This window comes from Winogradskyella sp. MH6 (assembly GCF_022810765.1).
Taxonomy (GTDB): domain Bacteria; phylum Bacteroidota; class Bacteroidia; order Flavobacteriales; family Flavobacteriaceae; genus Winogradskyella.
The window spans coordinates 865073-980415 of the sequence record NZ_CP094494.1 but is presented as its reverse complement, the minus strand read 5'-3'; the positions used below and the strand labels follow the sequence as shown (position 1 = coordinate 980415).

Below are 115343 nucleotides of genomic sequence, written 5' to 3'. Positions count from 1 at the left end.
TATTGCAAGTTGGGCTGAAGATTATTGGTATGCAGGAGAAGACCATACGCCTGGTGATATAAATGGAAGAATGGCGATATTCAATGCTACAGCAGAACCAGGAGTGTTTTACGGTCAATCTATCGTTGGTGCTACACCAAATGTACCAGTTCAGTTTGGGTTTTATGCGATTAATATAGATAGAGATGATGCACCAGGAGTAGCTTCTAGGATTAGGCCAGAAGTTGTTATTACAATTTACGATCCTAATGGTAATGTTATAATTTCAGAAACCTCAGGTTTAATTCAGCCTACAAGTGCTGCCGGAGATTGGGTTGAGGTTAGTGCTAGCTTCACTACTAGTTTTACAGAGTTCACAGTAGAATTGAGTAATGCTAATTTAGGAGGTATAGGTAATGATTTGGCTATTGATGATGTTTTTGTTAAACAAACACTTTGCGATTTAGATGGCGACGGTGTTGCAGATATTTTAGATTTAGATAATGATAATGATGGTATTCCTAATATTGTTGAATTAGGTCTTATAGATGATAATTTTGATGCTACTGTATATGGTGATTCTTCTAATCCTTGGTCAGATGTTAATGGAAATGGAGTACATGATGCTTATGAAAATATTGAGCTAATTGACTCAGATGGTGATGGAGTCCCAGATTTTGTAGATTTAGATAGTGATAATGATGGTGTTTTTGATAATGTAGAATATGATGGATTAGGAGATATGGATGTTTCTGGAGATGGAGTAGGTGAAGGACAAGATTACATGAGTTTTAACAGTGAAATTATTGAAAATGATCAGGATGGAGATGGAATACTTCCTCTGCTAGATGATAATATAGGTCATGGTACATTAAATTATGCTCTACCAGTTGATACAGATGATGATGGTATACCAGACTATCTTGATTTATTTAGTAATGATGCAAGTAATAATATATCTAACGGAAGTGATATAGGTAATACAATTTATTCTTACTTAGACGCTAATAATGATGGAAAGATAGATGGTTCGTCAGATACAGATGGTGATGGTATATTAGATAATTTTGATAGTAACAATTCGCTTTTTGGCTCACCAAGAGATTTAGAAAATGGTTCTTACAGTCTATATTTTGATGGCAGAAATGATTATGTAGAAGAAGCAGCTAATGTTGTTCAGGGTCTGTCGAAGGTTACTCAAATGGCTTGGGTAAAAATTGATTCTGATTTTAACTCAAAGGGTGTTATAATGGGTCAGGAAAATCTCTGGGTATCTGTTAATGCTGCTAGAAAAGTTAGATTTTACACTTCTGATGATTCATTTATTCAAGTGCCATCTTCGTCAAAATTAGAATATAATACATGGGCTCATGTAGCAGTGGTTTATGATGGTGCAGCTTCAGAAGAAAGATTAAAAATATTTATCAATGGAGAAAAAGTAGCCTCTGGAAATGATGCTTCCGGTAACATTCCTTACTCTAATAATTCAATCTATAGAATAGGAAGAAAACCTTATGGTTCTGGTCAACAACAGTATTTTAAAGGTCAAATAGATGAAGTTAGGGTATTCAACACTAACTTATCTGAAGAAGAAATTCAAAAAATTGTATATCAAGAATTAGATGAGAACCAGAACTTTAATAAAGGTAAAATAATACCTAAAGAGATTTCTGAGAACAATATAGGAAACAATCTAATCCGCTACTATAAAATGGACTCTTTTAAAGATGATGTTCTTGATAATAAAGTGACTCCTGCAATAGATGAGTCCTCAGGAGCGGTATTGTATAATGTTAAAAAGATATATTTTCAATCTGCACCATTGCCATATAATACAAAACAAGATGGTAATTGGTCTTCTGATGATACATGGAGGCATGGAGATATGTGGGATATAACAAACTTAAGTAGTATAAAAGATTGGGGTATTGTTGAGATTGATAACGAAATTACATTGTCTGAATCTTTCACTAGTTCTGGTTTAATAATTAAAGAAAATGGGGTTTTGAATGTTGAAGAAGACAATGTTATAAATAATACATGGTTCTTGGGTCTTTATGGAATATTAGACTTAAAAGGTGACTCGCAATTACTTCAAGGCATAAAAAGCGATTTAGTTACTTCATCAACCGGGAAACTAAAGAGAAGACAAGAGGGAGCTTCTAGTGCTTATTGGTATAACTATTGGTCATCACCTGTTGGTTCCGTTAGCGCTACAACATATTCAGACAATAATTTAGCGACAAATAATTCAAATAATACAGGTTTCAGTTTAAACATGCTGAAAAAACAAGATGGCTCAAGTTTTCAATTTACCAATGCGTATAATCAAACAGGAAAAATCAGTAGATATTGGTTATACAAATATCTTAGTGGTGTAACGTATTACGACTGGCAATCCTTTAATGAAAATGATTTAATAAGTCCAGGTATAGGCTATACACAAAAAGGAACCGGAATTTCAGATGCTGAACAACAATATATTTTTGAAGGAAAACCAAATAATGGAACTATTCTGGTAAACGTAACTGATGTAGGAGGAAATGGTTCTGTTCCGGCAGTTTCAAAAACAGATTATCTTTTAGGAAATCCTTACCCATCTGCACTAGATATTCACAAGTTTATAGATGATAATGCAGGTATAATTAGTGGAACCATTCAGCTTTGGCAACAATGGAGTGGGAGTTCTCATCTCTTAGATGAATATAATGGTGGCTATGCTGAAGTTAATAAGTTAGGTTCTGTTAGAGCATACCAATTTGTGGGCATAGAAGGGGAAACTAATGGAAATCAGAATGGTACCAAAACTCCATCTAGGTATTTGCCAGTTTCTCAGGGATTTATTGTAGAAGTTATAGCAGATGGTAATGTTGTTTTTAATAACGATCAACGCATATTCGTAAAAGAATCAGATGCAGATGGATCTTACAACTCAGGTTCTGTATTTTTTAGAGGTAATCCAAACCAGCAAGCATCTACAGAACAAACAAACACAGATTCTGAGGATAATCTTATGCAAAAAATCCGATTAGAATTCAATTCTGTAGATGGACCACAGACAAGAAGAGAATTATTATTAGGATTTAGTGATTTTACATCAGATGAATATGATTATGGTTACGATGCTAAAAATACAGTAATGAATGATGATGATCTCAATTTGTTGATGAATAGCGACTATTGTACTATACAGGCATATGAGTCAATAACTGATGATAAAGTTGTGCCTCTTGCGTTACAGGCTTCAGGTACATATAGCTATACCATTAAGCTTACACAGTTGGAGAATATTTCAGATGATCAAGATATTTATCTAAAAGATAACCTTACAAATACATATCATAATTTAAGAGATAATGGACCTTATGAGTTTTTATCAGAAGCAGGCGGATTTAATGATAGACTAGAAATTGTTTTTCAAAATGAATCTGAAACCCTATCAGTTGAGGACACAGATTTTGATGGCATAAAATGTTATTATGCTATGAATAGAAATAAGATTGTAGTGATGAATCCAAATAATGAAGACATAAAGAGAATAGAAGTCATAAATATGTTGGGTCAATCAGTATATAGTACTGTTGGTTATGAAGGTTCTTATAATGAATATGATTTGCAAGGTTTTACATCAGGGACATATATCATAAACCTAATGACCGCAACCAACACTACTTTAACAAAAAAAATCATTGTAAAATAAGATTCAAAAATCAATAAAGACTAAGGCTATTTCATTAGATAATGGGATAGCCTTTTGTTTTCAATAATCTCAACGGATTTTTACTAAAAAATCCTTAATTTCGCACCTCGAAAAGAAATGCGAATAATGAGTACAAAGTTCCCTGAATATAAAGGACTTAACTTGCCAAAAGTTGCTGAAGACATCAACAGCTATTGGGAAGCTAATAATATCTTCGAAAAAAGTGTAACGACCAGAGAAGGCAAAGAGCCTTACGTGTTTTTTGAAGGACCACCATCTGCCAACGGTTTGCCAGGTGTGCACCACGTCTTAGCACGTGCTATAAAAGACATCTTTCCACGTTACAAAACAATGAAAGGTTTCCAAGTGAAGCGTAAAGCAGGTTGGGATACACACGGTTTGCCAGTAGAGTTGGGTGTTGAAAAAGAATTAGGCATTACCAAAGAAGATATTGGAACTAAAATTACGGTTGAAGAGTATAACGAAGCTTGTAAAAAAGCCGTAATGCGTTATACTGACATCTGGAACGATCTTACCAAAAAAATGGGTTATTGGGTAGATATGGACAATCCGTACATTACCTATAAATCCAAATACATGGAGAGCGTTTGGTGGTTGCTAAAGCAAATCTATGACAAGAAGTTGTTGTACAAAGGCTATACCATTCAGCCATATTCTCCAAAAGCAGGTACAGGTTTAAGTTCGCACGAGCTAAATCAACCAGGAACCTACCAAGATGTTACAGACACAACGATTGTTGCGCAGTTTAAAGCCATAGCAGAAACATTACCAGATTTTCTTCAAGATGAAGGTGATATTTTCTTCTTAGCTTGGACGACCACACCTTGGACCTTACCAAGTAACACAGCATTAACGGTCGGACCAAAGATTGATTATGTTTTAGTTGAAACCTACAACCAGTATACATTCAAACCAATGAATGTGGTTTTGGCAAAAAGTCTTGTTGGTAAGCAATTCGATGGAAAGTATAAGCAAGTAGAAACCAAACCAGAACTTATTGAATTCAAGGAAGGAGACAAAAAGATTCCGTTCTATGTCGTTAAAGAATTCAAAGGAAAAGATTTAGTTGGCATTAAGTACGAGCAATTGTTAGATTATGCTTTGCCAAATGATAATCCTGAAAATGCGTTTAGAGTCATTTCTGGAGATTTTGTTACGACTGAAGATGGTACAGGTATTGTACACACAGCGCCAACTTTTGGTGCAGATGATGCCTTGGTGGCAAAACAAGCGACACCAGAAGTGCCTCCAATGTTGGTTAAGGATGAGAACGGTAATTTGGTGCCATTGGTAGACTTACAAGGTCGTTTTAGACCAGAAATGGGAGAATTTGCAGGCAAGTACGTAAAGAACGAATACTATGATGATGGTGAAGCACCAGAAAAATCTGTAGATGTAGAGCTTGCCATTAAATTAAAAATTGAAAACAAAGCCTTTAAGGTTGAAAAATATAAGCACAGCTACCCAAATTGTTGGAGAACAGATAAGCCAATTTTATACTATCCGTTAGATTCTTGGTTTATCAAAGTAACCGACGTAAAAGGTAGAATGCACGAGTTAAATACAACCATAAACTGGAAACCTAAATCAACAGGTGAAGGACGTTTTGGCAATTGGTTGGCTAACGCTAACGATTGGAACTTGTCACGTTCACGTTTTTGGGGAATTCCATTACCAATTTGGAGAACTGAAGACGGTAAAGAACAATTATGCATAGGTTCTGTTGAAGAACTAAAAAGTGAAATAGCAAAAGCCCTTGAAGCTGGTGTAATGTCTGAGGATATATTTGCAGACTTCGAAGTCGGTAACATGTCCGAAGCCAATTACGAAAAAATAGATCTTCATAAAAACGTTGTAGACAAAATCGTTTTAGTATCTCCTTCAGGGAAACCAATGAAGCGTGAAAGTGATTTGATAGACGTTTGGTTCGATTCAGGTTCTATGCCATATGCACAATGGCATTACCCTTTTGAAAATAAGAACCTGATAGATAATAAAGAAGCTTATCCAGCAGACTTTATTGCCGAAGGTGTAGACCAAACACGTGGTTGGTTCTACACATTGCACGCTATCGGAACAATGGTTTTCGATTCTGTGGCATACAAAAATGTAGTATCTAACGGATTGGTTTTAGATAAGAATGGTCAGAAAATGTCTAAGCGTTTAGGTAATGCTGTAGATCCGTTTGAAACTTTGGCCAATCATGGAGCCGATGCAACACGTTGGTATATGATTAGTAATGCCAACCCTTGGGATAACTTAAAGTTTGATATTGAAGGTGTAGAAGAGGTAAAACGTAAGTTCTTCGGAACGCTTTACAATACCTATTCATTCTTCAGTTTATATACCAATTTAGATGGTTTTAAATATGAAGAAGCAGATATTCCACTTGAAGAAAGACCAGAATTAGACCGTTGGATTTTATCTGAATTAAATACCTTAATTCAAAAAGTAGACGAATATTATGCCGATTATGAGCCTACAAAGGCAGCGAGAGCTATTTCAGACTTTACACAAGATTATCTAAGTAACTGGTATGTGCGTTTAAGTAGAAGACGTTTCTGGAAAGGTGATTACCAAGCGGATAAAATTTCAGCATATCAAACGCTGTATACTTGTATGGAAACCATAGCTAAGCTTGGTGCGCCAATTGCGCCATTCTTTATGGATCGTTTATATTTAGATCTTAATGCAGTAACACAAAAAGAAGGTTTTGAAAGTGTTCATTTAGCGGAATTCCCTAAAGCAGATGAGAGTGCTATTGATAAAGTACTTGAACGAAAAATGGAGAATGCGCAGACAATATCTTCATTAGTATTGTCGTTGAGAGCTAAAGAGAAAATTAAAGTTCGTCAGCCACTTCAAAAAATAATGATTCCTGTTGATAATCAACAACAAAAGGAAGAAATAAAAGCGGTTGAAGATTTAATTAAACACGAAGTAAACATAAAGGAAATAGAACTTTTAGAGGATGCTTCAGATATTTTAGTGAAGCAAATAAAACCGAATTTCAAAGCTTTAGGGCCTCGTTTTGGTAAGGATATGAAGTTGATTGCTAGTGCGATAAGTACATTTTCGGCTGATGATATTAAAAAAATCGAGCAAAACGGAAATTTAGACGTTGAAATTAACGGAAAAAACATTAATTTGGGACTTGATGATGTAGAGATTACATCTCAAGATATTGAAGGATGGCTTGTTGCAAATGAAGGTGCTTTAACAGTAGCTTTAGATGTTACAATTACAGAAGAACTGCGTAAAGAAGGTATTGCACGTGAGCTCGTAAACCGTATTCAAAATTTACGTAAAGATTCTGGGTTTGAAGTTACAGATCGCATAGATGTACAACTTCAAAATGATGCACAAGTTGCAGCAGCAATTGCTTCAAACGAAGATTATATTAAGTCGGAGACCTTAACCGAAGAATTACAATTAATGGATAATTTAAATGATGGTATAGAAATTGCTTTCGATGAAGTTAATACTAAGTTATTCATTCAAAAACATTAAAAAACTATGGCAACAGATACGAAAAATAGATATTCAGACAAGGATTTAGAAGAATTTAGAGTTTTAATTCAAGATAAAATTGATAAAGCTGAGCACGATTTAGAATTGATAAAAAGTGCTTATATGAACGACCATAACAATGGTACAGATGATACGTCTCCAACGTTCAAAGCTTTTGAAGAAGGAAGTGAAACAATGAGTAAAGAAGCAAACTCAGCATTGGCAATTCGTCAAGAAAAGTTTATTAGAGACTTAAAGAATGCTATTATTCGTATTGAGAATAAAACGTATGGTGTTTGCCGTGTTACCGGAAAATTAATCAATAAGGAGCGCTTAAAGTTAGTGCCTCATGCAACACTTAGCATCGAAGCTAAGAATATGCAGAAATAAAGAGAAATTCTGTTTCAGAATTTTATGAAGAAAACCTAAGCTTTGGATTGTATTCAAAGCTTTTTTATTATGTCGTTAAAGAAAGCCTCAATTATTATCATTCTTATTTTACTGGTTGATCAAATCAGTAAGATTTATATTAAAACCCATTTTGCGTTAAATGAAGATGTTACTGTGTTTTCATGGTTTAAAATTGCTTTTGTGGAGAATGATGGTATGGCTTGGGGAACCAAACTGAGCGATTTCTTTACTTTTATTTCAGATAAATCTGCAAAACTTATTTTAACGCTTTTTAGAATTGTAGCTGTTACAGGCATTGGATTTTGGTTGGTAGATGTTACGAAAAAGAAGAAGTCTAAAACATTAATATTTGCTATCTCTATAATATTTGCTGGTGCTTTGGGTAATATATTAGATTCAGTTTTTTACGGTGTTTTATTTAGTGATAGCCATATGCAAGTGGCTGAGTTTTTTCCTGAAGGTGGAGGTTATGCAGGTGTGTTTTATGGTAATGTGGTAGACATGCTTCACTTCCCAATTTGGAGTGGTATTTTGCCAGAATGGTTGCCGTTAATAGGTGGTAAGTACTTCTCATTTTTTGATCCTGTTTTTAATGTTGCTGATGTTGCTATAAGCACAGGAATCGGTATTTTAATTGTGTTTAATAAGAAGGCTTTTAAAGAAAGCTCTAAAATTGATAAACCCGATTTGGAGTCACACAATAATCTAAACTAACATCATTATCGTCTGTTTCAAAAACTTCCTCTTCAACTTCAAAAAACGATAACCCAATTTTTATAGTTTCGGGTTTACATTCACTTAAAAACCTGTCATAAAAACCTTTGCCATAACCTACTCGGTTTCCAGTTTTATCAAAAGCTAAAAGCGGTACGAATACAACTTCAATTTGTGAAGAATTAATTTCTATACCATCGATAGGTTCAGGAATATTATAATGATTTTTCTTAATTCTAGTACTGTCGGTAAGTAAGTAATGTGTCAAGGAGAGATTTTCAAAATTACTTTTAGAAATCACTATGTTTTTATCTTTTCCTGCGAGAATATTTAAGATATACTCGGTATTGATTTCCTTTTGTTCTTCAATGCTTAAAAAAATATGATAGAAGGATTTATCCCAAATATCAAGTTGTAATAATTGATTTGCAATAGCAAGACTAAAATCATCAGCTTGGTCTATGCTAAGCGATTTTCGTAAAGCTTTATATTTTTTACGAAGCTCAGATTTTGTCATTGCTGTAGCTTTGTGGAAATATGAAAAATAGCATCTCCTTGGTAGATAATTGGAGATTCATTGACATTAAAAATATAGCCGTTATTTGGTGCTTTTACAAAATGATTAAAACTACCATAAGGATCGGTAATATGCCCTAAAACATCTCCTTTTTTAACTAGGGTATTAACGTCTATAACAGCCTTAAACATACCAGAATGATTGGCTCTAATCCATTTGCTGTCTATGATTTTGATACAGCTTTTCTTGGGTTTTGAAACTTTGAATTTGCTGTTTAGCATCCCTAGATGATTTAGGATACGTTTTATCCCATTGACGCCAGTATTGGTAACAGTATTATCGATGTTAAATGATTTTCCACCTTCAAATAAAAGCATTGGTATGCCGAGTTTGTAACAGGTGTTTCTAAAGGATTTTTTAAGGTTTTTAGAATAATAGATAATAGGAGCTCCAAAGACTTGGGCAAGTTCGTCTAAGACAACTTCGTTTTTAATAATACGTATTTGCGCAGCATTAAAACGGTCAGCTCCACCAGTATGAAAATCTAAAACTAAATCGGCATGCGGCACAATCTCTGTCATTAGCTTATGAGCAACTCTACTTGCTAATGAACCTGTTTTAGCGCCAGGGAAAACTCGGTTTAAATCTCTACCATCTGGAAATTCCCTGTCCATATGTATAAATCCGAATACATTAATTACCGGAATACAAATAATAGTTCCCTTCTTAGGTTTATTAATGCCTTTAGAAATGATTTGACGAACAACTTCAACGCCATTAACTTCATCTCCGTGAATACCTGCAGTAATTAAAACTGTTGGGCCAGGTTTTTTAGAACGTTCAATAATAACAGGAACATCAATGGTGTTTTGGGTGTGTAGTTTGGCTACATTAAAACTTACCTTAGCACTTTCACCTAATGCCACCTTTTTACCTAATATATTTAGAACTTCCTTTTCACTCATCTATTTTCGGTTACGTTCTATGAAAGTGATAATTGCCCTTGCTATATTTTTTTGAGTAGCACCTTCTATGCCTTCCAGTCCTGGTGTAGAATTAACTTCCATAATTAATGGTCCTCTTGCAGATTGTAGCATATCAACACCACAAACGGGAAGTTTTAAGGCGCGCGCAGCTTTTATGGCTAGTTTTAATTCGTCTTCAGAAAGCTTGATTAAATTGGCTTTACCGCCTCTGTGTAAATTTGATCTAAATTCCCCTTCTTTACTTTGGCGTTTCATAGCGCCAACAACTTGTCCGTCTACAATTAATGCTCTTAAATCTGCACCTTTTGCTTCTGCAATAAATTCTTGTACCAATGCTCTGGCTTGTAGCCCGTTAAAAGCTTCTAGTACAGACTCTGCAGCATTTTTAGATTCTGCCAAAACAACTCCAAGGCCTTGAGTACCTTCAAGTAATTTTATAATTACAGGTGGTCCGCCAACATGGTCTAAAACTTCTTCAACATCTCTTGAGTAGTTTGTAAAAACAGTTTTAGGCATACCTATACCTGCCTTAGATAATCGTTGAAAACTACGCAGTTTATCTCTACTTCGTATAATCGCATCAGATGTTACAGTTGTAAAGACATTCATCATTTCAAACTGCCTCACTACAGCACAACCATAAAAAGTTACCGAAGCACCAATGCGAGGAATTACAGCATCTACATAGTCTAGGTACCTGTCTTTATAGAAAATGGTTGGTTTCTCCTTTTCTATAATAATATCGCATTTTAGAGGATCTATAACCTCTACTTCGTGACCTCTATTTTCAGCTTCTTCAATTAAACGTTGTGTAGAATACAACTGAGAGTTACGCGAAAGAATGACAATGTTCATTAGCAGTGTGTTTAAACGATTGGTTTTCTAAGTCAACATCGACTATGAATTTTTGCTTTAAAAATTGACGACCAATTAAGACCGGAAATTTCATATCGTCTCTAGTGCTTAAAGTTAAGTTAATCTTATAGCTTTTTCCAAAGAATATAGCAGTAGTTTTAATTTTATAACGATTTTCTTTATGACCGTTACTACTTTTAACGTCTGTAAAGGAGTAATTTTCAAAAATGACCTCTTTGCCATTAAAGTTGGGATGACCTTTACTTTCAAAAGTGCAAAAAAGTTTACCATCCTCTTCTTTAATTTTAGAACAGTGTATGGCTGAGGTGTATGCACCAGTATCTATTTTTACATCAATATTGCTGAGATGTAATTGAGGGAAGTCTATTTTATCAACACGTCCCAAAACTTTCTTCATAGTGTATTTTATATTTTAAAAAAGTGGCGCAAGATAGTCATAAAGTTAATTCAAAATACATAATTACTTTAATGAATTGTTACCTTTGAAATAATGCCAAAAACTACCTTAGACATACAGATAAAAACACTACCACACCAACCTGGAGTCTATCAATATTTTGATGCAGACAATAAGCTAATTTATGTAGGAAAGGCGAAGGATATTAAGAAAAGAGTAAGTAGTTATTTTACCAAAAATCACGATTATGGAAAGACACGTGTTTTGGTGAAAAATATAGCTTCTATAAAGCACATTGTTGTAGAAACTGAGAATGATGCTTTGCTGCTAGAAAATAACCTCATAAAAAAATACAAACCCAAGTACAATGTAATGCTTAAGGATGATAAATCATATCCTTGGATTTGTGTAAAAAAAGAACGGTTTCCCAGAGTGTTTCCAACTCGGCGTGTTATTAAGGATGGCTCAGAATATTTTGGACCCTATACCAGTATGAAAACCGTAAAAACCTTACTAGGTTTAATTAAAGGTTTGTATCAATTACGGACTTGTAATTACGATTTGTCTGAAGCCAAAATTGAAGATGGAAAATATAAGGTCTGTTTAGAATATCATCTTGGAAATTGTAAAGGTGCTTGTGAAGGCTATGAAACAGAAGAAGAATATCATGCTAATATTGTTGCTATACGCGAGATATTGAAAGGGAATTTTAAGGACTCATTACAGCAGTTTAGAGCGCAGATGAAAATGTATGCTGAAGCTATGCAGTTTGAAGACGCTCAAAAAATTAAAGAAAAACTCGAAATATTAGAAAATTATCAAGCCAAGTCTACAATTGTAAATCCAAAAATTAGCAATGTGGATGTGTTCTCAATAGTTAGTGACGAAACATATGCTTACATCAATTTTTTGCAATTAAGTTATGGTTCCATTATAAGGTCGCACACCTTAGAACTAAAGAAAAAACTACAGGAAACAGATAAAGAACTTCTAGAAATTGCCATTACAGAAATACGGCAGCGTTTCAATTCAAATTCTAAAGAAATTTTTGTGCCATTTAAGGTAGATTTAGGTGAAGATATTAAAGTTTCAGTGCCAAAACTTGGTGATAAAAAAAGCATTTTAGATCTGTCTGAGCGTAATGCCAAGTATTATAGAATTGATAAGCTGAAGCAAATAAAAATTGTAGATCCAGATAGGCATGCCAACAGAATAATGGCGCAAATGAAAGCTGATTTGCGTTTGTCTGAAGAGCCAAGACATATCGAATGTTTTGATAATTCTAACATACAAGGTACAAATCCAGTAGCAGCTTGTGTGGTTTTTAAAAATGGAAAGCCAAGTAAAAAAGATTATAGGCATTTTAATATAAAAACGGTTGAAGGTCCAGATGATTTTGCATCTATGGAAGAAGTGGTTTACAGGAGATACAAACGTTTGCTAGATGAAGATGAACCGCTACCACAACTTATTATTATAGATGGAGGTAAAGGGCAACTATCATCTGCTTTAAAGAGTCTTGATATCTTAGGTTTAAGAGGAAAAATAGCTATTATCGGAATTGCGAAACGTTTAGAAGAATTATTTTATCCAGATGATCCAATTCCCTTATATTTAGATAAAAAAAGCGAAACACTAAAAATCATTCAGCAATTAAGAAACGAAGCGCATCGTTTTGGTATAGAACATCATAGAAATAGACGAAGCAAAGGCGCTTTAAAAACCGAATTAGAAAACATTCCTGGTGTTGGTGAACAAACCATTATAGACCTGATGAAACAGTTCAAAACCGTAAAACGAATTGCCAATGCAAAGCTAGATGAGTTAGAAGCTGTGGTTGGAGTGTCTCGCGCAAGTAAAGTTTATAATTATTATCATAAAGAATAAGTTGAAAAATTCCCTAACATATTTTTTTAAAGCTAGCATCTTTACATTTCTGCTATTTCAAATATTCTTTTGGAACAACAGCGTAAATGCCCAAGAAACCGAAGCGCCAAAAATAGGTTTGGTTCTAAGTGGAGGTGGAGCAAAAGGATTTGCGCACATAGGTGTTTTAAAGGTAATAGATAGTTTAGGAATTAAGATAGACTATGTTGCTGGTACAAGTATGGGAGCCATAATTGGGTCGTTGTATGCTTCGGGTTATTCAGGGCAGCAGTTAGAGGATTTATTCAATACAGTAGATTTTGATGAGCTTATCAATGATGAGTTTCCGAGGGAGGCTAAGTCTTTTTATGAGCGAGAAAGCGAAGAAAAGTATGCTATAAACTTACCGTTCGATAATTTTAAAATTAAACTACCTTCAGGTTTGTCAAGAGGTCAAAATGTATACAATTTGTTGTATCAACTCATGCTTCCAGTAAATGAGGTTAGGGATTTTGAAAAGTTGCCAATTCCGTTTTTCTGTATGGCAACCAATATTGAAACTGGTGAGTCTTTAATTTTGGATAAAGGTAGGTTGGCTGAAGCTGTAACGGCTAGTGGTGCACTACCTTCTATTTTTCAACCAGTAACTATAGGCGATAAAATTTTAATAGATGGAGGAGTGACCAACAATTTTCCTATTGAAGAATTAAAGGCTAAAGGAATGGACATTATTATTGGTGTAGATGTTCAGGATGATTTAAGAGATAGAGAGGCTTTAAAGACTGCGCCAGAAATATTATTGCAGATTAATAACTTTAGAACTATTAATGCCATGAAGGATAAAGCTTCAATGGCAGATATATATATTAAACCAGATATTGCTAACTTTTCAGTGCTTTCCTTTGATGAAGGAGAGGATATTATTGCTAATGGAGAAGCAGCCGCACAGGATAATATTGACGCACTAAACAAAATAAGAATTTCTCAAAGCGATACAGTTAATCGTCCTTATTTAAAAATCATAGATAGTATAAAAATTGAGTCAATAGATATTGACGGTAATGAGCGTTATACAAGAGCATATCTTCTAGGGAAATTAAAACTAAGAGGAAATGAAACCGTAAGCTATGAAGATTTTAAAGAGCGAATAAATAATATTATCGCAACTAATAATTTTGAAACCTTTAGATATCAATTGGAGCCAGCCGACAGTGTTAATAAATATAGGTTAAAAGGGAGAATTAAAGAGTCAGAAGCTACCACATTTTTAAAACTCGGGATACATTACGATGACTTATATAAGAGTGCTATTTTAGCAAATCTTACAAAGAAAAGATTGTTGTTAGACAATGATATAGCATCTCTAGATATTATTCTAGGTGATAATTCTAGATTCAATTTTGATTATTTTATAGACAAAGGTTTCTATGTAAGCCTAGGTATAAAGTCTCGTTTTAATCAATTTGATAAAAAGATAAATCCTCAATTGGCTTTAGAGGAAAGTTCACCGCTTTTAGATAATTTAAATAAAATAGATGTTTCACTTCAGGATTTTACAAATCAAATATACATACAAACGCTTTTTAGAAAAGACTTCTCGTTGCGCATAGGTGCAGAGCATAAACGATTAAAAATAACTTCGGAAACACTATTGTCAGAAAACCAAGAAGATGATTTTATTTTTGAAAACACAGATTATTTCAGTGTGTTCGGAAAGTTAAAATATGACAGTTACAGTCATCCAATTTTCCCTAAAAGTGGTGCGTATTTTAGCGGTGATTTTCACTGGTATCTAAATGCATCAGATTTTATTTCAGGTTTTGAGCCCTTTTCTATAGCTAAAGCAGATCTTGGTTATGCTTTTAGTTTTAGTAAAAAAGTGGCGCTTAAGACCGAAACAAGTGGTGGTTTTAGAATTGGAGAAGCTTCAACAACAACATTAGATTTTGCGTTAGGTGGCTATGCCAATAATTTTATAAATAATTTTTATAATTTTTATGGCTATGATTTTGTAGATATTACTGGAGATAGTTTTGTAAAAGCCTGTTTTACTTTAGATTACGAATGGTTAAAAAATCATCATATTACACTTGCTGCAAATTACGCCAATGTAGAAAACGGATTGTTTGAAACTGGCAACTGGCTTACGTCTCCAGATTATACAGGTTATGCCTTAGGGTATTCTTTAGAGACTTTTATAGGGCCATTAGAAGCTAAATATACCTATTCGCCAGACACAGGTGAAGATTACTGGTTTTTTAATCTAGGGTTTTGGTTTTAAATTAAATTTTATAAACTTTGTAACATTATGATCCGAGCTTTTTTTATTATTTCATTTTTCATGAAATATATATAAGCAAACAGCATTTGTCCTCTATAGGACAATAAAATAAAATACATGAAACCATTCTGGGAAAACTTAAAACTTCATTTACACTTCCTTATCAAAAGGAATCCAGAATAAATACGCACTTTTTGTTTTTTCTGTTAAACTAGAAATCTCTTAATTTTTGTACCTTTAAGACGTTGTTCGTTTACGTTAATTAAACGAATAAACAAATCAACAATTAAATAAAAACAAAATGCCTTTTTACCATAAATTAGGAAAAATTCCACCAAAGCGCCATACACAGTTTAAAAAACCAAATGGCGATTTTTACTACGAACAGTTATTCGGTACTATAGGTTTTGATGGTATGTCAACCAATAGTTACCATGAGCAAAGACCAACTCAAGTAAAAGAAATAAGAAACCAATATAGTGTAGCTCCAAAAGTTGCTAAAGCAAATAACATGCAATCGTATCGTTTTCATGGGTTTAAAGTAAAACCAGAAAACGATTATTTAGATAGTAGAAAAGTAGTTTTAACTAATAGCGATTGTAACATTATACTAGCTGCGCCAAAAGAATCTACAAGAGATTATTTTTATAAAAACACAGATGCAGACGAGCTTATCTTTGTTCACAAAGGCACAGGTAAGTTGCGTACTATGTTGGGTAATCTAGACTTTAAATACGGAGATTACTTATTAGTACCAAGAGGCATCATTTATAAAATGGATTTTGATACCGAAGATAATCGTTTATTCATTGTAGAATCTTACAGACCAATTTACACTCCAAAACGTTACCGAAATTGGTTTGGTCAGTTATTAGAACACTCACCATTTTGTGAGCGCGATTTGCGCCAGCCACAAGAATTAGAAACTTACAATGAGTCTGGTGACTTTTTAATAAAAATAAAAAAGCAAGACGAAATTATAGAAATGGTATATGCGTCGCATCCATTTGATGTGGTTGGTTACGATGGGTACAATTATCCGTATGCATTTTCAATTCACGATTTTGAGCCTATAACAGGTCGAGTACATCAACCACCACCAGTGCACCAAACGTTTGAAACTGATGCTTTTGTGGTGTGTAGCTTTGTGCCACGTTTGTACGATTATCATCCATTGGCTGTGCCAGCTCCATATAACCATAGTAATATAGATAGTGATGAAGTACTGTATTACGTTGATGGCGATTTTATGAGTAGAAACGACATTGCAGCAGGCCATATTTCATTGCATCCTGCTGGTATACCTCATGGTCCACATCCAGGTGCTATGGAACGAAGTATCGGTAAAGTAAAAACAGATGAATTAGCGGTAATGGTAGATACTTTTAAACCATTAAAAGTTACAGAAGACGCATTAAAAATAGCAGACGAAGATTATTATAAATCTTGGCTGGAGTAAAATGTTATTCCTGGTAAGGCAGGAACAACATTATAGAAAAAAAATAACAAAATAGATTCCTGTTGTCACAGGAATAATAAATAAAGAAAAGATGTCAAAAGAAATAAAATCCGTTGAATACGGTCTAGAAAAAATTTTTGAAGGAGCTCAAGATTTTCTTCCGCTTTTAGGAACAGATTATGTGGAATTTTATGTAGGTAATGCCAAACAAGCAGCACATTTTTATAAAACAGCATTTGGTTTTCAATCTTTTGCTTATAAAGGATTAGAAACTGGAAGTAAAGACACTGTATCTTATGTCTTAAAACAAGATAAAATAAGATTAGTATTAACAACTCCCTTGAATTCAAAGCATCCTATTAACGATCATATCGTGAAGCATGGAGATGGAGTTAAAGTTGTAGCACTTTGGGTAGAAGACGCACGTAAGTCTTACGAAGAAACCACTAAGCGAGGTGCGAAGTCTTACATGGAACCTACGGTGGAAACCGATGAGTTTGGAGAGGTTGTAAGAGCCGGAATTTACACTTATGGTGAAACAGTGCACATGTTTGTAGAGCGCAAAAACTACAACGGAGTTTTTATGCCTAAGTTCGAAAAATGGGAATCAGATTATAACCCAGAGCCAGTAGGTCTTAAATATGTTGACCATATGGTAGGTAATGTTGGTTGGGGAGAAATGAATACTTGGGTAAAATGGTATGAAGATGTTATGGGCTTCGTCAATTTCTTATCGTTTGATGATAAGCAAATTCATACTGAATACTCAGCATTAATGAGTAAAGTGATGAGTAATGGCAACGGAAGAATAAAATTCCCAATTAACGAGCCGGCTGAAGGTAAAAAGCGTTCGCAAATTGAAGAATATTTAGATTTTTATGAAGGACCAGGAGTACAGCATATAGCTGTGGCAACAGATGATATTATAAAAACAGTATCAGAAATGCGTAAGCGAGGAGTAGAGTTTTTATCTATTCCGCCAGAAGAATATTACAGAGCTGTACCAGGACGATTAGAAGAGTTTAGTCACGAATTACGAGAGGATATTGAAACCTTAAAATCACTTGGTATCATGATAGATGCTGATGAGGAAGGTTATTTGCTTCAAATTTTTACTAAGCCAGTTGAAGATAGACCAACGCTATTCTTCGAAATCATCCAACGAATGGGAGCAAGAGGTTTTGGTGCAGGTAACTTTAAAGCTTTGTTTGAGTCTATAGAAAGAGAACAAGCAAAAAGAGGGACATTGTAAAAAAAAGCGCGTTTAGATTCCTATTTCTAAACGCGCTAATAAAAAATCATCACTTCAATATGTTTGTACATCGATTTGCTCTGCTCTAATGTTGGTAAACATTGATAATGTGAGCACTAAATCGAATAAACAATAAATTAACCTAAGGTTTTTGCTTGTATTTCAGGGTTTTAATAGATTTGGAATAGTAATTGTAATTAAGATAAATGTAACATGTTAATTGAGTTACATTATTTAAATTTACAAATCGGAAATTATGAAATACATACTTACAATATTAGTTTTTTTAGTTAGTCTTAAAGCTCCAAGCCCAGAACAAGATCCTGCATTTCAGTCTGGTGAATGGTTCAAGTTTAAAATGAGCTATAGTGGTTGGTTCAAAGCTGGTGAAGCTACTTTAAAAGTTGATGAAAAGAAGCTTAATGGTAAAACCGTTTATCATGTTGTTGGAAAAGGTAAAACAACAGGAGCTGTAAATTTGTTTTTTAAAGTTAGAGACCGCTACGAGAGCTATTTTGATAAAGAAACTGGTGCGCCATATAAGTTTATAAGAAAGATTGATGAAGGTGGGCATACTAAAGATATTGAGATAGAGTTTAATCATGAGGAGCAAAAAGCTGTTGTTAATAACAAAAAGCACAAAAAAGTTAAAACCATAGCCACAGAAGAAGATGTACAGGATATGGTTTCTATGTATTACTATTTAAGAAATAGCATAAATATAGACGAATTGAAAATTGGTGATGAAATAAAAACCAATATGTTTTTTGATGAAGAGAACTATGGTTTTAAACTTAAATATTTAGGTAAAGAAACCATAAAAGTAGATGTTAACGACTCTAAAGTAAAAGTAAAGTCTTTAAAATTTAGACCATATGTTATGGCAGGACGTGTTTTTAAAGAAGAAGAAAGTTTAACTTTGTGGGTAAGCGCAGATAAAAATAAAATTCCACTAAAAATAAAGGCAGATTTAGCAGTTGGTTCGCTACGTGCCGATTTAGTGCAATTTAAAGGATTAAAGCATTACTTTCCGATAGTATTTGATAATTAATTTATGTCAGACCAACCAAATTTCGATGAGATTTTAGAACAACTTCAAGAGAAGTATGTTAAAATAGACCAAGATACAGATGACCATTTATACGGCTTGCTATACAGCAAGCCGATTACATATTGGGATTATATACAAACTGATGCGTTGTTAAATCTTCAAATTCAACGTACTACGTTGCCAGATGAGATGGTGTTTATAGCCTATCATCAAATTAATGAGCTTATATTTAAAATGATACTTTGGGAAATTTCTCAAGTAGCAGAAAAAGAAGATCTCAATGTAGTTTTCTTCGAAAATAAAATAATGCGAATTAGCCGTTATTTCGATATGCTAACTACCTCTTTCAATATTATGAGAGAAGGTATGGAGGTAGAACAGTATATGAAGTTTAGATATACATTAACTCCAGCAAGTGGTTTCCAAAGTGCACAATACAGGCTTATTGAGTTTGCTTCTACCGAATTAATTAATTTAATTGATTATAGATTCAGAGCAAATATTGATAGAAATACTCCATACACTCATGCCTTTGAGCATTTGTATTGGCAAGCCGCAGGAAAAGACCATAGCACAGGTAAAAAATCTACACTTTTAGTTAATTTTGAAAAACGTTATAAAGATGAATTTTTAAGATTCATGGAAAAATATAACACCAAAAATCTTTGGACACGTTTTAAAGAATTGCCAATAGAAGATCAAAAAGACGAAGACTTAGTAAAAGCAATGCGTCATTACGATTATACGGTAAATGTAACTTGGGTGATGGCACATTATAATGCTGCAAGACATTACATTGAGAGTGGTTTAGGAGATGGAGAGGCAACCGGAGGAAGTGACTGGAAAAAGTATATGCATCCAAGATATCAAAGGCGTATTTTCTTTCCGAATTTGTGGTCAGAAGAAGAATTAGAAAATTGGGGAAATAATATATAATTAGTGATTAATGCATTTAAGGGGATTGATAGTATTTGCCGTTTTTGCGGTATGTTTTGTTGCATGTAAAGAAGATCATTCAGCAGAAGATTATAAAAAAGAAGTAGCTGAAAAGAAACAAGAAGAAAAAATTTTAGAGTTCGGATTTGATTTAAAAAAGTTTGAATTCAAAAGAGATACCGTAAGAAAGGGAGATACCTTTGGTATTATCTTAGAGCGAAATAATATTGGGTACCCAGAGATTTTTCAGATAGCTGAAAAAGCAAAGGATACCTTTGATATTGCTACAAAACTTCAGGTTGGCAAACCATACACATTGTTATTTGATAAAGAAAAGGTTAATGACAGTGTTAAGAAGCCTACAACGTTTATTTATCAGCAAAACCTAGAAGATTATGTGGTCATAGATTTTAAAGATTCTATTCAAGCCTATACACGTACAAAGCCTATTAAATATGTAGAAAAGACTGCTACAGGAGTTATAGAGAACAATATTTCAGAAACATTAGAAAATAAAGGTTTAAGTCAGGTTTTGGCATATAAAATGGCAGATGAAATCTATGCTTGGACTATAGATTTTAGACGTCTTCAGCCAGGAGATAGGTTTAAAGTAATTTATACAGATAAATATATAAACGATACCATTTATGCAGGTGTCCACAATGTTAAAGCTGCATATTTTGAGCATAATGGAGATTCTTTATATGCCTTTCAGTTTCAAACAGACTCAATAAAAGGTATCAAAGACTACTTTAACGAAGAGGCTAAAAATTTAAGACGAGCTTTTTTAAAAATGCCTGTAAAGTTCGGTAGGTTATCGTCTCGTTACAATCTAAAGAGACGAATTGCATATTACGGCAATAAAGTTAGACCTCATAAAGGAACAGATTTTGCAGCACCTATTGGTACTCCAATTATGGCAACAGCCAATGGAACAGTAATAGAGTCCACAAGACGAGGCGGTAATGGTAAATATGTGAAAATTAGGCATAATGCTACTTACTCCACGCAATACCTGCATATGAAAGCCCAAAACGTAAAAAAAGGACAATATGTAAAACAAGGAGATGTGATTGGTTGGGTAGGAATGACAGGAAATACAGGTGGTCCGCACGTATGCTACCGTTTCTGGAAAAATGGAAAGCAAGTCGACCCTTTTAGACAAAAATTGCCAGAAGCAGAACCAATTTCAGATACTTTAAAGACTAAGTATTTAGAATATATAAAACCTATTAGGCAAAGACTTGATAACATTTTCTTTTTAGAAACAGAGGCTGAAGATGCCGAAAATACAATAACAGAGGATAACACAACAGATATACAATAATGGCACTTAAATCTACAAACCCAACTACAACAAACTCTTGGAAAAAATTACAGACCCATTTTGAAACGATTAAGTCGGCGCAGCTAAAGGAGCTTTTTAAGTCCAATCCAAAAAGAGCAGAAGAGTTAACTGTAAAGTGGGATGATTTTTATGTAGATTTTTCAAAAAATAGAATTACCCAAGAAACCCTAGATACTCTAATTGAATTAGCCAATGAAGTAGACCTAAAGGACGCTATTGCAAAATATTTTGAAGGAGATATTATAAATGCTACAGAAGGTAGAGCGGTATTGCACACCGCACTGAGAGCTCAAGAGAATTCTAAAGTGTATGTAGATGGTGTAAATGTAATCCCAGAAGTTTTTGAAGTAAAACAAAAAATAAAAGACTTTACACAAGCTGTTGTAAGCGGAAAACATAAAGGGCATTCAGGAAAAACAATAACAGATATTGTAAATATTGGCATTGGAGGTTCAGATCTTGGACCTGCAATGGTTGTAGATTCACTTCAATATTACAAGAATCACTTAGATACTCACTTTGTAAGTAACGTAGACGGAGATCATTATAAAGAAATTATAAAGAACTTAAACCCGGAGACCACTCTTTTTGTTATTGTTTCTAAAACATTTACAACACAAGAAACCTTATCGAATGCCAACTCAATCAGAGCATGGTTTTTAGAATCGCAACCAGAAGAGGCTGTTGCGAGCCATTTTGTTGCGGTATCCACAAATATTGAAAGTGTAAAAGCTTTTGGGATAGATGAAGATAATATTTTCCCAATGAAAGATTGGGTTGGTGGACGTTTTTCACTTTGGAGTGCGGTAGGTTTATCTATTAGTTTATCAATAGGCTATGACAATTTTGAAAATTTATTGCTTGGTGCTCATAAAATGGATGAGCATTTTAGAACAACAGATTTTAATAATAACATTCCTGTAATATCTGCTTTGCTAACAGTATGGTACAATAACTTTTTTAATGCCGAAAGCGAAGCTATTATTCCTTACACACAATACCTCAATCAGTTTGCAACCTATCTGCAACAAGGCATTATGGAAAGTAACGGAAAGTATGTGGATAGAGCAGGAGATGTTGTAAATTATCAAACTGGTACTATAATTTGGGGAGAACCAGGAACAAATTCTCAACATGCTTTTTTTCAGTTAATACATCAGGGAACCAAATTAATACCTGCAGATTTTATTGGTTTTATAAAATCGTTATATGGAAATAAAGACCATCATGATAAGTTGATGTCTAATTACTTCGCCCAGACCGAAGCTTTAATGAACGGAAAAACAGAGGAAGAAGTATTAGCTGAGTTTGAGGGATCAAAACTGTCTGAAGAAGAAAAACAAAAACTACTTCCGTTTAAAATTTTTGAAGGAAATAAACCAACAACTTCAATATTAATTCAAAAATTAACACCAGAAAGTTTAGGTAAACTTATAGCAATGTACGAGCATAAAATCTTTGTACAGGGCATTATTTGGAATATTTATAGCTACGACCAGTTTGGAGTAGAGCTTGGTAAGCAATTGGCAAAAACTATCCTAAAAGAGCTTGTTGATGACGTGGATTCTGCACATCACGATGCTTCAACTCTTAATTTAGTTAACTTTTACAAGAAAAATCGTTAAAATTTGTTAAAAAGTTTTGATAAATTTTAATTGTGCACGCATAGTATTGACGAATCAATAATTAACTTCACGTCGACTAATTGTTAACGTTTAGTTAATGTTACAGTTAGAGTAATGCGTAATTTTGCGCTGATAAAAAAAACCAATTAACTTAAATTTTATATGAAAAAATTTAACCAATTTTTATTTGCGGCTGTAATGATGCTATTCACTACAGTGGCGTTTGCTCAAGCAACTATTACAGGTAAGGTAATAGAAGGCGAGTCAAGTTCACCATTACCTGGTGCTAACGTGTTAGTAAAGGGTACAACTAATGGTGCAACTACAGATTTTGATGGTAATTTTACCATTACTCCAGATTCTAGTTCAGGTGAGCTTGTAATCTCTTATGTGGGATATATTTCTCAAACTATTGCTTTTAATGGTGATGCCGATTTAGGTACTATTACTTTAGTATCTAGTGAAGTTGGTCTAGATGAAATATTGCTTGTAGCTTCTGTTGCAGTTGATAGAAAGACTCCTGTAGCGGTTTCTACAATTAAGGCTAGTGAGATTGCTTTAAAGTTAAGTACTCAAGAATTTCCAGAAATTTTAAAAGCTACACCAGGTGTTTATGCTACCAGAGCAGGTGGTGGTTATGGTGACGGTAGAATCAACTTAAGAGGTTTTGATTCTGAAAACGTTGCTGTAATGATTAATGGTGTTCCTGTAAATGATATGGAAAATGGTAGAGTATATTGGAGTAACTGGGCTGGTTTAGGAGATGTAACGTCAACTATGCAGGTTCAAAGAGGATTAGGAGCTTCTAAAGTGGCAGTGTCTTCAGTAGGTGGTACTATAAATATTATCACAAAAACTACCGATGCTGTAAAAGGTGGGAGTATTATATCTAGCGTAGCTAACAATGGTTATTTAAAATATGGAATGACTTATTCAACAGGTCTTTCAGACAAAGGATTTGCTGCTACAGTTAGTGCCTCAAAAATCGGAGGTGATGGTTATGTAGACGGAACTGAATTTTCAGGATATAACTATTTTGTTAGCTTATCTCAGCAAATAAATGATGCTCACAGATTATCTTTTACAGCCTTTGGTGCTCAACAAGAGCATGGTCAGCGTTATAACCGTTCTACAATAGCAGAGCTTCAAAGTACTGACTCAGGTCCAAGAAGAGCAAACAAAGATTGGGGATATAAAAACGGAGAGGTTTACCATCAATCATTCAACTTTTACCACAAGCCTCAAATGTCTATAAATCACTTATGGAATATAAATGATAAATCGGCTTTATCTACTGCATTGTATGCTTCTTTCGGTTCAGGTGGAGGTAGAAGAGATGAAGGTACTAAGATTGGTTCGGATGAATACAGAATAGGATCATCAGGTTTACAACCTATTGATTTCGATAGAATTGTTGAAGAGAACAGAGCTAATGGTGTAAATGGTTCAACAGATATCATATCTTCTTCTAGAAACTCTCACGAATGGTATGGAGTTTTATCTACATATAAGAATAGAGTTAATGATAACTTGACTATTTCTGGTGGTTTTGATGGTCGTTACTATGTTGGATCTCACTGGTACCAAGTTGATGATTTATTAGGAGGTCAATTCTTTTTAGATAATGAAACAGACACTTTTGCTTTCGGAAAACCATTAAAAGTTGGGGATAAGTATAATAAAGACTATGATGGTGTCGTAGTAAGATATGGACTTTTTGGTCAAGCGGAATATCAAGTTACTGATGCCTTCAATATTTTTGTAGCAGCTGATGTTTCTAACAGTAGTTACAAACAAAAAGAATATATGAACAATACTATAACTGGTAGTAGATCATCAGATGCTGTTAATTTTGTAGGATACGGTTTCAAAGGTGGTGGTAACTACAATTTAGATTCTAAAAACAATATATTTGTTAATGTAGGTTACTTCTCAAGACCTCCATTTTTAGATTCTGTATTTTTAGATGAAGATGGTATTGATGCTAACGAAGATGCAGTTAATGAGAAGGTATTTAGTGCTGAGTTAGGATATGGTTTCCGTAGTGAGAAATTAAGTGCTAATGTTAATATTTACTACACAAATTGGTTAGATAAATCTTATTCTGGATCAATAGGAACAGGTGATGATATCTTCTTTTACAATGTTTTAGGTATAGACGCATTACACCAAGGTATTGAATTGGATTTCAGATATAAAGCAACTGATGATTTAACAATTACAGGTATGGCTTCTTTAGGAGATTGGAAGTGGAAAAGTAATGTTTCTGCAATTGTTAGAGACCAGGCAGGTGAACAAGTAGGTGATCCTATAGAAGTTTATGCTGACGGAATTAAAGTGGGTGATGCAGCACAAACTACATTTGCATTAGGAGCAGATTACCAATTAGCTCCAAAATCTAATATTTATTTAGATTATAATTTTGCAGGTGATAACTATGCTTCTTATGATGTTACTAATAGAAGTAGTAGTAATACAAATGATGTTTGGAAACTTCCTGATTTTGGCTTATTTGATTTAGGTATGAGACATACATTCGAAATGGGATCATTTGAAGCTACTTTAACAGGTAAAATAAACAACGTGTTTAACACAGAATATGTTTCAGATGCTAACGATATAGATGGTACTGCTTCAACAGCACAAGTTTATTATGGTCCTGGAAGAACTTATAGTGTAGGTCTTAGAGTTAACTTTTAAAAAAAACAATTAAAATGAAAAGAATAATTTATTGCTTAGCAATTTTTGGAACAATCTTCGTAGGTTGTAATCCAATGGAAGACATCTACGATGGCTTAGATACGAGTGCTGATCCAATTATTGGTACTGATAGTTATACATTAACTAGTGATGATTACGATGCCTTAGGATTAGGTTTTGGAAGTTTTGATTCAGAACAACAAGCTAAGGATTCTATACCTCAATTGTTAGAGGAAATGTATCCATTTTGGGGTGAAGGATCTCAGGTATTAGTAGGTTATGAACTATACATAGGTTCTGCAGAAGGTGTTAGTGATTATACAAACGCTGACATATATGAGTTTACAAATTCTGATTATGCAACAACTGGAAGTGATGCTTTTGGATTCTATCCAGATGTAGATGCTACAGATGAAATACCAGCAATCTTAGATACTCAAATTGCAAGTCCAGAAGAAGGACAAATCGTTTTAGCAAAATACGATCAATACACTGAAGAGCCAGAAGTTGGTTTAGCGGATTTAGTATCTTACAACTTTGCAGGAAGTTTAGAAGGTTGGACTGTTGCTGAAGAATTTGGTGGAGATGATGTTTGGACTTCTCAATCGGGTTACGTTCAAGGTAATAGTTTCTTTGGTGGCCAAGTTGCAAATACAGAATGGTTGGTGTCTCCAACAATCGATTTAACAGGCGAAAGTGACCTTAAATTTCAAATTACTCAAGAGTTAGACTATGCTGGTGATGCATCTTTATTAAAGATATTTGTATCTACAGATTATTCAGGTGATGTTTTAGCTGCTACTTGGGACGAAATTATATTAGCAAATCCTGCTACAGGAGATATGGCATCTTCAGAAGATTACGATTTTTCTGCTTACGATGGTCAAGTTATCAATGTTGCTTTTAGATATGAATCTTCAGATACTGACGCTGCAAGATGGAGAATTGAAAGCTTAAAAATTAAGACATTAGGTGCTACAGGTGATACAAACTCAAAAGGTGAGTACTTTATGTATTCAGGAGGTGCTTGGGAAGCTGTTGAAGGAGTTTATTACTTGAGTTCAGATGATTTTGACTCTATGGGTGAAGGATCTGGTCAACCAGGACAATATAACAATTTCGGAAGTTCAATACCACCAGACAACTATTTACCAACATTCTTAGAGTTAACATTCCCTTATGCTCAAGAAGAGGATGAATTGTTAGTAATTTATGATTATTACTCAAGTTCAAGTGGAGCTCAAATAAGAGGTAATTCTTATACATATATGAATGGAGTATGGTCAGGTCATGAGAGTGTAATTTCTACAACGTTACAATTTGGATTCGAAGACGGTGTTTGGGTACCAGATAACACTATTAGATACACGATGGGTCCTGATGATTATGCGGCTATAGTTGCTGCATTAAGTTCTGATTATCCTGAAGCTACAACGAGTATGGATAATTATGGAAATATGGATAGAAGATCCGGGAATCCAGCAGAATGGACGAATCCTATGGTTCTTGAAGCTATAAATATTGTTTTAGATGCTTTAGATCCTTCAGCAGAAGAAGAGCAAAAATATATTGTTACTATAGATATCTATAATGGTAGTAATGGTACTGAAGATTTTGCTGTAATAAAGATGGGCGGTGAATGGGTTTACCAAGAGTAACTAATCACTTCACAGTAATAAAAAAAGCAGCCAATCGGCTGCTTTTTTTATTACTAAACTTTAGATTAATTTTCTTTCCACTTTATAGATTCCATTAAGCGTTTAATATCTTTCTTAAGATATTCTGAAGCTGGATAAATAGAATCATAATTTGGTTTTGCATAGAAATACAAAGAACCACTCAAAAAGTGCTTTGTGCTATCTGTAACATAGAATTGAGATTGAGAAGCAGCATCACCACCTACTTCATATAACATACCATAAACTTTGTCTTTAGGGTTTTCAAAAGGTTTGTAAGTTATCTCATCTGCTTTAATAGTATGCTTTTGCGTAAGGTTTTGTGCATCGCGCAGAAGACTGTCTAAATTATCATTATCTACTTCTTTATAGCTTAGATAGATGGTTGCCTTTAAGGAAGGGTATTTTACGTTTAATCCTTTTGTTTCACCAGAAGATTTTACTTTAGATGTAGATGCTAGCAATTCATTTTCTTCGAAAGTAAAAGGTAGTGATGAAGCCACTTTTTTATATTCAGCCTCAGGATATTCTAAGCGTAAATAACCTTTAGGTTTTGGTAATGGGTCGTTGCCACAACCTAACATAAAAAGACTTATTATTGGTAATACGATACGTTTCATTTATTGGTGTTAAGCAAGGTGAGTTTAATTTGTTTTATACGTTTACGCTCCAAGGCTTCAATAGTAAAAACGTAATTTTTGAAATTTATTTTACTTCCAACTCTAGGAAAACCTCCAGAAATTTCTAAAACAAAACCAGCAAGTGTTTCGGCTTCACCTTTTCTGCTTTCATAATCTTCAGCTTCATTATCTTCAAAATCAAGGATTTTATATACGTCCTTTAAAGGAGTTTTACCTTCAAAACTATAGTTATTGTCGTCTAGTTTTGTATAAACCAAATCTTCATCATCATATTCATCACTAATATCTCCTACAATTTCTTCAATAATATCTTCTAAAGACACCAAACCAGAAGTGCCTCCGTATTCATCTACAACTACTGCTAAGTGCACTTTCTTTGTTTGAAACTCGACCATTAGATCATCTAGTTTTTTGTTTTCAGGAACAAAAAACGGTTCTCTAAGTAAGGTTGTCCATTTAAATTGCTTCTTGTTGAGATGAGGCAAAAGATCCTTAACATACAAAACACCTTTAACATCATCTATACTTTCTTCGTAAACAGGAATCCTAGAATAGCCGTTATCTACAATTTCTTGTATAATGGTTTCAAAAGGTGTATCAATATTAAGTGCAAACAAGTCCATTCGTGGGCGCATTACTTGTTTGGTATCTGTATTTCCAAAAGATACAATACCTTGTAATAACTTTTGTTCTTCTTGTGTTGTGTCTTCATCGTTAGTGAGCTCTAATGCTTGAGACAGCTGGTCTACACTTAGATTAGAACGTTGCTTGCCAAAGCGTTCCTGAATTTTAAGTGTAGTGTAACGCATAGGAAGGCTTATTGGAGAAAATATGACATCCAAAACCTTTAAAGGTCTTGCCATAAAAGAAGCAAATTTCACGCTATTTCTACTTGCGTATATCTTCGGAATAATTTCGCCAAATAATAAAATGAGGAAAGTAGCAGAAACAACTTCTAGTAAAAATCTAATAATAGGGTTTATAATGTCCTTAAAAAGTGTTTCTCCTATAAATGCAAATAGCAAAACAATAGCAATATTTATAAAGTTATTAGCAACAAGGATGGTTGCTAAAAGCTTTTTTGGTCGCTCTAGTAATGATGCAATAATTTGCATTGCTGAGGAGTTCTCCTCAATACCTTTATCAATATTAGATTTGGTTAATGAAAACAGTGCCACTTCTGCACCCGAAATAAGGGCAGAACATACTAATAGTATAAGAAGTAAAATGATACTAGTTATAAAAGACGTATTGGTAACTAATAAATTTGAAAGTAAAACCGAGGGTTCTGGGTCCAAAATAAAACTAATTTAATTAAAATGGTAAATCGTCATCCTCTTCAGGTACTACACTGTTTTGAGTAGATTGCTGAGGTTGAGTTGATTGTTGTGCGGCTGGCGATTGTACTTGCTGTTCATTTTTGTTGGTTAAAAAAGTAAAATCGGTACATTGTATCTCTGTAGAATAACGTTCCATTCCTTTGTCATCAGTCCATTTTCTGGTTTTAATGCGTCCTTCTATATAAACTTTATCACCTTTAGTGAGGTATTTTTCACAAATCTCTGCTGCTTTGTTTCGTACCACAATATTATGCCACTCGGTGTTTGTTACACGCTCATTGGTGGTTTTGTTAGTGTAAGTTTCGTTAGTGGCCAAAGGAAAACGACCAACACAATTTTTGTCATCAAAATAATGCATTTTTACCTCATCTCCTAAATGCCCAATTAGCATTACTTTATTCAATGTTCCTGACATATTAAAATGGTTTTAGCTTGCAAAGTTACTTAATTTGTAATCGCACATTTAAAATTAAGAAAAAAATGTGATTCTTATAAATCTTTGAATTTAAATGCTTCAATAAAGTCGCTGATTAACACTGGAACAGGAAATGTTTTTATGTCTTTAATTGATGTAGCATTTTTTGGTAGCTCATCTGTTTCGATAATCCAGAATTTGGTATGAAGATGTTGGTGCGATAGTTTGTGAATTTTATCTTCTATATTATATAAGGAGTGGTCAAACTCTAGATTGCTTAATAAAGTATCTTTTAAATTGAGTAAATGAAACTCATCAGAAGACAGGCTCTTATCAGATTCAATTAATGGAAATTGATACAAATTCTGCCAAATACCTTTTGAGGTTCTTTTTTCTAGAATGGTTTTATTGTTGTTGTCTATGCAAACCAAAAAGTTGAAGAACTTAGTTTTTACTTTAGTTTTCTTCAATTTTACAGGTAAAACATCAATTAAATTCTTTTTAAGAGCAATACAGCTTTCATTTAAAGGACAAACATTGCAGTCAGGGTTTTTTGGTTTGCATTGTGTAGCGCCAAACTCCATAATAGCTTGGTTAAACAATGCTGGTTGCTCTCTATCAATAATTGAAGAAGCTAGTTTTTTAAATTCCTTAATGCCACTAGTAGAGTTTATAGGAGTTTTAATCCCAAAGTAACGAGACAGAACTCTATATACATTACCATCTACTACAGCAGCAACTTCGTTAAAAGCTATTGAAGCTATAGCACTTGCTGTGTAATCGCCAACACCTTTAAGTTTTAATAAGTCTTTATAATTATCAGGAAATTTACCATTAAGTTCAAAAGCGACATATTTGGCTGTAGTATGAAGGTTCCTTGCTCTTGAGTAGTAACCAAGACCTTGCCATAATTTTAAAACTTCTTCTTCTGAGGCATTTGCAAGATCAAAAACAGTGGGATATTGCTTAATAAAAGCATCATAATAAGGTAATCCTTGCTTAACTTGTGTTTGTTGTAAAATTATTTCTGAGAGCCAAATATGGTATGGATTTTTGGTATTTCGCCAAGGCAAATCTCTTTTGTTAATTGAATACCAGTAAGTTAGTTTTTTTTTGAAATCCATTGAAATTTTAAATACTAAAGCAAAATTAAATCTTTATTACGTTAAATTTTAATTAATTACGCTTGAAATATTGAAATTAAATTACCTATATTTGCATCCCTTAAGATTTTAATAGTAACCCTAAAACTAATAACAATGACAAAAGCCGATTTAGTAGCTAAGATATCTGATAAGTTAGGTATGGAGAAAGGTGACGTACAAGCTACGGTAGAAACTTTTATGGAAGAAGTAAAATCATCTCTAGAGAGTGGTGATAATGTATATTTAAGAGGTTTCGGAAGTTTCATAATCAAAACAAGAGCTGAGAAAACAGGTCGTAACATTTCAAAAAATACTACGATTAAGATTCCTGCTCACAACATACCAGCTTTTAAACCAGCTAAAGTATTTTTAGAAGGTGTAAAATCTAATGTTGAAGTTAACTAAAGACATTAAAAAAAAATATTAATTTAAAAAGCATTATTCATTATGCCAAGTGGTAAAAAAAGAAAAAGACACAAGGTAGCGACGCATAAGCGTAAAAAACGTAGACGCGCTAATCGTCACAAAAAGAAATAAGCTGGAAAAAAGTAGTTTTTAGACTACTTTTTTCAGTTTTAACAAGCGTTCTTTGATATAAAATTAGATGTATGTAATAGAGTACATCTTAATTTGTTTGGATTATCCGATAATTTATCGGAATCCTGTGTCAAATAATTTAGTAAAATCCATTCCGACGTTTACTGTCGGAATATAAATTAACATTATGAACAAAGAATTAATCGTAAGATCGAGTTCAGATATTGTTGATTTTGCCTTATTAAAGGATGGAAAACTTATTGAATTACACAAAGATGAAGAGGATAACAACTTTGCAGTAGGCGATATTTTTATCGCCAAAATCCGTAAAGTAATTCCAGGATTAAATGCAGCTTTCGTTAACGTAGGCTACGAAAAAGATGGTTTTTTACACTATCATGATCTTGGACCAAAATTACCTTCACTTTTAAAATTCATTAAGCGTGTAAGCACAGGAAAATTAAGAGATTATAGTCTCAAAGACTTTCCGTTTGAAAAAGATTTAGACAAAAATGGCAGTATTGCCAATGCGCTTAAATCTAATCAATCAATTTTAGTACAAGTAGTAAAAGAACCAATTTCTACAAAAGGACCTCGCATTAGTTCAGAATTGTCTATTGCAGGTAGATACATTGTTTTGGTGCCTTTTTCTAATCGAATTTCAATTTCTCAAAAAATTGAATCACAAGAAGAAAAAGATCGCTTAAAACGATTGGTAAAAAGTATCACTCCAAAAGGATTTGGTGTTATTATCCGTACTGTAGCAGAAGGCAAAAAAGTTGCCGAGCTAGATAGTGATTTACAGAATTTGCTGGCAAGATGGACAGCAATGTGTAAAAAGTTGTACAAAGCACATCACCCAACAAAAGTTTTGGGAGAAATGAATAAAGCATCCTCTATTCTTAGAGATATCTTTAATGATTCATTCTCTGGTATTGTTGTAGATGACGAAGAATTGTACATACAAGTAAAAGATTACGTGCAAAAAATTGCACCAAAAAAAGAGTCTATTGTAAAGTACTATAAAAATGGTATTCCGGTTTTTGAAAAATATGGCATAGAACGCCAAATAAAAACATCGTTTGGAAAAACCGTTTCTATGGCTAAAGGAGCTTATCTTGTAATAGAACATACCGAAGCTATGCATGTTATAGATGTAAATAGTGGTAACCGTTCTAACAAAGAAAAAAGCCAAGAAGACACAGCCTTAGAGGTAAATTTAATTTCTGCAACCGAAATTGCCCGTCAATTACGCCTCCGCGATATGGGAGGAATCATTGTAGTTGATTTTATAGATATGGGCAGAGCAGAAAACCGAAAACAACTTTACAATCATCTCCGCGAAGAGATGAAAGATGACAAAGCAAAGCATAAAATATTGCCGCCGAGTAAGTTTGGTTTAGTGCAAATTACCAGACAGCGCGTTAGGCCAGAACGCAATATTAAAACAAAAGAAGAAAATCCTAATCTCATAGGTGGAGATGAAATAGAAGCACCAATTAAAGTTGTGCAACGTATTAAGCAAGACCTAGAAAGGATTATTAAAAAAGACTATAAAAAGATAACCTTAAATGCACATCCTTTTATAGCAGCCTTTTTAACCAAAGGCTATCCATCTGTACGTACAAAGTGGTTCTTTGAACACAAAAAATGGGTAAAAATTATACCCAGAGATGCTTACACATATCTTGAATATCATTTTTTTGATAAAGATGGTAACAAAATCAATTAATATCTATTAAAAGAGCCCTTCCAGAATTTGGAAGGGCTTTTTGTTTTTATATACTAAACTTATATTGAGATATTAAAAGTAAACTTAAAAGCAATATTATCTTCAAATTTAGGAAGATGATATGCACCATAACGGTAGGCAAAACTCAATCCAAAACCAAGTAGTAGTTTATTGATTTCGAAACCAGATTCAGAATAAAGATGATTAAGTGTATTAAAACTAACACCTTGGTGTCTGCTAATACTTTTCATATCTCCAAGCGCATACCTAGATATAAGGACTAATTGTGGCTTAAAACGTTCAGAAATCTTAAAAGGTCTAAAGAAATGCTTTAGCTGTAAGGTTGAGAATTTATCACTAAAAAACTCATTAAAATACATAGTCTCAAAACTATTAAGACCAGCCACAGAAAAGCGTTGCAATATGGTTTCTTTAGTAATATTGTTTGGGTAGGCGTGATATAATTGAGTAAGAGGTGTTTCACCACCAGCAATACCTGCTACTAAGATAATGTTTGTTTTAGAATCGTTACTATGAGTGAATTGTTGAATGGTTCTAAAGTCTAGTTTTGAAAAATTAAAATCACTACCTAAAACAGATTTAAACCCTTGTGTAAATTGAAGTGTAAACTTAGGAAAACCGTCTTTTGTAACCGCAATTTGATCGTCTTTTAGCTCAAACCTACTAAAAGGGCTCCATTGTAAACTTAATTTTACTGTGCTTAAATCAAACGTATTGTATGATGCGTTATCTAAGATAAAATTGTAGTTATACGTGGGATTGATTTTGCTTGTTGAGAATTGAGTTTCAGACAATAAGTGGTTAGATATTTTATGTTGTATTCCTATAGATTTTGTAATGTGTCTATGGAATAAGTTGATGTTTAAAAGTCTTGGCTCAAAAAAAGTAAAGAAACGTTTATCAGTTAAAAAATTAGAGCTTCCTGTTTCCTTAAGGTCATCTGTATAAGATAAGTTTACCCAAGTGTTTGAAGATTTGTTCACTCTAAAGCCACCACCTATACTATATTTATAGCGTTCGTCCTTAAAACCATAAACTGCATAGCCATTTATACGATAGCGATCAGAAAAACGCTCGTTTGTAATGCCTCCTAAACCTGTCCTAAAACCTTCATATTGATTAAACTTTATGAGGTATCTTAAGTCTAAATCAAAGAAGCCTATAGGTAAAAAGCCATTGCCAATATTCTTAAGGAATTCAGCTTTTTTTATAGAATCTCTAGCTATTTTAGTAGAATCAGTCTTTTTAGAAATAGGGTTTTGAGCCAGGCTAAATGTTGCAAGACAAATAAATAGAATAGCAAGAGATTGCTTTAGCATGTATATGGATTAATATTAAAAGCTAAATAAAAACACTTCGCTCCTAATCTAAAACTTGTTTCAGATTGTTTTTGTCTTAACTAAAAACACATTAAAAAGGAGAGAAGAAGTTTTATTAAACAGTCATTATCTCACCTTCTTTAACATCAAGGATTTTATCTATCTTCTTAACGTAAGAATCTGTAAGTTCTTGTATGTCTATTTCTGCATTTTTTTGTAAATCTTCAGAAACATCAGCTTTTTTAATATCGTTCATGGCATCTTTTCGTGCATTTCTAACACCTACCTTAGCATCTTCGGCTTCAGCTTTGGCTTGCTTTGCTAAATCCTTTCTTCGTTCCTCTGTTAATGGTGGAACGTTAATAATAATTGTTTCTCCATTATTCATTGGGTTAAAGCCTAAGTTAGCTAACATAATACCACGCTCAATTTCCTGAAGCATACTTTTTTCCCATGGTTGAACAGAGATTGTTCTACCGTCTGGAGTATTAACATTGGCAACTTGATTTAGTGGTGTTTGAGAGCCATAATAGTCTACCATAACACTTCCTAACATTGCAGGACTGGCCTTACCAGCTCTAATATTAACCAATTGTTTCTCTAAATGCTTTATAGCATTGTCCATTGCTTCTTTTGTAGAATCTATAATAAATTGAATGTCTTCGTTCATAATGTTAAAAAATTTTAATTGCGAGTTATCAAAAGTTGAGCCAAAAATTATAAGTTAACTTCTGTTCCTATGGTCTCACCAGAAACTACTTTTAATAAGTTTCCTTTTTTATTCATATCAAACACTATAATAGGCAATTTATTTTCCTGACTTAGTGTAAATGCTGTTGTATCCATAACCTTTAGTCCTTTTCTAAGAACATCATCAAAAGTAATATGGTCAAATTTAACTGCCGAGCTATCTTTTTCTGGATCTGCAGTATAAATACCGTCAACACGAGTTCCTTTTAAAATAACATCAGCTTCAATCTCAATAGCTCTTAAAACAGCAGCTGAGTCTGTTGTAAAATAAGGGTTACCAGTTCCTCCTCCAAAAATAACTACACGTCCTTTTTCTAAATGACGCATAGCTTTACGTCTTATAAATGGCTCAGCAACCTCGTTTATTTTAATAGCCGTTTGAAGTCTGGTTGGTATACCAGCATCTTCTAAAGCACTTTGCAATGCTAATCCGTTAATTACGGTTGCTAACATACCCATATGATCGCCTTGTACACGATCCATCCCATTACTAGCGCCAGCAACACCTCTAAAGATATTACCACCACCAATAACAATGGCTACTTCAACACCTAAGTCGGTAATTACTTTGATGTCATGTGCATATTCTGCTAAACGTTGAGGATCTATACCATATTGGCGATCTCCCATTAAGGCCTCACCAGATAATTTTAGTAAAATTCTTTTGTATTTCATGGTTATTTTGAAAGTTGAACAAAGCTACATAATTATTAGCATCTGTAAAAGAGAAAAAAATGTCAAAAAAAAGCCTTTCATTATTTGAAAGGCTTTTTAGTTTTTATAATAGTTTGAATATATAATTATCCAACTGAAGCACGTTTAAAACCAGTTACTTCAACGTCACCAAATGTTTTAACGTATTCAGCAACAGTTTGCTTATCATCTTTAATGAATTTCTGATCTAATAAACATTGCTCTTGGTCTAGAGTTGTGTTATCAGAAATGAAACGCTCCATTTTACCAGGTAAGATTCTGTCCCAGATTTGCTCAGGCTTACCTTCAGCTTTTAATTCCGCTTTAGCATCTTCTTCAGCTTGCGCTAAAACTTCAGGTGTTAATTGCGCCATAGAGATATATTTAGGTACATTCTTTAATGTTTTACCTAAACGTGCTAATTCTTCATTATCTTTTTCGATTACTGCAATACGAGCCTCAGTTTCTGAAGCTACATAAGCAGGATCAAAATCTTTGTAAGATAATGTAGTTGCTCCCATAGAAGCTACTTGCATTGCGATATCTTTAACTAAAGTATCAGCGTTATCTACTTTTGCAGATAAACCTACTAACGCAGCAATTTTGTTAATATGAACATACTGCCCTACAAAAGGTGCATCTAATTTTTCAAAAGCAGTGATATCTAATTTTTCACCAATAACACCAGTTTGCTCAACTAATTTTTCAGCAACAGTCATTCCACCAAAATCAGAAGCTAAAAAGTCTTCTTTAGAGTCAAAATTTAAAGCAGCATCAGCTAAATCATTAGCTAATTTTACGAAATTTTCGTTTTTACCTACGAAGTCAGTTTCGCAACCTAAAACGATAGCAACACCAGACGTGTTATCTGCATTTATTTTAGCAACAGCAGCACCTTCAGAAGAATCTCTGTCAGCTCTTTTTTCTGCAACTTTTTGTCCTTTTTTACGTAATACTTCAATGGCTTTATCAAAATCACCACCAGCTTCAACTAAAGCTTTTTTACAATCCATCATACCAGCACCAGTTGCCTGTCTTAGCTTGTTTACTTCTGCTGCTGTAATTTTTACAGTATTTTCCATAGTGTTTAATTTAAAAAAGTCGAATAATTAATGTTCTGCGAAGAAACGAATTAAACGACTTTTATATATTTTCTAAATGTTATTTTTATTCTTCTTCTTGGTCTGCTACTTTAGCTTTTGCAGCTTTTTTAGCTTTTCCGCTATCTTTATCAGCACGCTCAGCTTTTCTTTCGTTTAATCCGTCTTCAATTGCAGATGAAACAATAGATAAAACTTTGTTGATTGATTTTGAAGCATCATCGTTTGCAGGGATAACATAATCTACCTGACGTGGGTCAGAGTTAGTATCTACCATTGCAAAGATTGGAATGTTTAATTTTTGAGCTTCTTTGATTGCAATATGCTCTCTTAAAGTATCTACAACAAATAAAGCACCTGGTAAACGTGTCATGTCAGAAATAGAACCTAAGTTCTTTTCTAATTTTGCACGTTGACGATCTATTTGTAATTTTTCTCTTTTTGATAATGACTCAAAAGTACCGTCTTTTTTCATACGATCAATTGAAGACATTTTCTTAACAGCTTTACGGATTGTTACAAAGTTAGTAAGCATTCCACCTGGCCAACGCTCAGTAATGTAAGGTTGGTTTACAGCACCTGCTTTTTCAGCAACGATGTCTTTAGCTTGTTTTTTAGTTGCTACGAATAAGATTTTTTTACCTGATGCAGCAATTTTGCTTAATGCAGCACAAGTTTCGTCAATCTTTGCAGCTGTTTTGTAAAGGTTGATAATGTGAATACCATTACGCTCCATGTAGATATAAGGAGCCATGTTTGGATTCCACTTACGTGTTAGGTGACCGAAATGTACACCTGCGTCTAGTAGTTCTTTTACTTCTACTTTTTCCATTTTTGTGATAGTTTACGTTCTGTTGAATTAGCAATGACTAAGTGGTTTTTTAGCCTTAATCATTTAGATGCTAAACTAAATCCTGACCATTAGGTCATGGACAACAATAACTGGTTTATAATTTGCTGCACTATGCAGCGGGTTTCAATAAAATAAAATAATCCAGAACTTGATAAGTCAAGTTCTGAATTAAGTGTTGTTGGATATTAACGTTTAGAGAACTGGAATTTCTTACGCGCTTTCTTCTGACCGAATTTCTTACGCTCTACCATTCTTGGATCTCTTGTTAATAGACCTTCTGGCTTTAATATTGCTCTGTTTTCAGCATCAAGTTCGCACATTGCACGAGATAATGCTAAACGTATAGCTTCCGCCTGGCCAGTGATACCACCTCCATATACGTTTACAGTAATATCAAAGTTGCCATCATTGTTAGTCATAGCAATAGGTTGGTTTACTTTATACTGTAAAGTTCCAGTAGTAAAATAATCCGCCATGTCTTTTTTGTTCACCGTAATGTTACCTTTTCCTGGGGCAACGTATACACGGGCAACAGCCGTCTTTCTACGGCCAATTTTGTGAATTACTTCCATTAGTTAAATTCGTTTAAATTAATTGTTTTTGGCTTTTGAGCTTCGTGAGCATGCTCAGCACCAGCAACAACAGTTAAGTTTCTAAAAAGAGTAGCACCTAATTTGTTTTTAGGTAACATTCCTTTTACTGACTTTTCTACTAATCTGGTTGGGTCTTTCTCAAACATCTCAGTAGCAGTCAAGCTTCTTTGACCACCTGGATAACCTGTGTGACGGATATAACTTTTATCAGTCCATTTGTTACCAGTTAAGTTGATTTTTTCAGCGTTTACAACAATTACGTTGTCACCGCAATCAACGTGTGGCGTAAAGTTAGGTTTGTGCTTACCTCTTAAAAGTACTGCTACTTTTGAAGCTAAGCGACCTAAAGTTTGTCCTTCAGCATCAACTAAAACCCACTCCTTATTAACGGTAGCTTTGTTAGCAGAAACTGTTTTGTAGCTTAATGTATCCACACTAATTTGATTTATTATTGTACCCAAGGGCACAAAAGATTAAACATTCCTCTTCCGAAAAAGAGTTTGCAAATTTACGACAAACAATTGGATTGGCAAACTCTAATCAAATGTTTTTTTATGTTGAAAATCAGGTGATTTAAAATGATTGAAGTTAGATTTACTTTGTCGCTCTTGTAAGTCTATCATTAATAGATTTACCTAAGCCATAATCAGGAAGTCGTTCTGCAATGATAAGGTCTAAGTCTTGTTGGTCTAATTGATGTAAAGCATCATACAATTTTGAAGCGGCTTCTTCTAGATTTTTACCTTCTGATAGCACAATTTTAAAATGAATAGCATCATCGTTCCAAATATCATTATAGGTTAAAAGTCCTATACGCAGATTTTTGTTTTCCTCAACAGCTTCTTTAAGATGACTGGTAAGAATGGTTTTGGTTTTTGGCGCATAATGGCGTTCTAACATTCCTGGCGCATCAGGTGCAACTTCTTTTTTGTTTTTAATTTCAATAGCTCCAACTACAGCTTCAATAGCTTCTATAGAAGTAGAGCCTAGTCTATAAATTATAGGTTCACCATTTTCAAAACCAATAATTGTAGACTCAATGCCACTTTTACAAGCTCCTCCATCTAAAACCATTTTTATTTTATCCTTAAAATAGTTTTCTACATGCTCAGCTTTTGTTGGGCTTATTCGGTTAAATGGATTTGCACTTGGTGCAGCAAGTGGAAAATTTAATTGATTTAAAAGTTCCAAAGTAGTTGGGTGATTAGGAATTCTAACAGCAACTGTATCTTTTCCACCAGTAATTAAATCTGGGATTATAGATTTCTTTTTTAAAACTAAAGTTATTGGTCCAGGCCAAAAAGCCTCAGCCAAGAGTTTTGCCTTTTCAGGAACTTCTTCAACAATAGTTTCTAGATAATCTATATTAGGAATATGAACAATCAACGGATTAAAAAACGGACGCTCTTTAGTTTCAAAAATAGCCTTAACCGCTTTTTCTGAAAAGATATTACCAGCCAAACCATAAACCGTTTCGGTTGGTATAGCAACAAGCTCTTCATTATTAAGAAGTTTTACGGCTTTTGATAGGTCTGTTGAAATGATGCTCATAACAGGTTTAAAATGCAATATTACTTCAAAAAAATCAAAGATTTATCTTTCGGCTTTTAGTAGTTTTGCGCCTTTAAAATTAAAGCTATGATTTCTGTAGATAATTTAGTTGTAGAATTTAGTGGTCACACCTTATTCAGTGATGTGTCTTTTACTATAAATGAGAATGATAAAATTGCCCTAATGGGTAAAAATGGTGCCGGAAAATCTACAATGATGAAAATTATTGCTGGTGTTCAGAACCCTACAAAAGGTAATGTTAGAGCACCAAAAGATGCCGTAATAGCTTATTTGCCGCAACATTTATTAACCGAAGATGATACGTCTGTTTTGGAAGAAGCATCAAAAGCATTTAGTCACGTTTTTGAAATGCGAGATGAAATGGATGCGCTAAATAAACAGCTTGAAACCCGAACCGATTACGAATCTGAAGACTATATGAAAATTATAGAGCGCGTATCAGATTTGGGTGAAAAATACTATGCTTTAGAAGAGGTGAATTATACAGCTGAAGTAGAAAAAGCACTTAAAGGTTTAGGTTTTAAACCTGAAGATTTTAATAAGCCAACAAGTGAATTTTCTGGTGGATGGCGTATGCGAATTGAATTGGCGAAAATTTTACTTCAAAAACCAGATTTAATTCTTCTAGATGAGCCAACCAATCATATTGATATAGAATCGGTAATTTGGTTAGAGGATTTTTTGGTGAATAAAGCCAAGGCTGTCATGGTTATTTCTCACGATAGAGCCTTTGTTGATAATATTACAAACCGAACCATAGAAGTAACTATGGGTCGTATTTACGACTACAAAGCCAACTATTCGCATTATTTACAGTTGCGTGAAGACAGAAGAGCGCATCAAATAAAAGCTTACCAAGAACAACAAAAATTTATAGCCGATAACCAAGCGTTCATCGAGCGTTTTAAAGGTACCTATTCTAAAACCAATCAGGTGGCATCGAGAGAACGTATGCTAGAAAAACTTGAAATTATTGAAATTGATGAAATTGACACATCGGCTTTAAAGTTACGTTTTCCAAAAACACAGCGTTCTGGTGATTATCCTGTAACGGTAAAGGATGTGTCTAAATCGTATGATGAGCATGTGGTGTTTAAAAATGCAAACATGTCTATTGCTCGTGGCGAAAAAGTGTGCTTTGTAGGTAGAAATGGTGAAGGAAAGTCTACTATGATTAAAGCTATCATGGGACAAATTGATGTGGAAGGTACATGTACACTAGGACATAACGTTCAAGTGGGTTATTTTGCACAAAACCAAGCCGCACTTTTAGATGAAGACTTAACTATTTTTCAAACCGTTGATGAAGTTGCTAAAGGAGATATTCGTACACAAATAAAAAATATTTTGGGTCGTTTTATGTTTAAGGGTGACGATATTGATAAAAAAGTAGGTGTGCTTTCTGGTGGTGAAAAAACCAGATTAGCCATGGTGAAATTATTATTAGAACCAGTAAATCTTTTGATTCTGGATGAGCCGACAAACCATCTCGATTTAAAATCTAAAGATGTTCTCAAGGACGCATTAAAAGAGTTCGATGGCACCTTAATTTTAGTGTCTCACGATCGTGATTTTCTTCAAGGACTGTCTAAAAAAGTCTTTGAGTTTAAAGACAAACGTGTCATAGAGCATTTTGAAACTATTGATGATTTCCTAGCAAGAAACCGAGTAGAAAACTTAAAAGCACTCGATTTGTAATCTTAAAACCGAACGTATTGAACATTTTATAGTAATTTGGATTTGTGTGGTTTAACAAATCTTCAACTGATTAAGTTGTATTTTCTAACTACCTTTGTGCCGTTATGCAAGAAGAATTAAGACTTTCTAGTTGGTTGCCTACCACAAATAAAGAGGTGAAAATCCGCGGATGGGAACACTTAGATGTTATCCTGTTTAGCGGAGATGCCTATGTAGATCACCCAACGTTTGGTCCTGCAGTAATTGGACGCTTGTTAGAAAGTATGGGTTTACGTGTTGCTATCGTACCACAACCTAATGTTAACGATAATCTTCAGGATTTTGTTAAGTTGGGTAAACCACGTCTGTTCTTCGGTGTTACAGGTGGTTGTATGGATCCTATGATTAGCAACTACAATGCTAATAAAAAACGTCGCGATAAAGATGCGTACACACCAAATGGCGAAATTGGTTTTAGACCAGATTATGCATCAACGGTTTATAGTAAGATTTTAAAAGAAAAATGGCCAGATACACCAGTTTTAATTGGAGGCATTGAAGGCTCATTACGTCGTGTAACACATTACGATTATTGGAGCGATCAATTAATGCCAACCATTCTAGAAACGTCTAAAGCAGACATGTTGGTGTACGGAATGGGAGAACAACCACTTCGTGAAATTGTGCGTTTGTTAGAACGAGGTGTTCCTTTTGAAAGTATTAATACGGTAAATCAAACAGCAATTCTTATTAATGATGAAAACGATATCCCAAAAAACAAAAATTGGGAAGATGTTGAAATCGCTTCTCACGAAACTTGTTTAAAAGATAAAAAGGCTTACGCATCTAACTTTAAGATTATAGAGCAAGAATCAAATAAGTTAGCTGCAAGACGAATTTTTCAAAAAGTAGGTGATAAGATGCTGATGATAAATCCGCCGTATCCTACAATGACAGAGGAAGAAATTGATGCCTCTTTCGATTTGCCTTACACACGTTTACCGCATCCTAAATACAATAAACGCGGACCAATTCCTGCATTTGAAATGATTAAATTTTCCATCAACATTCATCGTGGATGTTTTGGTGGTTGTAGTTTTTGTACCATTTCGGCGCATCAAGGAAAATTTATTGCATCACGTAGTAAAGAATCGATCTTAAAAGAAGTTGATACTGTGGCGAATATGCCAGATTTCAAAGGTTATTTATCTGATATTGGTGGGCCAAGTGCAAACATGTATCAAATGAAAGGTAAAGTGCAAGCCATTTGTGATAAATGTGTCGCGCCGAGTTGTATTTCGCCAGTAATTTGTAGCAATTTAGATACTTCTCACAAACCGTTAACCGAATTATATCAAGCGGTTGATAGTCATCCGAAGGTGAAAAAATCGTTTATCGGATCTGGAATCAGACACGATATGCTGGTACCAGAATTCAATAAAAATGCTGATCCAAAAGAGTTAGATGATTATACCGAAGAAGTGATGACCAAGCACGTTTCTGGTCGACTTAAAGTAGCGCCAGAACATACTAGCGATCCGGTATTAAAATTAATGCGAAAACCATCGTTTAGTTATTTTCATAAGTTTAAAGAGCGTTTTGATAAAATCAATATCAAGAATAAACTGAACTTACAGTTAATTCCGTATTTCATCTCAAATCATCCTGCTTGCGAAGTTGAAGATATGGCAAATCTTGCTGCTGAAACTAAAGATATGGGTTTTCAGCTAGAGCAAGTACAAGGCTTTACGCCAACACCAATGACGGTTGCAACGGTGATTTATTACAGTGGTTACCATCCGTACACGCTTAAAAAGGTAAATACACCAAAAACCAGAAAGGAAAAAGACGAACAACACCGTTTTTTCTTCTGGTATAAAGATGAAAACAAAGCTTGGATTAAAAACACGCTTAATAAATTAGGAAGACAAGATTTATTAAAAGTCTTACTTCCTGAAAAGACCGAAAAATGGCGTAAAAACAAACCAGGAAAAACCAAACATACTTTTAACGATGCTGTACCTTTTAATCAACGAAAGGACAAGGTGAAGTATAAGAAGAAAAAGCGAAAGTAATTTTTCTTCTTTTTATAAATCCCTTCTTCCATGCTTAGCAGCGATCACACTTATTGCTACAATTTGAAATGCATGAAACATCATAATTGGCAATAAAATAATGCCTAAAAATGAGGCGTTTTGAAATAGTATTTTAGAAAATACTGTACCGTGTACTAAAGACTTTTTGGTACCACAAAATTGTGCTGTGATTCGGTCTTCAATAGAAAAATGAAATCGTTTTGCGATGAAACCTATAAAGAAATATACTATCCAAAAGATTAAGATAGCAACAGCTAAAACTGCTAGTAATTTTAATGGGCTTAAATTTTCAAAAATGCGATCTAAAAAGGATTTAGAAAAGCTTTTGTAGATAATCAACAAAATAACACTTTTATCAAATAGCGTAATTTTTTTACTGTGTTTTAAAGCAAAAGCGCCTAAAAAGCGTCGTAATAATAAACCTAAAATAACTGGTGCTAAAATTTCTAATAATAACTTTTGATAGACTTCGATTAAGCTATAATCTGTTCCGGTAGACGTCATAAAAAGACCAATCCATAACGGTGTAAGAATCACACCAATTAATCCAGAAATACTCGCATTAAAAATAGCAGCAGGAATATTCCCTTTGGCTATAGATACCATAACTACAGATGATGACACTGTTGAAGGTAACGCTGCTAAAAACATAAAAGCCAACCAAAGTGCTTTGTTATCTTCAGTAATTAAAGGATAGATAGTCAATACGATTAAAGGAAAAACAATAAACGTTGTCGCCTGAATTAAGACGTGTAGTTTCCAGTTATTTAAGCCTATTTTTATTTGTTGCGGACTTAATTTTAATCCGTAGAAAAAGAAAATAAGCGATATACCAATACTACTCAAAGTATTTAAAACCTGCGCACTTTCACCTTTACCCAAATCAGGATAAATGTATGCCGCTATCACGGTAATTATAATAGCAATGACGAATTTGTCTATTTTCAAAATTCGATAGAGATTTTAAATTTAATGCGCTTCTAACCAGTTATCGCCAAGACCAATTTCAACATCTAATGGTACTGATAATGTAAATGCATTTTCCATTTCAGTTTTTATGAGTTTTGAAATCTCATCTAGTTCTGGTTTGTAAACATCAAAGACCAATTCATCATGAACTTGTAGTAGCATTTTGGTTTTGTAATTGCCAGCTTCTAATTTCTCGTAGATATTAATCATTGCTAGTTTGATGATGTCTGCAGCACTACCTTGAATTGGTGCATTAACTGCATTTCGTTCTGCTGCACCACGTACCACAGCATTTCTAGAGTTGATATCTTTTAAATATCTGCGTCTGCCTAAAACCGTTTGCACATAACCATGATCACGCGCAAAATCTACTTGTTTGCTGATGTAGTTTTTCAGTTTTGGATAGGTTTCATAGTACGTGTCAATTAACTCTTTGGCTTCACTACGTGATAAATCAGTTTGGTTACTTAATCCAAATGCCGACACACCATAAATTATCCCGAAGTTAACTGTTTTTGCATTACTACGTTGCTCTCTGGTAACGTTTTCAATAGCAACATTAAATACTTTTGAAGCAGTTGATGCGTGAATGTCTTCGCCATGTTTAAAGGCTTCAATCATCGTTTCTTCTTCACTTAACGCTGCGATAATACGTAATTCAATTTGAGAATAATCGGCAGCTAATAACGTAAAATCTTCGTTACGAGGTACGAATGCTTTTCGTACTTGTCGACCACGTTCGGTACGAATAGGGATGTTCTGTAAATTAGGATTATTACTACTTAAACGACCAGTTGCGGCAACGGTTTGCATATAATCTGTATGTACGCGACCTGTAGCTTCTTCAACTTGAAGCGGTAAGGCATCTACATACGTGCTTTTTAGCTTAGATAAACCTCTGAAATCAAGAATGTTTTGGATAATTTCATGATCTTTTGCCAAGTAACTCAACACGTCTTCTGCGGTAGAATATTGTCCAGTTTTGGTCTTTTTCGGCTTGTCTACCAACTTCATTTTTTCAAATAAAATAACACCTAATTGCTTTGGTGATGCAATGTTAAACTCTTCGCCAGCAGCTTCATAAATGCTCTTTTCTAAGTTGGCAATGTCACTGTTTAATTGCTCTGATAAGCTGTTTAAAAAGTCTTTGTCAAGGTTGATACCTTCCAATTCCATAGCAGCTAAAACACGTAGTAATGGGATTTCAATCTCATCAAACAATTTTTGTGTATTGGCTTCGTCTAATTCTTTTTCAAAATGTTCTTTAAGTTGAAGTGTAATATCGGCATCTTCTACAGCATACTCGGTTTGTTTGTCTAAAGGCACATCGCGCATTGATAACTGATTTTTACCTTTTTTGCCAATCAATGTTTCAATGGAAATAGGCGAGTAGTTTAGGTATGTTTCAGATAGCACATCCATGTTGTGACGCATGTCTGGATTAATCAAATAGTGCGCTAACATGGTATCGAATAAAGGTCCTTTGACTTCAATATTATATTTAGCTAAAACCTTGATGTCGTATTTTAAATTCTGACCAATTTTCTGAATATTTTCAGCTTCAAAAAAAGGACGTAATTCTTCAATTAAATCTTGTGCTTCATCTTTGTTTTCAGGAAACGGTAAGTAAAATCCTTTACCAGTTTCCCAAGAAAATGCGATCCCAACTAATTCTGCAGTTAACGGATTTAAGCCTGTAGTTTCCGTGTCAAAACACACCGATGTTTGGTTAAGTAGGTTTTTTACAAACAGTTTTGTTGCCATTCCGCTTGCAACACTTTGGTAAAAGTGGCTTGTGTTTTCGGCGGTATTTCTTGTGAAAGATGTATTTGTATCCGTTTGCGATTCATCATCGCCGCCACCAAATAATGAGAATTGTCCTGCACCAGCAGATGCTTTTTCTTTTGTTGTTTGAGACTTCTCGACTGCGCTCGAAGTGACATTTTGATTGGTCGTTGTAGTTGAATTATCGCTTTCTGAGGTAAACGTTTTAATGAAATTATCAGTAAGACGTCTAAACTCTAATTCTTGAAAAATTTCTTTTACTTTTTCTATATCTGGATGATCTAACTCGAAATCTTTAGCGTTGAATTCCACCGGAACATCAAGCATAATTCTCGCTAGTTCTTTTGAAAGTCGACCTAATTCGGCATTAGCTTCAACCTTTTCTTTCATCTTACCTTTTAGTTGATTTGTGTTGGCTAAAAGACCTTCCATGCTACCAAATTCTTTAATAAACTTTTTAGCAGTTTTTTCGCCAACGCCAGGTAAACCAGGAATGTTATCACTAGCATCACCCATCATTCCTAAAAAGTCAATGACTTGTTCTGGTCTTTCAACTTCAAACTTTTTCTGAACTTCAGGAATTCCCCAAGTTTCATAACCGCCACCAAATGATTTTGGACGATACATAAAAATATTTTCGGTAACTAATTGCGCAAAATCTTTATCTGGTGTGACCATAAAGGTTTTGTAACCTTCTTTTTCCGCTTGACGGGACAACGTACCAATAACATCATCTGCCTCAAAACCTTCTTTTACCATAATTGGAATATGCATGGCTTTGAGAATGTTGTGTATATGCGGAACTGCAGTGCGAATACCTTCTGGTGTCTCATCACGATTGGCTTTGTAAGCTTCGTACATTTCTACACGGTCTACACTTCCGCCTTTGTCAAAACATACCGCTAAATGGTCTGGTCTTTCGCGTTTGATGACATCTAAAAGCGAGTTCATAAAGCCCATAATGGCTGAAGTATCTTCACCTTTAGAGTTAATTCTTGGGTTTTTTATAAAAGCATAATACCCACGAAAAATAAGCGCGTAAGCATCGACTAAAAAGAGACGTTTTTGTTCTGACATTTTCTAGAATTTTGAAGTCTATAAAACTACAAAACTTAAACTTTGAAATAAAGTAAAGACCAACTAAAAATAAAAAAGAAAGCCGAAATGGGAATCGACTTTCTTTTAAGTTTTATGGATAAATATACAGTGATTTATTTTACGAACGTAATACCGTGTTCACCACATATTTCAGTTACTTTTTCAAAATCTGGTGGTCCAGGCGGTAAATCTGCTAATTTTCTAAACATAATTTCAATTCCTGCAGGAAAAGCAGTGGTGATCATGGTGGCTTTTTCTGTGCCTACCACTTTCCATGAATGCGGTAAATTTTTTGGAGCAAATGCTGTGTCACCAGCTTTTAAAATAGACGTTTTACCATCTACCATTATTTCAACCTGTCCTTTTATAACTCTAAAAATTTCATCTTCCTTAGTATGAATATGTGGAGGAATTCCGGTACCAGGTTCCACATTATCCTCCCATTCCACAATTTGATTGTCGGTTTCACTACCGACCAGCTTGTGCGTTTGTATATCACCAATTACATTTAAGACTTCACCTTCGTCTTTTCTGATAATTTTAGACTTTAGCTTATCAAGATAAGACATTGTGCTTGCATAGCTCGGTTGAGGTAAAAAAGTTAAAATACTTAATCCACCTATAGACTTCAAGAAATTTGCTCTTTTCATAATGTTAAGATTTAGTAATGTTTTAAAAAAAGAAAGCCGATCCCTACTTCGGCTTTCTTTGGAAAAAATATAATTGAAGACAATCCAATTATGTTTAAATGTTGTTACTGTATTTGTTCTACTTCGAAAGAGGTTACAATATGATTTGCTTCGACATCGATTGGTCCTGTTGGAAGAATAAAGATTTCTACAATATCTCCAGCATTTAAATCTAGTATTCTGTTGATAGATCTAAATATGTAGCCACTTCCTGAATTATTAAAATTTACGGCGCGTTCAATGTTGCTGTTAACCACAATAGCAATACCAAAAGCATTAGTTGAGGTAGAAGTTGCTGAGCTTCGCCAAGATGCATTGATACGATAGTATCCTGTTGTGCCCACTACAAATTGATTTGTTGTTGTGTTGAATTCTGAATTAAGATCAAAATCAATCGTATCGAAATCTAATTTTTGCCAAACACTTGTTGCTAAAGATTGGTTAGTCGACATTGTAATTCTAGCTAAGGATTTTGTTGGGTTAAGGCTAGATAAATCCACAGTTTGAGCAGCTTGGCCATCATCTTCAATTTCTAAGGTTAAGATATTTGTAGAGGAATTAAAACTGAAATTATCTATTTGCTGATTATCGGTATTGATAGAAGCCAAATCAACAGTCACAGGTGCAACTCCATCGTCTTCAAGGGAAATGCCTAATACAGTCCCGACTAAGCCAAGGTTATCTATTTGTTGGTCGTCTGTATTTGTTGTTGGGTTTTGGAAGGTTACATTACCAGCACCATCTGTGGTCATGACTTGGCCATTTGTACCATCGGAAGTAGGAAGTGAATATGCATCATTGATATTTACCTCTCCACTCTTATATATAGTTAAAGCATTGCTTCTTGCTGATGTTGAACTCCCGTTTCCTACCGAAAAAATCCTATCATTGATATTCCAAGTAAATGTATCAAAGGCTGTATAATTCGTACTATAAGTTCCTACAGTAAATTCTCCTAATGAATGGCTCGTGTTATCTACACCAATAGAAACTGATCCTGTTGCGTTAGCAGTACATTCTAGACCAAATGCGAATGAATCTAGACCAGAGGAAATACTGTTTGAACCACCAGAAAATGCTCTTGCACCTGACGCTACATTTGAAATCCCTATTGCTGTACTAGTATATCCGGAAGCAGTATTTCCAGACCCAAACGCTACAGAGAAGGTACCTGTATTAGATGCGTCCCAAGATGTACCACTACTCGTACCAGACCTAAACGATCCAGTGCGAGGGTTAAAAAACATTGTTGGGTTTACAATAGAACTAGAAATTGTAGCTCCAGAACCTAAAATCCCTGATACTAATATACCATCTGTACCATCAATTGTCACAGCGCCTGCATTAGCCGTTATTGTGTTTCCTGCACCAGAACCACCTTCATTATAGGCTTGATCTAGGGTGTTTTGGGTATCTCCATCACCAACAATATCTTGAAAAGTTACATTACCAGCACCATCTGTTGTCATTACTTGATCAGCAGTGCCATCTATTGTTGGCATGGTATATGCATCATTAATGGTCATTCGGCCATCTTTGTATATGGTTAATGCATTACTCCTCATGGTAGGCATTGAACCGTTTCCAACCACAAACAACCTATCATTATTGTTAAAACTTGTAGTAGAGTTTGGTGTGTAGTTGGTGCTATTAATTCCTATAACTGTTTCATAAGCAGATGGTGCAGTATTGCTATTTCCAAATACAGAAGAATATCTTCCTGAAGCGGTATTGTCATTTCCAAAAACAGTAGAATAGTTTCCAGAGGCTAATGTTGAATATCCAAAAGCAGTAGAATAATCTCCTGAAGCTGTTGTTGATGTTCCTGACGCTATGGCGGTTTGACCAGATGCTGTTGTGCCAGCTCCTGATGCCATTGAAAATTGACCTGAAGCAATTGTAAATGCTCCAAATGCAGATGAAACTTCGCCAGAAGCTGTAGTACCACTTCCAAAAGCAACAGAGTATGATCCAATATTCGTATTATCCCATTGATTTGTTGAAACATATCCTGCTCTGAAAGCAGCCTTATTTGGATTGAAAAACATACGTGTACCGACACCAGTAACTTCAGAATCTATAAAGTTGCCGCTTCCCAGAGTACCAGTAACCAAAAATCCGTCATCACCATTAATCCTTAGTGCACCTGAGTCTGCTGTGATATTTTTTCCTGCTCCAGCACCACCTTCGTCATAGGCTTGGTCTAATGTGTTTTGGGTATTTCCGTCACCAATAATATTTTGAAATGTGATATTACCTGTTCCGTCCGTAGTCATGACCTGACCTGCTGTACCATCTGAAGCTGGCATGAAATAACGATTAATACCATCGTTCCCAAAAGACACTCGACCTCTGAAGTAAGCAGCATACCCTGATGTGTTTCTTACGTCACTATATATGCCGTAGTGAGTTCCTCCAGCAGTACTACTTATATCTACAAAATATCCATATTTACTACCTGACCCTGAACCTGCTAGTTCAGTTTTTACACCATAGTGTTGACCATTTCCACCGGATCTTATATTGTTATTTATACCATAAATATTACCAGCAACAGTCCAAGCACCAGGCATACTATTATCTACACCAAAGATATCACTATTACCACCTTCAAACCTATTGTAAACTCCTTTTTTATTACCGTTAGGTGCGCTTAAATCAAATTCATTATATAAACCTACTTTTTCTCCTGTACCATTATTAATGAAAAAATTTTCAAAACCGTAATGGGTGTTATTATGAGTACCACTATTAACATTATGAAAGTTTGAAAAACGAACAGCATCTGTTATAGTAGATTGATTATAAATTCCATATCCTATTTGTCCTGTGTCACTTCCTGAATGTAAAAGCTGAAGACCTGAAAAGTTAGAAGTTAAATCACTTGTTACTTTGAGACTTGAGGTATTAGCAACATTAACACTTCCAATTTGAACTTGACCAAGAGTGTAAATATTATCAGTAATATTACTTGCAGGACCTCCTGTTCCAGTTCTCAGCCAGTCTGTATCTTCATTTCCTTGAATGCTTACCCAAGATGTTGTGCTGTTATCCCAATAATAAAAGCCTTTTCCAGATAATGATGTACCTGTATAAAATACCAACATACCATCTTGGTCTGCCGTTGGATTAACCGTTGGGAAATTATCTATTCTAGGTATAAGGATACCATCTTCGTTTGTTGGCGAAGTAGTGCTAGAAGCAGAAATATCTAAAGTGGATTTTGGGTCTGTATTGCCAACACCAACTTGAGAAAAGGCAAAACATGAAAAGAATAGGAATAGGGTAATTGTAATTGTCTTCATTTTGTAGGGTATTAATAATTCTTTGTTTTAGAGTTTAACCTCTACATTAAAAGTGCTTTTTACATCTTTTAGAACTTTGTTGACATAGTAAAGTAGTCCAAGAAAAATTTCACTTCCGCCAAGAATAAGTGGATTTACGTTTCCAAATAATTGAATGGAAACATGACCTGCCAAAAAGCTCGAATTGATAACTAAAAGCGACACAAGAAATGTAGAGGTCTTCATCTTACAATGAATTAATGATTAATAGCTCTCCAAAACTAGTTTCGATGTGTAAAAATGCTCTTGATTATTTTGTCAAACACAAGGAGTATTTTGTCAAAATGAAGAAAAACGACTAGTAGTATTTATTCAAAACACAAATAAAAATATGAAAATCAGTTAATTGCGAAATTCAGAAGGGCTTTGTTCAAATTCCTCTTTAAAAGTCTTACTAAACCAATTAGGGTCGTTAAATCCTATCGCATAAGCAATTTCTGAAATGGATAAATCTGTAGTTTTTAGTAATTCTTTTCCTTTTTCGAGACGTACTTTTCTTATGAAAATGGCCGTACTGGAATTGGAAATGGCTTTTAATTTTCTGTAGAGTTGTGAGTCGCTCATAACCATGGACTTTGCGAGTTCGGTTGGTCCAAAATTAGAATCTTCGATATGGTTATGAATAACATCTACTACCGACTTTAGAAAAGCGAGGTTTTTATCTGTAGGTTGAGATTCTTTTTTAGTGGTTGTAACAATAGTATTTACAGCATATTTTTCTTGTAACTGTTTGCGTTTGGCAATCAGCATTTTCATGCGGAGTAATAATTCCTCTTTATGAAAAGGCTTGGTCAAATAGGCATCTGCACCACTCGAAATCCCATCAATTTTATCCTCTTGCATCGCTTTAGAAGTAAGCATAATGATAGGAATATGATTGGTGTTGGTATTTTGCTGTAAATGTTGGGTAAGCTCGTAACCATCCATTTTTGGCATCATCACATCTGTAATTATAATGTCAGGAATTTGCTCTGATGCTAGTTCCAATCCTTCCTTACCATCGTTAGCAAAAGTGACCTTGTATTGCGGTTGTAAGCACGATGCTACATATCTTGCCATATCATGATTATCCTCAACAATTAGTACACTGTTAGAATCTTCATCCGAAATAATATCAGCTGGTTTTGGTACTACTGTACCTACTGACATTTCACGGTTATTGGTTGCAATAGTTGTGATTTCGGCAGTATTTGTAATTGGTAAAGAAATTTTGAAAGTGGTGCCTTCACCAAATTCAGAAGAAACTTTAATAGTTCCATCTAATAATTCCACAAGCTCTTTGGTTAACGCTAAACCAATACCTGTACCTTGAGAAATTTTATGAGCTTTGTCTTCAACTTGGTAAAAGCGATCAAAAATATTAGGAAGCTCTTCTTTGGGAATGCCATAGCCTTGGTCTGAAACTGTAATTTTGAGATTGTTATTTTGTTTTTTAAGGGTTATAGCTATTGTGGAATTTTCAGGCGAAAACTTAATGGCATTTGAAATAAGATTCGTTAAGATTTGACGCATTTTTTCAGCATCAAAATCCATCAGGATTTCATTTGGTGTCGCATCAAAATCGATAGTTATAGCTTTATCAGACGCAATACTGAGAAAGCTGTCAATAACGTTTGACGTAAATTTTACGATATCGTTTTGTACAAGGTTTAATTTTAGTTGGCCTTTTTCAAGCTTTGCTAAGTCTAGCATTTGGTTTACCAAATCCAAAAGGTTATTACTATTTTGTTCTATAGTCTCTAAAGAGGTTTCAAGCTCTTTTTTACCATTGACTTTGTCTTTTACATTGCCTAAATATCCAAGAATTATGGTGAGTGGTGTTCTAAATTCGTGCGTTATGTTTGTGATGAATCTCGATTTTAAAGCATCAAGTTCTTGTAAACGTTTAGACTCTTGTCCTGCGATTTGGCGTTGTAAACTTATTTTGTAGAACGCATATACGATTCCTAAAAATATGAGTAGATAAAGGAGATAGGCAAGGTTGCTTTTGTACCAAGGAGGTATAACTTTAATCTGTAGTTCTAAAGGTGCTTTTTGCCAAAGATTATTTCTGGATTTACCTTGAATTTTTAAGGTATGTTTTCCTTTTGTAAGGTCTAACAACGGAATTTCTCTTGAACCTGATAACTCATTCCAATCGTTGTTGTCTAAAGCATATACAAATTCATTATTTTTTGTTGGACGCAGATCTAAATCCGAGAAAGAAATATAACAAGGAAAATCCGTATAGTTAAGTGTAATTTTATCTGCGGTTGTAATACTCTGATTAATGATGTCGTTATGAGTTACAGGATTAATTTCTTCATTTTTCACCCTTAAAGACGTAAAGGTTAAGTCTCCTGGTAGATCGAGTTGAGGAACATGTCTGGGATTAAAAATGTTAACGCCATTAATACCTCCGACGTAGACTTCATTAGTATCTTTATTGTAATAATGCGCTCCAAGATTAAACTCTGAACTTTGCAAACCATCATTTACCGTATAGTTTGTAAAAACTTCAGTTTCTTTATTAAAGCGAAATATGCCACCATTGGTAGTTAACCATAAATTATGGTCTTGGTCTTCGGTGATACTATAAACAAACGTATTAGTTAAGCCTTCATCATTACCAAAGCGTTTAAAGGTGTTGCTTTCTGAATTGAACTTATTAAAGCCATCTTGTGTGGCAACCCATAAGGTTGCATCAGCATCGTGCCAAGTATGTAAGGTAGTGTTGCTACTCAGACTTGTGGAATCGTTTTCCTCACTAAAATAATTAGTGAATTTAGGATTTTGATAATTCTCATCCTCGAAATGAAGTTTGTTGAGGCCATCTTCAGAGGTTATCCAATAATCCAAATTCTTGTCCTGCGACAAATTGTAAGTGAAATTGGAACTTATAGAATTGGCATTTTCTTTAGTCTTGTAATGTTCAAAAGTTATGACGTTATTTTTTACATCGCCTGTAAATCGGTTGACACCTCCACCATAAGTCATAATCCAAACTGTACCTTTATGATCTACAAAAGCGCCTCGTGTTGCATCAGAACTCAAGGATTTAGGGTCATTTATATCATGAAAAAAGTTTATGATTTTAGGAGATTTAGGATCAAAATCATTCAAATCAATAACAGAAGCTCCTTTAATTGTACCAACCCACATATAGTTATTATGGTCTATGGCCATAGTTCTAATAACATTAAATGCTAAGGCATCATCAGTATTTTCTTTAGTAATGTAAGTGACATTGCCTTCTGAATCTATGCAGTTAATGCCTTTTCGAGTCCCGACAAAAAAGTAATCTTTGTTTTTGGCGAATGATAAAATAAAGGCATTGTTTAATGATATTTCTGAAGACGTATTTACATTTTTAAAGACAGGCTCCCCTAAGGTAACCACGTCTAGATTGTTGGTTCCAACCCAAAGTAAATTACCATCTGTATAAGTATCATAAACACGATTGGAAGTAATGGAATTGCTATGATTCTGTTCACCATAATATGTGGTTATGTGCTCAAAGTCTAGGTTTTGTTCATTAAAATCTTTTGCAATATAAAGACCGTCAAAAGTGCCTATATAAAAAGTATCATTATTTATATCAATAGATGAAATATGTAGCCCATTATTATTACTGTTTAAGGGTATTTTAGAAAGTTGTTTTGTGGAAGTGTTAAAAACACAAAGGCCATTCGTTGTACCAAGCCAAATGTTTTCATTAACAACAAAAATGGAATTAATATTTCCGATTGGTTGGTTGAATTTAATCTCTAAAAACTTTGCATCTTTAGTCTTAATATTCTCACAAACAAAAAGTCTTCCATCTTGTGTGCTTACATACACTATGTCGTTATCAACAAATGTTGAATTGAATTGCTGAGTTTCTCCATCAATTTTTGAGATTTTCTGGTAATTATCATCTCCTTTATTGAAAATAAAAATACCTTCATTTAATACCGTTGCGATTATTGTACCATCTGAAGTTTTGGATAAACTACTACAATTTCCAGTCTTAACTTTGGTACTTCTAAAACTATTGATTTTAGAATCGTATATAGAAATACCATTGTCGTTTGTGCCTATCCAAATATTACCCTCTTTATCTTCTAAAAGTGTATTAATAAAATTTCCAGAAATGCTTAGACTATCTTTTTTCCGGTTTTTGTAAACAGTGAAAGAAGTACCATCAAACCTGTTTAATCCTTCTTGGGTGCCTAGCCATAAAAATCCGTTAGAATCTTTTAGAATAGTTCTTATTGTTTCTTGAGACAATCCGTCTTTGGTGCCGTAATGATAAAATGTAAGGTTTTGCGCACCACAAAAGAAGCTAACTAAACATAGAATCAAAATAAGTTTAGTTCTGAAAGAATTACTACGAAAAACAGTAACAGGATTGGTCATAGAGGGTTAAAAGGTAAGTACAAAATAGTAAATCTTTATTTTATAATAAAATGCTTATGACTAAAGGAAAGAAACTTTACCATAACAAAAAAGCCGAAACAAACGTTTCGGCTTTTTCAATGGTTAATAGCATATTAATTAGCAAAGCTTAACAGTCTTAACTTTAATTTGAAGACTTTTTCTATAAGCTTTAATACTTATAATCTCGTTACTTTTCTTATGATTCATTCTTAAAACTTTAGCCTTAGCCTTAGCAGATATAGTAGCTTTTGCAACCTCTGGCTTTTCAGATTTAATAGTTTCAACCAATTCAGTCTCAACATTACTTACAACATCTTGCTGAGCAAATCCTGCTAGAGACATTGTTAAGAAAGCTAATATGACTAAACCTTTTTTCATTGTTATTAAACCGTTTTGTTTTAATTTCGATTCAAAGAAACATCGGTTTGTTCATATAGGGTGAAATTTTTGGACGAAACAAGGCGATAATTAGATAACTGACATTTGTTAGTCAAAAACATCGATGAAATACACAAAATGAGCTCGTAGCCCTTTAAAATCGGTATTTTTAAAGATGAAAATTATTGATTTTCAGACCAAAAGAGACGCTTTGCGGATATCATCGACGAACTGCATGGGTTTAATTATTTAAAATGGACATGAGTAGAAATAGTATAGATTTTAGCAAGAACCCTTATTATCAGTTGTTCTTAAAGCAACGGTCTCAACAGTTTAAAATTGGGAATATGCCCTACAGTCAAAGAATAAAGCAGTTAAAAAAACTTAAGACTGCGATTGAAGTAACATATAGGGACAGAATCATTGAAGCTTTACATAAAGATTTAAACAAGCCTAAAGTAGAAGCAGAGCTCACCGAGATTTATCCGATTATAAGCGAAATTAAATTTGCTAAATCTAATCTGCGCCAATGGATGCGCAAGCAAAAGGTAGATACACCTATGTCTATGCTTGGTTCAAGTTCTTACTATATTTATGAACCTAAAGGGGTTTGCTTAATTATATCTCCATGGAATTTTCCGTTTAATTTAACCTTTGGACCATTGGTATCTGCCATTGCAGCTGGTAATGCTGTAATTATAAAGCCTTCAGAGATGACACCAAATTCTTCAGCTTTGATGGCTGAAATTGTCGCAAATGTTTTCTCTGAAGATGAAGTTGCATTGTTAGAAGGAGAAGTAGAGGCTTCAACACAATTATTACAATTACCTTTTAATCATATCTTTTTTACGGGTTCACCAAGCGTTGGTAAAATTGTAATGTCTGCAGCTGCTAAACATTTAGCTTCGGTAACACTTGAGTTAGGTGGAAAATCACCAACAGTTATAGACAATACAGCTAATATTGATAAAGCAGCAAAGCGTATCGTTTGGGGAAAGTTTATGAATGCAGGTCAAATATGCGTGTCACCAGATTATATATTGATTGATGAAATCATTAAAGAGAAGTTTATTAAAGCTTGCAAAAAATGGATAGAACATTATTTTACAAATACGCCTAAGACATCAGATTCTTATGCAAGGATTGTGACCCAAAAGCATTTTGAACGTTTACAATCTCATATAGAAAATGCTAAAAGTTTAAATGCTAAAGTAGATGTTGGTGGCGAGTTAGAAGCCGATTCAAAATATATAGCTCCAACAATAGTTTCAGATATAAGTGAGGGGGCTTCATTACTAAATGAGGAGATTTTTGGACCAGTTTTGCCAATAGTTACTTATAAAACCTTAGGAGAAGCTATTACTTACATCAACTCCAAAGAGCGACCATTAGCGTTGTACATCTACAGTAATAGTAAAAAAAACACAAAGCAGATTATTAGAAATACCAGAGCAGGTGGCACATGTATTAATAATAGTGTGATTCATTATGCTAACCATAATTTACCTTTTGGAGGTGTTAATAATAGTGGCATTGGTAAGAGTCATGGATTTTATGGTTTTAAAGCTTTTAGTAATCAACGTGCAGTAGTAAAGCAACACACTTATGGAATAAATGAATTACTATTTCCGCCTTACACAAGCTTTAAAGAAAAATTAGCAAAACTGACCATAAAGTGGTTTTAATAAAAAGAAAAAGCCGCTCCCTACAGCGACTCTTTCAAAAAAACTAAAATTAAAAATTAACTAATAGTTAAAACTTCATGTAAAACTTAGAGGTTGTTTTTTGAGTTTTGAGCTCGAAAAAGCCGCTCCCTACTGCGGCTTTCTCGCCCAAAAACATAATTGCTCCTTTAAAACAATTATTTTTAAACCTTCAACTGATTAATTTTCAGCTACATTGTTTTCATCATTTCTTGATGTATTACTAGAGTAGCTGTTTTCTATAGCTAATATTCTTGCCTCTAAGGTTTCTAGTTTGCTAAGCTTTTCTTTGAGAATGTTGTTTTCTGTCTCTAATGCTTCAATTTTTTTGTTTAATTCTTGAATAGCTTTTACAGTTACCGGAATGACCTTATCATAATTAACCGACCATAGGGACTGGTTTTCATCTTCCGGCTTTTGTACAGCTTCAGGTAACACTTCATAAAGCTCTTGAGCAATAAAGCCCAAAGTTTGTTCGCCACTATCTGTTATATTAAGAATTCCATCTTCTATATTGCCATTGTGATGAAAATATGTTTTAGGTATCATTTTATTGATTAAAGCAAGACCGTTTTCTAGTTGTTGCTGGTTGCTCTTTATACGAGAATCGCTATATGTTGTCCAAGCATTGGCACGTCCTTGTCCAATTCCTATAGTTGCATTATTAGGTAGGTGTACGGCATAAGTTGGATTGTTTAAATTAACACCAAATTGTCCATTAAGCTCTACAGTATTATCACCGTAAATTTCCATTATATTGCCTGATCCGGAATAAAAAATATTTAAACGGCTATCCGCATTTGTATTGTCTGCTCTCCCATAAAGTAACCAGTTATTTGTCGTTTCAGCAGAATTAGAAAATCTTAAGCGACTACCGTCATTAGCGCCTGTCTCTATTAAATCTAGATGAGATATGGTGCCAGTACTATTTCTAGTGACTTGTACTTCTGCATTTGCACGTAGAATTTCATTATCCATTTCACCATAAATAAATGAACTAGTGCCATCGTTACTATTATCAATAATTAATTTATTACTGCCCGTAGTACTTCTTCCAGCTTGATAGCCTATAAAAATATTTGAAGAACCATTCATGTTTTCTCCCGCAACGTGACCTAAGACAGTATTATAACTACCAGTAACTAGATTTTCACCAGATTGTTCCCCAACAAATGTGTTTCCGTTACCATTTTGTAGATCCAACAAAGCCCCAAGTCCAACGGCTGTATTATCTATACCTGTAGATAAGGTAGAAAGCGATAAGCCTCCTATGGCAGTGTTATCATTTCCTGTAGTTATTGATGCCCCAGAAATTCTTCCTACAAAAGTGTTTCGGGTTCCTGATGTAACTGAATTTCCAGCATTTTCTCCAATCCATACAGATTCTAGTTGAGTCGTTTCAATTTGACCTTTTGCAGTAATGCGTACTTTTTCTACATTATTAGTTCTGAAAGCTAAATCTTGGTTGTCAGTTGTACCTATGAAATTTGTTGTTGGATTTGTTCCTGAATTTCCATTAATAGACCAATCATTTCCTGTATTATCCAATGCTGATAGATTTACGGTTTGAGCAGTACCATTCTCAATCCCAACAGTTAAAATATTTGTAGAGTTGTTAAATGATAGGTTTTGTATGTTTTGGTCATCAGTACCAGTTCCATCTTGTAGTGCAGCTAAGTTTACTGAAGTACCTGTGCCGTTTTCAATGGCTAGATTCAATGTGGTGCCTGTAAGCGTTGCAGAAGTTAGGTTTTGATTATCTTGATCAGTAGCAGAGATTAATGCACCAGAGGCATCAATACCAATAACATATTGTCCTGCTCCAACACTTTGATTACTGAGAGCAAAATCTGTCCCATCATAAGTTGTATTGGTGTCTGTAAAAAGTGCTGATGTATTCACAAAACTGATTTGCCCAGCACCATCAGTTGCTAAGACTTGATTAAGAGTTCCATCTGCTGTAGGAAAAGCATATCCTGTACCAGTTGGGATGCCAACTTGTAATTCGCCATTAATTCTTAAAATATCGTTATCAAATTCACCATAAACCAAAGGTGTATTAGAATTAGAGTTTTCTATGTAAAGCATGTCACTTCCAATAGGTGCATTGTAACCAGACCTATAACCCAAGAAAATATTTCTATCACCATCAGCATTATATCCAGAACCAAATCCTAAATACAAATTATGAAAGCCATCTGAAGCATTACCTGCGCTATAACCTAAAACTGTATTCTCTGTACCACTAACAAGATTTCTAAGTGCGTATGTTCCAATAGCAACATTACTATTGGAATTAAAATTTATGTTTTCCATAGCTCCTATACCTATTGCAGTATTTAGTGATCCATCAGTCATATACCTCATTGAGTAATGACCAATACTTACATTGTTTCCAGGCACAGAATTACCAATGTAATCAGTTAATGTGTTCTGCCCAATAGCTATATTTATACCATTGGTAGTAACAGAGCTTAAAGAACTATTACCAATTCCGTAATTCAAAGTACCTGTAGTATTAGAAGATCCTGCTGACTGTCCAATAAAAATATTTGTATTACTAGTATTATTTAAGCCGGCATTAATTCCAATTTTAATACCATTGTAAGGTTCAATACCTCCATCCTTTCTTAGACCTAGGCGTTGTAAACCATTTTCTACAAGAAAAATTCTATTGCTAAGAGGGTTATACATTAATCCAAAGTCTGTATCACCTTCAAAATAAAGACTAGGGTCGGTAAGACCACCATTATCGAATTCAATCTCATTTATTTTATTGTCACCATCTGGATTAATAACATAAGAAACATTGTCCCAATCAATAATTTGGTCACTTATGTATAAATCATTATTTGTGCTTGGAATATCACCAATGTAAACATTTCCACTTTGACGTTCAATATTGGCTCCATTGGCAGTCCAATCATCATCATTAATATTGCCAGCTACAATTTTAATCCAATCGCTGGCTGTATCATCCCAATAGTAAAAGCCTTTACCATCTTCACCAGTATTGTCATAAAACACCAACATACCATTTTGTGCAGCTGTCATAGAAGCATCCGCTGGTAAATTAGTAACACGAGGTATTAGTATACCATCTTGGTTTGTTGGTGAAGCAGTACTAGATGCACTAATATCTAATTGAGCTTGTGGGTTGGTGTTACCAATACCAACTTGTGCGTATAAGCCTAAGCTTAATAAGAAGAACAGGGTAGGGAGAAATCTTTTCATGACTTTAATAGATTAATAGCTTGGTGTAAAATTCTAAAATTATGCTAGGTTTCATTTCATCCTTTTGGGTGATTTTTGAAGTCAATAGGTTTGTTAACTTTGTGTTACTAATTATTTTACATGAAAATCAATTGTATTTTCCTAAGCCTATGCTTAGGTTTTAATCTTCTAAGTTTTTGCCAAGACGCGCCTGTAGATGCTTATCAAGATAGTTTACAGAGTATTATAGATAGCGATGTGTCTAAAAATGTTAAAAAAGAATCACTGTTTTTATTAGGTGAATATTTGGTTCAAAGAGATCCAGACAAAGCCGAATTAATTGCTGAAGATTTAAAGGCTAATTTTATTAAAAACGATAGTAACGAGATACGTCGTAACAATTACATTTTTGCCGCAAGTCATAGATGGCATGGTGATTACAGTACCGCATTGGAGTACTACAGAGGTATTAACTCTTATTCAAAACGAAATAACGATTCTTTAGATATTGCAATAAGCTCACATTTTATAGGAACAATTAGCATGTATCTTGGTAATAATGTAGAATCTCAAAAGCACTTATTGGAGGCTGCTGAAATCTATGATGTGGTTGGTACGGCTAAGCAAAAAGCGAGAATCAATAATACATTGGCAGGCTTTTATCTTAATGTAGATCAACTCGAAAAAGGGAAGCAACAATATTTAAAAGCATTAAAACAGTTTGAAGTCTTGAAGGATAGTACTGGTTTAGCAAGTGTTAATGCAAATTTAGGTATGGTTTATACCGACTTGGGTGAATATGAAAAGGCAGAATATCATCTTATGAAACAAAAGGAATACAATGTGGTATTCCCTACGTTGAGAGAAATGGGATTTCATCACGATTTTCTTGGACTTTTGAGACAAGAACAAAATCGACTAGATGAGGCCTATGAAGAACATTTAAAAGCTTTAAAAATCCGTGAAAACTTAAGTAGCACATATAATCTGTGCGAATCTAAAATTAACATGGGTGAGATTTTAATAAAGCTAAAAAGATATGATGAAGCTATAGATCAACTTAAGGATGTATTTTCTTTTGAAGAGCATGAATCTTTAAACCAAGAGCAACGCGCTTATGATTTGTTGGCTGAGGCTTATGAGAAAAAAGGCGATTATAAGTCGGCACTTGGCACATTTAAGGCCTATAAAGCCATGACGGACTCTATCTATTCTAAAGAGTCTATTGAAATTATTGCTGAAAAAGATGCGTTATATAATCAACAAAAAAAGGATGCAGAAATTGCATTATTGAGTAAGGAAAAGGAAATCTCTGAAACCAAATTATCGCGTTCGAGATCTATTATGATTATCTCATTAATTGGTCTTGGTTTGTTGGCTATTGCAGCTTTGGCATTATTGAAATTGAACAAGAAAATAAAAAGTAAAAATGAAACCATAACAAAAGCTTTGAAAGATAGAGAATTACTATTGCACGAAACACATCATCGCGTAAAGAACAATCTTCAGATGATTTCGAGTTTACTCAATTTACAATCCAAATATGTAAAAGATGATAATGTTTTAGAAGTACTTCAAAATGGTAGAAACAGAGTGCAGTCTATGGCAATTTTACATAAAAATCTATATGTTGGAGAAGACTTAAATATGGTGAATATTCAGCATTATTTTGAAGGTTTAGTAGATAGTATATTGAATTCTTATAATAAAACTGAAAATGATGTCGATTTGAAGATTGATGCAGATAAAGTTACTATGGATGTGGAATCTGTAATCCCTCTTGGCTTAATTGTAAATGAGTTGATAACTAACTCATTAAAGCATGCGTTTCCTAAGGATATTAAATCTAAGCCAGAGATAACTTTAAAAATGTCTGAAAGAGAAGATTTCTACACCTTAAGGGTTTCGGATAATGGTGTCGGTATACAGAACGATATTATAGAAAATGGTAAAAAGGAGTCTTTTGGACAGCGTTTAATAAGATCGCTTTCTAAAAAGTTAAAAGCTTCTATGAGTGTTACTAATGATAATGGGACATCAGTATCCTTTGTGCTTCCTAAATAGCAATTAGTGTAACAAAGAATGTATAAGAGCTACTGTTTCTGAGCGTGTGTGCGTATTCATTTTTTCGTAAATGTTCTTAATATGCGTTTTTACAGTATTTACACTTACAAATTGCGATTCCGCTAATTGACGATTAGTTTTACCTTCATACAAACCTTCAAGAATATCAAACTCTCTTTGCGTAAGTGGAGTATTGATTTTAGAATTTATCATTTCAATTTTTAAAGAAACGGGTAATACAAATTTCGAAAAATTATAAAGCGCTACTTCAATATTAGAATACAGTTCCTTTTCATTAAAAGGTTTTACAATATAACCCATTGGCATTGTAGGTTTGGCGCGTTCTATAATTTCTTTACCAGAGTATGATGTAAGATATAAAAATGGGACTCTTCGTGTTTTGTTGATGTGTGCAGCAACCTCAAACCCTTCGTAATTACCATCTAGATTAATATCTAGAAGAACTAGGTCTGGTTGTTCATCATTAATATAATCTATGGCTTCGGTTTTAGAATATGCTATGGCTACAACACTATAATCTACATTGGTGAGCATGTCGTGAATATCCTCTCCGATAATAGGGTCATCTTCAACAATAAGGACTCTTATGGTAGACATGTTGTAGGGAGCTTTTAAAAAGTTTATAGCAAGTTACTAAGCATACTCCGTGTTTCAAAAAAACACGATATAAATTCAAATTTAATAGATAAATAGAATGAATCACCTAGGTTTTATTAAAATAGTCTGATTGAATCTGCTCGTTTTTACCATCTTGAAACTTGGTCATACTAAACCATTGATGTATAGAGTAACTACCAGTTTCACCTTTTTTATTTACAGCAATATAACCTACTTGAAAATTTTTGTAATCGCTATTCGGTTTATTTACAATTCTACTGATAGCTTCTTCACAAGCTTCTTGAGGTGTTTTGCCTTGACGCATTAATTCTACCACCAAAAAGCTACCAACAGTTTTAACCACTTCTTCGCCTAAGCCTGTGGCAACACAGCCACCAATTTCATTATCAATAAATAGTCCTGAACCAATAATTGGAGAATCTCCAACACGTCCTTGCATTTTGTAAGCCAATCCACTTGTGGTACAAGCACCTGCAATGTCACCATTTTTATCAATGGCAAGCATACCTATGGTGTCGTGATTTTCAATATTAATAATAGGTTTGTACTCGCTTTTTACTTTCCAGTCTTCCCAAGCTTTTTTTGAACTTTCGGTAAGTAAATCTTCTTCTTTAAAGCCTTGAGAAATTGCAAATTGTTTAGCACCTTCACCAGCCAACATAACGTGTGGTGTATCTTCCATTACTTTTCGGGCAACAGAAACGGCATGTGTAATGTCTTTTAGGAACACAACCGACCCACAATTACCATCCTTATCCATAATGCAAGCATCCAAAGTAACTTTACCATCTCTGTCTGGCAAACCTCCTTTGCCTACAGAGCTATTTTTAATATCAGCTTCTTCTACCATACAACCTTGCTCAACAGCATCAAGCGCATTGCCCCCAGATTGCAGTACCTCCATAGCTTTTGCTGTAGCACTTTTAACGTGCCAAGTGGCAATCACTAAAGGTAATGATGCTGTTTGAGTTGTAGAAACAGAAGTTGTACTGTTCTCTTTTTTAGAATTGTCTTCACAACTCAATAGCGAATTTGTAACGGCTAATCCAGCACTTGTCAGCGCAGCATTTTTTATAAAATTTCTTCGTTTCATTTTTTCGAAATTAGTTGAGCTTGGTTAGTATTCAACACCTTGTTTGTCTAAAACGGTCTTAGTTCTAAACGCATAAAATAAAAGATAGGCAAAGCAAGCAACAGCCATCCAATACGACGATTGTATGGTGAATACATCGGCTAATTTACCTTGTACAGGTGGAATAATAGCTCCACCTAAAATCATCATGATTAAGAACGCAGAGCCTTGAGAAGTGTATTTACCTAAGCCAGCAATACTTAATGTAAAGATACAAGGCCACATAATAGAACAGAATAATCCACCAGAAAGAAATGCAAATAGTGCCACATTACCTGAAGCAAATAACCCAATCAACATAGCTATAATTCCGAATAAACTAAAGATTTTTAATGTTTGAACAGGTTTGTCTTTTGCTAAGAAAAAGCCTCCAATTTGAACGGCAATACAAACAGCGAAAAATAAAATTTCATCAGAACTGAAACTGTACTTTATAGAATTAACTAGAATGATAACACCAAATGCAATGTAAGGTACAATGATAAGCAAGGCTTTTTTAAGCCCTTTACTTGGATTAAAAACCGTGATAGCACCAACCCAACGACCAATCATTAATCCGCCCCAATATAATGAAATGTATGAGCCTAGTTGAGAGTCGTTTAAAACAGGTAGGCCTAAGGAATTAAGGCCAGAACTTTCAAACTCTTGTTTTAAAAGTTCACCAAGATTACTGCCAACAGTTACTTCAACACCAACGTAAGTGAAAATAGCAAGCATACCTAAAACCAATTGAGGGTATTTCATAGCTCCCCAACCTTCAGGCTTTTTTGTGGCGCTAGAATTAGCTATAAAAACAGTAGTAATAACGGCAAGTAGTGCAATAAATAAAACTAATAGTCTTGTATGTTCTAGGTCTTCTGTAGCTTCAGTATTGCCAGAATAGGTACTGAAAATATATCCAAAACACCCAACAATAATTAAGGTTAAAACAATGAGTAAGTTTCTAGCTTTATTAGCTGGTTCAAAAGCAGTTTCAGATTTTAAGGCTGGTAATTTTTTAGAGAAATAGAATAATGCAGCAGCAACTAAAAATAAAACACCAACTCCGAGATAAAGCTGTTGCACAGTCATTAGCGTAATTTCATTATTAGCAATCATAGATGCTAGTTCATCAGAGCTCCAACTTGCAGAACCAAAAATGACTAAACTCACAACAACAGGTCCTATTGTTGTTCCAAAGGAATTAATTCCACCAGCTAAATTCAAACGATGTGAACCAGTTTTTGGGTCGCCAAGTGCAATAGCAAATGGATTGGCAGCGGTTTGTTGTAGCGAGAAGCCTAAGGCAACAATAAAATACGCGATGAGCACTAGGTAAAATACACCAGTTTGACCTTGTTCGGCACCTGCAGTTACAGGATACATTACAAAAGCACCAACTGCAGAAAGTAACAAGCCGTAGATAATCCCATTTTTGTAGCCCCAATTATTCATAATGTCTTTTTTGATAGACCCAGACAGAATAAATAATAATAAAGCACCTATGTAATACGCTCCATAGAAAGCAAAATCTACTAGTTGCGATTGAAACTGGTCAATGTTGAAGTAGGTTTTACAAAAAGGAATAAATACACTGTTAGATGCAGCAATAAATCCCCAGAAAAAGAAAACGGTGACTAAGGTTGCTAAAGCCGATTTGTTGTTTTGATTGCTCATATGATTATTAGTTAGTTTTATTTATTTTATTGAAATCTCATCAGCAAAAATCCAGCTTCTGCCATCCATTGGATAACCTAAATGCCATTGTGGTAGTTCGCCTAGTTTCTTTGCGATGATTTTTACATATTTATATTCTGTTGTTGGAATTTTAAACTCAGTAGTTTTTATTTCAATTTCACTGTTTCTATCTTTCGTATTTATCTTTTGAGATGGTAAAGCTTTATAGTTTTTACCATCTTTTGAAACATAGCATTCTACTTCGGTTGGGTAAAAAATCCACGCACCTTGGTCTTGCAAAAAATTCACTGAAATAGTATTGATAGCTTTTTGCCTTCCTAGATCAACTGTTGCTACCAGATCTGTATTATGGTAACCTTGCCAACTGCCTGTCCTGTAGTTTTTGGTGCTACGAATACCGTCAATTAGCGCATCATTTCCGCCTGCTGAATACTGATTGGCAAATTCACTTTCTAAATGAATACTAAGATTAGGATCTATCTTATAAAATGGTGTAGTTAACTCAGGACTTTTCAGGCTGCCTTTTTCAGAATATAACTTCACTTTTGTGTCTTCTGTTATACTGAAAGGCGTTTCGTAAAGTTGAAATTCTTCGTCATTAATAGCATAAAATATCTTGGCATCTTTTTCAGAAGTATTTAAAACAACTTCCGTAGAACCTCTGAAAGTGATATCTCCTTTTTCAATAAATGGTGATGGTAAAATAATATGATCTGTAATTTCGGTTTTTGGCTCTTGACCGTCTTGACTTCCCCAAACCGCTGGATTGTCGGTCATATGAAATTCCAAATTACCACCATTCACAATGTCTTGATGAGTGATGTAGGTATTGTTCAGTTTTTCGTCATTTAAATACACATATTCTACATACTTATTGGTGTCACTAAGATTATGTGCTGTGATGTTGAATTGTTTTCCATTTTCTAGATTAATGGTGGCTTTGTCAAACAGCGGCGCGCCAATGATATATTGATTAGAACCTGGCGTTACAGAATAAAAGCCCATAGAACTCAACACGTACCACGCACTCATTTGTCCGCAATCTTCATTTCCCGAAACACCATCTGGGTCGTTTTTATAAAGTTCGGTTAAAATTTGATGAACTTTCTCTTGGGTTTTATGTGGCCTATTTACAAAATTATAAAGGTAAGCCATATGATGGCTCGGCTCGTTACCATGAGCATATTGGCCGATTAATCCTGTGATGTCAGCTTGGTGTCTTCCAGAAGTTTCAGCGTTTGCAGAGAATAACTCATCAAGTTGCGACTCTAAAGCGTCTTTTCCGCCGAGCAAATCCATAAAGCCAGAAATATCCTGAGGAACATAAAAACTATACTGCCATGAATTAGCTTCTGTATAATTGAAGTTAACTTCATAAGGGTCGAAAGGCGAAAACCAGGTGTTTCTAAAACGTCCACGCATAAACTTACTACTTGGGTCAAACACATTTTTGTAGTACTGCGCACGTTGAATGTAGGTTTTATAATCGTCGTCCTTATTCATCGCTTTTGCCATCTGGGCTATGGTCCAATCATCATAAGCATATTCCAAGGTTTTTGAAACCGATTCGCTTTCTTCATCAATAGGAATAAAACCATAGTTTTTATAAGATTCTAACCCGAATTTATCACGAGTAGCTGAATGTTTCATAGCCTCAAAAGCTTTTTTGGTATCATAATTTCTGATGCCTTTTAAATACGCATCGGCAACAACAGGAACGGCATGATAACCAATCATACAGTCAGTATAATTTCCTGATAAATCCCACATTGGCATTATGCCACCTTCATCATATTTTGCCAAAAATGTATTGATGAAATCGTTGGTTTTTTCTTGCTCTATAATGGTGTAAAGTGGGTGAGCAGCTCTGTACGTATCCCAAAGTGAAAATACGGTGTAATAGTCAAATTCATTGGTTTCGTGAATTTCTAGATCCATACCTCTATAACGACCATCAACATCTTGGTAGATATTTGGTGCAATCATAGTGTGGTAAAGTGCGGAGTAGAAATTGGTTTTTTTGTCTAAGTCATCACTTTCTATGACAATTTTTTCAAGTTGAGATTCCCAGGCTTGTTGTGCTTCTTGCTTTACGGTTTCAAAATCTTTGTTTAAAACTTCGGCTTTGAGGTTTTTATACGCACCAGCTTCATCAACTGCAGAAATTCCTGTTTTAATTAAGATTGGTTCGTTGTTTGGATTTTCAAATTGAATGATGGCTTTTTTACTTTCAAATTTATAGTTCTTACTTACAGCCACACCTTCGCTATCGTCATAAACAATTTCTTTTATTGGATGTGAAAACTTAATGTGATAGAACAAACGCTGATCTTTAGCCCAAGCTGAAGAATGTCTAAGTCCATTGATTTCAGTATCATTCAGCTGATTAATTTTATAGTCTAATAGTTTGTCTCTGTGCGCCAAATCCAAAACCACATACTGATTTTCAGCTGAAGGAAATTGATATTTATGAATACCACTTCGTTTAGAAACTGTTAATTCAACATCAATATCAGTTGAGTCTAAATGTACTTTATAGTAGCCAGGTTCAGCACTTTCATTCTCGTGTAAAAAGTGAGCTCGGTAACCCGATTTCCCATCTGAACCATTATTGAAATTAATAGTATTGGTAGGCATTAAAAGCACATCTCCATAGTCACTTATACCTGTGCCGCTTAAATGTGTATGCGAAAATCCATAGATATATTCATCAGTGTAATGATAGCCAGAGCAACCGTCCCAACCTTCTAAACGTGTGTCTGGACTTAATTGCATCATACCAAAAGGCATCGTTGCGCCAGGATAGGTGTGACCGTGGCCACCAGTGCCAATAAATGTGTTGACGTAATTAGTTAATGGTTTGTCTTTTTTTGCAGGTTTAATGGAATACGATTCTTTACAGCCAAAAAAAGAAATGAGAACAATTAAAACTAAGGTTGGTTTAATAGGCATCAAAAAAGATTAGTAATTTTAATGCATCTAATATACTAAAATGCACATCAAGAAATTAATTGCACTTTTCATTTTATCCCTTTCGCTTGTTAATTGTAAGGAGGAATCAGCTCAAGTAATTCAACCACAGATTATTCCGCTTCCAGATGCTGTAGAATTAATGGATTCATTTTTCAGTATTGATGAATCTACAGGAATAACTTACGATGACAATCTTAAAGTTAGTGCGCTATTTTTAAAAGATTTTATTGAAAACGGAAGTCCAATACATTTGAAAGAAGGAAATGATATTCAGTTTAAACTAGACGAAAGTTTAAAGCCTGAAGCCTATATTTTAATGGTTTCAAAAGAAGGAATAACAATTAAAGCTTCAACAGACCAAGGTGCATTTTATGCTGTGCAAACCTTAAGGCAATTAATGCCTGTTGGTCTGGAAAATGATACGTTCTCAGAAAATGAAATTGCTATTCAGGCATTGATAGTGAAGGATGAACCTCAATTTTCGTATCGTGGTATGCATCTCGATGTGGCAAGGCATATGTTTTCTATTGATTTTATCAAAAAGTACATTGATGCTTTAGCTTTGTTGAAGATGAACACTTTTCATTGGCATCTTACAGACGATCAAGGTTGGCGCATTGAAATTAAAAAATATCCCAAACTACAAGAGGTTTCAGCATATAGAGATGAAACTTTAGTTGGACATTATAGCGACCAACCGCATCAGTTTGATGGTAATCGTTATGGAGGTTATTACACGCAAGAGGAAGTTAAAGACGTTGTCCAGTATGCTAAAGCGCGTTTTGTTACTGTGATTCCAGAGATTGAAATGCCAGGTCATGCACAAGCTGCAATTGCTGCTTATCCAGAATTAGGCTGCACAGATGAACCTATTGAGGTTGCCAAAAAATGGGGAGTTTTTGAAGAAATTTATTGTCCAAACCAAAAAACCTTTGCGTTTTTAGAAGATGTTTTGGATGAGGTTTTAGAACTTTTCCCAAGCAAATACATTCATATTGGAGGAGACGAAGCACCAAAAACACGTTGGAAAAATTGTGTGCATTGCCAAGGCCTGATTAAGAAAGAAGGCTTAAAAGACGAACACCATCTGCAAAGCTATTTCATTACCAAAATGGAAGCCTATCTCAACTCAAAAGGGAGACAAATCATTGGTTGGGACGAAATTTTAGAAGGTGGTTTGGCTCCCAATGCAACGGTAATGTCTTGGCGAGGTACAAGTGGAGCAGTTGAAGCTGCAAAATCTGGGCATAATGTGGTAATGACACCAACATCACATTGTTATTTTGATTATTACCAATCTGAAAATGAGGATGAACCTTTGGCTATTGGAGGTTTTTTACCGTTGGAAAAAGTGTATGGTTTTAATCCAATTCCAGAAGAATTAACAACAGAAGAATCAAAATATGTTTTAGGTGCTCAAGGCAATATTTGGACAGAGTATATTCCGAATGAAAAACATCTTGAATATATGGCATTTCCGAGAATGTTGGCATTGAGCGAAGTGGTTTGGTCTCAACCTGAACAAAAAAACTACAAGAATTTTGTTTCGAGGTTAGAAAACTTTCATCAGCGTTTAGATGCTTTAGATATTAACTATGCCAATCATCTTTATGAAATTGAAGGCGATTTAATTTCAGATGAAGGCAAGTCGTATTATGAATTAAAAACTCTCACTGAAGGTAAGAACATTAACTATTCTTTAGATGGAAGCGAACCTACCATAAATTCAAAAGTTTACGAATCTAAAATTCCGATTACCGAAAGTACAACAATCAAAGCCGCTGTGTTTAATGAGGAGAAACAATTAGGTAAAACCTTTACACAACACATTAATTACCACAAAGCAGTTGGGGCAAAAATTACCATTAATAAACAACCACATAAAGCCTACTCTGGTAGTGGAGCAGAAGGTTTAATAAATGGTATTTCAGGAAGCGATTCGCGATATGGAGATAAAGAATGGTTAGGGTTTTGGGGAGAAGATATTGAGATTACTATTGATTTTAAAGAGCCAACAAAAATTAATTCAATAGAAACTAGATTTTATGATGGTAATGGGCAATGGATATATACACCAGAGCACATAGCAATTAGAATTATTTTTGATAATGATGAAGTTATAGCAAATAAATTTTTACCAGAAAGTTCGGGGAATCCAAACTTAAAAAAGGTGTTTTGGGAACAATCAATCTTATCCAATAGACCAATAAAAAGAGTAAAGTTACTTGTTCCAAACTACGGCATAATCCCAGAAGGTAAACAAGGTGCTGGCAACAAAGCTTGGACCTTTATTGATGAGATCATTGTAAATTAATATGAAACTAGAAATCTGCGCCAACTCATATCAATCCGCAAAAAATGCCCAAGAGGCAGGTGCACATCGTATAGAATTGTGTCAAGAACTTTCGGTTGGTGGCATAACTTCATCTTTCGGTTTGTTAAAAAAAGTGATTGAGGAATTAGATGTTCCGGTTTTTGTAATGATACGTCCTCGAAGTGGCAATTTTGTGTATTCTGATGATGAATTTCAAATCATGAAAACTGATATTCGGCTTTGCAAGGATTTAGGATGTAAAGGCATTGTTTCAGGTGTTTTAAAACCTGATAATACATTAGATGAAGAACGAACAAAAATTTTAATAGACCTTGCCAAACCTTTGTCATTTACATTCCATCGTGCTTTTGATGAGGTTAAAAACCCTAAAGAAGCCTTATTGCAACTTATAGAACTTAGTGCTAATCGTGTGTTGACTTCAGGCCAAAAAGCAACCGCAGAAGAAGGTTTAGAGCTTTTAAAAGAATTGAATGTTTTAGCCGAAAATAGGATCACAATTTTAGCAGGAGGAGGAATCACTTCAAAAAATGTAAACTTGTTTAAAGAAGCAGGCTTAACTGAAATTCACGCTTCGGCATCTTCAACAAAGAAAGAGGATGATGGTATGTTTTCTGTGCCAATAACTTTTTCAGACCCAATGAAAATAAAAGCCATTTTAGATGAGATATAGCCTACTGTTGTTAATAGTTGGCTGTTTTAGCTGTCAACCAAAGCACGATTTACCAACGACGATAAATCTCAATAAGAATTGGCAGTTCAAAAAAGTTTCGGATACTGTGTGGCATTCGGCTACGGTTCCAGGAAATGTGTTTTCTGATTTACTGCATAATCAGCTTATCGAAGATCCATTTATTGGTAATAATGAAGAAAAAGTACAATGGGTTTCAGAAGCCGATTGGGAGTACAAAACTACTTTTTCATTAAGTGAAGACTTGCTCGAAAAGAAACATTTTGAGCTCAATTTTGATGGCTTAGATACGTATGCTTCGGTCTATTTAAATGACAGCTTAATTTTAAAAGCCAACAACGCATTCAGAAAATGGGAGGTAGATGTAAAACCACTTATAAAACTAGAGAATGAATTGCGATTAGTTTTTGAAAGCACCTCTAAATACGAGGCACAAGCAAAGGAAAAATTATCGTATGAACTACCAGAAGGCGAGCGTGTTTTTACCAGAAAAGCACAATTTCAGTACGGTTGGGATTGGGGACCAAAATTGAATACAAGTGGCATTTGGAGACCGATAAAGTTAGTGGCTTGGAATGAAGTTTATCTAAAAAAGGAGAATACATATGTTGTTCAGAAGCAGCTCAATGATTCCTTAGCTGATTTAAATATTTCGCTTGAAGATTACCCTTCAACTGAGTATTCTTATGAAGTTTATGTGAACGGTAATCTTAATCAATCGTATGAAAGGTTGCCTTCAGATATGACAGGTCTTGTCTCATTTCAAATTAAAAACCCAAAACTCTGGTGGCCACATAATCTAGGTGAACCATACTTATACGATATCAAAGTTGTGGTAAAAGATGGTAGAAAAATCCTAGATAGTATTTCAGTAAAAAAAGGTTTGAGAACTGTTGAATTAATTACTGAAAAAGATAGCATTGGAGAATCCTTTTATTTTAAAGTCAATGGAGTTCCTGTTTATGCCAAAGGAGCTAATTATATTCCGCAGCATAGTTTTCAGAATGAAGTAAAACATGAAGATTATGAAAAACTCTTAAATGATGTTGTAGATGCCAATATGAATATGCTTAGAGTTTGGGGTGGTGGCATTTATGAGGACGATAAGTTCTATGATCTGTGCGATGAAAAAGGTATTTTGGTTTGGCAAGATTTTATGTTTGCCTGCGCAATGTATCCTGGAGATACTGAGTTTTTAGATAATGTTGCTAAAGAAGCTGAGCAGAATTTAAAAAGACTACGAAGTCATCCATCTATTGCGCTTTGGTGTGGTAATAATGAAAGCTCTGAAGGTTGGAATCGTTGGGGCTGGCAAGCTGATAGAAATGAAGAAGAGAAAGAAGAAATATGGAACAACTATTTAAAGGTTTTCGATTCCATATTGCCAAAAACGGTAAATAAATTTACAGATACACCATACTGGCAAACGTCGCCAAAATACGGAAGAGGCAATCCTTTATACAAGTCAGAAGGCGATGCACACGATTGGTGGATTTGGCACGATGGTTATCCTTTTGAGCATTTGGAAGAGAATGTACCACGTTTTATGAGTGAATTCGGTTTTCAATCGTTTCCGAGTTATGAGGTTATTCAATTTATAAATCAAAAGGATAGTATAGATATTACTTCCGAAGGTTTTAAAAATCATCAAAAACATTCCAAAGGATTTCAAATTATAGAAACTTATATGCAGTGCGATTTTCCTGAGCCTGATTCAGCAGAGGATTATGTGTATATGAGTCAGTTGTTACAAGCTTATGGCATCACTAAAGGTATTGAAGCACAAAGAAGAGCAAAACCCTATACTATGGGCTCGTTGTATTGGCAACTCAATGATTGCTGGCCTGCAGTTTCTTGGAGTAGTATCGATTATTTTGGGAATTGGAAAGCCTTACATTATAAGGCTAAAAGAAGTTTTGAGGATGTTTTAGTCTCTTCAAAAGTTGAAAATGATATTTTAAAAACATGGATTGTTAATGATAAATTAGATGAGATAACTGGTCAGTTGACTTTAAAGTTGATGAATTTTTCAGGGGAAATTATTTGGTCTAATGAAGAGCAAATATCGGTCGAGCCACTTTCAAGTGAAGTAAAATTTCAGTTAGATTTAAAAAAATTAGATTTCAATAAAGACGAGACTATTTTAGTTTCAACTTTCAATGATGAATCATCACTTTTCTACTTTGTAAAACCAAAAGATTTAAAATTACAACAAGCCGAAATTCAACAAAAAATCACTAAAACTAATGATGGTTTTGCTGTAGAACTCTTATCATCAACGTTACAAAAAGATGTGTTCTTGTCTTCAGGTTCTAAAGGTCATTTTTCTGATAATTTCTTCGATTTGCTGCCAAACCAAATAATAATCGTTCAATTTCATACTGAGGCTCAAACTTTTGATGACCTGCAAATCAAAACCTTTAACACTTTCATAAGATAACTAAAATGGCTTATGCTTAAATTTGCTTTATGACAAGATGGATTATTTTTATAATAGTATATGTTTTGCTTACAGCTTACGGTTTTCAAGCTATAAAGACCTTAACTAAGCAAAGCTGGATTCATTATCTTTTTTTGGGTATTGCAGTAATTGTAGTGGGTAATTTTATTATTCAGTTTACAGTAGCTGGTGAAGGACGTGTTTTAAGTCCTGCTAAGAGTTATGCTTTTGGTTTTCTTTTAACTTTTATGTCGGTTAATTTGGTTTTAGTGCCTATTCTTTTAGGTGAAGATATTATTAGAGGGTTTTATGGGCTTTACGATAGGTTTATAGCTAAAAATGATTTACACGTACCAAGTCGTCGTAAGTTTATCAGTCAGATAGCTTTAGGCTTGGCTGCTATTCCGTTTGCTTCACTTTTATACGGAATGTATAAAGGGAAGTACAATTTTAGAGTGTTGAATTATACTTTGCATTTTGAAGACTTACCAGATGCTTTTGATGGTTACCGAATAACGCAGATAAGCGATATACATTCTGGTAGTTTTGATAATAAAGAAAAGATAGAATACGCGGTTGATTTGGTAAATGAGCAGCAATCTGACGTAATATTATTTACTGGCGACATGGTTAATAATAAAGCTACCGAAATGCTACCATGGAAAGATACATTCAGTCGTCTTAATGCTAAAGACGGTAAGTTTTCTGTACTTGGAAATCATGATTATGGTGATTATGTAGATTGGAATTCTGCTTCAGAAAAAGTGCAGAACCTTGAAGATTTAAAGTCCATTCAGAAAGAAATAGGTTTTGATCTTTTGCTTAATGAACATCGTTATCTAGAAAAGAATGGAGAAAAAATAGCTATTGTTGGAGTAGAGAATTGGGGTAAAGGTTTTAAACAGAAAGGTGATTTAAAAAAGGCGTCCTCTCAAATAAATTCAGATGATTTTAAAATTTTAATGACACACGATCCTAGTCATTGGGACGCTGAGGTTGTTAATGACGATTATCACTACCATCTAACGTTAAGCGGCCATACACATGGTATGCAATTTGGTATTGAAATACCTGGATGGATAAAATGGAGTCCAGCAAAATGGCGATACAATCAATGGGCTGGTATTTATGAAACTTTAGGGCAATACATTAACGTTAACAGAGGTTTCGGCTTTTTGGCGTATCCTGGAAGAGTTGGTATATGGCCAGAGATTACTGTAATAGAACTCAAAAAAGGAGTAAAAGAAGCATAATTGCTAACAATTGCTTATTTTTATATGGTTCATTACGAACTTACTATGTGTTTTGAGTAAAATTTTTATGTAGGTTTGTATAACTCGTTTGACTAAAACCACAACATATGTCAAAATTTGGGGAATTAATAGATGTCGATATTCCGGTGCTATTAGACTTCTATACAGAATGGAATGACCAATCTGTTGCAATGCATCCTATTCTTAGAGATGTTGCGGCAGCTTTAGGTGATAAAGCTAAAGTCATTAAAATAGATGTAGATAAAAACAAAGAACTAGCAGAAGCATTGCGAGTAAAAGGTTTGCCTACATTGATAATCTACAAAAATGGCGAAATGAAATGGCGCCATAGCGGCGAGCAAGATGCTGATACTTTAATAGATATTATTCAAGATTATCTTTAGTTAGTGCTTTAAATACGTACCCTTTTTTGCTATAAAATTCCAAGACCTTAGGTAAGGCATATTTTAAATTTCGAGAAGCTTTTATACTGTCGTGAAAGACTATGATGCTACCTCTGTCTGCTACTGTAATAATATTATTTAAACACGCCTCTTCACTTACCGATTTGTCCCAATCATAAGAAAGTACATCCCACATAATAATCTTATGCCCTAGTTTTTGCAATTTAGTGCTCTGCTTACTTTTAAATTTGCCGTAAGGAGGTCTAAAGAGATTTTCTATTACCAAATTACGATTTTCGATTTTTGAATTTATTAAATGCTGAGTACGTTCAACATCCTCAATGTAGTCCTTGGTGTTGTGTTTCCAGCCTTTGAGATGATTGTAAGTATGATTACCAATACTATGACCATCATTTAAAATAGCTTGAAAAAGTTCTGCATGCGATTCAATATTCTTACCAATACAAAAAAATGTTGCTTTAGCATTATATGCTTTTAAAGTTTGAAGTACCCACTCAGTTATTTCTGGTGTTGGACCATCATCAAAAGTTAGATAAAGCTCTTTTTTTGTGGTGTTGATATTCCAGACAAATTTTGGAAATAAGCTTTTTACAAATCCAGGTGTCTTAGCAGGAATAATCTTCATTTGTTCTATTCTTCTGGTACTATAGAATCTTTTATGGTGTCGTTTAAAATCGTATTGATATCAACATCATTTATTGGTTCTTCTTCTTCGTCAGAGTCCATTAGTTTTAATAAGCTTAGATAGCTGTTAAACTTCTTGGTTTCTTCTAAAGCAAAATCTTTGTCATTGTATATCACTAAAAGATCTACCAAAGCTCTGTAGCGTTGTATGTCTAAATAAATATCGTCTATCAATCTTATTTGGTCATATTCATCTAAACCTCCATAATACACCAAGTTTTCTTGATACACTTTAGCTACATCCTTGTATAGAGCTCTACCTTTTTCAATGTTACCTACTTCGTAATAAGCACTAATATATGGTTCTAAAAGTGAGTGATAGCCAAATTTGTCTACAGGCATTTTCTCCATGGCAATGTCTGCAATTTCTTCAGCTTCTTTTAGCTTATCTTCATTAATAAGCGCTTCTATTAATCTTGCTAAATTACCTCTGTAAGTTATACCATTTCTTCTTGTTTCAATATCATAATAAATGTCTTCACCGCTTCCGCCCCAATTCCATTCTTTTACCATATTATACATAAGGTCTGGGTCAACACGTCCCATATCATAAGGATTGGCTCTGTCTACTGGAGTTTTTATCGGTACTAATTTATAGCACATGCCATCTAGCTGTAGGTAATCTTTAAGCCAAACATAATCATCAGCACCAAACGCTCCTCCTGTAAAATAGATTGGTCGTTTCCAGTTATTATTGGCAATAATATCTAGCATCAATAACCTGTTTTTGTAGATATAACTTCCTTCTATTTCAGCATATATCTTGTCTTCAATTTTATCAGCATCCTTAGCTTTAACAGTACCATTTTTTATAACTTCTTCCTTATTAACAGGAATACTTATATGTCTTGTAGGGAAATAGTTTGTGTTTAATATATGCTTTGGATATTGCCTTGGGTCTTCACCTTGTTGTTCAATTACATATTTAAATTTTGTTCTAGGCTGATCGCTAGATATAAAATCCATAAACTCTTTTATATCTAAAGTGTCATTCGCTATTTGTCTGTTGATTTCTCTATAGATAATAACATCTCTATTGCTACCTCTGTACTGGTTATGTGTTAACTGTGAAGGAATAGGATCGCTTTCGTAAGCCTTGCGTTTCATTTGGTCTATATACCAGTCTGTTTGAAATAAACTAGTGTTTACCACACGTACGTCTGTTCTTACACCTTCAATTTCTTGCAGATACCAAAGCGGGAACGAATCATTATCTCCTATAGTAAATAGTATGGCATTAGGTGCACAAGATTCTAAATATTTGCGCGCCATAGCATTGGCAGTATATTTTCCTGAGCGATCATGGTCATCCCAATTGTTTGCCACTAAAACACCAGGAACAATAACTAAGCAAACTAAAGTTACAGCAGGTGCCAGTAGTTTTGTCTTTATACTTGATTTTAAAAGATCGTAAATGGCGTAAACTCCAAATCCAATCCAGATAGCAAATACATAGAAAGAACCAACCACTGAGTAATCGCGTTCACGCGGTTCAAAAGGTCTAATGTTAGTGTAGAACTGAATTGCTAAACCTGTCATTAAAAAGAAAACCAATAAAACCCAAAACCGTTTTGCATCTGTATACAGTAAAAACAAAAATCCAACAAGGCCAAGGATTAGAGGTAAGAAGTAATAGGTGTTACGTGCTTTATTCTCTAAAACTTCTGTAGGTAAATTGTCTTGAGATACACCTAAGTGTAATTCATCAATAAATTTAATGCCAGAAATCCAGTTACCATTAAAATCGTCATATTTACCTTGTATGTCGTTTTGTCGTCCTGTAAAATTCCACATAAAATAACGCCAATACATATATCCAAATTGATATTGAAACATGTAAGCAATGTTATCTCCAAACGAAGGTTTTTCAACAGAGAGGTATTGTTGACCATAGCGTCTTAAAAATTTATCGTAGCCTTCATAATCTACATCACCATTTCTAACATCTTTCCTAAATTCGTTGATCACTTGATCTACGCGTCTCTTTTCTTGTAATGAATAAGCACTGGCTTGTTCAGTAGCATATTGATCAGCTTCAGTTTCATTTAGGCCTTGTCCTAAAGCACTTTCCATAAAAACGTTATAAGCTTCGTTAAAGGCGTTTTTTTGTAGGCTAGGATTTACTTTAAAATCTATCAAACCTGTAAACATCATGTAGTTGTCAGCATGTTCGCTACTCCACATTCTTGGTAAGATAGAGGCGTGCTCGTGATTGTAGTTTTGTTTAGTGCCCTCCCACTCATTAATAATTACATATTTGCCTGTAGCTTCATCGCGCTCGTAGTTCTTTTTGTCATCTACAAAAGGCTCATCTGCATCTGCACCTGAATAAATTTCGGTAAACTGAGGTCCGTAGAATAAATGTGTTTCAGGATATTGTTCTAAGTTATAGTAAGCCAATAGTTCTCTAGCATCAGAAGGGTCATTCTCGTTAATAATTACATTGGCATTTGCACGGATTGGTAACATCATCCAAGATGAGAATCCAATAAAAATGAACATTAAACAAAGAACTAACGTATTGATGTGAATCATGCCTTTTTTGCGTGTGTAATTCAACCCAAAATAGAATAGCGCAATAACCAGAAGTCCTGTAAAAATAGTTCCAGAATTAAAAGGTAATCCAATAGAGTTTACAAAAAACACTTCGAGATAACCAAAGAGCTTTAAGGTTGAAGGCAGTAATAATTTAAAAATAAATAATAGTATTGCTGCAGAAGCAACATTAGCTATGATGAAGTTTTTTATGGTAATGGTTTTGTAATTCTTAAAGTAGTAAATAAGACCAATAGCCGGAATGGTTAATAATCCCATAAAGTGAACTCCAAACGATAACCCAATTACAAATGCAATAAGTATTAACCAACGGTTACCTCTTGGTTTGTGCATGTCTTGTTCCCAACGAAGGGCTAAATAGAACATTATGGACATGATGAGTGTAGCCATAGCATATACCTCGGTTTCTACGGCATTAAACCAAAAAGAATCTGTAAATGTAAACGCTAAACTACCTACAAACGCACTACCCAAAATAGCTATACCTTTTCCTTGGCTGGAGTCTTTGTTGTACTTAACAAGTTTGACTAATAATAAGCTTATGGTCCAAAACATGAATAAAATGGTGAATGCACTAGACACAGCACTCATTAAATTCATTATCATACCTATTTGAGAAGGTTCTAATGCAAAAATTGAGAAAAAGGCTCCCATCATTTGAAACAGTGGTGCTCCTGGAGGGTGACCAACTTGTAGTTTAGATGATGTTAAGATATATTCTCCTGCATCCCAAAAGCTTACTGTTGGTTCTACAGTTAAAGCATAGACTGTACAAGATATTGCGAATACTAGCCACGCTAATATGTTATTCCACTTTTTGAAGTTAAAATCTGTCATTGAAAACCTTGGTTAATGATGCTGGCGAATTTACTAATTATTATAGTAATGCCTACATTTTTAAGTTAACGTTAAGTAATTTGAATTATTTTTTTACTTTTTTTTTGTCCAAGACAACTTTTGTATTAAATTTGCACCCTCAATTTAAGAGATTGGCCTATGGTGTAACTGGCAACACGTCTGGTTTTGGTCCAGAAGAGTCTAGGTTCGAGCCCTAGTAGGCCAACAAAAAATCCTAATCAAACGATTAGGATTTTTTTATTTTCAGAATAGTCGTTCTCAATTATATTTTAAAAGTAATCACAGGTCGTTTAGCATGATTTACCAAATCTTCACTAATGCTGCTATTAAAGAAATGTGCTATACCTTGTCTGCCATGTGTACTTATACCAATAAGATCAGCATCAATTTCAGCAGAGAAATTTAATATGCCTTCCTCAACACTTGTGTCATTATGTACATTTATAGTGTAGTTTTCAAAAGTTTGTCCAGAAATAAAATCATTAATAAGTGTTCTAGATTCGTAAGTGGTGATAAAGTTATTGGCTGTATTTACCAATAATAGATGGATTTTAGCATCAAATAACTCGGCAAATTTTACAGCTTGCTTATAGGTTTCTTCATTGTCGTTTTTAAAGTCAGAAGCAAACACAAAGTTTTTAATGTTAAAACTATTATGGTGATTTTTAATCACTAGTACAGGGACATCAGAAGATCGTACAACCTTTTCTGCATTAGAGCCAACAAACATTTCCTTAAGTCCAGATGCTCCATGAGAACCCATAACAATCAAGTCTATGTCAAATTCCTTACAAGCATCTTTTATTTCGTTGAAAGTTATATCTGCCTTTACGGTTTCGTGAACAGTAATGCCTTCTAAAAAATCGCTATCCATAAGGTCTTCGAACTTTTTGTGCGCTAATTTCATAAAAAACAACGTTTCCGGAATGTCGCTTTTTACAGCTCCAGGATCTATATGTTGCATAGGAATTTCCATCATATGCAATAAATATATGTCTGCATTATGTTCTTTAGCCAACATAGCAGCTACTTTCAAAGCGTTAGTTGCTTGCTCCGAAAAATCGGTAGGGACGAGGATTCTGTTCATTATCTTGAATGCTTTATATTAGTTACATAAATCTACGAAAATAAATCCACTTTATATAGCTTTGAAAAGTTCATATAATATTGTATATTTGCACCATTGTTTACGGAAAGAAAACGAGAGAGGACGAAAAGTCCTCTCTTTTTATATCAAGAGATGTTTAAGGATACGGTAAAAGAATTATTAGATCAGGCGCTAAATCAACGAGAGGATTTGTTTCTTATTGATTTTGAAATTTTATCCGATAATACCATTAAAGTGGTATTAGATGGCGATAATGGTGTCTTGGTAGAAGATTGCATCTTTATTAGTAGAGCCATAGAGCATAATCTTGATAGAGAGGAACAAGATTTTTCGCTAGAAGTATCATCATGCGGTGCTGCATCACCTTTACAAAAGCCGAGACAATACAACAAACATGTTGGTAGAGATTTGGAAATAAAAACTGTTGAGGGTGATAAATTAGAAGGGCAGTTAGCTGATGTTAACGAAGATGGAATTATAATAAAGTGGAAAACCAGAGAGCCAAAACCAGTAGGTAAGGGTAAAGTAACAGTAACAAAAGAAGTTAATATTGCTTTTGAAAACATTAAAGAAGCAAAAGTTAAAATAAAATTTTAATTCAATTCAATTATGGAAAATGTAGCGTTAATAGAGTCATTTTCAGAATTTAAGGACGACAAGTTAATTGATAGAGTGACGCTGATGGCGATTCTAGAAGATGTGTTACGTAATGCTTTAAAAAAGAAGTACGGAGACGACGATAACTTTGATATCATTATCAACCCAGATAAAGGAGATTTAGAAATTTGGAGAAACCGTATCGTAGTTGCAGATGGTGAGGTAGAAGAACCAAATCAAGAAATAGCATTATCAGAAGCTCAAAAAATAGAACCAGATTTTGAAGTTGGTGAAGACGTTGCTGAAGAAGTAAAATTAATTGATTTAGGAAGACGTTCAATTTTAGCATTAAGACAAAATCTTATTTCTAAAATTCACGAACACGACAATACTAACATTTATAAGCAATTTAAAGAGTTAGAAGGAGAGATTTATACTGCTGAGGTACACCACATTCGTCATAGAGCAATAATTTTGTTAGACGATGATGGTAACGAAATCATTCTACCAAAAGACAGACAAATTCCTTCAGATTTCTTTAGAAAAGGAGAGAATGTAAGAGGAATTATAGAAAGTGTTGAATTAAAAGGAAGCAAGCCAGCAATAATCATGTCTAGAACATCGCCATTGTTCTTAGAGAAGTTGTTTGAGCAAGAAATTCCTGAGGTATTCGACGGATTAATTACAGTTAAAAAAGTAGTACGTATTCCTGGTGAAAAAGCTAAAGTAGCAGTAGATTCTTATGACGACAGAATTGATCCAGTAGGAGCATGTGTTGGTATGAAAGGGTCTCGTATTCATGGTATTGTACGCGAACTTGGTAACGAAAATATTGATGTTATCAACTATACAAACAATATTCAACTTTTTGTAACCAGAGCATTAAGTCCAGCAAGAGTAACGTCTTTAAAATTAGACGAAGAAAACATGCGTGCTGAAGTATTGCTAAAGCCAGAAGAAGTATCAAAAGCTATTGGTAGAGGTGGACACAATATTCGTTTGGCTGGTCAATTAACAGGTTACGAAATAGACGTATTTAGAGAAGGTGCAGAAGAAGATGTAGAATTAAAAGAATTCTCAGATGAAATCGATGGATGGATTATTGACGAATTCAGCAAAGCTGGTTTAGATACAGCAAAAAGCATTCTAGAGCAAGACGTAGACGATTTAGTTAAACGTACAGATTTAGAAGAAGAAACAATATTAGAAGTCATTAGAATTCTTAAGGAAGAATTTGAAGACTAATAGCAGTTTAACTTTAAAAACAGAAGAAGTTAGATTGATATAAAACAGATTTAAGTATATTACAGCAATTTATGGCTCAAATTAGAATTAATAAAGTATTAAGAGAACTAAATATCTCATTAGACCGTGCAGTAGACTTCTTGGAGTCTAAGGGCATCGAAATTGAGAAAAGTCCTAATACAAAAATTTCGCAAGAGGTTTATGACACGTTGTCTGATGAATTTCAAACAGACGCATCTAAACGTGAAAAAGCTCAAGAAGTAAGTGAAGCAAAACTCAAGGAGAAAGAGAAGCTTCGTGAGCAGCGTGAACGCGAAATTGAAGAAAAAGAAAAGAAAGAAGCCGCAAAAGAGTCTGTAGTAAAAGCTAAGGCCGAGCTTAGTGGTCCAAAGCAAATAGGTAAAATCGATTTAGATAAAAAGCCTAAGGTTAAAGAAGAGAAGATAGAGGAGAAAAAAGAAGAAGAAAAGCCTGTTGCTAAGGTTGAAAAACCAAAGGTAGAAGAAGAAAAGCCTAAAAAGGAAGCGCCAAAGAAAGTAGAGCCTAAAAAAGAAGAACCAAAGAAAGAAGAACCTAAAAAGGTTGAACCTAAAGTAGAGAAGAAAGAAGAGCCTGCGGAACCAAGAACAGACGAGAAGTTAAAAACGCAATATCAAAAGTTATCAGGACCGACTACTACTGGTAAAAAAATTGATCTTTCTCAATTCAATAAGCCTAAAAAGAAAAAAGAAGAGAAAAAAACAGAATCTTCTAACGATAATAATAAACGTAAGAGACGTCGAATTAGTAAAGGCGGAAATGATGGTGGTGGAAGACCAAACTTTGATAATAGAAGAGGTGGTCAAAAAGGAAGAGGTTCTCGTTCAAAAGCAGTTAAGGAAGAGCCAAGCGAAGAAGAAGTACAAAAACAAGTAAGAGAAACTCTAGAAAAACTTCAAGGAAAATCTAGCAAAGGTAGAGGTGCTAAAAACCGTCGTGAAAAAAGAGATAGACATAGAGAGCAGTCTGAAAAAGAACTTCAGGCAGAAGCAGCAGAAAGCAAAATACTTAAAGTTACTGAGTTTGTAACCGTAAGTGAAGTTGCTACTATGATGGATGTTGGTGTAACTCAGGTTATTTCAGCTTGTATGTCGCTAGGTATGATGGTAACCATGAACCAACGTCTAGATGCAGAAACATTATCTATTGTTGCAGAAGAATTTGGTTACGAGGTAGAGTTTGTAACAGCAGATATTGAAGAGTCTATTGAGACTGTTGAAGATGATCCAAAAGATTTAAAACCGCGTGCGCCAATCGTAACAGTAATGGGTCACGTAGATCATGGTAAAACATCGTTGTTAGATTACATTCGTGAAGAAAATGTAATTGCTGGCGAGTCTGGTGGAATTACACAGCACATTGGTGCTTATGGAGTTCAATTAGATAATGGACAAAAAATAGCATTCTTAGACACACCAGGTCACGAGGCCTTTACGGCAATGCGTGCTCGTGGTGCTCAGGTTACAGATATTGCTATTATTGTTGTTGCTGCTGATGATGCTATAATGCCGCAAACAAAAGAAGCTATATCGCATGCGCAAGCTGCAGGTGTGCCAATTGTATTTGCGATTAACAAAATTGATAAGCCAGATGCTAATCCAGATAAAGTAAAAGAAGGATTAGCTAATATGAATTTATTGGTTGAAGATTGGGGAGGAAAAATTCAATCTCATGATATTTCAGCTAAATTCGGTACAGGTGTAAAAGAACTTTTAGAAAAAGTGCTTCTAGAAGCTGAATTGTTAGAACTAAAAGCTAATCCAAATAAACCAGCAAACGGAACAGTAGTTGAAGCATACTTAGATAAAGGTAGAGGTTATGTATCTACTATCTTAGTTCAGGCAGGTACTTTAAAAGTTGGTGATTATGTATTAGCAGGGAAAAATAGTGGAAAGGTTAAGGCTATGCACGATGAACGTGGTAATGACATAGTTGAAGCTGGTCCGTCAACTCCAGTATCAATTCTTGGTTTAGACGGTGCGCCACAAGCAGGTGATAAGTTTAATGTCTTTGAAGATGAGCGTGAAGCAAAACAAATTGCAGCTAAGCGTACACAATTACAACGTGAGCAATCTGTAAGAACACAACGTCATATTACACTAGACGAAATAGGTAGACGTATTGCACTTGGTGATTTCCAAGAGTTAAATATTATACTTAAAGGTGATGTGGATGGTTCTGTTGAAGCATTAACAGACTCTTTCCAAAAACTTTCTACTGAAGAAATTCAAGTGAATATCATTCATAAAGGAGTTGGTGCCATTACAGAAAGTGATGTATTGTTAGCTTCTGCTTCAGATGCTATTATTGTTGGATTTAATGTGCGCCCTGTTGGTAATGCAAGAACAATTGCTGATAAGGAAGAAATAGATATCAGAACATATTCTATTATTTACGATGCCATTAACGACCTTAAAGATGCAATGGAAGGTATGTTGTCACCAGAACTTAAAGAAGAAGTTACTGGTACTGCTGAAATTAGAGAAACATTTAAGATTTCTAAGATTGGTACTATTGCTGGTTGTATGGTTACAAACGGAAAAATATACAGAAATTCTGGTATCAGACTTATTAGAGATGGAGTTGTAGTTTATACTGGTGAGCTATCATCTTTAAAACGTTTCAAAGACGATGTTAAGGAAGTCTCTAAAGGATACGATTGCGGTATGCAAATTAAAGGATACAATGATATTAATGAAGGTGATATCCTAGAAGCATTCCAAGAAGTTGAGGTTAAAAAGAAATTGAAATAATTTTTAAATAGATTCAAAAAAAAAGGCGACTTGTACAAGTCGCCTTTTTTTGTCCTAATAATTTTTTATTGTTATTGTTTTGTATCCAATTTAGGCTGGAAAATTATAGCATTCATATAGTTCTTTTTAATTTTTGATAAAGCTCTGTCGGCTTCAAGTCTTGTCGCAAAATTACCGACCCAAACTTTGTAGTTTGGTGTGTTCCAAACAATCTCTACTGGCCATTCTTCATAAGTATTTAAAAAGTTTGATTTTTCGCGGTCAGCTTTATCAGGATCTACACTTTGATATACCTGTATCCTAAACACCTTAGTAGTTTTAATATCCTTCTTGTATTCTAGTAGCTTGTCAATATCGCTATCTTGGTCTACAGTGACTTTGCCTTCTTGGGCACTAAGCGTAAAAGACAGGAATAATGTTAAAATTGAAACGCTGATATAGTTTATTTTTTTGTTCATATTTAATGGTTTAATTGCAAAGTTATATTATTCAACGATATAGCCGTAAAAATGTTATTTAGAATGTATATAAATTAGTCATTAACACTTCTCTAAGATTTCTAAAATCGACTTTATATCTTACTTTTGCCAGAGTTTCAGAAACATGACTTTTGTCATATTTACTGAAAAAATCGTACCAAAGTTTAGAAGATAATTCAACTAACAATATGAAACAGGTGATTTACCGTAATTTAACCTCTAGGATATTTAGTCTTGGTTTTATTTTATTACTTACGTTTTCAACTTCACTGACTGCTCAAGAGGGCGACCCAGCAAACGGAAAATCTTTATTTAATACAAATTGTGCAGCTTGTCATAAGTTAGACAAAGACATGACTGGTCCTAAGCTTCGTAATATTGAGGCAAGACTAGCTGATGAGCAAGGTTTAGATAGAGCATGGATTAGTGCTTGGATTCGTAACAGTTCTGGCTTAATAAAGTCAGGAGATGCGTATGCTAATAAAGTATTTGCTGATTGGAATAATGTGGCAATGACTGCTTTTCCGCAGTTAAGCGATCAAGATATTTCGGATATACTTGCATACACAGCTGTAGATCCATGTGAGTTAAATCCTCAATCTTCGCCAGATTGTCCTGGTTATGTTCCGCCTCCTACTGAAGAAGGTGGGGCAGGTTCTGGTGGCATATCTAGTAATTTAATTCTAGGTGCGTTAGCGGTATTGTTTGCGTTATTAGCAATGGCTTTAATTTTAGTAAAGCGTACATTAAATCGTTTTGCAGAAGCAAAGGGTATTGAGATTCCTGCGGATGAGCAAAGAAAACCATTATGGAAAGCCTTTATTGAAAATCAGTTCTTAGTATTGGTAGCGGCTATTTTCTTCCTGTTGGCAAGTGCTTATTTTGTGTATGGTTATTTTATGCAGGTTGGAGTAGATCAAGGTTACGAGCCAGTACAGCCAATTCATTATTCGCATAGAATACATGCTGGTGATAACGGAATCGATTGTAAATATTGTCACTCATCAGCTAGAGTAAGTAAAACATCAGGTATACCTTCATTAAATGTTTGTATGAACTGTCACAAGTCTATTTCAGAAGTGGCGCCAGCAACATTGGCAGAAGGTCAAGAATATGGTGTAGATTACAATGCTGAAATTCAAAAATTATACGAAGCTGTTGGTTGGGATGGTACTGGTTATACTGGTGAGTCTAAACCTGTAAAATGGATTCGTATACACAACTTACCAGACTTTGCATATTTCAATCACTCTCAGCACGTATCTGTTGCTGGTGTAGAGTGTCAAACATGTCATGGTCCTGTGGAAGAAATGGAGATTATGTCTCAACATGCACCACTTACAATGGGCTGGTGTATTAACTGTCATAGAGAGACAGATGTAAAAGTTAAGGACAACGGTTACTATACTAAGATTCATGAGGAATTGTCTAAAAAGTATGGTGTTGATAAGTTAACTGCGGCACAAATGGGTGGTTTAGAATGTGGTAAGTGCCATTATTAATTTTTAATAAGAAGTAATTCAGAATTATATGTCATCAAACAAGAAATACTGGAAAAGTGTTGAAGAGCTAAACGAAAACAGCTCTATTGTTGAGACGCTGCAACAAAACGAATTTGTGGAAGAAATTCCAACAGATGAATTTTTAGGTGATAAAGAAGCTTTAGAGTCTTCTAAAACATCGCGTCGTGATTTCTTAAAATATGTAGGATTTAGTACAGCTGCTGCTTCATTGGCGGCTTGTGAAGGTCCTGTGATTAAATCTATTCCTTATGTAGTGCAACCTACGGAGATTGTTCCAGGTGTTGCTAACTACTATGCAACAACTATTGCAGATGGATTTGATTTTGCAAGTGTTTTAGTGAAAACAAGAGAGGGACGACCAATTAAGATTGAAAACAATACAGATGCAGCAACCAATGGAATTGCTAACGCTAGAGTTCATGCTTCTGTTTTGGGATTATATGACAATCTTAGAGTAAAATCACCAATGAAAGGTGATGCTAAAATTTCTTGGGACACATTCATTTCTGAAACAACTTCAAAAATAAATGGACTGAGTGACGATAAACAAATCGTATTCTTAACGTCTACTATGCCTAGTCCATCGACTAAGAAATTAGTGTCTGAATTTGCTGAAAAGTATGGCAATGTTAAGCATGTTGTTTATGATGCCGTTTCAGAATCTGCAACTTTAGATGCTTACCAAGCAAAATATGGTAAAAGAGGAATGGCAAACTACGATTTCTCTAAAGCAAAAACAATAGTTTCTGTTGGTGCTGATTTTATTGGTGACTGGCAAGGTGGTGGTTTTGAGTCTGATTATGCAAAAAAGCGTATTCCAGAGCACGGAAAGATGTCTCGCCACATTCAGTTTGAATCTAATATGTCATTAACTGGTGCTAACGCAGATAAGCGTGTGCCTTTAACACCAAGTCAACAAAAATTAGCTTTAGCTAAATTGTATAGCTTAGTTGTTGGTGGTGCTGTGTCAGTAGATTTACCAGAAAATGTTGCAAAAGCAGTTCAATCTGCTGCAAACGAAATTTCAAAAGCAGGAAGTAATGCTGTTGTTGTAACAGGTATTCAAGATGTAAATGCACAAACCGTAGCATTAGAAATTAATGAATACTTAAAAAGTAAAGCATTCGATCCCAAGACAATAATAAATACAAGACAAGGAAGTGATAAAGCAGTAATGCAACTTGTAGCTGATATGAAAGCCGGCAAAGTTGGTGCTGTTATCATGAATGGTGTAAACCCAATGTATACACTTCCTAATTCAGCAGATTTTGCTGAAGGTTTAGAAAAGACCGAATTATCTGTGGCATTCTCTATGAAGCAAGATGAAACGGCTTCTAAATGCGATTATATCGCGGCATTACCTCATAACTTAGAATCTTGGGGTGATTTTGAATTGAAATCTGGTCATTTCTCAATGATGCAGCCAACAATTCGCCCTTTATTTGATACTAAACAATTTCAAGAAGTGCTTTTAGCATGGAATGGAAATAGTACATCATACAGAGATTACTTAAAATCAGTTTGGACAGCAGATGTTTTAAATGGAGCGTCATTTAATAAAGCGGTTCAAGATGGTTTCTTTGTTTCAAGTACTTCAGTAGAAGATGCTGTTGAAACATCAACAGAAGACGCTACAGAAGAAGTAGAAGTACCTAGTGGTAATGCGGCAAGAGCATTGGCTAGTTCTGCGAAGTCTGGTGGTATGGAATTATCGCTTTACACTAAAACTGGTATGGGAGATGGACAACAAGCCAATAACCCATGGTTACAAGAGTTTCCAGATCCAATTTCTAGAGCAACTTGGGATAACTATTTAACAGTGTCTAGAGCCGATGCAGAGCAACTTGGTTTAATTAATGAAAACGTTGCTAACGGTGGATTAAATGGTAGCTACGCAAAAGTTACAGTAAATGGTGTAACTATTGAGAAAGTACCAGTGTTAATTCAACCAGGTCAAGCCAAAGGATCTGTAGGTTTAGCATTAGGATATGGCAGAACATCTTCTGCGCTTAAAGATGAAATGAAGACAGGTGTTAACGCTTATCCTCTATATCAAAACTTTAATACTACCCAAGACGTAACAGTTGAGAAAGCATCAGGAATGCATGAGTTTGCATGTGTGCAGTTACACAATACCTTGATGGGTCGTGGAGATATTATTAAAGAAACTTCTTTAGAAATATTCAATACTAAGAATAAAGATGTTTGGAATGCTGTTCCTGTAGTATCATTAGATCACAACCCAGTAAAAGTTACAGATTCTCAAGTAGATTTATGGGATGAGTTTGATCGTACAGTAGGTCATCACTTTAACTTATCTATAGACTTAAATGCTTGTACAGGATGTGGAGCATGTGTTATTGCATGTCACGCAGAAAATAATGTACCTGTTGTAGGTAAGTCTGAAATGAGAAGAAGTAGAGATATGCACTGGTTGCGTATTGATAGATATTACTCATCTCAAGATACTTTTGAAGGAGATAATGAAAAGAAAGAAAACATTTCTGGCTTAAGTAGCTCATTAAGTGAGTTTGGTGAAATGGAAAGTCCGGCGGATAATCCTCAAGTAGCTTTCCAACCAGTAATGTGTCAGCACTGTAACCACGCACCTTGCGAAACAGTTTGTCCTGTAGCAGCAACGTCGCATGGTCGTCAAGGTCAAAATCATATGGCTTACAACAGATGTGTTGGTACACGTTACTGTGCTAACAACTGTCCTTACAAAGTTCGTCGTTTCAACTGGTTCTTATACGCTCAAAATGATGAGTTTGATTACTACATGAATGACGATTTAGGAAGAATGGTATTAAACCCAGACGTTACTGTACGTTCTCGTGGTGTGATGGAAAAATGTTCGTTCTGTATCCAAAAGACTCAGAAGACTATTTTAGATGCTAAACGTGAAGGAAGACCAGTTAATGATGGTGAATTCCAAACAGCATGTTCTGCAGCTTGTGGTAATGGTGCAATGGTATTTGGTGATGTTAATGACAAAGAGAGCAAAATAGCAGAACTAAAAGAAGATAATAGAGCGTACCACTTGTTAGAGCACGTAGGTGTAAAACCAAATGTGGTTTATCAGACTAAAGTACGTAACACAACAGAAGCATAAATTTAAATTAAAGAATCAATTATATAATTATGGCGTCTCATTACGAAGCACCTATTAGAAGACCTTTAGTTACCGGAGAAAAATCGTATCACGATGTTACTGTAGATGTAGCAAGACCGGTAGAAGGCAAAGCAAACAAAGCTTGGTGGATTGTTTTCAGTATTTCTTTGGTTGCGTTCCTTTGGGGAATAGGTTGTATTATTTATACCGTATCAACTGGTATTGGTGTTTGGGGTCTTAACAAGACTGTAAACTGGGCTTGGGATATTACTAACTTTGTTTGGTGGGTAGGTATTGGTCACGCAGGAACTCTGATTTCTGCTGTACTTTTATTATTCCGTCAAAAATGGAGAATGGCAATTAACCGTTCTGCAGAAGCGATGACAATCTTCTCGGTTGTTCAGGCAGGTTTATTCCCAATCATTCACATGGGTCGTCCATGGTTAGCATATTGGGTATTACCAATTCCTAACCAATTTGGGTCATTGTGGGTAAACTTTAACTCACCATTACTTTGGGACGTATTCGCGATTTCAACATATTTATCGGTGTCATTAGTATTCTGGTGGACAGGTTTATTACCAGATTTTGCAATGCTTAGAGACAGAGCTATTAGACCTTTCCAAAAGAAGATTTATTCTTTAATTAGTTTTGGTTGGTCTGGTAGAGCAAAAGATTGGCAACGTTTTGAGGAGGTATCATTGGTACTTGCAGGTTTAGCAACACCACTTGTACTTTCTGTACATACTATTGTATCGTTTGACTTCGCAACATCGGTAATTCCAGGTTGGCATACTACGATTTTCCCACCTTACTTCGTTGCAGGTGCGATTTTCTCAGGATTCGCTATGGTAAATACGCTTCTTATTATTATGAGAAAAGTATGTAACCTTGAAGATTATATTACAGTACAACACATCGAGTTAATGAACATTGTAATTATGATTACAGGTTCAATCGTTGGTGTGGCTTATATCACTGAGTTATTTATTGCTTGGTACTCTGGTGTAGAGTACGAACAATATGCATTCTTAAACAGAGCAACAGGACCTTACTGGTGGGCATATTGGGCAATGATGACTTGTAACGTATTCTCTCCACAGTTTATGTGGTTTAAGAAACTTAGAACAAGTATTATGTTCTCGTTCTTTATATCTATTGTTGTAAACATAGGTATGTGGTTTGAGCGTTTCGTTATCATCGTTACATCATTACACAGAGATTACTTACCATCATCTTGGACAATGTTCTCTCCAACATTTGTTGATATCGGAATTTTCATAGGAACAATAGGATTCTTCTTTGTATTATTCTTATTGTATTCTAGAACATTCCCAGTAATTGCACAAGCAGAAGTTAAGACGATTTTAAAGTCTTCAGGTCAGCGTTACAAGAACATAAGAGAAAGAGGAGATAGCTTAGTTGGTACTGGTGCAGATGCGAGAACATCAAATCCAGTTGAGTTTGTGGCTTCTACAAAAGAGACACCATCAGTTGATAATTCAGAAAAAGTAAATAGTCTTTTAGGAACTATTGGTTCTTTTGATGCATCAAATGAAACTGCCGATGATTTAAAGAAAATCAATGGTGTTGGTCCTAAAATGGAAGAAGTACTTAACAGTATTGGTATCTATACCTTCTTACAGGTAAGTAAGATGACAAAAACAGAATACGACTTGTTAGATGCAATCACAGGTTCTTTCCCAGGAAGAGCAGAACGTGATGATTGGGCAGGACAAGCTAAAAATTTATTAAATAACTAATATAGTATATGGAAGCTTCAAAAGTAATTCATGCTATTTATACAGATGATGATGTATTAATGTCTGCAGTGAAAAAGGTCAAGGCAGAGAAACATCATATCGAAGAGATATATACACCATTTCCAGTTCACGGACTAGACAAAGCAATGGGCTTAGCACCAACACGTATTGCAATAACAGCATTTTTATATGGCTGTGTTGGTTTAACAGTAGCTATTGTAATGATGAACTTTATTATGATTAAAGATTGGCCACAAGACATAGGAGGTAAGCCAAGTTTTAGTTATTTAGAAAATATGCCTGCATTTGTACCTATTATGTTTGAGCTAACGGTATTTTTTGCAGCGCATTTAATGGTAATTACATTTTATTTAAGAAGTAGAATGTGGCCTTTTAAAAAGGCAGAAAATCCAGATCCAAGAACAACAGACGATCATTTCTTAATGGAGATTGCTATTCATAATAATGAAAGTGAATTAACTTCATTATTACAAGAAACCGGAGCTGTTGAAATTAATATTGTAGATAAAGACGAAGATGCACATTAATATGAAGACATCATTGAAATATATCGTAGTACTAGGTTTATTAGTAAGTTTTGTGTCTTGTAAAAAAGACTCTAGACCAAACTATCAATACATGCCAAACATGTACCAATCTGTTGGTTACGAAACTTATCAGGAGTCTGATGCCTTTGCCAATGGAGTTGAAGCTCAATTACCAGCAGAAGGTACAATTCCAAGAGGTGGTTTTATGCCTTATGAGATTGAAAACACAAACGAAGGGTACGAATTAGCAAAGACAACCTTAACAAGTCCATTAGATTCAACTCAGGTAGATTATGATAAAGGAAAAGTACTTTATGATATTTACTGTGGAATTTGCCACGGAACTAAAGGAAACGGAAAAGGAAAATTGGTTGAGCGCGAAAAGATTTTAGGTGTACCAAGCTATGATGATGCAGGTAGAGCTATTACAACAGGTAGTATTTACCATGTTATTTATTATGGTAAAAACACTATGGGTTCTTATGCTAACCAATTGAACGAAAATGAGCGTTGGCAAGTAGTTGCTTATGTTGAAAAGCTTAAAGCAGATTTAGAAAAATAAGATTTAGATAAAGATTATATAAATGGAATATAAAATTTCAAATCGATTAAGAATGGGTGCTATTATTATGATGGTACTCGGTTTGATAGGTGTTGCTTATGGTTTCTATGATTCTCACGGATATACCGAAGAAAATATCACAGAGAAATTAGCAGAGGAGCACCATGGACATGGAGATACTCATGCAACTGAAAGTCATGGAGATGAGCACGCTTCAGGTCATGGCGAAGTTGCTGCTCATAATGATGAGCACCATGGAGACCAAGCTCACGGAGGATTAACACTTCACGAAGAGCATGCACTTCATCAAATTCATAATAGACCGTATTCGGCGCTTTACGTTGGAGCTTTCTTTTTCTTTATGATAGCTTTAGGTGTACTTGCTTTTTATGCAATACAGTATGCTGCACAAGCAGGATGGTCTCCTGTTCTGTTTAGAGTAATGGAAGGTATTACATCATACGTGTTACCAGGTGGTTTAATCGTTTTGGCAATTGCTTTTGTAGCAGATAGCCACTTATTTGTATGGTTGAAGGATGGTGTAACAGAAGTAGGGCATGAAAACTACGATAAATTAATAGCTGGTAAATCTGGCTGGTTAAATAAAACAGGATTCTTTATTAGAGGTCTTATTTTCTTAGGAGGTTGGTCTCTTTATAGATATTTCTCTAGAAAATTCTCTATAGCTCAAGACAGTGCTAATGATAATAGAAACTTTAAAAAGAACTTTAGAATTTCTGCTGCATTCTTAGTATTCTATATTTATACAGAATCTATGATGTCTTGGGATTGGATTATGAGTGTAGACCCACACTGGTTTAGTACATTATTTGGTTGGTATGTTTTTGCAAGTATGTTTGTAAGTGGTATTACTGTAATTGCAATGATAACGATCTACTTAAAGTCTAAAGGACTTTTAGAGTTTGTAAATGATAGCCATATACATGATTTAGCAAAATTTATGTTTGGTATTAGTATTTTCTGGACTTACTTATGGTTCTCTCAATTTATGCTGATTTGGTATTCAAACATACCAGAAGAGGTAACCTATTTTGTAAGTAGAATAGAACATTATAAACTTCCATTCTTCGGAATGTTAGCGATGAACTTTATTTTCCCACTATTATTATTAATGAATAGTGATTACAAACGTATCAATTGGTTTGTAATCATGGCAGGAATAGTAATACTTTGTGGACATTACTTAGATGTTTTCAACTGGATTATGCCAGCAACAGTAGTAGATAGATGGTTTATAGGTATGCCAGAAATAGGATCTATCTTATTATTTGGAGGTCTATTCTTATTTATTGTTTTTACAGCACTAGGAAAGGCACCATTGTTAGCAAAAGGAAATCCGTTTATGAAGGAAAGTGAACATTTCCATTATTAATATTAAAAAGAATTCATACGATAATGACTACTACTTTATTAACGATTATAATTGTACTCTTTGTAGCTGTTGCCATTTGGCAATTGATAAAGATTTTTGACTTAGCTCAAGTAGGCGCAAGCAATACACAGATTGCTGATGATAAAGACAATAAATTAAACGGTTACCTTATGATGGGCTTTTTAGCCTTCATATATATTATTACGATACTATGTTTTTGGTATTTAGGTGATTTGCCATTAATGTCTAACTCAGCTTCAGAACATGGTCCTGGCATAGATAGTCTTATGGCTATTTCTATGGTTGTTATCTTTATTGTTCAAACTGTAACACAATTTTTATTACACTACTTTGCATTTAAATACAGAGGTGAAAAAGGCAGAAAAGCATTGTTTTATGCAGATAACAATACTTTAGAAGCTATTTGGACAGGTATTCCTGTGATAGTTTTAGCAGGTTTAATCATCTATGGATTATTCACTTGGAATGACATTATGAATGTTGATGACCAAGAGGATCCTTTAGTTGTAGAACTTTATGCACAGCAATTTAACTGGAAAGCAAGATATGGTGGTCAAGATAATGTATTAGGTAAAGCAAACGTTAGGTTAATAGATTTAGATAGAGCTAATATATTAGGTGTAGATGAGGGCGACCTTAATGCACAAGATGATGTTATTGTTACAGAACTTCATTTACCAGTTAATAGACCTGTTTTATTTAAAATGCGTTCTCAAGACGTATTGCACTCTGCTTACATGCCTCATTTTAGAGCACAGATGAACTGTGTACCTGGTATGGTAACTCAATTTGGATTTACGCCAACGGTAACAACAGCAGAAATGCGTGAAACAGAGGCCATAAAAGATAAGGTTTTAAACATCAATAAAATCAGAACAGAAAAAAGTAAGGAATTAACTTCAAACGGAGAAGAAGCTTTAGAGCCTTATGAGTTCGATTACTTGTTAATTTGTAATAAAATCTGTGGTAAATCTCACTACAATATGCAGATGAAGATTATTGTAGAGACCGAAGAAGAGTATAATGCATGGATGGCCGAGCAAACCACTTTTGCTAAATCATTGAATTAAAAAATTAAGAAACAGAAAAAAGATTATGTCAGCAACAGTAGATACACACAATCACGACGATCACGACGTACATCATCATAAAGAGACTTTCGTGACTAAATATATCTTTAGTCAGGATCACAAAATGATTGCAAAGCAGTATTTAATTACTGGTGTAATTATAATGGGTATCATAGGTATTTTGATGTCTCTAATGATACGTATGCAAATTGCTTGGCCAGAACAACCAAATGCAGTTTTTCAAGCACTACTAGGAAAGTGGGCGCCAGAAGGTGTTATGGATGCAGATATCTATTTGGCATTAGTAACCATACATGGTACTTTAATGGTATTCTTTGTACTTACGGCAGGATTAAGTGGTACATTCAGTAACCTTTTAATTCCGCTTCAGATTGGTGCAAGAGATATGGCCTCAGGATTCCTTAACATGATTTCTTATTGGTTATTCTTTATATCTTGTGTTATAATGGTGTTATCTTTCTTTGTAGAGATGGGACCTGCAGCAGCTGGTTGGACAATTTATCCACCATTAAGTGCATTGCCTATGGCGCAACCAGGTTCTGGTACAGGTATGACGATGTGGCTAGTGTCTATGGCAATATTTATTGCTTCGTCATTATTAGGTTCATTAAACTACATTGTAACCGTACTTAACCTTAGAACAAAAGGTATGTCAATGACAAGAATGCCGTTAACAATTTGGGCGTTTTTCATTACAGCTGTTATTGGTGTAATTTCTTTCCCAGTTCTTTTATCAGCAGCATTACTTTTAATCATGGATAGAAGTTTTGGTACATCATTCTTCTTATCAGACATATTTATCCAAGGTGAAGTATTACACTATCAAGGAGGTTCTCCTGTACTATATGAACACTTATTCTGGTTCTTAGGACACCCTGAAGTATATATCGTATTATTACCAGCATTGGGTATCACATCCGAAATTATTGCAACAAATTCAAGAAAACCTATTTTTGGATATAGAGCAATGATTCTTTCTATCCTAGCTATTGCATTTTTATCTACAATAGTTTGGGGTCACCACATGTTCGTGTCTGGTATGAATCCATTCTTAGGTTCTGTATTTACATTTACAACTTTATTAATTGCAATACCATCTGCGGTAAAAGCATTTAATTATATAACCACACTCTGGAAAGGTAACCTTCAAATGAATCCAGCAATGCTGTTTTCAATAGGATTAGTATCTACTTTTATTACAGGTGGTTTGACAGGTATTATTTTAGGAGATAGTGCATTAGATATTAATGTACATGATACATATTTTGTTGTAGCTCACTTCCACTTAGTAATGGGTATTTCAGCATTATATGGTGTATTTGCTGGTGTATATCATTGGTTCCCTAAGATGTTTGGTAGAATGATGAATAAAAACTTAGGTTATATCCATTTCTGGATAACAGCAGTTTGTGCTTATGGTGTATTCTTCCCAATGCACTTTATTGGAATGGCTGGTTTACCAAGACGTTATTACACCAATTCTAATTTCCCATTATTTGACGATACTGCAGATACACAAGTTGTAATTACTGTGTTTGCATTAATTGCTGGTTTAGCTCAATTAATATTCTTGTATAATTTCTTTAGTAGTATTTTCTACGGTAAGAAAGCACCTCAAAATCCTTGGAGATCTAATACATTAGAGTGGACAACACCTGTAGAGCATATCCATGGTAACTGGCCTGGGGAAATTCCTCATGTACACCGTTGGCCTTACGATTACAGTAAGCCTGGACACGATGAAGATTTTGTGCCACAGACTGTACCGATGAAAGAAGGTGAAGAAGAGTTACATCACTAAAATTCCCATGAAAGAGGAAATCTCAGAATAAATAAGAAAAGACCTTTGGAGTGATTAAATCTTCAAAGGTCTTTTTCATTATATTTGTTTTGACTTCTTTGTCATTCTGAACTTGCTTCAGAATCTTTAATATGTAACTTATAAAGATTTCCGTTTTCACGGAAAATGCTATGAACGAAAACCTAAATCCATCTAACGACAATTACAGTCCTGAAGAGCTTGACCTAGAAAAAAAGTTAAGGCCCTTGTCCTTTAACGATTTCACAGGACAAGATCAGGTATTGGAAAACTTATTGGTTTTTGTTCAAGCGGCAAATTTAAGAGGAGAAGCATTAGACCATACGCTTTTCCATGGCCCTCCAGGATTAGGTAAAACCACATTAGCTCACATATTAGCAAACGAACTAGATGTAAATATAAAAGTGACGTCTGGTCCAGTTTTAGATAAGCCAGGTGACTTAGCAGGTTTGCTTACTAACTTAGAGGATAGAGATGTTTTATTTATAGATGAAATACATCGTTTAAGTCCAATTGTAGAGGAGTACTTATATTCTGCAATGGAAGATTACAAGATAGATATCATGATAGAATCTGGACCAAATGCAAGAACGGTTCAGATAAATTTAAATCCATTTACATTAGTTGGTGCAACAACGCGTTCAGGACTGTTAACAGCACCTATGAGAGCTCGTTTTGGTATAAGCAGTCGTTTACAGTATTACAAAACCGATTTGCTTACCACTATTGTGCAACGAAGTTCTTCAATACTCAATGTGCCAATCTCTATGGAAGCTGCAATAGAAATAGCAGGACGTAGTCGTGGTACGCCACGTATTGCTAATGCTTTATTACGACGTGTTAGAGATTTTGCACAGATAAAAGGGAATGGCAAAATAGATATAGAAATTGCCAAGTTTGCACTAGAAGCATTAAATGTAGATGCTCATGGTTTGGATGAAATGGATAACAAAATCTTAACCACAATCATAGATAAGTTCAAAGGTGGACCTGTAGGTATTACAACTTTAGCAACAGCTGTGAGTGAAAGTGCAGAAACCATCGAAGAAGTTTATGAACCCTTTTTAATTCAGCAAGGTTTTATAATGCGAACACCACGTGGTCGTGAAGTAACAGAGCAAGCCTATAAGCACTTAGGTAAGGTTAAAGGGCCAATCCAAGGTGGTTTGTTTTGATTTTTATGATGCATGAAAAATAACACTCATATTCCTAACGTGCCTTTATCCAAATTTTTAAGGCATTCCCTTAATATTCTAAAAAACCCATTACCGTTTCATCACAATAATTTTATTGAAAGAGGGAATACATTTAGTCTCACTATAGGCTTAAATAAAAAAATATACTTTTCTCGCGATGCTCAATTTGCTGAATATGTGCTTCAAAAAAATCAAAGGAATTACACAAAAAGTAAAATTCAAACAGAAGACCTTTCAAAATATATTGGTAAAGGATTATTAACTTCGGAAGGGGAGCATTGGCGCAAACAGCGAAAACTCATTCAACCTGCTTTTCATAAAAAGCAACTCAATTTGTTATTGGATAATATTAATGATACTATAAAAACCGAATATCAAAAAGTTCAGCCAAATACAAAGGTAGATATCTTTCCAATCTTAAACGATTTAGCATTCCAAACCGTAGTAAAATCATTGTTTAGCAATGCAGTAAATCAAAAAGATATACATAGACTGCAACACATAACGGAGGCTACTCAAAAAATGCTTGTTAAAGAACTAAGGCAACCATATTTAGCTTGGTGGTTTACAGCTAGCGGAAGTATAAAAAAGCATCTAGATCTTACTGAAGAGGCAAGGCAGATTTTAAAACGTATTGTTAACGAACGGAGAGTTTCTGGGTTAAGACAAAACAATTTATTGGATATGTTGCTTGATGCTAAATATGATGATGGTGAACCAATGAGTGAAGAACAATTGATTGATGAAATATTAATATTATTTGTTGCTGGACACGAAACCACATCTAATGCTTTAACCTTTACATTTCAATTATTGGCACAACATCCTAAGTGGCAGGATAAAATTGTTGAAGAAATTTCAAGTATCGAAAAAGAAACTAAAGATACCATGGCATTAGTAACATCTGCAAAAGTGTGTCAGCAAGTTATTGAAGAGTCTATGCGATTGTATCCACCAGCGTATTTTATAGACCGTGTTAATATTGAAGAAGACAGTTTTAACGGCATGCATTTTAAAGCAGGTTCTAGTTTGTTGTTTTCTATTTTCGAAATTCATCGTCATCCAGAATTATGGGAACACCCAGATGCTTTTATGCCAGAACGTTTTTCTGAAGGAGGAAGACAATATTCGTCTCAATATTTTCCATTCGGTGCCGGACCAAGAAAATGCATAGGTAATAATTTTGCCATGTTTGAAATGATTATTGCCGTAAGTCAATTAGTTTCAAAATATAAAATAATACCAGAATTTGAAGCCATAGGCATAACTCCACTTATTACCTTAAAACCAAACAATGCCTACTTAAGATTTGAACCTCGATCTTAATGATAAATAATTCTAAATATACTCAACTCATTAAAGACGAGGCTAAGCGACTTGGCTTTCTGTCTTGCGGTATAAGTAAGGCTGGGTTTTTAGAGGAAGAAGCTCCTAGGTTAGAATCTTGGTTAAATAAAAACATGCATGGCGAAATGCGTTATATGGAAAACCATTTCGATAAACGCTTAGACCCAACGTTACTTGTTGAAGGATCAAAAAGTGTGGTGTCTTTATTGCTCAATTATTTTCCAAATGAAACCCAATGCCAAAACACTTTTAAAGTGTCTAAGTATGCTTATGGTACCGATTATCATTTTGTAATAAAGGATAAACTTAAATTGTTGCTGGCTTTTATTCAAGAGGAAATAGGTGAAGTAAATGGACGCGCATTTGTAGATTCTGCACCTGTACTAGATAAAGCTTGGGCAGCAAAATCTGGTTTAGGATGGATTGGAAAGCACTCTAATCTACTATCTCAAAAAGTTGGTTCGTTCTACTTTATTGCTGAACTTATAATAGATATAGAGTTAGATTACGACACACCTGTTACAGATCATTGTGGTACGTGTACGGCTTGTATAGATGCTTGCCCAACGGATGCCATTACAGAACCCTATGTTGTGGACGGAAGTAAATGTATCTCTTATTTTACGATAGAATTAAAAGACAATTTACCAACTAGCATGAAAGGTAAATTTGACGATTGGATGTTTGGCTGCGATGTATGCCAAGATGTTTGCCCTTGGAATAGGTTCAGTAAATCTCATAACGAACCCTTATTTAATCCACATCCCGAATTGTTATCAATGACAAAAAAAGATTGGGAAGAAATAACTGAAGACACATTTAAAAAAGTATTTAAAAAGTCAGCCGTAAAACGGACTAAACTGTCAGGATTAAAGCGAAATATTCAATTTTTGAAAGATTAAACTTTTATAAAAGCATAGATTTTTTCAGACGATTATGCATTTACGTATCTTTGTGGCTTAATTAAAATTGATTATGAGCAAACAAAGCAAGCGAATTGAAGCATTGGTATATCACGCCAAGCCAACTCCAGGAAAAATAAAAGTTGTGCCTACCAAAAAATACGCTTCACAACGCGATTTATCCTTAGCATATTCTCCAGGTGTTGCTGAACCTTGCTTAGAAATAGAAAAGGACGTCAATAACGTCTATAAATACACAGCAAAAGGAAACCTTGTAGCTGTAATATCTAACGGAACAGCAGTTTTAGGATTAGGTAATATTGGTCCTGAAGCTTCAAAACCTGTAATGGAAGGAAAAGGCTTGCTGTTTAAAATCTTCGCTGATATAGATGTGTTTGATATTGAAGTTAATACCGAAAATGTTGATGAGTTTATAGAAACGGTAAAAAATATTGCTCCAACTTTTGGAGGGATTAACCTTGAAGATATAAAAGCACCAGAAGCTTTTGAAATTGAGCGTCGATTAAAGGAAGAACTAGATATTCCTGTAATGCACGATGATCAGCATGGTACAGCAATTATTTCTGCAGCGGCATTGTTGAATGCTTTAGAACTTGCCGAAAAAAATATTGAAGATGTAAAGATTGTTGTCAGTGGTGCAGGTGCAGCAGCTGTTTCTTGTACAAGACTCTACAAAGCTTTTGGAGCTAAGAGTGAGAATATTGTAATGATAGATAGCAAAGGCGTCATAAGAAAAGACAGAGATAATCTTACTGCTCAGAAGGCAGAATTTGCAACAGATAGAAAGATAGATACTTTAGATGAAGCCATGAAAGATGCTGATGTGTTTATTGGTTTATCAATGGCAGATGTTGTATCGCCAGAGATGCTAAAATCTATGGCAAATAACCCAATTGTGTTTGCAATGGCAAATCCAAACCCTGAAATAAATTACGATTTGGCGATTGCAACAAGGGACGATATAATCATGGCTACTGGACGTAGTGACCATCCTAATCAGGTAAATAATGTGCTTGGTTTTCCATTTATTTTTAGAGGGGCTTTAGATGTTAGGGCTACCAAGATTAATGAAGAAATGAAAATGGCAGCCGTTAAGGCGTTGTCTACATTAGCAAAAGAACCTGTGCCAGAGCAAGTAAATCTGGCATATAACGAAACTAGATTAACGTTTGGAAGAGATTATATTATTCCAAAACCTTTCGATCCTCGATTAATTGCAGAAGTGCCTCCTGCTGTTGCAAAAGCAGCTATAGAAAGTGGTGTGGCTCAAGAGCCTATTGAAGACTGGGATCGATATAAAAATGCGTTGTTAGAGCGATTAGGCTCAGATAATAAGTTGGTTCGTCAGTTGTTAGGCAGAGCGCGCACTAACCCTAAGCGTGTTGTATTTGCTGAGGCAGATCAGTTAGATGTTTTAAAAGCTGCTCAGATTGTGTACGAAGAAGGCGTTGCAGAGCCAGTGCTTTTAGGTAGAAAAGATGCAATCATAGAATTAATGTCTGAAATAGATTTTGATGCCGATATCGAGATTATAGACCCAAAATCTGATGATGAAACCGAACGTAAAAATCAATATGCAAAAGTCTATTGGGAAAAACGACATCGACAAGGTGTAACGTTATATTCTGCTCAAAAGAAAATGCGTGAGCGTAATTTCTATGCCGCCATGATGGTAAATGTTGGAGATGCAGATGCCCTTGTTACAGGTTATTCTCGTAATTATCCTTCAGTCGTAAAACCAATGTTAGAGTTAGTTGGTATGGCAGAAGGTGTCAATAGAATTGCGACAACTAATGTTATGATGACACAACGTGGGCCAATGTTTTTAAGTGATACGGCAATAAACATAGATCCAGATGCAAAATGTTTAGCTAGAATTGCAAGAATGACATCAAGAGTTGCAAGGATGTTTGGGATAGAGCCAGTAACAGCTATGATTTCGTATTCTAATTTTGGCTCATCTGAAAATCCTAGAGCAAAAAAGGTACAGGAAGCCGTAGCAATTTTACATAAAACCTATCCTGATATGGTAGTTGATGGTGAACTGCAAACAGACTTTGCTTTAAATGCTAAATTGCTTCAAGATATTTTTCCGTTTTCTAAATTAGCAGGAAGAAAGGTAAATACGCTTGTTTTTCCAAATCTTGATGCCGCAAACATTACTTATAAATTACTTAAAGAGCTTAATAAATCAGAATCTATAGGACCAATTATGATGGGTATGGCAAAGCCTGTACACATTCTTCAATTAGGCGCAAGTGTAGACGAAATTGTTAACATGGCAGCTATTGCTGTTATAGATGCGCAAGAGCGAGAAAAACGCCAACAAAAGTCAAAGTAGTCTTACATGGGTTACAACCCTTTTATTGTAAATAATTTTATTACATTTGGGACTTTAACCTTTGGTAATAAATGATTACACACTTAGAGGGAAAACTAGTGGAAAAAAATCCTACAGACGTTGTGATAGATTGCAACGGAGTAGGATATTTTGTTAATATATCGCTTCATACCTTTTCTCAAATACCAGATAGAGAAAATCTTAAGTTGTATACCTATTTGCAGGTTAGGGAAGATGCTCATAGTCTTTATGGTTTTTCTTCTAAAGCTGAGCGCGAAATCTTTAAGCTTTTGATTTCGGTTAGTGGAATAGGTACAAATACAGCGCGTACTATGCTGTCGTCACTAACTCCAGAACAAGTTAAAGAAGGTATAGCAGGTGGAGATGTAGCTTTGATTCAGAGTGTAAAAGGTATTGGAGCCAAAACAGCACAACGTGTTATCATAGATTTAAAGGATAAAGTGTTAAAAGTGTATGGTATAGACGAACTTTCTCTAATACCAAACAATACGAACAAAGATGAAGCGTTATCTGCTTTAGATGTTTTAGGATTTAACAAAAAACAATCCGAAAAAGTAGTTGATAAAATATTACAAGCCCAACCAGATGCCCTTGTAGAGCAAATAATTAAAGAAGCTCTTAAAAACTTATAATACAATTGAATAGAACTAACTACAATCAATTAAAATCAATCAGTTTTTATGTGTCATTAGTATTTATGATACTAATGAGTGCACCTGCTTTTGCACAAGAGCCTGAAACAGAAGAGCAAGATTCTACAAAAACAACATTTGCATTAGGTAAGCTAAAAATGCCAAACCCTAATAGCATCGTTTCTAAATATACTTACGATCCTATTTTAGATAGATATGTATATACCGAGAAAATAGGTGATTTTAATATTAACTATCCTTTAATTCTTACACCTGAAGAATTTCAGCGTTTAGTGTTAGAAGAAAAGCTAAAGGAGTATTATAAGCGTATGGCAGATGCTGCTGCCGGACAAAAGGAAGGCAGCGAAGAAGATCAGAAAAATTTACTGCCTGAGTTTTATGTCAATTCAGGATTGTTTGAAACCATTTTTGGTGGAAATACAATCAATGTAATACCAAGCGGTTATGCAGAAGTAGATTTAGGGGTATTATTCTCAAAGCAAGATAACCCTTCATTTTCACCTAGAAACCGAACGAATTTTACCTTCGATTTCGATCAAAGAATAGGATTGAGCTTGTTGGGTAAAGTTGGTACTAGACTTCAGGTAACTGCCAATTACGATACCGAGGCAACTTTCGATTTTCAACAACTTGTAAAATTAGAATACACGCCAACGGAGGATGATATCATCAGAAAAATTGAAGTCGGTAATGTAAACATGCCTTTAAACAGCTCTTTAATTAGAGGAGCACAGAGTCTGTTTGGTGTAAAAACAGAATTACAATTTGGTAAAACAAGAGTTACAGCGGTTTTCTCAGAGCAACAATCGCAGTCTAAATCTGTTGTAGCACAAGGAGGCGGTACTTTAGAAGAGTTTGAATTCTTTGCAAGAGACTATGACGAAAACCGACACTACTTTTTATCACATTACTTTAGAGATAATTACGATAAGGCCTTATTACAGTATCCTTTCATAGATAATCAAGGGTTACAAATCACAAGAGTTGAAGTTTGGGTAACTAATAGAAACAACCAAACCAATAACGTTAGAAACATTGTAGCTTTTCAGGATTTAGGTGAATCAGATCCTGATAACATAGGTTTAGATCCTTTACCAGCAGGCTTTATAAATAGTATGAGTGGACTTCCAGATAACGGAAACAACGACTTCGACCCAACAAATATTGGTGGAGCAGGTTCACTTTTAACGGAAGCAGTAAGAGACATTACCAATGTTGAGGCAGGTGTTTTAGTGGGTGTTAACGAAGGTTTTGATTATGGAAAACTTGAGGCTGCACGTAAGCTTCAAGAAGGACAAGATTATGTCTTAAACACGGAGTTAGGATATATCTCTTTAAACCAACGCTTATTAAACGATGAGGTTTTAGCCGTAGCGTTTCAATATACAAGAGGTGGAGAAGTATATCAAGTAGGTGAATTTGCCAATGATGGAGTAGATGCCACACAGGTTAGTGAAGGTACAACCGGTAATCAGGTTGTAAATAACCAAAGCTTAGTCTTAAAAATGTTAAAGAGTGCTGTGACATCAGTAGATCAGCCAATTTGGGACTTAATGATGAAAAACATTTACGATACAGGTGCTTTTCAATTGAGTCAAGAAGATTTTAGATTAAACATTTTTTATACCGAAGCATCGCCTGTTAACTACATAAGACCAGTTGAAGGCACAACATTTCCGTTATATAATAACAACACTCCATTAGACCCTAATGACGATACCCAAATACAAGAAACCCCTTTAATACGATTATTTCATGTAGATCGATTAAATAGTAATAATGACCCACAAGAAGGTGGTGATGGTTTCTTTGATTACGTACCAGGTTTAACGGTTTTAACCCAAAATGGAAAAATCATCTTTACCAAAGCTGAACCTTTTGGACGCTATTTATTTGATGTTTTAGATGATGATAATAACCCAAGTAATAATGCTACGGATTATGAACAGGATATATATACCAACGAAAACCAGGAAAAGTACGTTTATGACTTGTTATATAAATCTACTAAAACTCAGGCGTTAGATGAAGCAGAGAAAAATAAGTTTCAGATTAAAGGACGTTTTAAGAGTAGTGGAGGAGATGGTGGTATTCCTATAGGTGCATTTAATGTGCCTCGTGGTTCTGTAAGAGTAACTGCAGGAGGTAGAGTATTAGTAGAAGGCATAGACTATACAGTAAACTATCAGTTAGGACGTGTTGAAATTTTAGATGAAGCTCTAAAAGCTTCTAACACACCGATTAATGTTTCGGTAGAAAATAATGCGGTTTTTGGTCAGCAAACAAGACGATTTACAGGTATAAATATAGAACACCAGTTTAATGAAAATTTTGTCCTTGGTGCAACACTTTTAAATCTTAATGAAAGGCCTATTACCCAAAAGGCTAATTTTAATTCAGAGCCAATCAATAATACCATATTTGGTTTTAACGGAAATTATTCCACAGAAGTTCCATTTTTAACTAGGTTGGTAAACAAACTTCCTAACGTAGATACAGATGTACCGTCTAACCTTTCGGTAAGAGGTGAGTTTGCATACTTGTTGCCAGGAGCTCCAAAAGGAACCGATTTTGATGGTGAAGCTACAGCCTATATAGATGATTTTGAAGGAACTCAAGGAGCTATAGATTTATTAAGTCCCTTATCCTGGTATTTGTCTAGTAGACCAAAAGAATTACCAAATACTATTAGAGGAAATGATAATAATGGACTTGAAAATGGATACGGTAGAGGATTCTTAAACTGGTATACAGTTGATCCAATTTTTTACAGTAGTCAAAGACCTGGTGGTATTACAGATGACGATGTTTCAAATTTATATACAAGACGTGTTTTTATTGAAGAAATATTTCCAGAAGTTGATGTAGTTCAAGGTCAAACGTCTGTAATTAATACATTAGATTTAGCATATTACCCAGAGGAAAGAGGGCCTTATAATTTTGATCCATTTGAAGCACAAGGAACAGTGATGCCAAATCAGCGTTGGGCAGGTATATCAAGACAAATTACATCCACAGATTTTGAACAGGCTAATGTTGAGTATATTGAATTTTGGGTTCAAGACCCGTTTTTAGATAATCCATCAGGTCAAGGAGGTAAACTTTTTATAAACCTTGGAAATATTTCGGAGGATGTTTTAAAAGATGGTAAAAAACAGTATGAAAACGGACTTCCTGAAAATGGTGATATTTCAATCTTAGAGCCAACCGATTATAATTCTGTAGTGCCTCAAAACCAATCTTTAATTTATACGTTTGCTACGACTGGCCAAGAACGAGCAAACCAAGATGTTGGTTTAGATGGTTATGATGATGCTGAAGAAATTTCAGTTTATGGTACTCAATTTGGTGAAGATCCAGCAAATGATAACTACACTTACTATCTTAATACAGATGGTAACATCTTTGAACGTTATAAGCAATACAATGGTTTACAAGGTAACACTCCAGATGTGTTTACAGATACCAACAGAGGCTCTACAACCCAACCAGATGTAGAGGATATCAACCGTGATAACACAATGAACACCATTGATAGTTATTACGAATATGAAGTAGATATCAATCCATCAATACTTAATGCTAATAACCCTCAAATTAACGATATAAAAGTAAGACAGGTAACATTACCAAATGGAGAACAACGTGAGGTAACATGGTACCAGTTTAGACTTCCAATCAATGAGCCAACTAATGCTATAGGAGGTATATCAGATATTAGATCTGTTCGTTTTGCGCGTCTATATTTAAGAGATTTTGTTGAAAACACAGTATTACGTTTTGCAACTTTAGATTTAGTAAGAAGTGACTGGAGACGTTATACTTTAGATTTAGATAATGACCCTACAAACAACAGTGCAAACGCTGAGTTTAATGTGGGTATTATTGGTGTGCAAGAGAATGATGGAAATTATGTTATTCCACCAGGAGTTAGACGTGAGGAATTAAATAATAACAATAATATTATTAGACAGAATGAGCAATCTTTGGTGCTTCAAGCTTGTGAGTTAGAACCAGAAGATTCTAGAGGAGTGTTTAAAAACATTAACGTTGATATGCGCCAGTATAAAAAGCTTCGTATGTTTTTACATGCTGAAGCTCAAGATGGACAAATGCTTCAAGAAGGTGAGCTTACCGCTTTCATAAGAATGGGTAATGACTTTACACAGAACTTTTATCAAATAGAAATACCATTATTACCAACAGATTTAGTCGAAGGAAACTTGTCAGTAGAAGAGCGTATTTGGCCAGCAGTTAATGAAATCAATATTTCATTAGATATTCTTCAGGATATTAAATCTCAGGGAATTTTCGATCAGACTTTATCTAATGAAGACCCTACTTTTTATGATGTTATAGATGGTGTATTAAATGAAACACCAGTGGCTGAATTTTCACCATTGGCAACAGGTCAGCAGCGTGTTGCCATTAAGGGTAATCCAAATTTTGGAGATATTAGAGTTTTAATGGTAGGTGTTAAAAACTCAGGTCTTACTGGTACTAATGCATGTGGAGAGGTTTGGTTTAACGAGTTGCGTATGTCCGATTTAGAAAACGAAGGTGGTTGGGCTGCAGTAGTAAGCATGGATTCTAATATTGCAGACTTTGCAGATATCAGTGCTACAGGAAGACGCAGTACAATAGGCTTTGGTGGCATAGAGCAATCTCCAAACGAGCGAAGTAGAGAAGATGTAAAGCAATACGATGTAGTTACAAATGTTCAGCTTGGGCAATTATTACCTAAGGAATGGGGAATTCAAATTCCGTTTAACTATTCTCAAAGCGAGGAAATTATTACACCACAGTTTGACGAGTATTACAGAGATATTGAGTTACAGACGCAACTAGATAATACCACTAATCAAGATTCTATACTCAAAGTAAATGAAAATTATACCAAGCGAAAGAGTATTAACTTTATTGGTGTTAGAAAGCAACGAACAGGCGAAAAGAAGCAAAGGTTTTATGATGTAGAGAATTTCACATTCAATTATTCATACAATAAGGTTGAGCATCGCGATTTTGAAATTGAAAATTCTTTAGACCAAAATGTAAGAGCAGGTGTTAATTACAACTATGCTTTTAATCCTGTAAAGGTTGAGCCTTTTAAAAAGAATGATTCGTTGTTTACAGGAAAATACTGGAAGATTCTCAAGGACTTTAATCTTAATTTATTGCCATCTAATATTTCGGTAAATACAGATATAAACAGGCAATTTAGTAGACAAAAGTTTAGAGAAGTAGAGCTTGGAGGTGATAATATTGGTATCGAAGAATTATTCAGAAGAAACTATACATTCGATTTTCAGTATGCTATAAATTATAATTTAACCGATGCCTTAAGTTTTAATTTTACAGCAGCCAATACAAATATTGTTAGAAATTATTTTGTTGATGACCAGCTTAATGGCAGACAAGACCCAACGCTTGATGTTTGGGATGGTTTCTTTGATTTTGGAGATCCAAACTTCCAAACACAGCAGCTTCAGGTTAATTATGAGTTGCCTTTGTATAAGATTCCTGCTTTAAGCTTCTTAAGAGCAACTTACACATATAATGGTGCGTTTCAATGGCAGAAAGGTTCGGATTTAAATGAAGGTTTGGAAGTAGCTACCGATCATGATAATGATCCTACAACACCAGATTTGTTTAGGACCTATAACCTAGGGCATTCTATACAAAACTCTAATACTCACAATATCAATTCTACCCTAAATATGGAGACTTTTTACAAGTCTATAGGTTTGGTGAGAAAAAATAATAGGAGAGGTAGAAATAGAAATTCACAAGTAAAGTCGAGAACTGCGACACCAACTGCAACAGCAAACAAATTAGATGATGGGAATCAACAACGAGATCCTAATAAGTTAAGCGCAGGTAAGAAAGCTTATAATACTCTTATAGATATCGTTACAATGGTAAAGCGTATTCAATTTGGATATAGTGAAAACAATGGTACATACTTGCCAGGCTATTTACCAACACCAGGATTTATAGGAACCTTAAGGCCAACTTGGGGTTACACCTTTGGTAGCCAAAATGATATTAGAAGTATCGTCGCAAATAATGGATGGCTGACTAGATATCCAGATTTTAATGAACAGTTTACATCTGTAAAAAACACCACCCTAGATTACTCGGTTAATGTAGAGCCAATGCGCGATTTAAAAATTGATTTAATAGGAAACAGAACTTACGCAGAGAACTTTACAGAAAACTTTAGAGTAGAAGATTATTTAGATGCTAACGGAAACGAAGTACCTGTAGGAAATGGCGATGGTATTTTAGATTATAGATCTTTAACTCCTAATACCTTTGGAAACTTCAATATATCTACAGCCTTAATAAAAACGGCATTTAGTAATAGCGACGAGAACCAGTCTGATGCTTTTGATGATTTTAGAGCCAATAGATTAATTATTGCTAATCGACTTGCAAGAGAGTTTTATGGTACCACTAACTTTGCTACAGACGCTGAAGGTTACCCATTAGGTTTTGGTAAAAATAGTCAGCGTGTATTGTTGCCAGCTTTTCTTTCAGCATACCAAGGCAGTGATCCAGAAAAAGTAAGTACGAGAGCATTTAGAGATGTGCCGATACCAAATTGGACATTGAAGTATACGGGCTTAATGAAAATTCCATGGTTCAAAAAGAACTTTAGACGTTTTTCTATACAACATGGATATAGGTCTAGATACACCATCAATCAATTTAGAACTAACTTAGATTATGTTGCTGCTGAACGAGGTGTAGAATATGGTGACCAATCCGCTGATGCTTTAAATCAATCAGGTGATTATAAAAACGGAACACTTTACAATAATATCAACTTAGAAGAGCAATTTAGTCCTCTAATTCGTTTAGAGTTTGAAATGAAAAACTCTATTAAAGTACTGGCAGAAATTCAAAAAGATAGATTACTATCATTGAGTTTTGATAACAATTTGCTTACAGAAGTTCAAGGGCAAGAGTATACACTTGGTTTAGGTTATCGTATAAAAGATTTAAGAATTAGATCGGCTTTAGCAGGCGCAAAACAAATTGTTAAGAGCGATTTAAATATGCGAGCAGATATCTCGGTAAGAGATAATAAAACCATTATTAGATATTTAGATTTAGAGAATAACCAGATAACAGCAGGGCAAACCATATGGAGCGGGAAGTTTTCAGCAGACTATGCGTTTAGTAAAAATCTTACAGCTATCTTTTATTTTGATTATACATTCTCAGATTTTGCTATATCCACATCGTTCCCTCAAACCTCGTTAAGGTCTGGTATTACACTGCGTTATAACTTCGGAAATTAATTTTGAGATTTTGGTTTGAAAACAAGCAATTAAAAAATTACTTTTGCTTCACTAATATATTATACAAATTAAGATGAATATACCATCAGAATTAAAATACACAAAAGACCACGAGTGGATAAAAATAGAAGGTGATGTTGCAACTGTAGGCATTACAGATTTTGCTCAGGGAGAATTAGGTGATATTGTTTATGTTGAGGTTGAAACAGTAGACGAAACTCTAGATGCAGAAGAGGTGTTTGGTACAGTTGAGGCTGTAAAAACCGTTTCAGACTTATTTTTACCATTATCTGGTGAAATCATTGAGTTCAACGAAAACTTAGAAGATGAGCCAGAAAAGGTTAATACAGATCCTTATGGTGAAGGTTGGATGATTAAATTAAAATTTTCTGATGCGTCTCAAGTGGACGACTTGCTATCTGCTGAAGATTATAAAGCTCTTATAAGTGCTTAGAAAATTGCTATTGCCAGCTGCTGTTATCTATACTTTGGCGCTGGTTGTAGTAACTTTTATAAATTTAGATGGAGTGCCAAGTCTGGGGTCTCCATTTGATGATAAGATTTATCATTTTATAGCTTACGCTGGTTTAGCAGGTTTGTGGATAACGTATTCTAAATCAACTCAAAAAGAACATAAACTGTGGGTTGTATTTGTCATTATTATTTTGTTTGGAGTTTTGTTAGAAGTTTTGCAACATCAACTTAATGAAAACAGAACTTATGACACATACGATTTGCTAGCAAATTGTTTTGGGGTTATAATTGGCACGTTAATTGCTGCTAGAGTAGATATAATAAAGTTAAAATAAAAAGAAGTTTTGCTTTTTTTCTTATTATTTAATTAAATTAGCAACTCTATAAAAGAAATTTCAATATGGAACCTAAAAAGAATCCAAAATCAGATGTAAGTAGAAACAGCTCATTGTATTTTGCTGTTGGATTAGCGTTAATGCTTGGTGTTACTTACATGGCAATAAATTACAAAACTTACGACAAGGAAGATATAGTTGCTGATACACTTAATCTTGATGATGAGTTTGAAGAAGAAGCAATTGTAACGGAGCAAGTTGTCACACCACCACCTCCACCACCTCCACCACCAGCTGCGCCTGAAGTTATTGAGGTTGTAGAAGATGAGGTAGAAGTAGAAGAAACAGTAATTGAATCTACTGAAACCGAAATGGAAACTGAGGTTGCTGAGGTAGAAGAAGTTGTAGTAGAAGAAGTAGAGGAAGATATTGAGGTGCCTTTCCACGTTATTGAAAATGTTGCGGTTTTTCCAGGATGTGAAAACGAAAAAGGAAATGCAGCTAAGAAAGAATGTATGAATGATAAAGTAAATAAATTCATTCAGAGAAAATTTAATACAGATTTAGCCCAAGATTTAGGTTTATCTCCAGGTAAGAAAAGAATCTTCTGTAGATTTAAGGTTGATAAGAATGGAAATATTACGGCTATCCAAACACGTGGGCCTCACCCTTCTTTAGAAAAAGAAGCGCAAAAGGTGCTTTCACAATTACCTAAAATGAAACCAGGGAAACAAAGAGGTAAAGCGGTTGTAATGCCATTCTCAATTCCAATTGTATTCCAAGTAAATGATTAAGTAGATAAACACTTAACTGTTAAGATAAAAATCCCGTTCAAAATTAATTGGACGGGATTTTCTTTTTGGTATGCTTATTGTGACTTTATCATAATATTAACATTTTAAATAATACGTATTATGAAAAATTCTAAAAAGAATCTCAATACTGCTGGTCAGAGCACTACTGAGGCAAAGAAATCACACAAGCATGATGCAAATTTACAAAAAAACTCAACCCTATATTTCCAAATAGGGTTGATTCTTTGTTTGTTGGCAACCTATGGACTGTTTGAAATGCAGTTTCAAGAAAAAAAGGTAACGATTGACTCTGTAGAAATAAACGATGTTGCGACTATAGATGTAGCACCAGATTATCGGTTAGAGCAACCTGTAGAGAAAAATGAGCCTAAGGTAGAGCGAAGCAGTGAGCTGAGAGATACTTACAAAGAGGTAGAGAACCACACACCAGATTTAGAACAGGAAATTTTTACACCAGATGATCCTAAACCAACAACAGAGCCTGTTAAGCCAGGAGATATTAACGTTGTTGAAGAGCCAATAGATCTTCCGCCTGTTGATTTTGTAAAAGTTGAAGTAGTACCTGTTTATCCTGGCTGCGAAAAAAAGAAAACCAACGAAGATAGAAAAAAATGTATGTCTGATAAAATAACCAAGTTAGTTAGTAAAAGGTTTAATACCGATGTTGCTAGTGATTATGGCATATCTGGTTTACAAAGAATACAAACCCAATTTACTGTAGACAAAAACGGTAACATTACAGATGTAAAAATTAGAACACCTCACCCAGTTTTAGAAAAAGAAGCAAA

General features: G+C 34.6%; 78 protein-coding genes and 1 tRNA gene (2 of these 79 running past the window's edge). 47 read left to right on the top strand and 32 right to left on the bottom strand.

Annotated elements, in window-relative coordinates:
• The 4 genes from MST30_RS04365 to MST30_RS04350 all read left to right on the top strand — a co-directional run.
• On the top strand, window positions 1-3679 hold the 3' portion of the coding sequence (locus tag MST30_RS04365) for a DUF8693 domain-containing protein (protein ID WP_243473185.1). 1784 nt of this gene lie to the left of the window's left edge; only the last 3679 of its 5463 coding nucleotides appear in the window; the start codon falls outside the window, past its left edge; its stop codon occupies window positions 3677-3679.
• Between the two features lie 126 nt (window positions 3680-3805).
• On the top strand, window positions 3806-7210 hold the full coding sequence (gene ileS, locus MST30_RS04360) for an isoleucine--tRNA ligase (RefSeq protein WP_243473184.1): 3405 nt from the start codon (window positions 3806-3808) through the stop codon (window positions 7208-7210).
• A 6-nt stretch (window positions 7211-7216) separates the two neighbouring features.
• Window positions 7217-7600 carry a TraR/DksA family transcriptional regulator gene (locus MST30_RS04355; protein ID WP_076619677.1) on the top strand — a complete coding sequence of 128 codons (384 nt, stop codon included), beginning with the start codon at window positions 7217-7219 and terminating at the stop codon, window positions 7598-7600.
• A 69-nt stretch (window positions 7601-7669) separates the two neighbouring features.
• Window positions 7670-8335 carry a lipoprotein signal peptidase gene (locus MST30_RS04350; protein ID WP_243473183.1) on the top strand — a complete coding sequence of 222 codons (666 nt, stop codon included), beginning with the start codon at window positions 7670-7672 and terminating at the stop codon, window positions 8333-8335.
• Here the strand turns inward: MST30_RS04350 and MST30_RS04345 are convergent.
• Genes MST30_RS04345 through MST30_RS04330 form a run of 4 tightly spaced genes read right to left on the bottom strand, consistent with a single transcriptional unit; the run spans window position 8289 to window position 11111 of the window.
• Window positions 8289-8852, bottom strand: coding sequence for a 5-formyltetrahydrofolate cyclo-ligase (locus tag MST30_RS04345; protein ID WP_243473182.1), 564 nt, complete (start codon window positions 8850-8852; stop codon window positions 8289-8291). The two genes, MST30_RS04350 and MST30_RS04345, sit on opposite strands and share 47 nt — an antisense overlap.
• Window positions 8849-9817, bottom strand: coding sequence for a succinylglutamate desuccinylase/aspartoacylase family protein (locus MST30_RS04340; RefSeq protein ID WP_243473181.1), 969 nt, complete (start codon window positions 9815-9817; stop codon window positions 8849-8851). The genes MST30_RS04345 and MST30_RS04340 overlap by 4 nt, the downstream gene beginning before the upstream one ends.
• Entirely contained in the window at window positions 9818-10693 is an 876-nt protein-coding gene (rimK, locus tag MST30_RS04335; protein ID WP_243473180.1) for a 30S ribosomal protein S6--L-glutamate ligase, read from the bottom strand.
• Window positions 10668-11111, bottom strand: a complete 444-nt coding sequence (locus tag MST30_RS04330) for an ATP-dependent zinc protease family protein (RefSeq protein WP_243473179.1) — start codon at window positions 11109-11111, stop codon at window positions 10668-10670. The genes rimK and MST30_RS04330 overlap by 26 nt, the downstream gene beginning before the upstream one ends.
• Before the next feature lie 93 nt (window positions 11112-11204).
• Here MST30_RS04330 and uvrC point away from each other — a divergent pair, with 93 nt between their 5' ends.
• The 10 genes from uvrC to MST30_RS04280 all read left to right on the top strand — a co-directional run bounded on the left by uvrC (window position 11205) and on the right by MST30_RS04280 (window position 27287).
• Entirely contained in the window at window positions 11205-12998 is a 1794-nt protein-coding gene (gene uvrC / locus MST30_RS04325) for an excinuclease ABC subunit UvrC (protein ID WP_243473178.1), read from the top strand.
• 1 nt (window position 12999) lies between these two features.
• Window positions 13000-15258, top strand: a complete 2259-nt coding sequence (locus MST30_RS04320) for a patatin-like phospholipase family protein (protein WP_243473177.1) — start codon at window positions 13000-13002, stop codon at window positions 15256-15258.
• A 301-nt stretch (window positions 15259-15559) separates the two neighbouring features.
• Window positions 15560-16717, top strand: a complete 1158-nt coding sequence (locus MST30_RS04315; RefSeq protein WP_243473176.1) for a homogentisate 1,2-dioxygenase — start codon at window positions 15560-15562, stop codon at window positions 16715-16717.
• 91 nt (window positions 16718-16808) lie between these two features.
• On the top strand, window positions 16809-17969 hold the full coding sequence (gene hppD / locus MST30_RS04310; RefSeq protein ID WP_243473175.1) for a 4-hydroxyphenylpyruvate dioxygenase: 1161 nt from the start codon (window positions 16809-16811) through the stop codon (window positions 17967-17969).
• A 256-nt stretch (window positions 17970-18225) separates the two neighbouring features.
• Window positions 18226-19020 (top strand): DUF3108 domain-containing protein, encoded by a 795-nt coding sequence (locus tag MST30_RS04305; RefSeq protein WP_243473174.1) that lies wholly within the window; start codon window positions 18226-18228, stop codon window positions 19018-19020.
• A gap of 3 nt (window positions 19021-19023) precedes the next feature.
• A complete protein-coding gene (locus tag MST30_RS04300) occupies window positions 19024-19956 on the top strand; it encodes a tryptophan 2,3-dioxygenase family protein (RefSeq protein WP_243473173.1) in 933 nt (310 codons plus the stop codon).
• A 10-nt stretch (window positions 19957-19966) separates the two neighbouring features.
• Entirely contained in the window at window positions 19967-21283 is a 1317-nt protein-coding gene (locus MST30_RS04295; protein ID WP_243473172.1) for a M23 family metallopeptidase, read from the top strand.
• Window positions 21283-22929, top strand: coding sequence for a glucose-6-phosphate isomerase (gene pgi / locus MST30_RS04290; RefSeq protein WP_243473171.1), 1647 nt, complete (start codon window positions 21283-21285; stop codon window positions 22927-22929). Before MST30_RS04295 ends, pgi begins: the two co-directional genes overlap by 1 nt.
• Window positions 22930-23091: 162 nt before the next feature.
• Window positions 23092-25629, top strand: coding sequence for a TonB-dependent receptor (locus tag MST30_RS04285; RefSeq protein WP_243473170.1), 2538 nt, complete (start codon window positions 23092-23094; stop codon window positions 25627-25629).
• A 14-nt stretch (window positions 25630-25643) separates the two neighbouring features.
• A complete protein-coding gene (locus MST30_RS04280; RefSeq protein ID WP_243473169.1) occupies window positions 25644-27287 on the top strand; it encodes a choice-of-anchor J domain-containing protein in 1644 nt (547 codons plus the stop codon).
• 65 nt (window positions 27288-27352) lie between these two features.
• Here MST30_RS04280 and gldD read toward each other — a convergent pair whose 3' ends face one another.
• The 4 genes from gldD to mutY all read right to left on the bottom strand — a co-directional run bounded on the left by gldD (window position 27353) and on the right by mutY (window position 30825).
• A complete protein-coding gene (gldD, locus tag MST30_RS04275; protein ID WP_243473168.1) occupies window positions 27353-27925 on the bottom strand; it encodes a gliding motility lipoprotein GldD in 573 nt (190 codons plus the stop codon).
• On the bottom strand, window positions 27922-29244 hold the full coding sequence (locus MST30_RS04270; protein ID WP_243473167.1) for a gliding motility-associated protein GldE: 1323 nt from the start codon (window positions 29242-29244) through the stop codon (window positions 27922-27924). The genes gldD and MST30_RS04270 overlap by 4 nt, the downstream gene beginning before the upstream one ends.
• Window positions 29245-29260: 16 nt before the next feature.
• Window positions 29261-29701 (bottom strand): single-stranded DNA-binding protein, encoded by a 441-nt coding sequence (locus tag MST30_RS04265; RefSeq protein WP_243473166.1) that lies wholly within the window; start codon window positions 29699-29701, stop codon window positions 29261-29263.
• Between the two features lie 74 nt (window positions 29702-29775).
• On the bottom strand, window positions 29776-30825 hold the full coding sequence (mutY, locus tag MST30_RS04260; protein ID WP_243473165.1) for an A/G-specific adenine glycosylase: 1050 nt from the start codon (window positions 30823-30825) through the stop codon (window positions 29776-29778).
• A 135-nt stretch (window positions 30826-30960) separates the two neighbouring features.
• On the opposite strand from mutY, the gene MST30_RS04255 reads away from it, so the two are divergent.
• Together MST30_RS04255 and MST30_RS04250 are read left to right on the top strand one after the other, a co-directional pair.
• The gene (locus MST30_RS04255) at window positions 30961-31251 is read left to right on the top strand and encodes an HU family DNA-binding protein (RefSeq protein ID WP_076619727.1); all 291 of its coding nucleotides are present in this window, start codon (window positions 30961-30963) and stop codon (window positions 31249-31251) included.
• 319 nt (window positions 31252-31570) lie between these two features.
• Window positions 31571-33115: an Rne/Rng family ribonuclease gene (locus MST30_RS04250; protein ID WP_243473164.1), complete on the top strand. Its 1545-nt coding sequence runs from the start codon at window positions 31571-31573 to the stop codon at window positions 33113-33115.
• Window positions 33116-33174: 59 nt separating this feature from the next.
• Here MST30_RS04250 and MST30_RS04245 read toward each other — a convergent pair whose 3' ends face one another.
• The 8 genes from MST30_RS04245 to MST30_RS04210 all read right to left on the bottom strand — a co-directional run bounded on the left by MST30_RS04245 (window position 33175) and on the right by MST30_RS04210 (window position 39995).
• Window positions 33175-34455 (bottom strand): DUF5686 family C-terminal domain-containing protein, encoded by a 1281-nt coding sequence (locus tag MST30_RS04245; protein WP_243473163.1) that lies wholly within the window; start codon window positions 34453-34455, stop codon window positions 33175-33177.
• A 115-nt stretch (window positions 34456-34570) separates the two neighbouring features.
• A complete protein-coding gene (frr, locus tag MST30_RS04240) occupies window positions 34571-35125 on the bottom strand; it encodes a ribosome recycling factor (RefSeq protein ID WP_243473162.1) in 555 nt (184 codons plus the stop codon).
• 47 nt (window positions 35126-35172) lie between these two features.
• The gene (pyrH, locus tag MST30_RS04235) at window positions 35173-35880 is read right to left on the bottom strand and encodes a UMP kinase (RefSeq protein ID WP_243473161.1); all 708 of its coding nucleotides are present in this window, start codon (window positions 35878-35880) and stop codon (window positions 35173-35175) included.
• A 125-nt stretch (window positions 35881-36005) separates the two neighbouring features.
• A complete protein-coding gene (gene tsf, locus MST30_RS04230; RefSeq protein WP_243473160.1) occupies window positions 36006-36980 on the bottom strand; it encodes a translation elongation factor Ts in 975 nt (324 codons plus the stop codon).
• An 85-nt stretch (window positions 36981-37065) separates the two neighbouring features.
• Complete coding sequence (rpsB, locus tag MST30_RS04225) at window positions 37066-37830, bottom strand: 30S ribosomal protein S2 (RefSeq protein WP_243473159.1); 765 nt, start codon at window positions 37828-37830, stop codon at window positions 37066-37068.
• A gap of 206 nt (window positions 37831-38036) precedes the next feature.
• Window positions 38037-38423: a 30S ribosomal protein S9 gene (gene rpsI, locus MST30_RS04220; protein ID WP_243473158.1), complete on the bottom strand. Its 387-nt coding sequence runs from the start codon at window positions 38421-38423 to the stop codon at window positions 38037-38039.
• Entirely contained in the window at window positions 38423-38878 is a 456-nt protein-coding gene (gene rplM / locus MST30_RS04215; RefSeq protein ID WP_243473856.1) for a 50S ribosomal protein L13, read from the bottom strand. Before rplM ends, rpsI begins: the two co-directional genes overlap by 1 nt.
• Window positions 38879-39038: 160 nt before the next feature.
• A complete protein-coding gene (locus tag MST30_RS04210) occupies window positions 39039-39995 on the bottom strand; it encodes an L-threonylcarbamoyladenylate synthase (protein WP_243473157.1) in 957 nt (318 codons plus the stop codon).
• A gap of 87 nt (window positions 39996-40082) precedes the next feature.
• On the opposite strand from MST30_RS04210, the gene MST30_RS04205 reads away from it, so the two are divergent.
• Complete coding sequence (locus MST30_RS04205; protein ID WP_243473156.1) at window positions 40083-41714, top strand: ABC-F family ATP-binding cassette domain-containing protein; 1632 nt, start codon at window positions 40083-40085, stop codon at window positions 41712-41714.
• Window positions 41715-41818: 104 nt separating this feature from the next.
• Window positions 41819-43768 (top strand): YgiQ family radical SAM protein, encoded by a 1950-nt coding sequence (locus MST30_RS04200; RefSeq protein ID WP_243473155.1) that lies wholly within the window; start codon window positions 41819-41821, stop codon window positions 43766-43768.
• 12 nt (window positions 43769-43780) lie between these two features.
• Here the strand turns inward: MST30_RS04200 and MST30_RS04195 are convergent, their stop codons facing one another.
• The 7 genes from MST30_RS04195 to MST30_RS04165 all read right to left on the bottom strand — a co-directional run bounded on the left by MST30_RS04195 (window position 43781) and on the right by MST30_RS04165 (window position 56450).
• Window positions 43781-44737 carry a bile acid:sodium symporter family protein gene (locus MST30_RS04195; RefSeq protein ID WP_243473154.1) on the bottom strand — a complete coding sequence of 319 codons (957 nt, stop codon included), beginning with the start codon at window positions 44735-44737 and terminating at the stop codon, window positions 43781-43783.
• A 21-nt stretch (window positions 44738-44758) separates the two neighbouring features.
• A complete protein-coding gene (gene polA, locus MST30_RS04190; RefSeq protein ID WP_243473153.1) occupies window positions 44759-47620 on the bottom strand; it encodes a DNA polymerase I in 2862 nt (953 codons plus the stop codon).
• A gap of 134 nt (window positions 47621-47754) precedes the next feature.
• Window positions 47755-48291 carry a cupin domain-containing protein gene (locus tag MST30_RS04185; RefSeq protein WP_243473152.1) on the bottom strand — a complete coding sequence of 179 codons (537 nt, stop codon included), beginning with the start codon at window positions 48289-48291 and terminating at the stop codon, window positions 47755-47757.
• A gap of 104 nt (window positions 48292-48395) precedes the next feature.
• Entirely contained in the window at window positions 48396-51635 is a 3240-nt protein-coding gene (locus MST30_RS04180; RefSeq protein WP_243473151.1) for a phage tail-like protein, read from the bottom strand.
• A 27-nt stretch (window positions 51636-51662) separates the two neighbouring features.
• On the bottom strand, window positions 51663-51860 hold the full coding sequence (locus MST30_RS04175) for a hypothetical protein (protein ID WP_243473150.1): 198 nt from the start codon (window positions 51858-51860) through the stop codon (window positions 51663-51665).
• A gap of 156 nt (window positions 51861-52016) precedes the next feature.
• A complete protein-coding gene (locus MST30_RS04170) occupies window positions 52017-55997 on the bottom strand; it encodes a hybrid sensor histidine kinase/response regulator transcription factor (protein WP_243473149.1) in 3981 nt (1326 codons plus the stop codon).
• 192 nt (window positions 55998-56189) lie between these two features.
• Entirely contained in the window at window positions 56190-56450 is a 261-nt protein-coding gene (locus MST30_RS04165; RefSeq protein WP_243473148.1) for a hypothetical protein, read from the bottom strand.
• Between the two features lie 260 nt (window positions 56451-56710).
• Between MST30_RS04165 and MST30_RS04160 the strand changes: the two genes are divergently transcribed.
• Window positions 56711-58135: an aldehyde dehydrogenase family protein gene (locus MST30_RS04160; RefSeq protein ID WP_243473147.1), complete on the top strand. Its 1425-nt coding sequence runs from the start codon at window positions 56711-56713 to the stop codon at window positions 58133-58135.
• A gap of 198 nt (window positions 58136-58333) precedes the next feature.
• Here the strand turns inward: MST30_RS04160 and MST30_RS04155 are convergent, their stop codons facing one another.
• Window positions 58334-61387, bottom strand: a complete 3054-nt coding sequence (locus tag MST30_RS04155; protein ID WP_243473146.1) for a phage tail-like protein — start codon at window positions 61385-61387, stop codon at window positions 58334-58336.
• A gap of 120 nt (window positions 61388-61507) precedes the next feature.
• Here MST30_RS04155 and MST30_RS04150 point away from each other — a divergent pair, with 120 nt between their 5' ends.
• Complete coding sequence (locus tag MST30_RS04150; RefSeq protein WP_243473145.1) at window positions 61508-63430, top strand: histidine kinase dimerization/phosphoacceptor domain -containing protein; 1923 nt, start codon at window positions 61508-61510, stop codon at window positions 63428-63430.
• 3 nt (window positions 63431-63433) lie between these two features.
• On the opposite strand, the gene MST30_RS04145 is transcribed toward MST30_RS04150, so the two are convergent.
• The 4 genes from MST30_RS04145 to MST30_RS04130 form a co-directional block, all read right to left on the bottom strand.
• Entirely contained in the window at window positions 63434-64048 is a 615-nt protein-coding gene (locus MST30_RS04145; protein WP_243473144.1) for a response regulator transcription factor, read from the bottom strand.
• Window positions 64049-64154: 106 nt separating this feature from the next.
• Window positions 64155-65162: an isoaspartyl peptidase/L-asparaginase family protein gene (locus MST30_RS04140; RefSeq protein WP_243473143.1), complete on the bottom strand. Its 1008-nt coding sequence runs from the start codon at window positions 65160-65162 to the stop codon at window positions 64155-64157.
• 24 nt (window positions 65163-65186) lie between these two features.
• Window positions 65187-66857, bottom strand: a complete 1671-nt coding sequence (locus tag MST30_RS04135; RefSeq protein WP_243473142.1) for an MFS transporter — start codon at window positions 66855-66857, stop codon at window positions 65187-65189.
• A 21-nt stretch (window positions 66858-66878) separates the two neighbouring features.
• Window positions 66879-69830, bottom strand: a complete 2952-nt coding sequence (locus tag MST30_RS04130; protein WP_243473141.1) for a GH92 family glycosyl hydrolase — start codon at window positions 69828-69830, stop codon at window positions 66879-66881.
• A 40-nt stretch (window positions 69831-69870) separates the two neighbouring features.
• Here MST30_RS04130 and MST30_RS04125 point away from each other — a divergent pair, with 40 nt between their 5' ends.
• The 5 genes from MST30_RS04125 (at window position 69871) to MST30_RS04105 (ending at window position 76971) form a co-directional block, all read left to right on the top strand.
• On the top strand, window positions 69871-72165 hold the full coding sequence (locus MST30_RS04125; RefSeq protein WP_243473140.1) for a beta-N-acetylhexosaminidase: 2295 nt from the start codon (window positions 69871-69873) through the stop codon (window positions 72163-72165).
• Window position 72166: 1 nt separating this feature from the next.
• Entirely contained in the window at window positions 72167-72856 is a 690-nt protein-coding gene (locus MST30_RS04120; RefSeq protein WP_243473139.1) for a copper homeostasis protein CutC, read from the top strand.
• Window positions 72846-75314 carry a beta-mannosidase gene (locus MST30_RS04115; RefSeq protein WP_243473138.1) on the top strand — a complete coding sequence of 823 codons (2469 nt, stop codon included), beginning with the start codon at window positions 72846-72848 and terminating at the stop codon, window positions 75312-75314. The genes MST30_RS04120 and MST30_RS04115 overlap by 11 nt, the downstream gene beginning before the upstream one ends.
• 29 nt (window positions 75315-75343) lie before the next feature.
• A complete protein-coding gene (locus MST30_RS04110; RefSeq protein ID WP_243473137.1) occupies window positions 75344-76567 on the top strand; it encodes a metallophosphoesterase in 1224 nt (407 codons plus the stop codon).
• A gap of 107 nt (window positions 76568-76674) precedes the next feature.
• Window positions 76675-76971 (top strand): thioredoxin family protein, encoded by a 297-nt coding sequence (locus MST30_RS04105; protein ID WP_243473136.1) that lies wholly within the window; start codon window positions 76675-76677, stop codon window positions 76969-76971.
• Here the strand turns inward: MST30_RS04105 and MST30_RS04100 are convergent.
• The gene (locus MST30_RS04100) at window positions 76952-77617 is read right to left on the bottom strand and encodes a polysaccharide deacetylase family protein (RefSeq protein WP_243473135.1); all 666 of its coding nucleotides are present in this window, start codon (window positions 77615-77617) and stop codon (window positions 76952-76954) included. The two genes, MST30_RS04105 and MST30_RS04100, sit on opposite strands and share 20 nt — an antisense overlap.
• A gap of 5 nt (window positions 77618-77622) precedes the next feature.
• Window positions 77623-81069, bottom strand: a complete 3447-nt coding sequence (locus MST30_RS04095) for a glycosyltransferase family 117 protein (RefSeq protein WP_243473134.1) — start codon at window positions 81067-81069, stop codon at window positions 77623-77625.
• Between the two features lie 153 nt (window positions 81070-81222).
• On the opposite strand from MST30_RS04095, the gene MST30_RS04090 reads away from it, so the two are divergent.
• Window positions 81223-81295, top strand: a tRNA-Gln gene (locus tag MST30_RS04090).
• A 57-nt stretch (window positions 81296-81352) separates the two neighbouring features.
• On the opposite strand, the gene MST30_RS04085 is transcribed toward MST30_RS04090, so the two are convergent.
• Window positions 81353-82177 (bottom strand): universal stress protein, encoded by an 825-nt coding sequence (locus MST30_RS04085; protein WP_243473133.1) that lies wholly within the window; start codon window positions 82175-82177, stop codon window positions 81353-81355.
• Between the two features lie 153 nt (window positions 82178-82330).
• Between MST30_RS04085 and rimP the strand changes: the two genes are divergently transcribed.
• The 3 genes from rimP (at window position 82331) to infB (ending at window position 86832) form a co-directional block, all read left to right on the top strand.
• Complete coding sequence (gene rimP / locus MST30_RS04080; RefSeq protein WP_243473132.1) at window positions 82331-82795, top strand: ribosome assembly cofactor RimP; 465 nt, start codon at window positions 82331-82333, stop codon at window positions 82793-82795.
• Window positions 82796-82807: 12 nt separating this feature from the next.
• Window positions 82808-84040: a transcription termination factor NusA gene (gene nusA / locus MST30_RS04075; protein WP_243473131.1), complete on the top strand. Its 1233-nt coding sequence runs from the start codon at window positions 82808-82810 to the stop codon at window positions 84038-84040.
• Between the two features lie 71 nt (window positions 84041-84111).
• Complete coding sequence (gene infB / locus MST30_RS04070; protein WP_243473130.1) at window positions 84112-86832, top strand: translation initiation factor IF-2; 2721 nt, start codon at window positions 84112-84114, stop codon at window positions 86830-86832.
• A gap of 71 nt (window positions 86833-86903) precedes the next feature.
• On the opposite strand, the gene MST30_RS04065 is transcribed toward infB, so the two are convergent.
• The gene (locus MST30_RS04065) at window positions 86904-87290 is read right to left on the bottom strand and encodes an SPOR domain-containing protein (RefSeq protein WP_243473129.1); all 387 of its coding nucleotides are present in this window, start codon (window positions 87288-87290) and stop codon (window positions 86904-86906) included.
• 209 nt (window positions 87291-87499) lie between these two features.
• Here MST30_RS04065 and MST30_RS04060 point away from each other — a divergent pair, with 209 nt between their 5' ends.
• From MST30_RS04060 to MST30_RS03975, 18 genes are all read left to right on the top strand, one after another.
• Window positions 87500-88813 (top strand): cytochrome c3 family protein, encoded by a 1314-nt coding sequence (locus tag MST30_RS04060; protein WP_243473128.1) that lies wholly within the window; start codon window positions 87500-87502, stop codon window positions 88811-88813.
• A gap of 28 nt (window positions 88814-88841) precedes the next feature.
• Window positions 88842-91946, top strand: coding sequence for a TAT-variant-translocated molybdopterin oxidoreductase (locus tag MST30_RS04055; RefSeq protein ID WP_243473127.1), 3105 nt, complete (start codon window positions 88842-88844; stop codon window positions 91944-91946).
• Window positions 91947-91975: 29 nt separating this feature from the next.
• Window positions 91976-93709, top strand: coding sequence for a helix-hairpin-helix domain-containing protein (gene nrfD / locus MST30_RS04050; RefSeq protein WP_243473126.1), 1734 nt, complete (start codon window positions 91976-91978; stop codon window positions 93707-93709).
• An 8-nt stretch (window positions 93710-93717) separates the two neighbouring features.
• Window positions 93718-94257 carry a DUF3341 domain-containing protein gene (locus MST30_RS04045; RefSeq protein WP_243473125.1) on the top strand — a complete coding sequence of 180 codons (540 nt, stop codon included), beginning with the start codon at window positions 93718-93720 and terminating at the stop codon, window positions 94255-94257.
• A gap of 1 nt (window position 94258) precedes the next feature.
• Window positions 94259-94819: a c-type cytochrome gene (locus MST30_RS04040; RefSeq protein WP_243473124.1), complete on the top strand. Its 561-nt coding sequence runs from the start codon at window positions 94259-94261 to the stop codon at window positions 94817-94819.
• A 22-nt stretch (window positions 94820-94841) separates the two neighbouring features.
• Window positions 94842-96212, top strand: coding sequence for a quinol:cytochrome C oxidoreductase (locus tag MST30_RS04035; protein WP_243473123.1), 1371 nt, complete (start codon window positions 94842-94844; stop codon window positions 96210-96212).
• Window positions 96213-96235: 23 nt separating this feature from the next.
• On the top strand, window positions 96236-97303 hold the full coding sequence (locus MST30_RS04030) for a cytochrome c oxidase subunit II (RefSeq protein ID WP_243473122.1): 1068 nt from the start codon (window positions 96236-96238) through the stop codon (window positions 97301-97303).
• A gap of 25 nt (window positions 97304-97328) precedes the next feature.
• Window positions 97329-99125: a cytochrome c oxidase subunit I gene (locus tag MST30_RS04025; RefSeq protein ID WP_243473121.1), complete on the top strand. Its 1797-nt coding sequence runs from the start codon at window positions 97329-97331 to the stop codon at window positions 99123-99125.
• Window positions 99126-99295: 170 nt separating this feature from the next.
• Window positions 99296-100318 (top strand): Holliday junction branch migration DNA helicase RuvB, encoded by a 1023-nt coding sequence (gene ruvB, locus MST30_RS04020; RefSeq protein ID WP_243473120.1) that lies wholly within the window; start codon window positions 99296-99298, stop codon window positions 100316-100318.
• A 12-nt stretch (window positions 100319-100330) separates the two neighbouring features.
• Window positions 100331-101665, top strand: a complete 1335-nt coding sequence (locus tag MST30_RS04015; RefSeq protein ID WP_243473119.1) for a cytochrome P450 — start codon at window positions 100331-100333, stop codon at window positions 101663-101665.
• Window positions 101665-102588 (top strand): tRNA epoxyqueuosine(34) reductase QueG, encoded by a 924-nt coding sequence (gene queG, locus MST30_RS04010; protein WP_243473118.1) that lies wholly within the window; start codon window positions 101665-101667, stop codon window positions 102586-102588. Before MST30_RS04015 ends, queG begins: the two co-directional genes overlap by 1 nt.
• 73 nt (window positions 102589-102661) lie before the next feature.
• Window positions 102662-104950: an NADP-dependent malic enzyme gene (locus MST30_RS04005; protein ID WP_243473117.1), complete on the top strand. Its 2289-nt coding sequence runs from the start codon at window positions 102662-102664 to the stop codon at window positions 104948-104950.
• Window positions 104951-105021: 71 nt separating this feature from the next.
• Window positions 105022-105603 (top strand): Holliday junction branch migration protein RuvA, encoded by a 582-nt coding sequence (gene ruvA / locus MST30_RS04000; protein WP_243473116.1) that lies wholly within the window; start codon window positions 105022-105024, stop codon window positions 105601-105603.
• Window positions 105604-105608: 5 nt separating this feature from the next.
• A complete protein-coding gene (gene sprA, locus MST30_RS03995; protein ID WP_243473115.1) occupies window positions 105609-112931 on the top strand; it encodes a T9SS outer membrane translocon Sov/SprA in 7323 nt (2440 codons plus the stop codon).
• Between the two features lie 73 nt (window positions 112932-113004).
• Window positions 113005-113385 carry a glycine cleavage system protein GcvH gene (gene gcvH / locus MST30_RS03990; protein ID WP_243473114.1) on the top strand — a complete coding sequence of 127 codons (381 nt, stop codon included), beginning with the start codon at window positions 113005-113007 and terminating at the stop codon, window positions 113383-113385.
• A 10-nt stretch (window positions 113386-113395) separates the two neighbouring features.
• On the top strand, window positions 113396-113740 hold the full coding sequence (locus tag MST30_RS03985; protein WP_243473113.1) for a VanZ family protein: 345 nt from the start codon (window positions 113396-113398) through the stop codon (window positions 113738-113740).
• A gap of 65 nt (window positions 113741-113805) precedes the next feature.
• Entirely contained in the window at window positions 113806-114534 is a 729-nt protein-coding gene (locus MST30_RS03980) for an energy transducer TonB (protein WP_243473112.1), read from the top strand.
• A 120-nt stretch (window positions 114535-114654) separates the two neighbouring features.
• Window positions 114655-115343, top strand: partial view of an energy transducer TonB gene (locus MST30_RS03975; protein ID WP_243473111.1) — the 5' portion only. Its footprint extends 103 nt past the window's final position; only the first 689 of its 792 coding nucleotides appear in the window; the start codon lies at window positions 114655-114657; the stop codon falls past the right edge of the window.

Coding starts and splice junctions, on each gene's coding strand:
- rpsI (WP_243473158.1), bottom strand. CDS start 38,423: ATGGAAGTAATTCACAAAATTGGCCGTAGAAAGACGGCTGTTGCCCGT.
- MST30_RS04160 (WP_243473147.1), top strand. CDS start 56,711: ATGAGTAGAAATAGTATAGATTTTAGCAAGAACCCTTATTATCAGTTG.
- MST30_RS04255 (WP_076619727.1), top strand. CDS start 30,961: ATGACAAAAGCCGATTTAGTAGCTAAGATATCTGATAAGTTAGGTATG.
- MST30_RS04280 (WP_243473169.1), top strand. CDS start 25,644: ATGAAAAGAATAATTTATTGCTTAGCAATTTTTGGAACAATCTTCGTA.
- MST30_RS04200 (WP_243473155.1), top strand. CDS start 41,819: ATGCAAGAAGAATTAAGACTTTCTAGTTGGTTGCCTACCACAAATAAA.
- MST30_RS04285 (WP_243473170.1), top strand. CDS start 23,092: ATGAAAAAATTTAACCAATTTTTATTTGCGGCTGTAATGATGCTATTC.
- MST30_RS04120 (WP_243473139.1), top strand. CDS start 72,167: ATGAAACTAGAAATCTGCGCCAACTCATATCAATCCGCAAAAAATGCC.
- tsf (WP_243473160.1), bottom strand. CDS start 36,980: ATGGAAAATACTGTAAAAATTACAGCAGCAGAAGTAAACAAGCTAAGA.
- rimK (WP_243473180.1), bottom strand. CDS start 10,693: ATGAACATTGTCATTCTTTCGCGTAACTCTCAGTTGTATTCTACACAA.
- MST30_RS04065 (WP_243473129.1), bottom strand. CDS start 87,290: ATGAACAAAAAAATAAACTATATCAGCGTTTCAATTTTAACATTATTC.
- MST30_RS04205 (WP_243473156.1), top strand. CDS start 40,083: ATGATTTCTGTAGATAATTTAGTTGTAGAATTTAGTGGTCACACCTTA.
- ruvA (WP_243473116.1), top strand. CDS start 105,022: ATGATTACACACTTAGAGGGAAAACTAGTGGAAAAAAATCCTACAGAC.
- nusA (WP_243473131.1), top strand. CDS start 82,808: ATGGAAAATGTAGCGTTAATAGAGTCATTTTCAGAATTTAAGGACGAC.
- MST30_RS04345 (WP_243473182.1), bottom strand. CDS start 8,852: ATGACAAAATCTGAGCTTCGTAAAAAATATAAAGCTTTACGAAAATCG.
- MST30_RS04005 (WP_243473117.1), top strand. CDS start 102,662: ATGAGCAAACAAAGCAAGCGAATTGAAGCATTGGTATATCACGCCAAG.
- MST30_RS04355 (WP_076619677.1), top strand. CDS start 7,217: ATGGCAACAGATACGAAAAATAGATATTCAGACAAGGATTTAGAAGAA.
- polA (WP_243473153.1), bottom strand. CDS start 47,620: ATGTCAGAACAAAAACGTCTCTTTTTAGTCGATGCTTACGCGCTTATT.
- MST30_RS04250 (WP_243473164.1), top strand. CDS start 31,571: ATGAACAAAGAATTAATCGTAAGATCGAGTTCAGATATTGTTGATTTT.
- ruvB (WP_243473120.1), top strand. CDS start 99,296: ATGAACGAAAACCTAAATCCATCTAACGACAATTACAGTCCTGAAGAG.
- pyrH (WP_243473161.1), bottom strand. CDS start 35,880: ATGAAATACAAAAGAATTTTACTAAAATTATCTGGTGAGGCCTTAATG.
- MST30_RS04030 (WP_243473122.1), top strand. CDS start 96,236: ATGACTACTACTTTATTAACGATTATAATTGTACTCTTTGTAGCTGTT.
- MST30_RS04340 (WP_243473181.1), bottom strand. CDS start 9,817: ATGAGTGAAAAGGAAGTTCTAAATATATTAGGTAAAAAGGTGGCATTA.
- MST30_RS04150 (WP_243473145.1), top strand. CDS start 61,508: ATGAAAATCAATTGTATTTTCCTAAGCCTATGCTTAGGTTTTAATCTT.
- pgi (WP_243473171.1), top strand. CDS start 21,283: ATGGCACTTAAATCTACAAACCCAACTACAACAAACTCTTGGAAAAAA.
- MST30_RS04045 (WP_243473125.1), top strand. CDS start 93,718: ATGGAAGCTTCAAAAGTAATTCATGCTATTTATACAGATGATGATGTA.
- MST30_RS04315 (WP_243473176.1), top strand. CDS start 15,560: ATGCCTTTTTACCATAAATTAGGAAAAATTCCACCAAAGCGCCATACA.
- MST30_RS04085 (WP_243473133.1), bottom strand. CDS start 82,177: ATGAACAGAATCCTCGTCCCTACCGATTTTTCGGAGCAAGCAACTAAC.
- rpsB (WP_243473159.1), bottom strand. CDS start 37,830: ATGGAAAAAGTAGAAGTAAAAGAACTACTAGACGCAGGTGTACATTTC.
- queG (WP_243473118.1), top strand. CDS start 101,665: ATGATAAATAATTCTAAATATACTCAACTCATTAAAGACGAGGCTAAG.
- MST30_RS04265 (WP_243473166.1), bottom strand. CDS start 29,701: ATGTCAGGAACATTGAATAAAGTAATGCTAATTGGGCATTTAGGAGAT.
- ileS (WP_243473184.1), top strand. CDS start 3,806: ATGAGTACAAAGTTCCCTGAATATAAAGGACTTAACTTGCCAAAAGTT.
- MST30_RS04035 (WP_243473123.1), top strand. CDS start 94,842: ATGGAATATAAAATTTCAAATCGATTAAGAATGGGTGCTATTATTATG.
- MST30_RS04305 (WP_243473174.1), top strand. CDS start 18,226: ATGAAATACATACTTACAATATTAGTTTTTTTAGTTAGTCTTAAAGCT.
- MST30_RS04185 (WP_243473152.1), bottom strand. CDS start 48,291: ATGAAAAGAGCAAATTTCTTGAAGTCTATAGGTGGATTAAGTATTTTA.
- nrfD (WP_243473126.1), top strand. CDS start 91,976: ATGGCGTCTCATTACGAAGCACCTATTAGAAGACCTTTAGTTACCGGA.
- MST30_RS04180 (WP_243473151.1), bottom strand. CDS start 51,635: ATGAAGACAATTACAATTACCCTATTCCTATTCTTTTCATGTTTTGCC.
- MST30_RS04040 (WP_243473124.1), top strand. CDS start 94,259: ATGAAGACATCATTGAAATATATCGTAGTACTAGGTTTATTAGTAAGT.
- MST30_RS04350 (WP_243473183.1), top strand. CDS start 7,670: ATGTCGTTAAAGAAAGCCTCAATTATTATCATTCTTATTTTACTGGTT.
- MST30_RS04105 (WP_243473136.1), top strand. CDS start 76,675: ATGTCAAAATTTGGGGAATTAATAGATGTCGATATTCCGGTGCTATTA.
- MST30_RS04300 (WP_243473173.1), top strand. CDS start 19,024: ATGTCAGACCAACCAAATTTCGATGAGATTTTAGAACAACTTCAAGAG.
- gcvH (WP_243473114.1), top strand. CDS start 113,005: ATGAATATACCATCAGAATTAAAATACACAAAAGACCACGAGTGGATA.
- MST30_RS04295 (WP_243473172.1), top strand. CDS start 19,967: ATGCATTTAAGGGGATTGATAGTATTTGCCGTTTTTGCGGTATGTTTT.
- MST30_RS04055 (WP_243473127.1), top strand. CDS start 88,842: ATGTCATCAAACAAGAAATACTGGAAAAGTGTTGAAGAGCTAAACGAA.
- MST30_RS04245 (WP_243473163.1), bottom strand. CDS start 34,455: ATGCTAAAGCAATCTCTTGCTATTCTATTTATTTGTCTTGCAACATTT.
- gldD (WP_243473168.1), bottom strand. CDS start 27,925: ATGAAACGTATCGTATTACCAATAATAAGTCTTTTTATGTTAGGTTGT.
- frr (WP_243473162.1), bottom strand. CDS start 35,125: ATGAACGAAGACATTCAATTTATTATAGATTCTACAAAAGAAGCAATG.
- MST30_RS03980 (WP_243473112.1), top strand. CDS start 113,806: ATGGAACCTAAAAAGAATCCAAAATCAGATGTAAGTAGAAACAGCTCA.
- infB (WP_243473130.1), top strand. CDS start 84,112: ATGGCTCAAATTAGAATTAATAAAGTATTAAGAGAACTAAATATCTCA.
- MST30_RS04175 (WP_243473150.1), bottom strand. CDS start 51,860: ATGAAGACCTCTACATTTCTTGTGTCGCTTTTAGTTATCAATTCGAGC.
- MST30_RS04155 (WP_243473146.1), bottom strand. CDS start 61,387: ATGAAAAGATTTCTCCCTACCCTGTTCTTCTTATTAAGCTTAGGCTTA.
- mutY (WP_243473165.1), bottom strand. CDS start 30,825: ATGGATTTCAAAAAAAAACTAACTTACTGGTATTCAATTAACAAAAGA.
- MST30_RS04330 (WP_243473179.1), bottom strand. CDS start 11,111: ATGAAGAAAGTTTTGGGACGTGTTGATAAAATAGACTTCCCTCAATTA.
- MST30_RS04125 (WP_243473140.1), top strand. CDS start 69,871: ATGCACATCAAGAAATTAATTGCACTTTTCATTTTATCCCTTTCGCTT.
- hppD (WP_243473175.1), top strand. CDS start 16,809: ATGTCAAAAGAAATAAAATCCGTTGAATACGGTCTAGAAAAAATTTTT.
- MST30_RS04025 (WP_243473121.1), top strand. CDS start 97,329: ATGTCAGCAACAGTAGATACACACAATCACGACGATCACGACGTACAT.
- MST30_RS04130 (WP_243473141.1), bottom strand. CDS start 69,830: ATGCCTATTAAACCAACCTTAGTTTTAATTGTTCTCATTTCTTTTTTT.
- MST30_RS04140 (WP_243473143.1), bottom strand. CDS start 65,162: ATGAAACGAAGAAATTTTATAAAAAATGCTGCGCTGACAAGTGCTGGA.
- rimP (WP_243473132.1), top strand. CDS start 82,331: ATGTTTAAGGATACGGTAAAAGAATTATTAGATCAGGCGCTAAATCAA.
- MST30_RS04060 (WP_243473128.1), top strand. CDS start 87,500: ATGAAACAGGTGATTTACCGTAATTTAACCTCTAGGATATTTAGTCTT.
- MST30_RS04165 (WP_243473148.1), bottom strand. CDS start 56,450: ATGAAAAAAGGTTTAGTCATATTAGCTTTCTTAACAATGTCTCTAGCA.
- MST30_RS04115 (WP_243473138.1), top strand. CDS start 72,846: ATGAGATATAGCCTACTGTTGTTAATAGTTGGCTGTTTTAGCTGTCAA.
- MST30_RS04015 (WP_243473119.1), top strand. CDS start 100,331: ATGAAAAATAACACTCATATTCCTAACGTGCCTTTATCCAAATTTTTA.
- uvrC (WP_243473178.1), top strand. CDS start 11,205: ATGCCAAAAACTACCTTAGACATACAGATAAAAACACTACCACACCAA.
- MST30_RS04095 (WP_243473134.1), bottom strand. CDS start 81,069: ATGACAGATTTTAACTTCAAAAAGTGGAATAACATATTAGCGTGGCTA.
- MST30_RS04135 (WP_243473142.1), bottom strand. CDS start 66,857: ATGAGCAATCAAAACAACAAATCGGCTTTAGCAACCTTAGTCACCGTT.
- MST30_RS04110 (WP_243473137.1), top strand. CDS start 75,344: ATGACAAGATGGATTATTTTTATAATAGTATATGTTTTGCTTACAGCT.
- MST30_RS04145 (WP_243473144.1), bottom strand. CDS start 64,048: ATGTCTACCATAAGAGTCCTTATTGTTGAAGATGACCCTATTATCGGA.
- MST30_RS04100 (WP_243473135.1), bottom strand. CDS start 77,617: ATGAAGATTATTCCTGCTAAGACACCTGGATTTGTAAAAAGCTTATTT.
- MST30_RS04210 (WP_243473157.1), bottom strand. CDS start 39,995: ATGAGCATCATTTCAACAGACCTATCAAAAGCCGTAAAACTTCTTAAT.